General features: G+C 35.0%; 109 protein-coding genes and 1 tRNA gene (1 of these 110 cut by a window edge). 53 read left to right on the top strand and 57 right to left on the bottom strand.

The annotated features are described in order from the left end of the window. From atpD to AR685_RS01620, 3 genes are all read left to right on the top strand, one after another. Positions 1–326: the end of a F0F1 ATP synthase subunit beta gene (atpD, locus tag AR685_RS01630; protein WP_047444119.1), read on the top strand. 1,183 nt of this gene lie to the left of the window's left edge; the window shows 326 of its 1,509 coding nt (coding positions 1,184–1,509); its start codon lies beyond the left edge, outside the window; the stop codon is at positions 324–326. Positions 327–415: 89 nt separating this feature from the next. Next, positions 416–697 (top strand): FoF1 ATP synthase subunit delta/epsilon, encoded by a 282-nt coding sequence (locus tag AR685_RS01625; RefSeq protein WP_047444118.1) that lies wholly within the window; start codon positions 416–418, stop codon positions 695–697. Positions 698–774: 77 nt separating this feature from the next. Then, positions 775–1,605, top strand: a complete 831-nt coding sequence (locus tag AR685_RS01620) for a hypothetical protein (protein ID WP_059123527.1) — start codon at positions 775–777, stop codon at positions 1,603–1,605. A 183-nt stretch (positions 1,606–1,788) separates the two neighbouring features. On the opposite strand, the gene AR685_RS01615 is transcribed toward AR685_RS01620, so the two are convergent. The 3 genes from AR685_RS01615 to AR685_RS01605 form a co-directional block, all read right to left on the bottom strand. Continuing rightward, positions 1,789–3,981 (bottom strand): B12-binding domain-containing radical SAM protein, encoded by a 2,193-nt coding sequence (locus AR685_RS01615; protein ID WP_059123526.1) that lies wholly within the window; start codon positions 3,979–3,981, stop codon positions 1,789–1,791. Between the two features lie 266 nt (positions 3,982–4,247). Next, positions 4,248–5,510: an aminotransferase class I/II-fold pyridoxal phosphate-dependent enzyme gene (locus AR685_RS01610; protein ID WP_059123525.1), complete on the bottom strand. Its 1,263-nt coding sequence runs from the start codon at positions 5,508–5,510 to the stop codon at positions 4,248–4,250. Positions 5,511–5,584: 74 nt separating this feature from the next. Further along, positions 5,585–6,622 carry a PLP-dependent cysteine synthase family protein gene (locus AR685_RS01605; protein ID WP_047444114.1) on the bottom strand — a complete coding sequence of 346 codons (1,038 nt, stop codon included), beginning with the start codon at positions 6,620–6,622 and terminating at the stop codon, positions 5,585–5,587. 224 nt (positions 6,623–6,846) lie between these two features. Here AR685_RS01605 and AR685_RS01600 point away from each other — a divergent pair, with 224 nt between their 5' ends. From AR685_RS01600 to AR685_RS01560, 9 genes are all read left to right on the top strand, one after another. After that, on the top strand, positions 6,847–10,332 hold the full coding sequence (locus AR685_RS01600) for a DUF2723 domain-containing protein (RefSeq protein WP_059123524.1): 3,486 nt from the start codon (positions 6,847–6,849) through the stop codon (positions 10,330–10,332). Between the two features lie 100 nt (positions 10,333–10,432). Further along, entirely contained in the window at positions 10,433–11,923 is a 1,491-nt protein-coding gene (locus AR685_RS01595; protein WP_059123765.1) for a hypothetical protein, read from the top strand. 12 nt (positions 11,924–11,935) lie between these two features. Further along, positions 11,936–12,466, top strand: coding sequence for a DUF1697 domain-containing protein (locus AR685_RS01590; RefSeq protein ID WP_059123523.1), 531 nt, complete (start codon positions 11,936–11,938; stop codon positions 12,464–12,466). Then, a complete protein-coding gene (locus AR685_RS01585) occupies positions 12,463–13,329 on the top strand; it encodes a hypothetical protein (protein ID WP_059123522.1) in 867 nt (288 codons plus the stop codon). Before AR685_RS01590 ends, AR685_RS01585 begins: the two co-directional genes overlap by 4 nt. Further along, entirely contained in the window at positions 13,326–14,135 is an 810-nt protein-coding gene (gene kdsA, locus AR685_RS01580; protein WP_059123521.1) for a 3-deoxy-8-phosphooctulonate synthase, read from the top strand. The genes AR685_RS01585 and kdsA overlap by 4 nt, the downstream gene beginning before the upstream one ends. A gap of 42 nt (positions 14,136–14,177) precedes the next feature. After that, positions 14,178–16,382, top strand: a complete 2,205-nt coding sequence (locus AR685_RS01575) for a TonB-dependent receptor plug domain-containing protein (protein WP_047444108.1) — start codon at positions 14,178–14,180, stop codon at positions 16,380–16,382. Positions 16,383–16,516: 134 nt separating this feature from the next. Then, positions 16,517–16,894 carry an HYC_CC_PP family protein gene (locus tag AR685_RS01570; protein WP_059123520.1) on the top strand — a complete coding sequence of 126 codons (378 nt, stop codon included), beginning with the start codon at positions 16,517–16,519 and terminating at the stop codon, positions 16,892–16,894. Positions 16,895–16,991: 97 nt separating this feature from the next. Continuing rightward, positions 16,992–17,465, top strand: a complete 474-nt coding sequence (locus tag AR685_RS01565; protein WP_059123519.1) for a DUF3347 domain-containing protein — start codon at positions 16,992–16,994, stop codon at positions 17,463–17,465. Positions 17,466–17,564: 99 nt separating this feature from the next. Continuing rightward, complete coding sequence (locus tag AR685_RS01560) at positions 17,565–20,342, top strand: multicopper oxidase domain-containing protein (protein WP_228376366.1); 2,778 nt, start codon at positions 17,565–17,567, stop codon at positions 20,340–20,342. Between the two features lie 121 nt (positions 20,343–20,463). On the opposite strand, the gene AR685_RS01555 is transcribed toward AR685_RS01560, so the two are convergent. The 4 genes from AR685_RS01555 to AR685_RS01540 all read right to left on the bottom strand — a co-directional run bounded on the left by AR685_RS01555 (position 20,464) and on the right by AR685_RS01540 (position 24,150). Continuing rightward, positions 20,464–21,582: an FAD-dependent monooxygenase gene (locus AR685_RS01555; RefSeq protein WP_059123517.1), complete on the bottom strand. Its 1,119-nt coding sequence runs from the start codon at positions 21,580–21,582 to the stop codon at positions 20,464–20,466. Positions 21,583–21,675: 93 nt separating this feature from the next. Further along, a complete protein-coding gene (locus tag AR685_RS01550; protein WP_059123516.1) occupies positions 21,676–22,059 on the bottom strand; it encodes a hypothetical protein in 384 nt (127 codons plus the stop codon). Positions 22,060–22,124: 65 nt separating this feature from the next. Further along, positions 22,125–22,991, bottom strand: coding sequence for an RNA polymerase sigma factor RpoD/SigA (locus AR685_RS01545; RefSeq protein WP_034757900.1), 867 nt, complete (start codon positions 22,989–22,991; stop codon positions 22,125–22,127). Between the two features lie 367 nt (positions 22,992–23,358). Then, the gene (locus AR685_RS01540; RefSeq protein ID WP_059123515.1) at positions 23,359–24,150 is read right to left on the bottom strand and encodes a S1/P1 nuclease; all 792 of its coding nucleotides are present in this window, start codon (positions 24,148–24,150) and stop codon (positions 23,359–23,361) included. Positions 24,151–24,397: 247 nt separating this feature from the next. On the opposite strand from AR685_RS01540, the gene AR685_RS01535 reads away from it, so the two are divergent. The 3 genes from AR685_RS01535 to AR685_RS01525 are packed head-to-tail and all read left to right on the top strand — an operon-like array spanning position 24,398 to position 27,464. After that, positions 24,398–25,339: a type VI secretion system baseplate subunit TssG gene (locus AR685_RS01535; RefSeq protein ID WP_059123514.1), complete on the top strand. Its 942-nt coding sequence runs from the start codon at positions 24,398–24,400 to the stop codon at positions 25,337–25,339. Between the two features lie 53 nt (positions 25,340–25,392). Beyond that, the gene (locus AR685_RS01530) at positions 25,393–26,292 is read left to right on the top strand and encodes a TssN family type VI secretion system protein (protein WP_059123513.1); all 900 of its coding nucleotides are present in this window, start codon (positions 25,393–25,395) and stop codon (positions 26,290–26,292) included. Positions 26,293–26,318: 26 nt separating this feature from the next. Beyond that, entirely contained in the window at positions 26,319–27,464 is a 1,146-nt protein-coding gene (locus tag AR685_RS01525; protein WP_047444099.1) for a hypothetical protein, read from the top strand. Positions 27,465–27,541: 77 nt separating this feature from the next. Here the strand turns inward: AR685_RS01525 and AR685_RS01520 are convergent, their stop codons facing one another. Next, positions 27,542–28,195: a metal-dependent transcriptional regulator gene (locus AR685_RS01520; protein ID WP_059123512.1), complete on the bottom strand. Its 654-nt coding sequence runs from the start codon at positions 28,193–28,195 to the stop codon at positions 27,542–27,544. 85 nt (positions 28,196–28,280) lie between these two features. Between AR685_RS01520 and AR685_RS01515 the strand changes: the two genes are divergently transcribed. Beyond that, positions 28,281–29,312, top strand: coding sequence for a threonine aldolase family protein (locus AR685_RS01515; protein WP_059123511.1), 1,032 nt, complete (start codon positions 28,281–28,283; stop codon positions 29,310–29,312). A gap of 41 nt (positions 29,313–29,353) precedes the next feature. Here the strand turns inward: AR685_RS01515 and AR685_RS01510 are convergent, their stop codons facing one another. Next, positions 29,354–29,857, bottom strand: coding sequence for a hypothetical protein (locus tag AR685_RS01510; protein ID WP_059123510.1), 504 nt, complete (start codon positions 29,855–29,857; stop codon positions 29,354–29,356). 558 nt (positions 29,858–30,415) lie between these two features. Then, positions 30,416–33,766, bottom strand: a complete 3,351-nt coding sequence (locus AR685_RS01505; protein ID WP_059123509.1) for a DEAD/DEAH box helicase — start codon at positions 33,764–33,766, stop codon at positions 30,416–30,418. A 372-nt stretch (positions 33,767–34,138) separates the two neighbouring features. Here AR685_RS01505 and AR685_RS01500 point away from each other — a divergent pair, with 372 nt between their 5' ends. Continuing rightward, complete coding sequence (locus AR685_RS01500) at positions 34,139–34,879, top strand: SDR family oxidoreductase (protein WP_047444094.1); 741 nt, start codon at positions 34,139–34,141, stop codon at positions 34,877–34,879. Between the two features lie 43 nt (positions 34,880–34,922). Then, the gene (locus AR685_RS01495; protein ID WP_059123508.1) at positions 34,923–35,840 is read left to right on the top strand and encodes a helix-turn-helix domain-containing protein; all 918 of its coding nucleotides are present in this window, start codon (positions 34,923–34,925) and stop codon (positions 35,838–35,840) included. Between the two features lie 135 nt (positions 35,841–35,975). Here the strand turns inward: AR685_RS01495 and AR685_RS01490 are convergent, their stop codons facing one another. Genes AR685_RS01490 through AR685_RS01480 form a run of 3 tightly spaced genes read right to left on the bottom strand, consistent with a single transcriptional unit; the run spans position 35,976 to position 38,489 of the window. Then, positions 35,976–36,557, bottom strand: a complete 582-nt coding sequence (locus tag AR685_RS01490; protein ID WP_047444380.1) for a nucleosidase — start codon at positions 36,555–36,557, stop codon at positions 35,976–35,978. Between the two features lie 23 nt (positions 36,558–36,580). Then, positions 36,581–37,279, bottom strand: a complete 699-nt coding sequence (locus tag AR685_RS01485; protein ID WP_059123507.1) for a DsbA family protein — start codon at positions 37,277–37,279, stop codon at positions 36,581–36,583. A 25-nt stretch (positions 37,280–37,304) separates the two neighbouring features. Continuing rightward, positions 37,305–38,489: an MFS transporter gene (locus tag AR685_RS01480; protein ID WP_059123506.1), complete on the bottom strand. Its 1,185-nt coding sequence runs from the start codon at positions 38,487–38,489 to the stop codon at positions 37,305–37,307. A 163-nt stretch (positions 38,490–38,652) separates the two neighbouring features. Here AR685_RS01480 and AR685_RS01475 point away from each other — a divergent pair, with 163 nt between their 5' ends. Then, positions 38,653–39,693, top strand: coding sequence for a serine hydrolase domain-containing protein (locus AR685_RS01475; protein WP_059123505.1), 1,041 nt, complete (start codon positions 38,653–38,655; stop codon positions 39,691–39,693). Here the strand turns inward: AR685_RS01475 and AR685_RS01470 are convergent. The 6 genes from AR685_RS01470 to AR685_RS01445 form a co-directional block, all read right to left on the bottom strand. Continuing rightward, positions 39,686–40,600 carry a helix-turn-helix domain-containing protein gene (locus AR685_RS01470; protein WP_059123504.1) on the bottom strand — a complete coding sequence of 305 codons (915 nt, stop codon included), beginning with the start codon at positions 40,598–40,600 and terminating at the stop codon, positions 39,686–39,688. The two genes, AR685_RS01475 and AR685_RS01470, sit on opposite strands and share 8 nt — an antisense overlap. Before the next feature lie 42 nt (positions 40,601–40,642). Next, positions 40,643–41,539 (bottom strand): SDR family oxidoreductase, encoded by an 897-nt coding sequence (locus tag AR685_RS01465; RefSeq protein WP_059123503.1) that lies wholly within the window; start codon positions 41,537–41,539, stop codon positions 40,643–40,645. Positions 41,540–41,623: 84 nt separating this feature from the next. Beyond that, positions 41,624–42,538: a helix-turn-helix domain-containing protein gene (locus tag AR685_RS01460; protein WP_059123502.1), complete on the bottom strand. Its 915-nt coding sequence runs from the start codon at positions 42,536–42,538 to the stop codon at positions 41,624–41,626. Between the two features lie 20 nt (positions 42,539–42,558). After that, positions 42,559–43,296 (bottom strand): SDR family oxidoreductase, encoded by a 738-nt coding sequence (locus AR685_RS01455; RefSeq protein ID WP_059123501.1) that lies wholly within the window; start codon positions 43,294–43,296, stop codon positions 42,559–42,561. A 105-nt stretch (positions 43,297–43,401) separates the two neighbouring features. Further along, complete coding sequence (locus AR685_RS01450; RefSeq protein ID WP_047444086.1) at positions 43,402–44,316, bottom strand: helix-turn-helix domain-containing protein; 915 nt, start codon at positions 44,314–44,316, stop codon at positions 43,402–43,404. A 48-nt stretch (positions 44,317–44,364) separates the two neighbouring features. Next, positions 44,365–45,204, bottom strand: coding sequence for an SDR family NAD(P)-dependent oxidoreductase (locus AR685_RS01445; RefSeq protein WP_059123500.1), 840 nt, complete (start codon positions 45,202–45,204; stop codon positions 44,365–44,367). Between the two features lie 362 nt (positions 45,205–45,566). Between AR685_RS01445 and AR685_RS01440 the strand changes: the two genes are divergently transcribed. From AR685_RS01440 to AR685_RS01420, 6 genes are all read left to right on the top strand, one after another. Beyond that, positions 45,567–46,439, top strand: coding sequence for a GLPGLI family protein (locus tag AR685_RS01440; protein ID WP_059123499.1), 873 nt, complete (start codon positions 45,567–45,569; stop codon positions 46,437–46,439). Positions 46,440–46,595: 156 nt separating this feature from the next. Beyond that, the gene (locus tag AR685_RS18040) at positions 46,596–46,757 is read left to right on the top strand and encodes a hypothetical protein (protein ID WP_165592790.1); all 162 of its coding nucleotides are present in this window, start codon (positions 46,596–46,598) and stop codon (positions 46,755–46,757) included. A gap of 120 nt (positions 46,758–46,877) precedes the next feature. After that, a complete protein-coding gene (locus AR685_RS01435) occupies positions 46,878–47,978 on the top strand; it encodes a lipase family protein (protein ID WP_047444082.1) in 1,101 nt (366 codons plus the stop codon). Positions 47,979–48,028: 50 nt separating this feature from the next. Next, positions 48,029–48,736: a DUF2071 domain-containing protein gene (locus tag AR685_RS01430; RefSeq protein ID WP_047444081.1), complete on the top strand. Its 708-nt coding sequence runs from the start codon at positions 48,029–48,031 to the stop codon at positions 48,734–48,736. A gap of 21 nt (positions 48,737–48,757) precedes the next feature. Further along, the gene (locus AR685_RS01425) at positions 48,758–49,150 is read left to right on the top strand and encodes a hypothetical protein (RefSeq protein ID WP_047444080.1); all 393 of its coding nucleotides are present in this window, start codon (positions 48,758–48,760) and stop codon (positions 49,148–49,150) included. A gap of 242 nt (positions 49,151–49,392) precedes the next feature. Next, positions 49,393–50,397: an SDR family NAD(P)-dependent oxidoreductase gene (locus AR685_RS01420; protein ID WP_047444079.1), complete on the top strand. Its 1,005-nt coding sequence runs from the start codon at positions 49,393–49,395 to the stop codon at positions 50,395–50,397. Between the two features lie 78 nt (positions 50,398–50,475). Here the strand turns inward: AR685_RS01420 and AR685_RS01415 are convergent, their stop codons facing one another. Beyond that, positions 50,476–50,847 carry a hypothetical protein gene (locus AR685_RS01415; RefSeq protein ID WP_047444078.1) on the bottom strand — a complete coding sequence of 124 codons (372 nt, stop codon included), beginning with the start codon at positions 50,845–50,847 and terminating at the stop codon, positions 50,476–50,478. A gap of 434 nt (positions 50,848–51,281) precedes the next feature. On the opposite strand from AR685_RS01415, the gene AR685_RS01410 reads away from it, so the two are divergent. After that, complete coding sequence (locus tag AR685_RS01410) at positions 51,282–52,031, top strand: NUDIX hydrolase (RefSeq protein ID WP_059123498.1); 750 nt, start codon at positions 51,282–51,284, stop codon at positions 52,029–52,031. Positions 52,032–52,065: 34 nt separating this feature from the next. On the opposite strand, the gene AR685_RS01405 is transcribed toward AR685_RS01410, so the two are convergent. Both AR685_RS01405 and AR685_RS01400 read right to left on the bottom strand, forming a co-directional pair. Next, a complete protein-coding gene (locus AR685_RS01405; RefSeq protein WP_047444076.1) occupies positions 52,066–52,692 on the bottom strand; it encodes a chloramphenicol acetyltransferase in 627 nt (208 codons plus the stop codon). A 31-nt stretch (positions 52,693–52,723) separates the two neighbouring features. Next, a complete protein-coding gene (locus AR685_RS01400) occupies positions 52,724–53,071 on the bottom strand; it encodes a winged helix-turn-helix transcriptional regulator (RefSeq protein WP_047444075.1) in 348 nt (115 codons plus the stop codon). A gap of 438 nt (positions 53,072–53,509) precedes the next feature. Here AR685_RS01400 and AR685_RS01395 point away from each other — a divergent pair, with 438 nt between their 5' ends. From AR685_RS01395 to pdeM, 7 genes are all read left to right on the top strand, one after another. Beyond that, positions 53,510–56,569 carry a M60 family metallopeptidase gene (locus AR685_RS01395; RefSeq protein ID WP_059123497.1) on the top strand — a complete coding sequence of 1,020 codons (3,060 nt, stop codon included), beginning with the start codon at positions 53,510–53,512 and terminating at the stop codon, positions 56,567–56,569. A 337-nt stretch (positions 56,570–56,906) separates the two neighbouring features. Further along, on the top strand, positions 56,907–57,488 hold the full coding sequence (locus AR685_RS01385) for a Crp/Fnr family transcriptional regulator (RefSeq protein WP_059123495.1): 582 nt from the start codon (positions 56,907–56,909) through the stop codon (positions 57,486–57,488). Between the two features lie 119 nt (positions 57,489–57,607). Further along, positions 57,608–58,684 carry an SDR family oxidoreductase gene (locus tag AR685_RS01380; protein ID WP_059123494.1) on the top strand — a complete coding sequence of 359 codons (1,077 nt, stop codon included), beginning with the start codon at positions 57,608–57,610 and terminating at the stop codon, positions 58,682–58,684. Positions 58,685–58,864: 180 nt separating this feature from the next. Further along, positions 58,865–59,893, top strand: a complete 1,029-nt coding sequence (locus tag AR685_RS01375; protein WP_059123493.1) for a ligase-associated DNA damage response exonuclease — start codon at positions 58,865–58,867, stop codon at positions 59,891–59,893. Positions 59,894–59,934: 41 nt separating this feature from the next. After that, on the top strand, positions 59,935–61,515 hold the full coding sequence (locus tag AR685_RS01370; protein WP_047444069.1) for an ATP-dependent DNA ligase: 1,581 nt from the start codon (positions 59,935–59,937) through the stop codon (positions 61,513–61,515). Between the two features lie 119 nt (positions 61,516–61,634). Next, on the top strand, positions 61,635–64,091 hold the full coding sequence (locus tag AR685_RS01365) for a ligase-associated DNA damage response DEXH box helicase (protein ID WP_117584609.1): 2,457 nt from the start codon (positions 61,635–61,637) through the stop codon (positions 64,089–64,091). A 36-nt stretch (positions 64,092–64,127) separates the two neighbouring features. Beyond that, positions 64,128–64,772, top strand: coding sequence for a ligase-associated DNA damage response endonuclease PdeM (gene pdeM, locus AR685_RS01360; RefSeq protein WP_059123492.1), 645 nt, complete (start codon positions 64,128–64,130; stop codon positions 64,770–64,772). Positions 64,773–64,778: 6 nt separating this feature from the next. On the opposite strand, the gene AR685_RS01355 is transcribed toward pdeM, so the two are convergent. Further along, positions 64,779–65,078 carry a helix-turn-helix transcriptional regulator gene (locus AR685_RS01355; RefSeq protein WP_052187864.1) on the bottom strand — a complete coding sequence of 100 codons (300 nt, stop codon included), beginning with the start codon at positions 65,076–65,078 and terminating at the stop codon, positions 64,779–64,781. A gap of 320 nt (positions 65,079–65,398) precedes the next feature. Here AR685_RS01355 and AR685_RS01350 point away from each other — a divergent pair, with 320 nt between their 5' ends. Continuing rightward, positions 65,399–65,989, top strand: a complete 591-nt coding sequence (locus tag AR685_RS01350) for a Crp/Fnr family transcriptional regulator (RefSeq protein WP_047444066.1) — start codon at positions 65,399–65,401, stop codon at positions 65,987–65,989. A 25-nt stretch (positions 65,990–66,014) separates the two neighbouring features. On the opposite strand, the gene AR685_RS01345 is transcribed toward AR685_RS01350, so the two are convergent. Beyond that, entirely contained in the window at positions 66,015–66,758 is a 744-nt protein-coding gene (locus AR685_RS01345; RefSeq protein WP_059123491.1) for an SDR family oxidoreductase, read from the bottom strand. A gap of 33 nt (positions 66,759–66,791) precedes the next feature. Then, positions 66,792–67,406, bottom strand: coding sequence for a Crp/Fnr family transcriptional regulator (locus AR685_RS01340; protein WP_059123490.1), 615 nt, complete (start codon positions 67,404–67,406; stop codon positions 66,792–66,794). A 357-nt stretch (positions 67,407–67,763) separates the two neighbouring features. Here AR685_RS01340 and AR685_RS01335 point away from each other — a divergent pair, with 357 nt between their 5' ends. Continuing rightward, positions 67,764–68,270, top strand: coding sequence for a pyridoxamine 5'-phosphate oxidase family protein (locus tag AR685_RS01335; RefSeq protein WP_047444063.1), 507 nt, complete (start codon positions 67,764–67,766; stop codon positions 68,268–68,270). Positions 68,271–68,303: 33 nt separating this feature from the next. Beyond that, the gene (locus AR685_RS01330) at positions 68,304–68,654 is read left to right on the top strand and encodes a hypothetical protein (RefSeq protein ID WP_131777582.1); all 351 of its coding nucleotides are present in this window, start codon (positions 68,304–68,306) and stop codon (positions 68,652–68,654) included. Between the two features lie 4 nt (positions 68,655–68,658). Here AR685_RS01330 and AR685_RS01325 read toward each other — a convergent pair whose 3' ends face one another. The 6 genes from AR685_RS01325 to AR685_RS01300 all read right to left on the bottom strand — a co-directional run bounded on the left by AR685_RS01325 (position 68,659) and on the right by AR685_RS01300 (position 72,533). Next, a complete protein-coding gene (locus AR685_RS01325) occupies positions 68,659–69,252 on the bottom strand; it encodes a Crp/Fnr family transcriptional regulator (RefSeq protein ID WP_059123488.1) in 594 nt (197 codons plus the stop codon). Continuing rightward, complete coding sequence (gene ytxJ, locus AR685_RS01320; protein WP_047444060.1) at positions 69,249–69,632, bottom strand: bacillithiol system redox-active protein YtxJ; 384 nt, start codon at positions 69,630–69,632, stop codon at positions 69,249–69,251. The genes AR685_RS01325 and ytxJ overlap by 4 nt, the downstream gene beginning before the upstream one ends. Further along, positions 69,629–70,090, bottom strand: coding sequence for a DUF1569 domain-containing protein (locus AR685_RS01315; RefSeq protein ID WP_047444059.1), 462 nt, complete (start codon positions 70,088–70,090; stop codon positions 69,629–69,631). Before AR685_RS01315 ends, ytxJ begins: the two co-directional genes overlap by 4 nt. After that, positions 70,084–70,620 (bottom strand): YfiT family bacillithiol transferase, encoded by a 537-nt coding sequence (locus tag AR685_RS01310; protein ID WP_047444058.1) that lies wholly within the window; start codon positions 70,618–70,620, stop codon positions 70,084–70,086. The genes AR685_RS01315 and AR685_RS01310 overlap by 7 nt, the downstream gene beginning before the upstream one ends. After that, complete coding sequence (locus AR685_RS01305) at positions 70,613–71,200, bottom strand: hypothetical protein (RefSeq protein ID WP_059123487.1); 588 nt, start codon at positions 71,198–71,200, stop codon at positions 70,613–70,615. The genes AR685_RS01310 and AR685_RS01305 overlap by 8 nt, the downstream gene beginning before the upstream one ends. Positions 71,201–71,390: 190 nt before the next feature. Beyond that, positions 71,391–72,533 (bottom strand): DEAD/DEAH box helicase, encoded by a 1,143-nt coding sequence (locus AR685_RS01300; protein WP_059123486.1) that lies wholly within the window; start codon positions 72,531–72,533, stop codon positions 71,391–71,393. A 181-nt stretch (positions 72,534–72,714) separates the two neighbouring features. On the opposite strand from AR685_RS01300, the gene pncA reads away from it, so the two are divergent. Further along, the gene (gene pncA / locus AR685_RS01295; RefSeq protein WP_059123485.1) at positions 72,715–73,320 is read left to right on the top strand and encodes a bifunctional nicotinamidase/pyrazinamidase; all 606 of its coding nucleotides are present in this window, start codon (positions 72,715–72,717) and stop codon (positions 73,318–73,320) included. Between the two features lie 127 nt (positions 73,321–73,447). On the opposite strand, the gene AR685_RS01290 is transcribed toward pncA, so the two are convergent. After that, the gene (locus tag AR685_RS01290; RefSeq protein WP_052187903.1) at positions 73,448–74,395 is read right to left on the bottom strand and encodes a pseudouridine synthase; all 948 of its coding nucleotides are present in this window, start codon (positions 74,393–74,395) and stop codon (positions 73,448–73,450) included. Positions 74,396–74,732: 337 nt separating this feature from the next. Between AR685_RS01290 and aroB the strand changes: the two genes are divergently transcribed. Beyond that, positions 74,733–75,779, top strand: coding sequence for a 3-dehydroquinate synthase (gene aroB, locus AR685_RS01285; protein WP_059123484.1), 1,047 nt, complete (start codon positions 74,733–74,735; stop codon positions 75,777–75,779). Between the two features lie 251 nt (positions 75,780–76,030). Continuing rightward, on the top strand, positions 76,031–76,693 hold the full coding sequence (locus AR685_RS01280) for a porin family protein (protein WP_059123483.1): 663 nt from the start codon (positions 76,031–76,033) through the stop codon (positions 76,691–76,693). Positions 76,694–76,769: 76 nt separating this feature from the next. Here AR685_RS01280 and purF read toward each other — a convergent pair whose 3' ends face one another. The 4 genes from purF to AR685_RS01260 all read right to left on the bottom strand — a co-directional run bounded on the left by purF (position 76,770) and on the right by AR685_RS01260 (position 80,406). Next, on the bottom strand, positions 76,770–78,269 hold the full coding sequence (purF, locus tag AR685_RS01275; RefSeq protein WP_047444051.1) for an amidophosphoribosyltransferase: 1,500 nt from the start codon (positions 78,267–78,269) through the stop codon (positions 76,770–76,772). Between the two features lie 84 nt (positions 78,270–78,353). Continuing rightward, positions 78,354–79,073 carry a phosphoribosylaminoimidazolesuccinocarboxamide synthase gene (gene purC / locus AR685_RS01270; protein ID WP_047444050.1) on the bottom strand — a complete coding sequence of 240 codons (720 nt, stop codon included), beginning with the start codon at positions 79,071–79,073 and terminating at the stop codon, positions 78,354–78,356. 30 nt (positions 79,074–79,103) lie between these two features. Further along, positions 79,104–79,799, bottom strand: coding sequence for a DUF3307 domain-containing protein (locus tag AR685_RS01265; protein ID WP_059123482.1), 696 nt, complete (start codon positions 79,797–79,799; stop codon positions 79,104–79,106). 1 nt (position 79,800) lies between these two features. After that, positions 79,801–80,406 (bottom strand): SatD family protein, encoded by a 606-nt coding sequence (locus tag AR685_RS01260; RefSeq protein WP_047444048.1) that lies wholly within the window; start codon positions 80,404–80,406, stop codon positions 79,801–79,803. Between the two features lie 336 nt (positions 80,407–80,742). Between AR685_RS01260 and AR685_RS01255 the strand changes: the two genes are divergently transcribed. The 13 genes from AR685_RS01255 to AR685_RS01195 all read left to right on the top strand — a co-directional run bounded on the left by AR685_RS01255 (position 80,743) and on the right by AR685_RS01195 (position 94,942). After that, positions 80,743–81,882 carry an acyl-CoA dehydrogenase family protein gene (locus AR685_RS01255; RefSeq protein WP_047444047.1) on the top strand — a complete coding sequence of 380 codons (1,140 nt, stop codon included), beginning with the start codon at positions 80,743–80,745 and terminating at the stop codon, positions 81,880–81,882. A 182-nt stretch (positions 81,883–82,064) separates the two neighbouring features. Continuing rightward, the gene (locus tag AR685_RS01250; RefSeq protein WP_059123481.1) at positions 82,065–84,995 is read left to right on the top strand and encodes a reprolysin-like metallopeptidase; all 2,931 of its coding nucleotides are present in this window, start codon (positions 82,065–82,067) and stop codon (positions 84,993–84,995) included. A gap of 151 nt (positions 84,996–85,146) precedes the next feature. Next, positions 85,147–85,614, top strand: coding sequence for a nucleoside triphosphate pyrophosphohydrolase family protein (locus AR685_RS01245; protein WP_047444045.1), 468 nt, complete (start codon positions 85,147–85,149; stop codon positions 85,612–85,614). A 93-nt stretch (positions 85,615–85,707) separates the two neighbouring features. Beyond that, positions 85,708–86,274, top strand: a complete 567-nt coding sequence (locus AR685_RS01240; protein WP_059123480.1) for a TlpA family protein disulfide reductase — start codon at positions 85,708–85,710, stop codon at positions 86,272–86,274. 2 nt (positions 86,275–86,276) lie between these two features. Beyond that, the gene (locus tag AR685_RS01235) at positions 86,277–86,882 is read left to right on the top strand and encodes a DUF4230 domain-containing protein (protein ID WP_059123479.1); all 606 of its coding nucleotides are present in this window, start codon (positions 86,277–86,279) and stop codon (positions 86,880–86,882) included. Positions 86,883–86,893: 11 nt separating this feature from the next. After that, complete coding sequence (locus tag AR685_RS01230; RefSeq protein ID WP_047444042.1) at positions 86,894–87,076, top strand: hypothetical protein; 183 nt, start codon at positions 86,894–86,896, stop codon at positions 87,074–87,076. A gap of 356 nt (positions 87,077–87,432) precedes the next feature. Then, positions 87,433–89,352: a threonine--tRNA ligase gene (thrS, locus tag AR685_RS01225; RefSeq protein ID WP_059123478.1), complete on the top strand. Its 1,920-nt coding sequence runs from the start codon at positions 87,433–87,435 to the stop codon at positions 89,350–89,352. A gap of 187 nt (positions 89,353–89,539) precedes the next feature. Continuing rightward, a complete protein-coding gene (gene infC / locus AR685_RS01220) occupies positions 89,540–90,040 on the top strand; it encodes a translation initiation factor IF-3 (RefSeq protein ID WP_047444040.1) in 501 nt (166 codons plus the stop codon). Between the two features lie 83 nt (positions 90,041–90,123). Beyond that, a complete protein-coding gene (locus tag AR685_RS01215; protein ID WP_059123477.1) occupies positions 90,124–91,911 on the top strand; it encodes a hypothetical protein in 1,788 nt (595 codons plus the stop codon). A gap of 101 nt (positions 91,912–92,012) precedes the next feature. Further along, entirely contained in the window at positions 92,013–92,210 is a 198-nt protein-coding gene (gene rpmI / locus AR685_RS01210; RefSeq protein WP_047444039.1) for a 50S ribosomal protein L35, read from the top strand. 117 nt (positions 92,211–92,327) lie between these two features. Then, complete coding sequence (rplT, locus tag AR685_RS01205) at positions 92,328–92,672, top strand: 50S ribosomal protein L20 (protein WP_047444038.1); 345 nt, start codon at positions 92,328–92,330, stop codon at positions 92,670–92,672. A 107-nt stretch (positions 92,673–92,779) separates the two neighbouring features. Continuing rightward, positions 92,780–93,946 carry a M28 family peptidase gene (locus tag AR685_RS01200; protein WP_059123763.1) on the top strand — a complete coding sequence of 389 codons (1,167 nt, stop codon included), beginning with the start codon at positions 92,780–92,782 and terminating at the stop codon, positions 93,944–93,946. 57 nt (positions 93,947–94,003) lie between these two features. Further along, a complete protein-coding gene (locus tag AR685_RS01195; RefSeq protein WP_059123476.1) occupies positions 94,004–94,942 on the top strand; it encodes a M28 family metallopeptidase in 939 nt (312 codons plus the stop codon). A gap of 62 nt (positions 94,943–95,004) precedes the next feature. Here the strand turns inward: AR685_RS01195 and hisIE are convergent, their stop codons facing one another. From hisIE to AR685_RS01135, 12 genes are all read right to left on the bottom strand, one after another. Continuing rightward, positions 95,005–95,592, bottom strand: a complete 588-nt coding sequence (gene hisIE / locus AR685_RS01190) for a bifunctional phosphoribosyl-AMP cyclohydrolase/phosphoribosyl-ATP diphosphatase HisIE (RefSeq protein WP_059123475.1) — start codon at positions 95,590–95,592, stop codon at positions 95,005–95,007. Beyond that, positions 95,589–96,341, bottom strand: coding sequence for an imidazole glycerol phosphate synthase subunit HisF (hisF, locus tag AR685_RS01185; RefSeq protein WP_059123474.1), 753 nt, complete (start codon positions 96,339–96,341; stop codon positions 95,589–95,591). Before hisF ends, hisIE begins: the two co-directional genes overlap by 4 nt. A gap of 155 nt (positions 96,342–96,496) precedes the next feature. Beyond that, positions 96,497–97,216: a 1-(5-phosphoribosyl)-5-[(5-phosphoribosylamino)methylideneamino]imidazole-4-carboxamide isomerase gene (gene hisA / locus AR685_RS01180; protein WP_059123473.1), complete on the bottom strand. Its 720-nt coding sequence runs from the start codon at positions 97,214–97,216 to the stop codon at positions 96,497–96,499. Between the two features lie 13 nt (positions 97,217–97,229). Next, complete coding sequence (gene hisH / locus AR685_RS01175; RefSeq protein ID WP_047444034.1) at positions 97,230–97,808, bottom strand: imidazole glycerol phosphate synthase subunit HisH; 579 nt, start codon at positions 97,806–97,808, stop codon at positions 97,230–97,232. A gap of 1 nt (position 97,809) precedes the next feature. Further along, positions 97,810–98,904 carry a bifunctional histidinol-phosphatase/imidazoleglycerol-phosphate dehydratase HisB gene (gene hisB, locus AR685_RS01170; protein WP_059123472.1) on the bottom strand — a complete coding sequence of 365 codons (1,095 nt, stop codon included), beginning with the start codon at positions 98,902–98,904 and terminating at the stop codon, positions 97,810–97,812. 4 nt (positions 98,905–98,908) lie between these two features. Further along, positions 98,909–99,934, bottom strand: coding sequence for a histidinol-phosphate transaminase (gene hisC, locus AR685_RS01165; RefSeq protein WP_059123471.1), 1,026 nt, complete (start codon positions 99,932–99,934; stop codon positions 98,909–98,911). 4 nt (positions 99,935–99,938) lie between these two features. Next, the gene (gene hisD, locus AR685_RS01160; protein WP_059123470.1) at positions 99,939–101,213 is read right to left on the bottom strand and encodes a histidinol dehydrogenase; all 1,275 of its coding nucleotides are present in this window, start codon (positions 101,211–101,213) and stop codon (positions 99,939–99,941) included. A 1-nt stretch (position 101,214) separates the two neighbouring features. Beyond that, positions 101,215–102,072: an ATP phosphoribosyltransferase gene (gene hisG / locus AR685_RS01155; RefSeq protein WP_047444031.1), complete on the bottom strand. Its 858-nt coding sequence runs from the start codon at positions 102,070–102,072 to the stop codon at positions 101,215–101,217. Between the two features lie 245 nt (positions 102,073–102,317). Beyond that, positions 102,318–103,418 (bottom strand): glycosyltransferase family 4 protein, encoded by a 1,101-nt coding sequence (locus AR685_RS01150; RefSeq protein WP_047444030.1) that lies wholly within the window; start codon positions 103,416–103,418, stop codon positions 102,318–102,320. Then, positions 103,402–104,076: a glycosyltransferase family 32 protein gene (locus AR685_RS01145; protein ID WP_047444029.1), complete on the bottom strand. Its 675-nt coding sequence runs from the start codon at positions 104,074–104,076 to the stop codon at positions 103,402–103,404. Before AR685_RS01145 ends, AR685_RS01150 begins: the two co-directional genes overlap by 17 nt. A gap of 10 nt (positions 104,077–104,086) precedes the next feature. Next, on the bottom strand, positions 104,087–104,899 hold the full coding sequence (locus tag AR685_RS01140; RefSeq protein ID WP_047444028.1) for a 2,3,4,5-tetrahydropyridine-2,6-dicarboxylate N-succinyltransferase: 813 nt from the start codon (positions 104,897–104,899) through the stop codon (positions 104,087–104,089). 127 nt (positions 104,900–105,026) lie between these two features. Then, positions 105,027–105,599, bottom strand: a complete 573-nt coding sequence (locus tag AR685_RS01135; protein ID WP_082671873.1) for a C40 family peptidase — start codon at positions 105,597–105,599, stop codon at positions 105,027–105,029. Positions 105,600–105,751: 152 nt separating this feature from the next. Between AR685_RS01135 and AR685_RS01130 the strand changes: the two genes are divergently transcribed. Beyond that, the gene (locus AR685_RS01130) at positions 105,752–106,402 is read left to right on the top strand and encodes a hypothetical protein (RefSeq protein WP_059123469.1); all 651 of its coding nucleotides are present in this window, start codon (positions 105,752–105,754) and stop codon (positions 106,400–106,402) included. Between the two features lie 121 nt (positions 106,403–106,523). On the opposite strand, the gene AR685_RS01125 is transcribed toward AR685_RS01130, so the two are convergent. The 9 genes from AR685_RS01125 to AR685_RS01085 form a co-directional block, all read right to left on the bottom strand. After that, a complete protein-coding gene (locus AR685_RS01125; protein ID WP_047444027.1) occupies positions 106,524–106,895 on the bottom strand; it encodes a hypothetical protein in 372 nt (123 codons plus the stop codon). Between the two features lie 34 nt (positions 106,896–106,929). Further along, positions 106,930–107,003, bottom strand: a tRNA-Ala gene (locus AR685_RS01120). A gap of 155 nt (positions 107,004–107,158) precedes the next feature. Next, positions 107,159–107,638 carry a MarR family winged helix-turn-helix transcriptional regulator gene (locus tag AR685_RS01115; RefSeq protein WP_059123468.1) on the bottom strand — a complete coding sequence of 160 codons (480 nt, stop codon included), beginning with the start codon at positions 107,636–107,638 and terminating at the stop codon, positions 107,159–107,161. Further along, a complete protein-coding gene (locus tag AR685_RS01110) occupies positions 107,638–108,129 on the bottom strand; it encodes a GNAT family N-acetyltransferase (RefSeq protein ID WP_059123467.1) in 492 nt (163 codons plus the stop codon). Before AR685_RS01110 ends, AR685_RS01115 begins: the two co-directional genes overlap by 1 nt. Positions 108,130–108,270: 141 nt before the next feature. After that, a complete protein-coding gene (locus AR685_RS01105) occupies positions 108,271–109,683 on the bottom strand; it encodes an efflux transporter outer membrane subunit (protein ID WP_059123466.1) in 1,413 nt (470 codons plus the stop codon). Positions 109,684–109,704: 21 nt separating this feature from the next. Further along, positions 109,705–112,851 carry an efflux RND transporter permease subunit gene (locus AR685_RS01100; RefSeq protein ID WP_059123465.1) on the bottom strand — a complete coding sequence of 1,049 codons (3,147 nt, stop codon included), beginning with the start codon at positions 112,849–112,851 and terminating at the stop codon, positions 109,705–109,707. Beyond that, positions 112,851–114,035, bottom strand: a complete 1,185-nt coding sequence (locus tag AR685_RS01095) for an efflux RND transporter periplasmic adaptor subunit (RefSeq protein ID WP_059123464.1) — start codon at positions 114,033–114,035, stop codon at positions 112,851–112,853. The genes AR685_RS01100 and AR685_RS01095 overlap by 1 nt, the downstream gene beginning before the upstream one ends. 1 nt (position 114,036) lies before the next feature. Continuing rightward, entirely contained in the window at positions 114,037–114,492 is a 456-nt protein-coding gene (locus AR685_RS01090) for a GbsR/MarR family transcriptional regulator (RefSeq protein WP_047444021.1), read from the bottom strand. Positions 114,493–114,698: 206 nt separating this feature from the next. Further along, entirely contained in the window at positions 114,699–115,217 is a 519-nt protein-coding gene (locus AR685_RS01085; protein ID WP_047444020.1) for a GNAT family N-acetyltransferase, read from the bottom strand. Between the last annotated feature and the right edge of the window lie 126 nt (positions 115,218–115,343).

Raw genomic sequence — 115,343 nt, 5'->3', positions numbered from 1 at the left:
CTCAGAGAGTGAAAGAGATTCTTCAGAGATACAAAGCTCTTCAGGATATCATCGCAATCTTAGGTATGGAAGAACTTTCTGAAGAAGATAAATCTGTAGTTTACAGAGCTAGAAAAGTTCAGAGATTCTTGTCTCAGCCTTTCCACGTTGCAGAACAGTTTACAGGTATTCCGGGATCATTGGTAGACATCAAAGATACCATCAAAGGATTTACCATGATTATGGACGGTGAATTAGATCACTTACCGGAAGCTGCTTTCAACTTGAAAGGAACTATCGAAGAAGCAATCGAAGCTGGACAAAAAATGTTAGCGGACAACGCATAATAAATTAATTAGACACAAGATGTCAGATTCTAGACATGAGACTTTTATGTCTGAAATCTGAATTCTGAAATCTTTAAATCTAAATTAAAATGAATATAAAAATTTTAACACCAGAATACGTAGTTTTTGAAGGAGAGGTAGACTCAGTATTGTTGCCTGGGAAAAATGGTGAATTCCACATCATGAAAAACCACGCAGGAATCGTTTCTTCATTAGTTGGCGGTAAAGTAAAATTATATGCAAAATCTATCAACGAAGCTTTTGCTAAAAACTTTACCAAGGAAAATGAAAAAGACTCTGTTTTTTCTTATCCTATAAAAAGCGGTGTGATAGAATTTAATAATGATAAAGGAATTATCCTTTGCGAATAATTAAATTATAAGCTAAATATATTTTCAAGAAAGTGTAACTTTGTTACACTTTTTTTATGCTTTATAAAATCTGATTCATGCAGAAAAGTTTAATCTTATTCTTTACAGTTCTGAGTTTTATATGCAATGCTCAAATTATCAAAACCAAAAGAGGAATTGTAAGTCTCGACGGAACTCACGTAGCCAAAATTGCCAATAAATCCAACGAATATACATTTATGGATTTAAAGGAAACCCCGATTTTCACTGTTGAATTTGTTGATAAAAGCATAGTGGATTCAGTGCGAGATAGTTATGTGAAAATTAATAGGGTGTATAACCGTGAGAAAACCTTAGATTTAGATTACATTTCACCTTCTGCATTTTCGGGCGAAGAAAAATCTGCGGTCTATACTTGCATTAAAGGACTGAAAATTATTGATGAAAGAGGTATCAATATTAAGAATCTGGATGATCTTTTTAAAAATATGCCTAAGCGAAAATTAGATAATAAAACCAAAGAAGCATACACCATCCGAACAAAAATTGATAAATTAAATCTTGAAGTCAATAGTGTTGGTGAGATTCTGAGCAATGGTGTTCCAGTGGGATATTTTACTAATTTACCCGTAAGCTTTGGCTCAGATGACAGAGTGACCGATAAAAATTTTGTGGACATTGAAATTTATGATGCAAAAAGTAAATATATCGGAAAGTACATTACAACAACAAAACAAATCAAAACTGCAGGCGGAAAAACTTTTACGCTGTATAGAGAAATGTCAGGAAGAGCTTCTATTCTGAAATATCCAACATATAAAGCAATTGCTGAACGTATGGCGATTCTGGATCCTAATTTTATAAAAATTCAGGAAAAAGTAATTGTGGGAGATATTGTGAGAGATGGAGTTGAAAAAGATAAAAAATAAATTCTCTAAAACGAAACGGTAGAATGAGATTTCATTGGCTCATCGTGAGCTTGTCGAAGGAAGGCCGTTTAAAAAAATAAAATTCTATAAGCTTTAGCCAAAAATCAAAAATCCTGAAAAAATAATTTCCAGGATTTTTATCTTATGTAAATTTTATTTAAAACTAGTTTGTTATTCGAAAGCTTACAGACTCAAAATCACTCCGTTTTCTTTCAGTTGTTGCATCGGTTTTGAAAACCAGAACAATTCAAAATCTTCAAAGCTATTTTCAAAATTATTTTTCAATTGTTGTAAAGTAATCCGTTTCGGATTCTCAAAAGAATTCTCCTGTAAAATTTTGATTAGCCATTCTCCTTTTTCCTGTTCAAAATCTAAAGAAATAATATTGGTTTTTAAATGGAACGTAATTCTTGTGTACGGCCATGAGTTTTGCTTTTTTGTTTTTATGTAATTCTCAGCGATTACGTTTTTTTCCAGGAAAACTATTTTTGCATTGGGTTTGAATGAAAAATTCTCTTCTTCCAAGAGTGAATCGTGAATGTAATCAGGATGAATTGTTGTTTTCGGAATTTTAAAATCAAACCAATTTTGCAACGGTAATTCAAAATTAATTCCGTGCATATAATTAAACAGAGATTTCTTCAAACCAAAACTAAATTTGCTGTGATCGATTCCGGTTTTGTCTGTAAAGTCTATATCATTATTGGCGAACAAAATTTCCTGTTTGATCGGTGTTACTCCAAATTCTTCAGGATTCAATCCGACAGGTGAATGGGCAGTCATGGCAAACTGATGCCAAAATGCACTCTGCAAAATTCCCATTTCGAAAAGCTGGCGAACCATTTCCAGAGAATCCACCGTTTCCTGAATCGTCTGTGTCGGGTAGCCGTACATCAGATACGCATGAATCATGACTCCAGCTTCAGTGAAATTTCTTGTTACCTGAGCAACCTGTTCAACAGAAATTCCTTTATCAATTAATTTTAGCAATCGGTCACTCGCCACTTCCAATCCACCGGAAACTGCAACGCAACCAGAAAGTTTTAAGAGAAAACATAAATCTTTGGTAAAACTTTTTTCAAATCTGATATTCGTCCACCATGTTACTACAAGATTTCTTCTCAAAATTTCCAAAGCAACTTCACGCATCAAAGCCGGAGGTGCCGCTTCGTCCACAAAATGAAATCCGGTTTCGCCAGTTGTTGCAATCAATTCCTCCATTCTGTCAACCAAAATTCTGGCAGAAATGGGTTCGTAAATTTTAATGTAATCTAAGGAAATATCACAGAAAGTACATTTTCCCCAATAGCAACCGTGCGCCATTGTGAGTTTGTTCCATCGTCCGTCGCTCCACAAACTGTGCATCGGGTTGGCAATTTCAATGACAGAAATATATTGATCTAACTGTAAATCAGTGTAATCAGGTGTTCCAACCTGTGCCTGTTTATAATCATGTTTCGTTGAATTATTTTTGTAGATAACTTCTTCATTTTCAATTAAAAAAGTGCGTTTGTAAAAGGTTTCGATAGGCTCAGTCTGAAAAATATTTTCGTAGACCAGTTCAAGAGGAACTTCTCCGTCATCTAAAGTGATAAAATCAAAAAATTCAAAAACTCTTCTGTCTTTTACTTCCCGCAGCTCAGTGTTCGGAAACCCGCCGCCCATTGCAATTTTAATGTGAGGATAATTTTCCTTAATAAATTTTGCAGATCGAAAAGCAGAATATAAATTTCCGGGAAACGGTACTGAAAAACAAACCAATTTTGGCTGAACTAGTTCTAGTTTTTCGTGAAGAATTTTTAAAGTAAGACCATCGATAAAAGTCTGATCTGAATTTAATTTTAAATATAATTCGTCAAATGAATTGGCAGACTTTCCTAATCTTTCGGCGTATCTACTAAAGCCAAAATCAGAATCAACGTGTTCAATTATATAATCAGATAGATCTTCTAAATATAAAGTAGCCAGGTGTTTAGCCTTGTCCTGTAAACCCATATTTCCGAAAGCAAATTCCATATCATCCAGTTGATTGAAACGGGAAGCTTCTGGCAGAAAATTCATCGAACAAATTTGTCTTGCTAAAGTGGGATTTCTATTCTGTAAAAATAGAATAACCTGATCGATGGTTTTAATATATTCATCTCTTAAAGCAAAAATTCTCCGAGAGTTTTCGGAAGTATTTTTTAAGTCAATTGATTTTGCGAAAATCTTTTGAATTCCTTCTTTTGAAAACAATACCAAAATCACTTCAATCCCCAAATCGATCTGATAGCTTGAAATATTTTTGGTATTCAGAAAACCTTTGATATAAGCTGTCGCCGGATACGGAGTATTGAGTTGCGTGAAAGGTGGAGTTATAAGAAGAAGATCTTTCAAAAGTAATTTTTTGCAAATTTATGGGTTTAAATGGAAAAGAAAGAAAGTTTTTGACTGATTTAAAAAAAATATCAACGATTGTGTTTCACAATTATTGCAGTGCAACAATAAGTAGTAAGGTATTTTTAGGAGTTACATTTATTTGGTGAAAATTAATTAAATTAATCTAAACTTCTTAATTATAAATCTTGATCTTCGAAATTTCACAAAAAAACCGCAAGAAAAATTCTAGCGGTTCTAATTATATTTAATTTGAAAAATCGAAATTACATTTGTTTGTACTCGATATTCATTTGTTTTTCCATTTCGGCATAAACTCCTGATTCTAATTTTTCTTTGATGCCTTCGAAAGCCGCCAAAGTTTCGTTAATTTCTGAATCCGTATGAGAAGCAGTAGGGATTAATCTCAACAAAATCATTCCTTTTGGAATTACCGGGTATACAACTACTGATGTGAATACTCCATAATTTTCCCTCAAATCTTTCGCTAAAAGCGTTGCTTCAATCGTAGTTCCCTGAATGAAAACCGGTGTCACACAAGTATTGGTATTTCCAAGGTTGAAACCTCTTTCTTTTAATCCGTTTTGAAGTTTATCTACGTTTTCCCACAATTTATCTTTAATTTCGGGACGGGTTCTTAGTAATTCCAATCTTTTTAATCCTCCGATTACCATTGGCATTGTCAAAGATTTAGCAAAAATCTGAGAACGAAGATTGTATTTCAAGAATCTAATAATTGTTTCATCTCCTGAAAGAAATGCTCCGAAACCAGCCATTGATTTAGCAAAAGTTGAGAAGTAAACATCAATCTGATCCTGACATCCTTGCTCTTCACCAGCTCCTGCTCCAGTTTTACCTAAAGTTCCGAAACCGTGTGCGTCATCAACCAAAAGTCTGAAATTGAATTTAGATTTTAAATCACAAATTTCTTTAAGTTTACCCTGCATTCCTCTCATTCCGAAAACTCCTTCAGTAATCACTAAGATTCCTCCGCCGTTTTCCTCAGCAACTTTAGTTGCTCGTGCTAAGTTTTTTTCTAAGCTCTCAATATCATTATGTTTGAAAGTAAAACTTTTTCCCATGTGAAGACGTACTCCGTCAACGATACAAGCGTGAGAATCTGCGTCATAAACGATAACGTCATGTCTTGTCACCAATGCATCGATACAAGAAACCATTCCCTGGTAACCGAAATTTAATAAATAAGCAGCATCTTTTTGAGTAAATTCTGCCAATTCTTTTTCTAGTTGCTGATGTTGTTGAGTTTCCCCAGACATTGCTCTTGCACCCATCGGATAAAACATTCCGAATTCTGCTGCAGCTTTTGCATCGGCTTCCAAAACTTCCGGATGGTTACACAATCCTAAATAATCATTGGCACTCCAGAAAATTACATCTTTACCTTGAAATTTCATTCTCGGACCAATCGGACCTTCCAATTTTGGGAATACAAAATATCCTTCTGCGTAATCTGCAAACTGACCTAGCGGTCCAGGATTTTGTTTTATTCTATCAAAAATATCTACCATTGTATGAGTATGTTTTATGTAAAAAAGCCTTTTGTGATTTACGAAAAGGCTTGATTTGTATTTATTAATTCTTATTATTTGATGAATTCTGTTTTGAAAACTTCATCATAATTGTGGAAACAGTTGTTGATGAATCCTTGTTCTTCCATCCATTTGTCGCTGTACACTTTTGTAATGTATCTTGAACCGTGGTCTGGATAAATCATCACAACAAAATCATTTTCAGTCAGTTCATGAGACTGCGCATACTGCATTAGTCCCTGCGTGACAGCTCCTGTTGTGTAACCGCCCATGATGGCTTCTTTTAAAGCAATCTCACGGGTTCTGTATGCAGACATTTCGTCGTTTACTCTCACAAACTCATCTACTTTATCAAAAAGAAGGGCAGAAGGAATTAAGTTTTTTCCCATACCTTCAATCTGGTAAGGATGCACATCTTCTTTATGAATTTCTCCGGTTTCGTGGTAGCTTTTCAAAATAGATCCGTCAGCATCTACACCGATGATTTTAATATTTGGATTTTTTTCTTTTAAGAATTTTGCCGAACCTGATAATGTTCCGCCAGTTCCTGTACACGCGAAAAGGTGAGTAATTTTACCTTCTGTCTGTTCCCAAATTTCAGGACCTGTGGTCTGATAGTGGGCATCAACATTCAATTCGTTGAAATACTGATTGATATAAACAGAATTTGGGGTTTCTGCAGCAATTCTTTTTGCTACTTCATAATATGATCTCGGGTCATTCGCAGGTACATTCGCAGGACATATATATACTGTAGCACCAAGAGCTTTAAGATAAGCTATTTTTTCAGCTTTTGTTTTGTCACTTACTGCAAGAATACATTTGTATCCTTTGATGATGCAAACCATCGCAAGTGAAAAACCTGTATTTCCGGAAGTCGTCTCTACAACTACAGAATCTTCCTTTAATAAACCTTTTTTCTCAGCGTTTTCAATAATATGAAGTGCGATTCTATCTTTTGTGGAATGTCCAGGATTATATGATTCTAACTTGGCATAAACTTTTGCAGGAATCTCTTTAGTTACCGTATTAAGTTTTACTAAAGGGGTGTTCCCAATCAAGCCAAGAATATTATCGTAAACATTACTCATTATTTGTTATTTTTCAAATAAAAATCTGACCGCAAAAATACAAAAAAATAAATAATTTTTAAACTTTTCAGAAATTATAAGTGTTGAAAGTATAATTATCTGTTTTTATACTTCTTGATACAGCCTCGAAACATTCTCAAAAAGTAAGCCAATCTTTTAAATTTTGTTAAAATCAATTTAAAATGAAGTAAAAACCTTATTTTCGCAATAATTGATTTTATACTATGAAAAACTGGACTTTTAGGCAATGGAACACCCTTCTCGGATGGGTGATTTTCGTCATTGCATTTTTCACGTACCTTTCAACAATAGAACCCAACTTCAGTTTTTGGGATTGTGGTGAGTACATTTCTTCAGCCGTAAAATTAGAAGTAACACACGCGCCGGGAGCAGCTTTGTTCCAGATTGTAGGTGCTGTTGCTGCCATTTTTGCGTTTGGAAACGGTGAAAATTATTCTTTGGTAATCAACGCGATGTCTGCATTATTCAGCGCATTTACGATTCTGTTTTTGTTCTGGACGATTACCCATTTTGTAAGAAGACTTCTTAACAAAGATTTTGAAGAAGTAACCAAACATCAGGAAATTGCTATTCTTTTTGCCGGTGTTATTGGTTCTCTGTGTTTTACATGGTCAGATACGTTCTGGTTTTCCGCAGTAGAAGGCGAGGTTTACTCAATGGCTTCGTTATTTATTGCCATTCTAGTTTGGTTGATCACAAAGTGGGAAAACGAATACAAGGAGTCAGACAATGAGCGATGGATCATTTTAATCTTCTTTATTGTAGGTCTTTCTGTGGGTGTTCACATGATGTGTATGTTGGCAATTCCTGCAGTCTGCTTAGTATATTACGCAAGAAACTATGAATTTACCTGGAAGAATTTCTTTTGGGCTAATGCAATTACACTAGGGATCTTAATTATTGTTTTCAAAATTATTTTCCCGGTAATCATGTCATTATTTGGAAAACTTGAAATATTCTTTGTTAATGGTATAGGTCTTCCTTTCCATTCGGGAACGATTGCAGGTTTCATTATTTTGGTGGCTATCTGCTATTTTATTCTGAAATATGCGAGACAGGCAAAGAAAAATATTTACCAGACGATTGCCTTATCTGTTGTCTATATGATGATTGGTTTCTCTTGCTGGATGGTAATTCCGATCAGAGCCAATGCTAATCCGCCAATGAACTTAAATGATCCGGATACCGCTATTGGTATGCTTGATTATTATAATAGAGAGCAATATGGTGACTGGCCAACAATTTACGGTCAAAACTATACTGCATTTTTGGATAACAGCGGAATTGAAAAGAATGAGGACGGAAGTTTTAAAACAACAAAAACCGGTGACGTTTTTGAAAAAGATGAGAAAACTGGTACTTATCTAAAGACAAGTGAGCGTTTCAATTACGTTTTCAACCCAGCGTATGTGAGCTTAATGCCAAGGATGTTTAGTGAAGACAAAGACGTCATGGCGAATTATATGTCGATGTATGGCGCACCGGATTTTCAGTTTAATTATGCAAACGAAAATATCGCAGATGATCCTCAGGCTAAAGAAATTTTTGAGGAACTAAGAGGAAAATATGAAGATAAAACAATTACTCCGGCAGATTATTTAAAGGTAAAACCATATGAGCTGATTACTGTTCAAAGACCTTCTTTGGCTCAGAATATGGATTATTTTATTACATTCCAAAATGGATATTATTTTATCAGATATCTGTTGTGGAACTTTGCAGGAAGACAGAATGACCTGGAAGGAAACAGTGAGAATACAAGAGGGAACTGGATTTCCGGAATTCCTGCAATTGACAATACCCTATGGGGAAGCCAGGATGCGATGCCTTCAAAATTTAAAAATGAAAGTACTGTAGCATTCTTTTTTCTGCCATTATTGCTAGGAATAATCGGATGTTACTTCCAGTTTATGAGAGACTTTGGAAGATTTTACGCACTTCTTTCATTATTTATATTAACCAGTGTGGGAATTGTTTTCTACACCGGAATGAAACCTTTCGAGCCGAGAGAAAGAGATTATGCAGTAGTTGGTTCCTTTTACGCCTTTGCTATTTGGATAGGGCTCGGAGCCGGTGCAATTCTCTGGTACTTACAGTCAAAAGTAAAATCTAATGTTGCCAACATAGGATTTGGTGTTGTATTAATGGCAATCCCTTTAATGATGGGCTTCCAGAATTATAATGTTCACGACAGAAGCGGAAGATATACGGCATATGATTATTCATATTCAATGTTAAAATCTCTACCGAAAGACGATATCCTCTTCGTATATGGTGACAATGATACTTATCCTGTCTGGGCAATGCAGGAAACTGAAAGATTCCGTGATGATGTGAAAGTGGTGAATTTCACTCTTCTTTCAACACCTTGGAACATTGATCAGGTTAAAAGAAAAACTTACAATGCAAGTCCTATTCCTAGTCAACTGTCACACGATGATTACAGAGATGGTGTAAATGATCAGATCTATCTGATGAAAAAAGATGATTGGAAGGGAGTTATCAGTAATTTAAAGGAAGCAGGTGCTCCTGAGCAAATGATTAAGCCATTCGAAAAATACCTTGTTCAGGATTCGATGACTTTAAAAGAGGCAGTGAATTTCCTTAAAATAAAATCACCGGAAAAAGATGAAGTTTTAAAAATGATTTTTGGTGAAGCCCGTTATGAAAAGTATAATTTCTTACCTGTAAACAAATTTATTTTACCTGTAAATAAGCAAAATGCAGTTAAAGCAGGAATTATCAATCCTGCTGATCTTCCAAATACAGTTGATCAAATTATGATTGATTACAAATCAGGAACCTTGTACAAAAACAACCTGATGATGTTTGATATTTTAGCGAACTTTGATTGGAAGAGACCAATCAATTTCTCTTCAGGCGGAGTTTATGACAGCGAAAATATTTTCTTCTTAGACGAGTATCTTCAGTTTGACGGTTTCAGTTACAGGTTGGTTCCAATTCGTACACCAAGAAGCAGTGACGGAGAAATGGGTAGAGTAGATGCAAACTCCTTGTATAATGTTGTGAAAAACTTTAAGTGGGGTAACTTCAAAGATCTGAACGTTCATTTTGACGAAACAGCTACTTCAAATATTATGAGCTATAGAAGTTCCGCAAGCAGAGCTGCTGCAACATTGGCCTTGAGTGGTCAGAAAGCTAAAGCTTTAGAAATTTTAGATATCGCAGCAAAAGAAATTCCTGCAGAGAAATACAATGACCCACGTTCTTTAAGTTCAATGGTTTACGGTTACATCGTGGCCGGACAAGAGCAAAAGGCATTAAAATTAGCAGAGATTCTTAAGAAAGGAATTTTTGAGGAGTATGATTACTATCTTACTTTAAGCAAAGCAGATCAAAGATTTGTAGGAAGACAGATGAGATCAAAACCTATGGAATATTCTCTTGTTGTGTCGGCTGTTACAGATGCTTACAAGAAAATAGGTCAGAATCAGAAAGCATATGCTTATTTGGTGAAATCTATTGAGCCGATTGATAAGAAATTTAATGTATTCATCAAAGATCTTCAGCAGATGGGGAAAGAAAAAGCGATGAAAGAGTCTGAAAATGTACAGCGAATCACGCCATTTTATCAGTACTTATTTGATGTGATGCAACCTTTTGATTCGATGTATTCGAAAGAAAAAGAAGATCAGATTACCAATGCAATTATCAAAGCTACACAGTAAAAAACTGTTTGCAGATACTTTAAAACGGAACTTCGGTTCCGTTTTTTTTATGTTGATATTCAAGAATAATAGAATTATATTTGTGCAACAAAAAAAAGCGATGGCCGAGAATACAAACAAGAATCTTCCATTATACGCAGTCATATTTGCAGTAATTGCAAAGCTCTATTTTCTCCTGACGCACCATATTCAGGAAGACGCTTTTATCACTTGGAGAGTTGCCCAGAATTTACTGGATTATGGGGTGATTGGGTTCAACGGAGGTACTAAAATTTCGGCTTCTACAACGCATCTTTACGTTTTTGTTTCTTATTTTTTTAATTTGATTTTTGGAAAAGAGAACTTCATTGAACCTCTTTTGGTTATAAACACTGTTCTTTTCACCATTGGTAGTTTATTTCTTTCTCATTTATTACTAAAAAATCCTTTGCATAAGGCAATTTTCATCTTTCTTTTTGGGCTATTACCGCCATCCATCAAGATTTCAATACTCGGAATGGAGTACGGAATTTTATTTTTTCTAGAAATGGCTTTGCTTTATTATGGTTTCAGAAAAGAGAAAAAATGGGCACTCATTGTATTTCCAATCTTGGTTTTATTCACAAGAATCGATTCGGTTATTTTCCTCGGAATTGTCTTTTTGGTTGATACTTTTTGGAACAGAAAAATAAAATGGGTCTATATTCTAGGTGGAATTTTAGGAGTTTCTGCGGCTTTGGCTTTCAACTGGTTTTATTTTGGGGAGATTATAAATAATACCATAGTTGCCAAAAAACTGGCTTACGACCGAGTCTACACGTTAAATCAGGATTTCGAATACTTCAGATTAAATTATGGTAACTTCTGGGGAATGCTAAAAATTCCCGGAGATTTCAATCCCTTTACGATTATAATTGCAGTTTTTGAATTGCTGTGTTTTATTTTCTTAATTAGACAGCGGGATCAAAGAAATTACTTCCTTTGGATTATTTTCTTGTTTGCCTGGATAAAACAGATTATTTTTCTTTCACAGAAAAGCCTTTTTGACTGGTATTATTGGATTCCGCAGATTCTGCTTTTCGTTCCGGTTTTGATCTTTATTTTAGAACAGAAAGTAAAAAGAAACTGGTGGCTTACGGCATTGATTATTTTTTATATTTTGCCAATGCTGGCTTTCCAAACGGTACATTCTATCGCAACCGGAAATGGTGAATGGAATTACAGAAGATCAATCGGGTTGTTTCTAAACATGTACGAAAAGGATAAAAAACAATGGATTTTGCTTGAACCCGCAGGCTATATTCCTTATTTTTCAGGTTTAAAAACCATTGACGAAGTAGGATTGGTCGATAAACAAATTCAGGCAGAAATCAAAAACGATAAACCTAATTATTGGCTTAACACCGTTAAAAAAAGGAAGCCTAAATATCTTCTTTCATACAAAAATCTATTCGATGGAAAAGATGCCTACTATTATAAAACTCATTACAAATTACTCAATGAATTTAGAATAAAAAATCACTTACAAAGCGATAATAAAATTCTTGATAAAATATATAAATTGAAACCTTCGGGAACTGATTACAATCTCTACGAGAAAATTAAACTGTAAAACTATAAAAACATGAAATACTGTGCTTTCTTACGCGGAGTGAATGTAAAAGGAACCAACATGAAAATGGTGGAAGTCTGCGAAGTGTTCAAAAATGCAGGAATGCATGATGTGGTTTCAGTTTTAGCTTCCGGAAATATTGTTTTTTCTTCTGATCAAAAAGCAGAAGATCTCAAAATTATTCTTGAAAAAGCCATGTCTGATTATTTCAGTTATGAAGCTTTTCTTTTCGTGAAAACTCAGAGAGAAATCGAAAATTTTTGGAGTTCAAACCCGTTTAATAAAAATGACAGTTTGCATGTTTACACATTTATAGGGAATGAAAATATTGAGAAAATTCTGATAAAAGAATTTGAAACCGCTTCACAGACAGAAAATGAAGATGCGAAAATAGTCAACAGTAATTTCTACTGGCAGGTTCCGAAAGGAAATACCTTAGATTCAACATTCGGAAAAATTTTAGATAAGAAAAGTATGAAAGATCAGTTTACCAGCAGAAATATCAATACATTTGAGAAAATTTTGAAAAAAATTCACGTATGAAAAAACTTTTATTTGCATTTGTACTGTCATTCTCTGTAATCACCCATGCGCAAACAGAATTGAAATTTGACACATCGTTTTTTGATGCTGAAAATTCTTACGTAGCTTTACCGAAAAAAGATCAGGAAACTAAATACATTTTTGGAGTTCCTTACTATGACGATGTTGCGGGATATTCATTCAAGTATTACGGTGATTTTAAAATTGTAGAAGGAAATTTTGTCAAAGTAGATTCTTATACCAATCAATCTGGAAGTATGATTGTTCGTTGGGAGAATCTAGGTTTAAAAGTTGCTGTTTTATCTCAAAATGTGACAAAACAGTTTGGGCTTCCCGTCGTGCCAGACTTTTTAAAATATTATGCTTCAAAACTTCCTGCCAAAGAGCTTCTTGTGAATAAATTAAGCAGTGCCAACGGTGCAGGAGCTTCAAATATAGCACTTCCTAAACTGGAAACGCTGTATAATGAGAAATACGATTCACAAAAATTATTTTTCGAGCTGACTTTTGCATACAACGCTTTAGGAAAATTTGCTGAAGCCGAAAAAATCTCAAATGACGTCCTGAAAAGAGGAAAAGCAGACGATTTAATAAAAAAAGAATATATTTATTCACTTGTCAATCAAAATAAAGTAAAGGAAGCTGATGATTTTTTATCAAAAAATATTTCATCCTTTAAAACTCAAAATAACAAAATAGAAGCGTTAATCAATACCATTGCACTAAGTGCACATAACGGTAATTTGGATGTTGCCCAAAAGTGGCTGAAAGAATTAAAGTCTGAACCCAATATTGACCGTTATCAGAAAAATATTCAACAATTAGAAAGTATAATTAAAGAAAAACAAAGTAAAATCCTATGATTCAGTACTTAGATAACATACAACACAAAGATTCAAAAAACTTTTTTTTAATTGCAGGACCATGCATCATAGAAGGTGAAGATATGGCTCTGAGAATTGCCGAAAAAGTAATTGAGCTGACCAATAAATACAATATTCCATACATTTTTAAAGGAAGTTTTAAGAAAGCCAACAGAAGCAGAGTAGATTCTTTTACTTCAATTGGTGAAGGAAAATCTCTGGAAATTCTTAAAAAAGTAGGGGAGACTTTCAACATTCCTACGACAACAGATATTCACGAAAACGAGCATGCAGCTCTGGCAGCTCAATATGTTGATGTATTGCAGATTCCTGCATTTTTGGTTCGTCAGACAGACTTGTTAGTTGCTGCAGCAAAAACAGGGAAATGTGTTTCACTGAAAAAAGGACAGTTTCTTTCTCCTGAATCGATGAAGTTTGCAGTTCAGAAAGTGACAGATTCTGACAACCAAAAAGTTGCAATCATTGAAAGAGGAAATTCTTTCGGATATACCGATTTGATCGTTGATTACAGAGGAATTCCTACGATGAGAGCTTTTGCTCCTGTTATTTTGGATGTTACGCATTCTCTTCAGCAACCCAATCAAAGTTCAGGAGTGACAGGAGGAAGACCGGACCTGATAGAAACTGTTGCCAAAGCAGGAATTGCCGTTGGCGCAGATGGGATTTTCATTGAAACGCATCCTACACCGGAAACCGCTCTATCTGATGGTGCCAACATGCTTCGACTTGATTTATTAGAAGATTTGTTACAAAAACTGACAAGAGTAAGAGAATCCATTTTGTAATTGTTAAAAAATACTTAATTTTAGAATTCTAAATAATTTCTTTTGAAAAAACTAGTTTTACCACTGAGCCTTATGGTTCCGATGTTAGTGTTCTCTCAAACAAAAAAAAGAGATACGGTAAGGACCACAGATATTGAGGAAGTCGTTTTCCAGAAAAAAACAGTCGGAAGTACGAATGACCTTACCACAGTAAAGATATCTGCAAAAGATGCTCAGAATGTGGCAAGCATTTCTGGTGGTATTGAGGGCATTATCAAAACTCTACCTTCTGTAAATTCAAATACGGAGCTATCTTCGCAATATATGGTGCGTGGCGGAAACTATGATGAAAACCTTATCTATATCAACGATATCGAGATCTACAGACCTTTTCTCATTAGAAATTCTCAGCAAGAAGGTTTAAGTATTATCAACCCTGATATGGTTTCTACGGTGAACTTCTCTGCCGGAGGTTTTGAACCTAGATATGGTGATAAAATGTCTTCAGCTTTAAATATCTATTATCGTGAGCCGGAAAAATTTGAACTTTCAGGAGAGGCAAGTTTAATTGGTGGAAGACTGACAACTGGTTTAGCTTCAAAGAACAATAAATTGACCGCATTATTTTCAGGACGATACAGAAATACAAATCTTGTACTCAATACCCTGAATGAGGATACTGATTTTAATCCCAAATATTTTGATTTTCAGACGTATCTTAACTATCATTTTAATGACAAGTTCACAATGTCCTTTATTGGATACTATTCAAAAAATGACTATGAAATGTATCCCAAAGAGCGTTCTGTAGATTTTGGATCTTTACAGAAGCCCATCAATCTTTCTGTTTTTTATAACGGTAAAGAAAATGATCAGTACAAAAATATGATGGGGACATTTTCTATGAACTATAAACCGTCTGATAAATGGAGATTTACCTTAGATAGTTTTGCGTATCAGAACAGAGAAAAAGAATACTATACAATTGCTTCAAGCTATATTTTGCAGACATTTGATCCCATTACAGGTAATCCTATTACGTCCTATGATGTTGGCGGACAAATAGAGCATGCAAGAAATGATCTTTTTGTAAGAACTTACGGAACTCAGTTTAGAACACGTTTTTCACCCAATGTAAATACGGATATAGAAGTTGGTTTTAAATTTGAAAAAGAAAATTTAAGAGATCTTACCAACGAGTATAAGTTAGTTGATTCCTCAGGTTACAGTATTCCACACCCTGTAGATGACCCAAGATTTCCAGATGCTTCAGATTTAGATCTTTACTACAGCATTGCAGGAAGTAATCATATTGAGCCAACCAGGCTGTCGGCATATGCGCAGTATTCACAAAAGTTTTTTTGGGGATCAAGCAAAATATTTGTAAATGCCGGAGCAAGAGTTGCACACTGGAGTTTTAATGATGAAACGATATTCTCGCCACGAGCACAGTTTGCGATAAAGCCTGAATGGGATACCGACATGTTATTCAGAGTGTCTGGAGGAATTTATTATCAGGCACCTTTTTACAAGGAAATTAAAGATTTAAATGGAAATTTCAATCAAAATATAAAATCTCAGCGATCTATTCAGGCAATTGTTGCCAATGATTTTGAGTTTGAGTTTGATGACCGCCCATTTAAGCTGACCACAGAGGCATACTATAAAAAAATGGATAATCTGATTCCTTATTACATGGATAACGTAAGAATCCGTTATTCAGGTAAAAATAATGCTTCAGGTTATGCATACGGAATTGATACCCGTTTGTTCGGAGAATTTGTTCCGGGTGTAGATTCGTGGCTTTCTGCTAGTTATGCAAGGGTTTATGAAAATATAGATGGGAGAGGAGATATCCCAAGGCCTACAGATCAGCGATTCAGATTTGCGATGTTTTATCAGGATTATATGCCAAAATTTCCGCAAATGCGCGTCAACTTAACTTTAACGTATGCCATGGGGTTGCCCAACGGGGCGCCAGTTTTCACAGATCCTTATCAGTACCAGAAAACGCTACCTTCTTACAAGAGAGTTGATTTAGGGCTTTCTTATGCATTTGTAGATGCCAAAGAAAAGAAACAGAGTTATGGTTTTTTGAGTAATTTTGATGAATTGACTTTAGGAGTACAGGTGTTTAATGCATTTAATATCAATAATACTGTTTCCAATCAGTGGATTACCGATGCCAATACGAATTTAATGTATCCGGTTCCAGTTCGTTTAACCGGAAGATTTTTCAATGTGAAGCTGGAGTTTAAGATTAAATAAAATTTGAACTTTTATCAAAAATATACAAAAGCTCCTGAAATTTTAGGAGCTTTTGTATTATCCTTAATTTTATAACAATATCACACAATTTTGTAACAATCATTCAGCGGATATTTTTACCTTTGCTTTAGTTAATGAAAAAGATTCTAGCCATACTATTTTCGATATTCTACTTCGGTTTTTCTTCCGGAGCAGTTTTTCAGATGCATTATTGTATGAAAGAATTGGTTTCAGTGACACAAAAATCTGATGATACCTGTAGTAAATGCGGAACCAAGGAAAAAAGAGACTGTTGCAAAACTGAAGTAAAGTTGGTGAAGGTTGATGATTCTCAAAAATCAGATTTTTTGAAAATTAATTTTCTGCAAACCATTTCAGAGATTCAGAAACATCATTTTTTCTTTACAGACAAATCCTTTTCACTGAGAAAGTTCAGTCAAATCCAGATTAATGCTCCGCCGGAAAAGCGGTCGGTTCCAATCTTTATCAATCATTGTAATTTTAGAATTTAGAATGTCTTAGTCGTTTGATATTCATATCATATTGAACGACACGCTTTGTCGCATCATGCGATTTTCAAATTATTATTCAATCTAAAATTTTAAAACAATGAAAAAATATATCATTACAGCCCTATTTTCTTTATTTGCAATCGCTTCTGTTTCTGCTCAGCTAAAATCTGATGCTCAGGTATCGAAGCTTTACCAAAATTATATCTCCATCAAAGATGCGTTGGCTTCAGATAATGCCGACAAAACCTCTAAAGCAGCTACAGAGTTTATTAAAACCGCTTCGGCAATTGATTACAAAATTCTTTCTGAAGGGAATGTGAACACTCTGAAAAAAGATGCAACAGCAATTTCAAATGCCAGTGATATTGCGGTTCAAAGAGAGACATTCTTTAATCTTTCAGACAATATGATTGCTTTGACAAAACAGTTTAAAATTTCAGCAAATCCGGTTTTTGTACAGTATTGCCCGATGGCTGACGGAAGCTGGCTAAGCAACGAGAAAAAAATCATCAATCCTTATTACGGAAGTTCTATGCTTTCTTGTGGTTCTGTGAAATCAGAGATCAAATAAATAGTGTATTTGTTTGTAAAATAAACAGTTGAATTTATTTAATTAGAATCTGCTTTAATAGATAGATTGCTACTCAGCTGTAAAAAATTTTGAAATATTATGAAAAAAGTAATAATGTTTCTGATGCTTTTGTTCTCTGTTTTCAGTTTTTCACAATCCGTTAAGACATATTATACATGTCCGATGGATAAAGATGTCATTGCATCCAAAGCCGGTGACTGTCCTAAATGCGGAATGACTTTGGTAAAGAAAACCGTTGTCATAAAGCCTAAGATTGCAGAAAAACCATCAGTAAAAAATTTACCGAAAGCAACAGCAAAATCAGAAATAAAAATCAAAACTAAGGCTAAACCTGAGATTGCGAGAAAAGTTGACGTTAAAAAAGTAAAAATTGCTAAGAAATCTGAAATTAAAACTATTAGGGTTAAACCAATTTTATATTCAAAACCTCAAACTCAAACTCAGTCTAAAATAAGCTACACTTGTCCGATGCATCCTGATGTAATTTCAGATAAATCCGGAAGGTGCCCAAAATGCAGTATGGATTTAGTGGAAGTTGAAAAGCATGCTCAATCTGAGTCTAAACCTTCGCATAAAAATTCTGTTTTAAAAAGAAATTCTGAAAACGGAAAAGTAACTTTTGGTGCAAAAACAGTTCGGTATGATTTGTATGTGAAAGATACGATTGTGAATTTTACTGGAGAAAATCATAGAGCAATTGCAGTGAATGGGAAATTACAGGCTCCGACTTTATATTTCACAGAAGGAGATACTGCGGAGATTTATCTTCATAATATGCTGAAAGAAAATACGGGTTTCCATTGGCACGGAGTTATTTTACCGAATGAACACGACGGAGTTCCCTATTTGACGACGAAACCTGTGGAGCCTGGAGAAACTCATTTATATAAATTCAGAGTTTCTCAGAACGGAACCTATTGGTATCATTCACATGAAGGTTTGCAGGAGCAGATCGGGATGAACGGAATTTTAGTTTTCAATAAACGAGAAGGTGAGCCAAAAACGGAATATACAAAAGAAATTCCGGTGCTTTTAGGTGAATGGAGTGATGAAGATCCCGTGCAGATTGCAAGAAGGCTTCATATGGCAAATACCGATTGGTATGCGATTAAGAAAAATGCAGTTCAAAGTTATTGGGAAGCTATAAAATCCGGAAACTTCAGAACAAAAGCCCTCAATGAATGGAAGAGGATGGAGGCAATGGATGTAAGCGATGTCTACTACGATAAATTTCTGATCAACGGACTTCCAAATTCTGAATATTCAAATCTGAAAGCGGGAGATAAAGTACGATTGAGGGTCGCCAATGGAGGATCTTCCACTTATTTTTGGCTGAATTTTGGAGGCGGAAAAATAAAAGTGGTCGGAAATGACGGAAATGATGTTGTCCCTGTAGAAGTAGATCGTCTGATTGTAGGCGTTTCGGAAACGTATGATATCGAAGTGACCATTCCGGAAAACAAAAGTTTTGAATTCCGTGCAACTTCAGAAGACAGAATTGGTCATGCATCACTGTGGTTAGGTTCAGGAGAAAAAAATGAAGCTCCAAACTTACCGAGATTAAAGCTTTTTGAAGGAATGAAAATGATGAACGGGATGATGAAGATGAGCGGAAATATGAAACCAATGAACATGGTGATGGGTAATCAGATGATGGACATGAATGAAGTGATGTATCCTGAACTTTCTGAAAGTCAGAGAAAAATGACAATGAAGCACATGAATGAAATGATGGGGATCAAAGAAAAGAAATCAGAAAAAGAAGAAGATCATGCTCAACATTCGGGAATGGATTTGGAAGAAGAGAAAACCATCAAAAGATTATCATACAATATTTTAAAATCTCCAGAAAAAACGATTCTTCCTAAAGAAAATGTTCGTGAAATGAAATTTACGCTGGAAGGAAATATGAATCACTATCTGTGGACTCTAGATAACAAAACGGTTACAGAGACAGATAAGATTTTAGTGAAAAAAGGAGAAGTTCTGCGCATTACGCTGTACAACAATTCGATGATGCGGCATCCGATGCATTTACACGGCCACGACTTCAGGCTGATCAATTCAAAAGGAGAATATTCGCCGTTAAAAAATGTCGTAGATATTATGCCGATGGAAACCAATACGATTGAATTCGCAGCCAATCAGGATGGTGACTGGTTTTTTCACTGTCATATCCTGTATCACATGATGGCCGGAATGGGAAGGATTTTCAGTTACGAAGACTCTAAACCCAATCCACAGTTACCTAACAGAAAATTGGCCTGGAAAAGCTTTTTAAGAGACAACAGAATGATCAGTTCTATGGCGATGGTCGATCTCCACAGCAATAAACTGCATGCAGAAACGATGACGATGTTCGGACCGAGATGGGCAAATCTGAATGAGTTTCATTCGAATTGGGAGTTTGATCATTTCGACGGAAATTTTAAAGTCGGTCGGTTTTTAGGTAAATTCCAATGGGCGATTCCTTATGCAGGTTTGAGGATTCAAAAAAATCATGAAATCATGGAGCGAAAAATGACCGAAGAAATGGGAGAAGATTTTCATGGAAAGAAAACCTGGTTCGGACAACAAAAAGCTTCGAAAAGTAAGGCAACGTTCATCGTTGGTGCTCAATATATTTTGCCGATGCTGATTACAGCCGATGCAAGTATTGACCAAAATGGTAAAGTATTATTGGAGTTAAGCCGAGAAGATATTCCGATTTCCAGAAGATTGAGAGGGAATTTCAGTGTCAATTCTGACGGAGAATTTACCTCGGGAGTAAGATATATTTTGCAAAAATGGTTATCTGTTTCCGGAAATTACGACAATGAAATGGGCTGGGGAGGCGGAATTACGCTGACCTACTAATTACAAAAGGTTGCTTTAATTTTGAAGCAGCCTTTTTTTTATTTATCTATTTAGAAATTTTCAACAAAGATCTTTCGAATAATTTGCAAAATAATAATCAGCAATCAGAGAATTGAAAAAATCACATTTCCAGCTGTAGAATTTTCTCAATCATTTTTTGACTAGTTTTTTCAGGAATTAATCTCATCACGAAGTTTCGTAAAGCATTTCCTTTTTCCCACTGAGAAATCTGTCCGACTTTCCAACTGGTATTGACGATATAATCAACTTTTTTCATTCTGATTTTTTGAAATTCTTCAAAAATAAAATTAAAATCTCTACTTTTCTCCAATAATTTTCCAAGCACATAAGCATCTTCAATGGACTGACAGGCACCTTGTCCCATATTCGGAGTGGTGGCATGAGCTGCATCGCCAATAAGACAAAGATTTTCTGCAGACCATTTCGGGATGGGAGCGAGGTCAATAATATCATTTAAAATAATATTTTCCTGTTTTGTAGCTTCTAGAATCTGTAAAACTATCGGATCAAAATCGCTGAAAGTCTCAATTAAATCTATGTTTTCTCTATAATTATTTTCGTTGATTAAAGCGTACCAATACACCTTATTTTCAGAAAGCTTCACAAAACCAAAACGTTTCCCCTTTCCCCATATTTCCAAAGCGTGATGAAAATATTGTTCAGGAAGATAAAAATCAGTTAATCCACGCCAGCATTTTTGCTTGGAATTTCTGATCGTTCTGTTTTTTAAAATTTGATTACGGACTTTAGAATGAATTCCGTCTGCTCCGAAAACAATTTTGCTTTCGACTTCGTTTCCGTTTTCAAAGTGTAAATGATAATTTTCTTTCTTCTCAATCGTTTTTAAACTGTGATTAAGTTTAATATTTTCAAAACCTAAATTTTCGGCTAAAATATTCTGTAAATCTGCTCTGTGAATCGCAACATTACATGAATTGAATTTCTTTTCTAAAGCCAGAACATTCGTTGTTGAGATAGTTTTTAGTTTTTCATCGGTAATAAAAATGCCATGAATTTTGTTTCCGGCGTTTTCAATTTTTTCTTTTAAATCTAATTTTTCAAAAATCTGCATTGCATTAACGGCCATCATGATTCCTGCTCCGACAGGTTTTATTTCCTGCGCAGATTCGTAAATGGTAAAGTCTAAATTTTGTTGCTTCAGAATATTTCCTAAAGTCAAACCACCAATTCCGGCGCCGATGATTGAGATTGGATTCATTTAAAATTATTAAAATTTAAAATAAATTAAATCATATTTTTTTTCGCTAAAATCCAAAATAATTCTGTAATCGATTTTTGCTAATCCTCTTTTTTAATAACCTTTAATTCTAATTTTATCATCAACCTTCTGTTTTGAAATATAAGTGATTTCCTCCCAAACGTAAGCAAAATTTTCTCTATTTTCAATCCTGCTTATTTGCAGGATAGGTTGAGCTACCTTAAAAATTTTACTTTTGATAAGTAAAAAAATATGGTCGTTCAAAAGAATGATGGTAGATTTATTAATCTGATAATTATAAATAGAGTTACTACTTGATATATCAATATCAGTATTTATACTATTCAATTTGATAAATTCTTTTCCGGATAAAGATGCTAAAAACTTTTCATGCTTATTTTTATTATAATTGTGAAATGCTAGATTTCCTATAGTAAAGAGAAAAATTAGTGTTCCAAAAGCTAAATAGATTTCCATATTCAAATATAAAAAAAACGGAGTCTGAAAATTCAAACTCCGCTTAATAATTATTTAAACTAAAATTATTTACCTAAATAAGACTTCAAAATCTTACTTCTGGTATTGTGTTTCAGTCTTTTAATTGCTTTTTCCTTAATCTGACGAACTCTTTCTCTTGTAAGATCGAAAGTTTCACCGATTTCTTCCAAAGTCATTGGATGTTTACCGTTCAGTCCAAAATATAGTCTTACCAAATCTGCCTCTCTCGGAGTCAAAGTGTTTAGAGCTCTTTCAATTTCAATCTGAAGAGATTCAAGCATCAAATCTTTATCCGGGCTTGGAGATTCTCCTGAACGCAATACGTCATACAAGTTAGAATCTTCACCTTCTACCAATGGTGCATCCATCGACAGGTGTCTTCCGGAGTTTTTCATTGATTCTTTGATGTCTTCTTCACTCATATCCAAAACTTCAGCCAATTCTTCCGGAGAAGGTGGTCTTTCGTTTTCCTGTTCAAGGTGAGCGTAAGCTTTATTGATTTTGTTGATCGAACCAATTTTGTTCAGCGGTAATCTTACAATTCTCGACTGCTCAGCCAAAGCCTGTAAAATCGATTGACGAATCCACCATACGGCGTAAGAGATAAATTTAAAACCTCTTGTTTCATCATACCTTTTTGCAGCCTTCATCAATCCTAAATTCCCTTCATTTATCAAATCGGGAAGAGAAAGCCCCTGATTTTGGTACTGCTTAGAAACTGAAACTACGAAACGAAGGTTGGCTTTGATCAATTTTTCCAAAGCGACTCTGTCTCCGGCGCGAATTTTTTGTGCCAAATCAACTTCTTCGTCTGCGGTAATCAATTCTACTTTACCAATTTCCTGCAAATACTTGTCTAGTGAAGCGGTTTCCCTGTTGGTTACCTGCTTGGTTATTTTTAATTGTCTCATTAATTGTTATTCTCAAAAATAGAGTTACTGTATATTATACGTTTGAAACAATCAAAAGGTTACACTTGTTTTAATTATTTTTTATTTAATTAAAATGATGTTGGATTTTTAGTTGTAAATTATCGCTCTTGTTTTATCAGACTATTCATGTATCACTCTTCATGCGGAATGGCCCTCAAAGAAGCGTATTGAGAAGTTTTGATTAATGACTTATTTGTATGACGTTCACGGGTTTTCGATGCATTTTTCTTTGTTTCACTTCGAAAAACTCGAACTGATGCATCAAATTAACGGTTAAAAAAAAGTGAAACAGAAGTTTCACTTTATATTATTAGAGTTTAAAAATTGACTTATTCACGATTCATTTTTAAAACAAATCATTGAGTACTTTAGCCAGTCTCAAGCCTCCGTAAAGAAGCTGTCTCTCCATGGTATCATTAAATTTGTACTGATAATCGTAAGCTAATTTTGAGTCATTCGGAGTTTGTGCATAGATTTTATTGGCAATCTGATGAGAATCGTACAACCAGTTTTCTAACGTCCCGGATTGTATTTGCTTTACTTCATCTTTCGTTTTAATATCTAAAAGTTTTGCGTATTCTGTGTAGCTGTATTTTTGAGAATCAACCAATTTACCGTCCCAAACTGAATGTAAATTTGTTTTTTCACCAAAATAGGTGACATTAATTTTATTTCCGCCTAAATCTTCGGATTTTCCGGTATGCATTGGCTGAGAAAGATCTCCCATCATGTGAATCAGGAAAATCAAAGCAATTTTTCTGTCTTTTTCCGACGTTTTTTCGTCTTTAATCTGAGTAGATAAAGTTTTAATTTGAGAATAAAGACTTGGCCCTGCCTGAGCTTTCAGATTTTTTTCAAACGATGTGAAATCTGTCTGTGGATCGATATTCACATAATGCCAAACTGAAGTCTGCTTCCAAACTCCTGTTGTATCAGACTTGATAAAATCCGGCCAGTTTGCCCAATACGCCAAACGCTCTTGCCCCATCATTTTTCTTATTTCTCTTCTTGCCTTACCAGATAAGTGGTTTTCTGCAATTTCTGCGATTACTCGGTGTCCTGTCAATCCCCACGCAAAAGAATATACTGAGCTGGAGATCATTAGTAAAAGCAGCATTTTAGAATAAATACTTTTCATTTTTTTAATAATAATTTTAGAAGGCAAAGATAGGATAGAGTTTTCAAAGTGAGCGAAAAATAGAAATATTTTCTTATGATATTATCGATTGTTAAATAAATTTAATTTGTAATTTCTAATCATTCATTATAAATATTATTACTAAATTGGAGTTACAAAATATTTAAAAATTTGTAAGGAATATTTTTTTCAAATTTGAGAGATATATTATCTTTACACTAATAACCAGAATCACGAAACACAAAGTATGTACGACAATAGCATTTTAGATATGCATTATAATAAACTGCAGACAGATTTTAAAGCTGAAGCAGTTGCAGTCAATCTCCTGAAATACCATCGGGCAGTAAGCAATATTTTCATCGACAGAATTGGAATCAACGACAGGGCTTATCTAAAGGATATCAAAAGTATCTCGAGTCAATATCTTGGTTTTGATGAGGAAGTTCTCAGCATAAAAACCTATAGAGAAGGTATTTACGACTATTTACCTGAAGGGCTTTTTCACCCTCCGTCTTTCAACGGTTCGAGAAAAAACGTAGAAAGTGTGGTAAATGAAATCCGAAAGCAAAAAAGGGTAGAAGAGGATGCACGGAAATTTTTCATGCCTTTTGAACTTGAAATATTTTTTACAGAAATTAGTGCTTTATTAAAAGAATATGATTTTGATTTGGCAAGCGATACGGATTCACTTCTAACAGTATTTTCGGAACTCTGGCCGGTTGTGAAGATGCTGGATAAAAAGAATGCTTATATTTTCATTCATATTCTTCCGTTTTTTCATCAGATTAGAGGTGACAAAAAATGGTTTGAGCGTTGTATGACGTCATTTTTGAAGGTTCCTGTAGAAATTACATTTAGCCCAAATGTTATCGACAGAATTGAAGAGGAGGATGATTCTATATTATTGGGGAATTCAAGATTGGGAGTTACTTACATCCCAAGCGGAAAACACATGGATGGTGAAAGAAATTGGGTCGTCAATGTAGGCCCGATTCCTTACGATGAAATTAAAAGATATATTCCGGGAAATTCTTTCAGAAATGTTCTTCAGGCTCTGTATGATTATTGCTTACCTGTAAACGTCGATATTGAAGAAAATTTTATTACCGAAAAGAAAGAATATTCATTCATGCTGGAAGATGACGAAAGAAATTCAAACAGGCTAGGTTTCTCTACTTTTCTGTAAAATATTTTATTATATTTACAATCACCAATAACAATCATTATTAATTGAATTAAATGGAATTTTCATCAGTCAAAGGTGTATTTTTAAGATTTATATTAGTGCCGTTGCTGGCGGTAATTATGATGGGCATCATGAGTGCCATCAGAAGAAATCAGCCTGCAATTAAAATTAAAGTAATCATCATTTATGTTTTGCTGTGCAGTCTTTGCCTGGCAATTCCCGGTTTTTTCGGTTTCTCAGGAAATCTATTCAATCCTTATTGGTATTTGATTTCTCAGGCAATTTACTTGTTACTGGGGATCTTCCATGTTAATTTAATGCATCGGTACTTTAGAAAGCATATTCAGTCATTCGGCTTGAGCATTTTGTTTGAATCGATACTTTCGATCACATGCGTTCTTTTGGGATCGTATTTATTTGTCCTTATTTTTAAATGGATCAGCAAAGACCAAGGCTATCCCGTAATGTCTGCTACAAGTGCTTTGATATTTTTTGTTCCGATGGTTTTTCATTACTGTTATATTCAGTTTATCAGTATTCCTGTCGACATTTATAAAACGTGGAGATATTCTCCAGATCAGAAGCCGCCGGATTTTGAAGGAGCAGATTTTGACCGATTAATGGTATTGAATGTTGAATTGAGCAAAAACCTTGAAGATGCCAACCGATTCAGAATTAAAGCTAAGACTTTACCAACAGGTGTAACTTTTGGAGACTGGTTTTTCCGCGTAGTAGACGACTACAATCATAAAAATCCAAAATCGATAATTCATCTTTCTGATGAAACTAGAGAGCCTTATTACTGGATATTTTATACCAAAAAATCCTTTTTCAGTTTTAGAAAATACATCGATTTTGATCAGGATATCAGCACCAACAGTATTTCTGAAAATGAAGTGGTAATCTGCAAAAGGGTTATTCAGCATGAAGAAGAAGGAAAACGAAAAGCATAATCACAAATTTTAAAAAAAGTATTACTATGATACAGCCAATCAAACATTTTGCGATCAACTGGGTCGACGGGATGAAAGTTTCCCAGAGACACCTTAATGATCAGGACAATTTTTTAATAGATACAATCCGAGATGCCAATTCTTTGGCGATTACAACATATAACTACGGTTTGCTGCCGATTCCCAACGAGTTTACAGATAAAACAATCTTTGATGTTCACAATACTGCAACAAATGATGTGCAGCTAGTTATCAAACATTGCAGTGCTGTTACGTTAGCAGGTTATAGAATCGAGCTAAGAGATAGGAGAGTAAGCGTAAAATCTTTGGCGAAGTCACTGAACATGGAGGGTGATAATATCGATGGTGAATACTATATTCTAATTTCCGTGAATCCTTTTGATAAAGTTCCTTTTGGAGATATTGACCCGGAAGAAATTCCGCCAAGACATCCGAATGCACATGCCAATTATCATATCGAATTACTGCCGGTTTCTTCATTAAACAGCAGTTATTCAGGAGGAAATTATTTGGTTGTTGGAAAGGTTGATTTTAAAGGAAATATTACACAGGTTAATGCAAATTTTATTCCGCCGTGTACTTCTGTTCAAAGTCATCCTGCCTTGATTGATTACTATAATGGGTACGCAAAATCGATTGGAAATTTGCAGCAATATGCTTTTAAAATCATTCAGAAGGCTTCGCACAAAAATCAGAATACAGCTTTAGCACTGAATGTAAAATCTCTGTGTACGGTTTTGGTCAATACTTTCGGAGATATGTATTTCCAGTTTAGAAATGTCATTCCTTATCAATCGCCGGTTTTTTTGATTGAATCTTTTGCAAAATTGGCTTTAAGAATGTACAATGCAACACAGGTTCTTGTACCTGCAGAATTGGAAGAAATGTTAAACTATAGTTTGGAATGGAGCGAAATTGCACCTCATACTTTACTCAATCAATTATCAACTGTTGCAGAAACCAATTACGATCATCATAACTGTGGAGAACCACTTTTATACATTCAGCAGATGCTGAGAAGTTTAGAAATTATCTTCTCAAAATTAAGCGAACTGGATTACATCGGTCAGCGAAAAGAAAATATTATTGTTAATGAGCAGGAAGTGTCTTCAAACACGAACCCGAAGAGAGGTTGGAGTGTTTTAGATTAATCTCCTTCTTTTTAAAAATAGAAATCCCGAACTACAAAGTCCGGGATTTTTTATTATCATTTTAAAATTCAGATTTTTTATTTTTTTACTAAAATTTTCTCGGTTGCTTTTTTACTTAAAACTTCCTGTTTCTCGCCAACTTCAACGGTTACTGACTTGTCAAAATCCTCAATCTTAACAATTTTAATTTTTGTATTTAAAAGAAGCTTTCTCTCAGTAAGATAATTTAAAAAAGCATCGTCTGATAAAGTCACAGAGGCAAAAACTACATTTTCTCCTACTTTGCAGTCGCTAAGTTTACGCAGATCCATGGAAATAATATTTCCGTCTTTATCAGGAATGGGTTCACCATGGGGATCAAACTTTGGATGGTCTAAAATTTCATCCATTTTATCAAAAAAGATTTGGGAGTGAACGTGCTCCAACTGCTCAGCAATTTCGTGCACATTTTCCCAGCCAAAGTTCATTTTTTTAACCAAGAACATTTCGGTTAATCTATGTTTTCTTACAACCAATGCGGCTTCACATCTGCCTTTTTCGGTAACTCGCAGAGGTTTATACGTTTCGTAAATAACCCATTTTTTTTCTGAAAATTTCTTCATCATATTATTAACGCTGGGCATTTTTACGTTGAGAAATTTGCTCAATTCGTTAATCGTTACTTTACCTTCATTGTCAACTAAATGAAACAAAGCCTTCAGATAATTTTCTTCGGTTAGTGTTGTTTTCAAGATGTTAGATACTTTTCATTACAAATCTAACAAAATATTATTTAAAATTTGGGCTTGTTATTTTAAGTTTTTTTAAATTTACTACATGAAATTTTCATTTAAAAACGACTATTCTGAGGGTTGTCATCCCCAAATTCTTGAAGCACTTGTACGTTATAATCTTGATCAGCAAGCCGGTTACGGAGAAGATCAGTTTTCATTAAAAGCCAAAGATTTACTCAAAGAAAGAATAAATAATCAAAACGCTGCTATTTATTTTGTTTCAGGAGGAACTCAGGCGAATCTTATTGTAATTTCCTCTATTTTAAAGCCCTATCAATGTGTAATTTCGGCTTCTACTGGACATATTCTCAATAATGAAACCGGAGCAATCGAAGCAACTGGACATAAAATTCTAAGTATTGAAAAAAAAAATGGGAAATTATCACCATCCGACATTATTCCTGTCTTAGAAAATCATAAAAATATTCCGCATCAGGTGATGCCGAAGCTGGTATATATTTCAAATTCTACAGAACTGGGTACTGCTTATTCAAAAAAAGAGTTGGAAGATCTTTCTGTCTTTTGCAGGGAAAATAGTTTGTATTTATTCCTGGATGGCGCGAGATTGGGACATGCTTTAACTTCAGAAATCAATGATTTAAATTTAGAAGATATTGCTAAATTGACTGATGTTTTCTACTTAGGTGGTACAAAAAACGGAGCATTGATAGGAGAGGCAATCATCATCAACAATCAATCGTTACAGGAAGATTTTGCGTTCAACATTAAACAAAAAGGTGCTTTATTGGCAAAAGGAAGATTGCTAGGAATTCAGTTTTTGGAATTGATGAAAAATGATTTGTATTTTGATTTGGCAAGACACGCCAATCAGCAGGCGATGAAAATTAAAAGTGCTCTGTTGAAAAAAGAGATTCTATTTCTTTCAGATACCTATACCAATCAGATTTTTCCGATTGTAAATCATAAGCTTATCGATGTTTTATCAGAAAAATTTGAATTTTATATTTGGAAAAATATTGATGAAAATTCTTCAGCCATCCGTTTGATTACCTCATGGAATACAAATGAACAGGCAGTAGATGATTTTATAAAAATTATCAACGATCACGTATAAAAAAAATGCAACTTTTTGAGTTGCATTTTTTATGACATTTTTTATTTTAAAGCTTTTGAAACCTTCGCACAGTCTGCGCTTTCCAATTTTTGCCCGTCCTTGTAAGCAATTTTCTTTTCGTCAGCATATTTCATGGCACCATTTTCATCCTTCTGATTACCTATGCCTTCCAAAAGATTTCCGTCTTTCTGAATGAAGAAAATATCTCTTTTACTGGTTGTACCTTCGGATGCAAATTCGTAAGTAAGTTTCAGGGTATCGCCAGATTTAAATCCTACAAGATCGCCTTTTGAGCTGTCTTTTTCGCTGTTTTTGTAACTCATTTTTCCGGTCACCGTACCTAAATTGTCATCGATACTTACAAATACACTGTCTTTACCTGTGACACCCAAATAACAAAATGATTTTGTACCCAAAGTATCAATTACGGTAGCTGTGGAGTCTTCAATGGATTCGCTGGTAGTTGCAGTTACGGGAGATTCTGTTTTTTTATTACAGTTCATTAAAAATAATGACAACGAACCTAAAAGAATGTACTTTTTCATAGTCTTTTATAAATGTTAAATTGATTTCTTTTGCTAATGTAATGATTGTAATCTTATCCGAAAAAATATTCGTAATAAATTAATATTTTAAAAAAATGATTATGATTTATTACTGACTGTTATGCTTATGCAAATAATCTTCCAAAATAAACATTTTCTAATCGCTGAGAATCTGTTCTATTTTTTGTTTTGATATTTTTACAGCTACAATCAAAAAAAATGACACATACTATATTTCAAAAACTTCATGAATCGGTCGTTGGGTGGTTGTTAAATTAATTTATACAATAAACAGACCTAGGGCTTGAGATCGATCGATACATTAAAAAAGGTATGATTGTAGAATTTTATATATCGTTAAACACTAAAACTGGGACTTTCAAAAAGTCCTATAATTTATATTATGTTAAATTGAAAATGTTTCCAGAATTATAAATGATTGATTTATAGTTTGTCAATGAAAAAAGTTAATTTTGATTTTTCATGAAAATTTGCGATTATTTAATTTCTCATATTTGAGATTTCGTCATTCAATAGATTTTACATTTTGTTAATTTTCTACAGAATTACCATCAAATCCTTCTTCGATAATTTAGTGAAAACCGAGTGATCTGTCACAATCAAATCATTCGCTAATTGAGTTTTGGATTGCTGAAGTTTCATGATCTTTTCTTCGACCGTATTTGGACAAATCAAACGCACAGCAATTACATTTTTCTTCTGTCCGATGCGGTAACAACGGTCTATTGCCTGATTTTCTACTGCGGGATTCCACCATGGGTCGACGAGATACACGTAGTCAGCTTCTGTTAGATTCAAACCTGTTCCGCCGGCTTTCAGACTTATTAAAAATACCCTCACCTCTTCATTTTCCTGAAATTCGTTTACTTTTGCGGCTCTGTTTTTGGTCTGACCTGTCAGATATTCGAATGAAATATTTCTTTGCTCTAATTCTTTTTTAATTAAATCAAGCATAGATACAAACTGTGAAAAAACAAGAATCTTGTGCTGAGAAGATTTGTTTTCAATTTGCTCCATCAGAACGTCAATTTTTGCAGAACTGTCGCCAAATTGTTCTTCATCTTTTAATAAAGCTGGAGAGTTACAAATCTGTCTCAATTTTGTCAATCCTGTCAAAACGTGCATGCTGTTTTTAGCAATTTCATCTTCGTCTTTTGCCGAAATATATTCCCGCAATTCTTTTTCATATGCATCATAAATTCGCCTTTGCTCCTCTCCCAGTTCGCAGTAAATCACCATTTCAGTTTTATCGGGAAGTTCTTTGGCGACCTGTTTTTTTGTTCTTCTTAAGATAAATGGTTTTATTTTTTGCTGCAAATCAATAGCTCTTTTGGTGTATTCAAATTTATCAATCGGGGTCGAATAAATATCTCTGAAATATTCCTTACTTCCCAACAGTCCCGGAATGGCAAAAGAAAGCTGTCCGTAAATATCGAAAGTATTGTTTTCAATGGGTGTTCCGGTTAAGACTACTTTATTTCTCGATGTCAATAATCTCGCAGCTCTATACCGTTCAGAATTTGGATTTTTAATGGCTTGAGATTCATCCAGAAAAATATAATTGAAATTGAATTCTTTTAAAAACCGAATATCGGAAAGCAGCTTTCCATAAGTGGTCAGCACAATTTCGTGACCTGCAAACTGACTTGTGTTTTTAATTCTATTGGCCCCGTAATGCGTCATTATGTTAAGCGAAGGAGCAAATTTTTCTACTTCGGCCTGCCAGTTGAACAGTAAAGAAGTTGGCACCACAACAAGATTGGTGTTTTCAGAACGTTTTTTATTTTGTGAAAGAATAAAAGCGATAATCTGCAAAGTCTTTCCCAGTCCCATATCGTCGGCAAGACAACCTCCAAAACTGAAATTATCCAAATGATTCAGCCAGTCGAGCCCCTGTTTCTGGTAGTCGCGCAGCGTGGCATTTATTTCTGCCGGAACTTCACTTTCGGGAATGTTTATATCATCAAAAAACGCTTTGTTGTAAGTATCAATTTCCTCAGTAACTTCTTTGCTTAAAACGTCCTGCTCAAAAAGGTTTTTAATATCAGAAAAATTACTTTTTGGCAACCGCAAAAGTTCGTCATAGATCTCACCTGACTGAAAATAACGGTTCAGTTTTTTCATCCATTCTTCGGGTAGAATTCCGTGGGTACCGTCGTCCAACTGTACAAATTTATTTTTATTCCTTATTGATTTATGGAGCTGTTTCAGAGTTGCTTTTTGAGTCCCGAATTTCACATTGACTTCGGCATTAAACCAATTGATTCCACTCACCACGTTGATAGAAACTACTGCTTTGTTGGCATTGAGTTTATTCTTTTTTAAATCATTAAAACCTAAAATAACTATGCCTTCATTTCTCCATTTTTCAAAAGCTTCCAAAAACCATTCTTCGTCTAGAAATTTGTTTTTGTGAAGATAAAAATACTCGTATTCTTCAATCTGTTCAGCAAATTCGGGATGCTGCTGCATGATGGTCGCTGTCAGCTTTATTTCTTCTTTTTCATCTCTTTCCACTTTAAAAACATTGCCGTTTTGGTCGTTGTCAAAAATCTGTTTTCTTGTAAAAACAGGAATTTCTACCGGACCATATTTCATGACTGGAGTGATCGAAATATAATCTTTTTTGTCTGCTAGATAAATGATTTTTTCAACCTTTTCGTCAAATGATTTTTCTGCCAGTTGCTTTTTGGTAGCTGGTTGTATGTAGGCATAATTGATTTTAATCTGTTTTTCTAAATTGGCAAGAATAGTTTTTTTAAATTCCTCAAATTTAGATGAATGAACCAACAAAATCTCCCGGTTCGATTTAAAAAATTCTAGGACACGGAGCATGTCCAAATTGGTCATCAGATGCAGCGTTTTGTCGTGGGAAAGGAAATAATTAAACTGGATTTTTAGATTTTTAAACGGCTGCAAAACATCGCTTAGCCACAGTCCGCCAGTAATTTCAAAGAAGGGTTCTTTTTTGAAAACTGACAGCTCAATATCTGCATTCAATAATTGTAAATCAAAAGAAACGATAGATTTTGCCGAAATATTCTCTGAAATGTCTTTGTCGTGATAAAATGTCTGCAGATTTAGCGGATTTTTTACCACGACCTTTAGCGCTTCGACATCAGCCTCGTTTTTTTCTTCATGTTCATTATTCTGAAATTTAGCAACTGCTGTAAAGAATTTTGCTTCATCGATAGTTTCTGCATTCCAGATTAAACTAGAAGGATGGACCGCTGTAATTGGGTTTTTAATTTTTCCCGACTTTGTGGTTTCTCCTTCAAACAGTTCAATGCTGAACCGCTGATCATATCTATGTTTTTTAATAACCAAAAACATTTTTTTTGACTGACTTTGAGTATTGACTATATGAAATTCTCCTGTATTTTTAGGCAATAATTTTTGTTTTAGCTCATCAGAATCGGGCTTTATCAGTTCTTTAATTGTGGGTTCGATGCGTAAGGAAGTGTTGACATGTTCTAATTGAAAATAATCGTCGAGATAGGGCTCATTTTCCAATCCATAATCTTTTGCAAAGCCTAGTAATTTTTTTTGTCTGAGTTTTTCATCAAAGAAAATTCGCAAATCCTGACGCTCGATGATGGTGTATAAAACCTGAGCCTGATGGCTACACATTCTGGTCTTCGGAACATCGCAAGGACAGTCTACAATGAGAGAACTTCCTATAAAATTGATTGCAACACTTGGAAAATCAATGTTGGAAGAAGGTTTTATAAATACTCCGGCATTGATCTCAATACAATATGGCTGAATATCCTTTAAGTTTTCCCTCTCAATATGCATTATTTCTGAGCAATGCTTTTGAAGATCAAAAATAGAAAAAACCGAAAGGTCTATATTTTCAAAGATGTATTGATTTCTAAGTTCCTGCATTTTGCTGATGAGACGTGGGTAGTACGATGAATTTAGTTTTTTATGTGATGTTTATTGATGTTCTTAAATCGAAAAAATCATCGTCAAAGTTTTAATTTGGGCTAAATTAATAAAAAAAGACGAAGTTTTCGTTGTGCATTGTGTGCTTAAAATATTTTGTTTCGGGACTGCTATGTAATAGATCAAGTACATTACCTAACTATTAATAAGGGAAAGTTCGTCACTGAAGGAGTGTTTTCCGCAAGAGATATACCGTGATTTCCTCCTTTTTATAATTCAGCAACCCATTTCATTTTGGATACTCTTTTCCTTGCTATGGATACTTCAATTGACAACGTGTACCTCATCTTTGCTCTACAAAAAAATAATATAATGAGTAATATTTCAGGAAAGGTGATCATCATCACCGGAGCGAGCAGCGGAATAGGTTTCGCAACAGCAAAATTATTAGCAAAAGAAGGAGCAGTTTTGAGCCTTGCCGCAAGAAGAAAAGAAAAACTGGATGATTTGGTTGCAGAAATCACGGCCGAAGGAGGGAAAGCTCTGGCTTTCGCCACTGATGTCAGCAAACGTGCAGATGTAGAAGCATTGGTGAACCATACTTTGAAAAATTTCGGAAAAATCGATGTCTTATTCAACAATGCGGGAGTGATGCCGGTTTCAATGCTTGAAAGTCTACTTTATGAAGAATGGGAACAGATGATTGATGTGAATATCAAAGGTGTTCTGTATGGAATCGGCGCGGTTTTGCCTCACTTTATACAACAGAAAAGTGGTCACTTTATCAATGTATCTTCAGTCGCAGGTCATATAGTGGCACCTTCAAGTGCGGTTTATTCCGGGACAAAATTTGCCGTAAGAGCCATCAGTGAAGGTCTGAGACAGGAAGTGAAACCTTACAACATCAGAACCAGCATTATTTCGCCGGGCGTGACAGAATCTGAACTGACACATACGATTACCGACGAAAAAGTAAAACCATTCATCGGTCAGCTGGCGGGCATGGCGATTTCTGCAGAAAGTATTGCCAGAGCAGTTTCATATGTGATCAGTCAACCTGAAGACGTAGACATCAGCGAAATGATTATCCGCCCGACTGCTCAGCCAATGTAGTCGGTTTAGAATAAAGTTATTGCTATATTTGTATTGAAATCTTATGAAAAAAAACACGCATATTCCGTACGTCTTTCATACCATCACTGAGATGAACAAAGCGCTGGGAATGCCTGAGCCTAAACATCCGCTGATTTCTCTGAATGATTACAAGGATATTTCCGGTGATGTCTCGGATATTGCCAAAGGAATGGTAATGGATTTTTACAAGATTTCGTACAAAAAAGCACTCAGTGGAAAAATCAGATACGGACAGCATCATTATGATTTTCAGAATGGCGGACTTTCTTTTATGGCGCCGCATCAATTGATTGCAGAGGACGAAAGCAACGGAAACTGTGAAGGACAGACGCTCCTGATTCATCCCGATTTTCTCAGGGGCTATGCGCTGGCAAAAAATATCAAAAATTATGGTTTCTTTTCTTACGGAGCCAATGAAGCTTTGCAATTGACTGAATCTGAACAGCAGACCATTTTCAGCCTGTTCGGAAATATTGAAGATGAACTCAGTCAGCGTCTCGACCATTTCAGTCAGGATGTGATGATCAGCCAGATTGAATTACTATTAAATTACAGCAACCGTTTCTACAACCGTCAGTTTCTGTTTCAAAAAGTGAAGAACAATGATTTGCTTAGTCAGATGGATGTTTTACTGGATCATCATTTTAACAGCGATAATGGGTTACAGAATGGTCTTCCTACGGTTCAGTTTTTAGCCAATCAGTTGAATGTTACTCCGAATTATCTAAGTGATATTTTACGTGAATTGACGGGTTTAAATGCTCAACAGCACATTCATCAGAAGCTGATTGATAAAGCGAAAGAGATTTTATCGACCACCAATTTATCTGTTAGTCAGATTGCTTATCAGTTAGGTTTTGAATATCCGCAGTCTTTCAATAAACTATTTAAAAATAAAACTGAAGTGACGCCATTGGAATTTAGGAATTCTTTTAACTGATATCAGAGCTGAACTAATTTAATTGGATACCAAGCTTTGAATTTTGCAAATGCTAAACAAAATTCAGTGACTGGAACTAGAATTCTGAAACAATAAGCCATCTACAAAAGATGGCTTACTTTTATTTTTTAAGGCTTACTTGAACAAAAGCTTTTTAAACGCTTCTGAAGCCAAAAGAACCTGTACCGACCAATCATCTGCGGCATCGCTCCCCGCATCATCGGAAATGTATTTTAAACATAAAAAAGGAATATTTTCCTGCATGGCAATGAGAGCCAACGGATACGCTTCCATGTCGATGACGTTATATTCGGTGTTGATGTGATTCATCTCAAAACTGTCGCCGCTGCCGCAAGTTCCTTCTTCCACCCCGTCCATTTTTAAACCGTTTTCCAGAACGATCGGGATATTGGATAACGGTGTTTCAAACTTTTTAAATCCTAAACCCTGCGCATCCATATCACGCTGGATAAATTGTGTGCAGCAGATGATCTCACCTTTATGAAAACCTACTCCACCTGCCGAGCCCAGATTCACGATTAACTTAGGTTTTTTTCTAATGATTTCTTTAGTCAGTTCAATGGCTGCACTTACTTTTCCGATTCCGGTGATGAGTTTCTGCGTGTGATCAAAAGCTTTTCCGGCTTCAGAATCTAAAGCAAAGACGAAAAGGGTGTCTTCAACCGCAAACGTAGTTTGATTGTTTATTTTTATCATTTTAAATATGAAAATAGCGTAGATTAAATACTGCAACCGTCTGCATCGCAAGACAAATCATTACTCGAAGCACCTTTAAATGGCTTCACCGTTTCGTTATACGTTTGCGTTAAAGCTTCCTCAAAAAGTTCCGTCGGCTGCGCTCCTGAGACCGCATATTTTCCATTTAAAATAAAGAAAGGAACTCCGGTAATACCGTTATTACGACCTTCTGTGATATCTTGATTCACTTCATTATTAAATTCGTCTGAACTAAGCGTTTGCATTGCTTCGTTTTTACTGATGCCAAGTTTTTCCGCTAATTTTGATAAAACTTCAACACTTCCTACATTTTCACCTTTCAAAAAATGAGCTTTGAACAATTCTTCTTCCATCTCTGAAGATTTACCGTTCTTTTTAGCTAAATGCAGAATTTTATGCGCAGGAAAGGTGTTGGTAATTAATGCTTTTTCAAAATTAAAATCAATACCCGAAGCTTTACCCATTTGTACAACCTGAGCCGTCATTTGCTTTGCCTGCTCCTCAGGAAAACCTTTCTTTTCTCTGAAATATTCTGCTGTAGTCTTTGTTTCTGCAAGTTCTAAAGTAGGATCCAGCTGAAAACTCTTCCACTCTACTTCTATTTCTTCTTTAAATGGCAGTTTTTCTAATGCCTGCTCAAAGTTTTTCTTTCCGATATAACAAAAAGGACACATGACGTCTGACCAGATTTCTATTTTCATGAATTTTATTTTAAGGTTAAATATATTAATTTGAAATTATTTTTTTACAGAAGAGAATATGTGCTGACAAAGCCAGCAGTCCCATTACAACACCAACCATACAAACTCCTTCCCACTGAGCATATTGCCAAGCTAAAGAAGCCAGCCAAGTACCTAATGAGCCACCGATGAAATAAGAAACCATATAAACGGTATTCAAACGGTTAACTGCAGTGGTTTTCAATAAGAAATAATTAGTCTGATTCATAATATGACTCGACTGTACGCCTAAATCAATCAGGATAACGCCAACAATTAGTCCCCAATATGTATTTCCTGCAAAATAGGTAAATCCCCAACTTCCGATTAAAATCAACAGAGCATACCGGATAATTCTGTTTAAAGAAATCTTATTTTGCAACTTTCCTACCCTGGCGGCAGCTAATGCGCCAACCGCTCCAGCCAGACCGAAACTTCCCACCACAGAAGCACCTACCTCAAACGGAGGTCTCTCCATATGAAAAACCAGGGTTGTGAATAGCGCACACATCGACCCAAAAGCCATCGCACCTCGGAATGAAGCCAGCTGTAAAACAGGTTGAGTTTTTGCTAATTGGGCTACAGATCTCATCAGTTCGATATACGTTCCTTTAAAATTAGGCTGTAAAACAGGAAGCATTTTGTAAACAAATATCCAAATTACAAGCATCAATCCTGCTGCGATTGCGTACATTGTGCGCCATCCCCAAAGTTCACCGACAATTCCGCCGACGAATCTGGAGAGCAAAATCCCTAGTAGCAAACCTGAGACAACCAATCCAATATTTTCCGATTTTTCTTCTTCTGAGGACAATTCAGCGGCAATGGGAACAAACAATTGTGGGATTACGGATGTAATTCCTATCAACAAACTTGCTACATACAACATCCAGACATCTGTGGCAAAAGTCATCCACAATAATGCTGCAAAAACCAAAAGCAAGTCAATTAGGATTAGTTTTTTACGATAAAATTTATCTCCCAAAGGGACGATGAGCAATAATCCGAAAGCATAACCTAACTGGGTAAGAACAGAAATTTTTCCCGCTGCGGTTTCAGAAATATCAAAATCTTTAGAAATTAATCCAAGCAAAGGCTGATTATAATAATTATTGGCAACAACAAGTCCGGAAATAACGGCCATAAGCCAAACCACGGTTTTTGAAATACGTGAAGAAGATGAATCGAGCATTAAAGTTTCTATTTGAAAATATCTTTAGTGAAAAACTTAGTAAAGGTAGGCATTGTGTACTTATTTTTCTGAGCTGATCATCGAAAAAGATAAAATCTATGAGTCTCTATATGTTGATTAAAATCTTATATTTGGATCAAATTATTTCGAAATTCAACTACAAATGATCACAAGTAAAACTGTTATTTCTTTCCTTTTATTTCTTTGTATACATACGTTTGCTCAACATCAGAAAAGCTGGTCTGCAAAAATCGACAGTTTAATTCAAACTAAAAATCACAGTACGTTCAACGGGGTTATTTTGATTACTAAAAATGGAAAAACAAAATATTCAAAGGCTTCCGGATCGAGAAATCTTAAAGCGAAAATTCCTTTGGAAATAAATGATCAATTTGAAATCATGTCAAATTCAAAGCAAATTACTTCTGTTTTGCTTTTAAAAGAGGTTGAAAAAGGAAAAGTCGATTTAGATAAACCCATCAAAAAATATTTATCATATCTTAAGCAATCTTGGGCAGATTCTGTTACCGTTCATCAGCTTTTAAACCATACCCACGGAATCTCAGACATTGAGAAACCATTGCTATTCAAAGCGGGAACCGATTTCAAATATGGGAATTTATCAAATATTCTTTTAGGGAAAATTATCGAAAAAAGTTCAGGTAAAGCTTACAGAGATGTTGCAAATGAATTATTTGATAATCTTAAAATGAAAAACACGTTTTGCTTTTCAAAAGGCGACCAAAGAAATCTGGTAAGTGGACATATGATCAGTCAAAAAGATTATAAAGTTATTGACAGTTCTTTCATAAATGAAGAAAATTTACCTGCCGACGGAATAATAACCACAGCAAAAGATCTTTCAATATGGAATAACAATCTTCATAAAGGTAAAATTTTAAGCGAGAAAATGTACAGAAAGATGACTACAGAATCTGTACAATCTCAACATAGCGTTTTTGGAAAAGATAAAATGGGTTACGGTTACAATATCAGAATTGCAGAAAATCATGGTGTAAAATATTTAGGTCATACAGGATTGGGCGATGGTTTTGCTTCATTAAATATTTATATTCCGGAATCTGATATCAGTCTGATTATTCTGGAAAATCAAATGAATGAAAACAGTGAAAATTTTTATTATTTTGAAACACTGATTAAAGATATTATTCTTAAGAGTGAACTGGTAAAGCCTTTTAATTAAACGACTTCCGAAAATCCAAAGGCGAAATATCCGTTTTGGCTTTAAACAGCTTACTGAAAGACTGAGAATGTTCAAACCCCAATTCATAAGCAATTTCACTTACAGAGAGTTCGGTTGTGGAGAGTTTTTCTTTGGCTTTTTCAATCAGTTTTTCATGTATAATCTGTTGTGTGGTTTGTCCCGTTAAAGTTTTTAAAAGACTTCTCATATACTGCGGTGACATATTCAATTCGTCTGAAAGAAACTGAACACTCGGCAATCCTTTTTCTTTAGAATCATCTCTCTCAAAATAATTATTAAGCAGCATTGATAATTTTTCTAAGAATTGATGATGTGCTTTTTGCCTTGTTAAAAATTGTCTTTGATAGAATCTTTCTGAATAATTCAAAAGTGTTTCCAGCTGAGAGATAATAATATTCTGACTGAATTTATCAATACTCGTCTGGTATTCCTGCTTAATGTTTTCGGTGATTTGCTGGATTTTAATTTCCTCATCTTCGGATAAAAATAAAGCTTCATTGACCGAATAATCGAAGAATTCATACTTTTTGATGGCAGTTGCCAATGGCGTATTCCAGAGAAAATCAGGGTGAATCATCATCATCCATCCGGATGGATTTTTGTCGTGCTCTTCTCTGATAACGCTTAGAATCTGATGCGGTGCCATACAAAACATTACACCTTCATCGAAATCATAATCTTGCTGACCGTATCTGTATTTATGATTCATATCCCGTTTGACAGAAATCATATAAAAATCAAATATCAAACTCTGCTTTCCGCTTTCCAAAGCGGGTGCCATATCTTCAAAATTAATTACACTGATGAGCGGATGTTTTGGCTTCGGCAAACCACGTAAAGTATGGAATTGGGATATGGTCTTTATTCTTATTGGCGCGTCAGACATAGGTTTAATATTTAATCAAATTTAATGAATGTTTGTCTTAGATTATTGTTGCTCAGCTAAATAAATGTTTTCAAGATCTTCCAATAAAGTTGGATGTTGTGGTTCCCAACTTAAAACTGTTTTGGTTTCTTCATTTGAAGTCAGATTATTAAGCTTTGCAAAATGCGCAAACCACCCAAAATGTTCTCTCGCTTCATCATTGGATAGAGAAACAACCGGAACCTGCAATCTTTGAGCGATAAACGTTGCAATATCTTTAAACGGAATGCCCTGTTCAGCAACTGCGTGATACCTTTTTCCGCTTTCAAAAGGATTTTCCAAAGCTAATCGGTATAATTTTGCAGCATCTAATTTATGAACTGCGGGCCAGAAATTGTTGCCATCATTAATTACAGCAGATTTGCCTTTTTCTCTTGCAATCCTAATCAATGTGGGGATAAAACCAATGATATCACCTTTCCCGTGAACGGATGGCGACAATCTAATCACCGCAACTTTTACACCTTTAGCTGCAACAGCATCGGCTGCATTTTCTGTAGCAATTCTGGGATGAGGATTTACTGAGCAGTCTGTTTCTACGGTAAGTCCGTCTTTTGAGAAAAGTGCCGTTCCTGAAGTGATGAGAAATGGTTTGTCGGTTCCTGCCAAAGCTTCACCAATTGTTTCAATGACTTTGCCATCAAGTTTGCACATTTCCTCGAATCTTGTAAAATCGTGGACGAAACCTAAGTGAATCACTGCGTCTGAACCTTCAGCTCCTGATTTCAGACTTTCAAAATCATTTAAATCTCCTCGGTGTGCTTTTGCGCCGGCTGAAATCAGTTTGTTTGCTGATTCTTCCGAACGAGCCAATCCTAAAACCTGATGACCATTGGCTAATAATTCCTGTACTACGGCTGTTCCCACAAAACCTGTAGCGCCTGTAACAAATACTTTCATTTTGATATATTTTAATGAAGCAAAGTTGAGGTTTCGCTGTTGTACTCTTGTAGCCGAAAAGTATTTTCCTGTAGCCGAAAAAATTTAATTAAAAGATTTCCGAAACTCTAAAGGCGAAATATCCGTTTTAGCTTTAAATAACTTACTGAAAGACTGAGAATGCTCAAAGCCCAGTTCGTATGCAATTTCACTCACGGAAAGTTCGGTTGTTGAAAGTTTTTCTTTGGCTTTTTCAATCATAGCATTTTGAATATATTGCTGTGTATTGAGTCCCGTCAATGATTTCATTAAATCACTTAAATAACGTTGGGACAATTGCAACTCCGCACAGATGTTTTGCACGGATGGCAGACCATTCTTGAGTCCGCTGCGATCATTGAAATAATTTTTCAGTAATTGGTCTAACCGATTGACGATATTGTTGTTCAAAGCTTTTCTTGTAATGAACTGCCGATTGTAAAACCTGTTGCTGTAATTTAACAATAATTCAATTTGTGTGACCAAAACGTTCTGGCTGAAATGATCAATACTATTCGTTAACTCCGCAGCAATTGAGTTAAATAAACTGGTGATAATGTCTTTCTCCTTTGCCGATAAAAACAATGCTTCGGAAACATTGTACGAGAAAAAGCCGAACTGGTCTATCTGTTTTCCTAAAGGATAATTCAGAATGAAATCCGGATGAAAATATAGTGCAAAGCCCACATAACTCTCTTTATCTTCCGGCGTATAGACAATTTGTTTGGGTTTCAGGAAAGCCAATCCACCTTCTTCAAAATCATAATAACCTTGTCCGTACTTCGTTTGTCCTTTAAAATCGGGTTTAAAAGAAATTTTATAAAAATCAATACTTAACTTTTGTCCCTTTTCCAGCATTTCGGCAGAAACATCATTGTAATTGACCAAAGCAATCAGCGGATGCAAAGGCGCCGGCAATCCGAGTTCACGCATCAGTTGTGAGATGCTTGCGATGTGATGGATATCTGTTTTTTGCTGCATTTTATTAGGATTAATAATAATTAATTTTGTTTTGCCGGACGAATGACGATGTCACCGATTTCAACTTCTTTTGGCTGACTGATGGCATAGATGACAGCATCGGCAACAGCTTCCGGGCTTATGGCTAATTGTTCCATATTCTGCTGAATGACAGTTTTCATTGATTCATTTTTTATATGATTTGCAAAGTCAGTTTTCACGACGCCGGGCGAAATTCCCGTAATTCTGATCTTCCCATCCGATTCCTGACGAAAGGCTTCCGAAATAGTACGAACAGCATTTTTTGTACCTGCATAAATCCCCTGTGTCGGAACAATTTTGATTCCTGAGGTAGAAATGATATTCACAATATGACCCGACTGCTGTTGTTTGAAAACAGGAATTGCGGCTGCCATTCCATACAAAACCCCTTTGATGTTGATATTAATCATTTGCTCCCAGCCGTCAACATCCAGTTCATCAATCCGGCTAAGCTGCGCCACTCCTGCATTATTGATGATGACGTCTAATGTTCCGTATTTTTCAACAGCAGCGTTTACAAAGTGAATCAAATCTTCTTTTTTGCTCACATCTATTTTTACAGAGATTGCATCGCCGTTGTTGTTTTTAATGTAATCAACTATGCTTTGCAATTGCTCAATGTTCCGCGCTCCCAAAACAACTTTCACCCCGTTTTCTGGCAATTTTATCGCAATGGCTTTGCCGATTCCTGCACTTGCTCCGGTAACAGCTACTACTTTTCCTTTAAGATTTTGCATAATGTTTTGTTTAAATTATTATGCAAAGTTCTGTATTGCCAAAGTGAAAAAAATAACCAAATTGGTCTTTGCTGTAGCAATGTTGGTGAAAATAAATTGTACGTCTTAATTAAATGACTTTCTGAATTCCAAAGGCGAAATATCCGTTTTAGCTTTAAACAGTTTACTGAAAGATTGCGAATGTTCAAACCCTAGTTCATAGGCAATTTCACTTATTGAAAGTTCTGTTGTTGACAGTTTTTCTTTGGCTCTTTCAATCAGTTTTTCGTGGATGTGTTGTTGTGTGGTTTGTCCTGTTAATTGCTTTAATAAACTCCCCAAATAATTAGCTGAGATGTTCAATTGTTCAGCGACATAATTGGCGGTCGGCAAACCTTTATCCATCACATTTTCGTTAAAATAATCTTTAAGGATGATTTCTAATTTATCTAAAATCTGATGATTGGTCTTTTTTCGGGTAATGAATTGTCTTTGATAAAATCTTTCGCAATAATTTAAAATGACTTCAATCTGCGAAATAATGATATTCTGAGTAAACTGGTCAATTCCCGATTGGTATTCTTTTTCGATTCCTTTGAAAAGTCCGATTAACGTCTCTTCTTCTTTTTCAGAAAGAAATAAAGCCTCGTTCACATCATATCCGAAAAATTTATAATTATTTATGGTTTTTGCTAAAGGTGTATTCCAGATAAAGTCAGGATGAAAAGCCAAAAGATATCCCGAAGGTTTTGTTTCATATTTGCTGATAACCATTTTGACTAACTGTCTTGGCGCAATAAAACACATCAGACCTTCATCAAAATCATACTGACCCTGACCGTAATGAAGTTTCCCCTGAATATCTCTTTTAAAACCCATAAAATACAAATCCTGAACCCAGCTAATTTCGGATTCTTCGATTTGATATTCCACCAAACTGTAATCTACCAGACTGATGAGCGGATGCTGAGGTTTGGGCAATCCTGAAATTCTGTGAAATTCAGAAATGGTATCGATGGTGTATAATTTTCTGTTATGCATAACTTAAAAATTAAAAGGCAACAGCAAGAAACTGTTGCCTTTACAAATTTAATAATCTGTAGATGTACTTAGCGTTTTAAACTCAGAAATTTCACTTTGAAGCGCATTTAATTTATTTCCGGCAATTCCGAATGCATCAGAACCTAAAACCAAATGTACAGGCGGATTTTCCAGTGCTACCAATTCCATCAACGCCACAGCTGCTTTTTCAGGGTCTCCCGGCTGATTTCCGTTGATGTCTTTTTCGTGTGCGGTCTGAAGTTGTCTTGCTACGGTGTATTCTTCAATTTCCGTTTTTGGCGTTCTGAGTGAGCCACCTGTTAAGAAATCAGTTCTGAAATACCCAGGATAAACCACAGTTGCATTCACTCCGAATTCTTTAACTTCAGCGGCCAAAGCTTCTGTAAATCCTACCACTGCAAACTTAGTGGCACAATAGATTCCCCAACCTGCAAATTCTCCTGTTAATCCGCCAATTGATGCGATGTTGATAATGAATCCACTTTTCTGTTCTCTCAAATAAGGCATTGTCTTTCTGACGATATTCAGAGAACCGAAGACGTTGGTGTCAAAATTCTGACGGCTTTCCAAATCCGAAATTTCTTCCAGAGTTCCCAACTGTCCGTAACCGGCATTATTCACTACAACATCCAGCTTCCCGAATTTCTCTATCGATTTTGAAACTGCTGATTCAACAGAGTTTTCGTTAATCAAATCAACTTCAAGCGGAAGAAATGATACATTTTCTTCACTCACTGCTTTCTGTAGTTCAGTAATATTTCTGGAAGTCGCTGCTACAGAATGACCTTCTGCCAATAATCTTTTGACCAAAGTTAATCCTAATCCTTTTGAAGCTCCTGTCACGAACCATACTTTTTGTGTGTCCATTTTTGATTGTTTTTAATTGATTAATTTTTACAGTACAAAGTTGGTCAGAATCTAAAAGACAATTGTGGCTAAATCAAAGATTGTTGTAGCTAAATCAAAGGTGACCTCTTCAATCAATTTCAAATGGTTGTGATTAAAATTATTATTTTTGATGATTATTTACTTTTGCAATACAATTAAATTTAATAATCATAGTTTTCGCCTCAACTTGTTATATGCCCAAGATGACAAGATTGACGATGTAAAGTACAACTGCAATTCACTTATTTAAAACAATGATAATTTAGTAAAACATTAACTGTGTTTTATCAAAACATTGTGATTTATTTTATTATTTTTAATTTTTTAAAATTAAATAGCAGATGAAAAAAATCACTTCTCTTTTTGCAATACTCACCATTGTAGCTACCCACCAAATCAGTGCGCAGTCTAATCAGTTTTTGTATGAATATAAATTTAGATTAGATTCTCTCAGCCGTGATAAATCTGACATAGAAACGATGGTTTTGGAAACCTCACCCACCGGATCAAAATTTTACAGTCAGGTAAAAGCAGTGTACGACTCTACAATGCAGGCCACCTTTAAAAATGCAAAAATGACACAGAATAATCATTTCGATTTTACTTCGCTTAAACCTGCAAAGGTAGATGACGAAGTTTTAAAAATGTATCCCGGTTATCAGACAAAACTCCGAACAAGAATTTCTTCCACTCCACTTTTGATTGAAAACAATAGAAAAATCGACTGGAAAATTACTTCAGATAAAGACAAAGTTTTAGGGTATAATGTACAGAAAGCAACTGCCAGTCTGAACGGCAGAAAATGGATTGCATGGTTTGCTCCCGAAATTCCGGTGCAGGACGGTCCCTACAATTTCTATGGACTTCCAGGTTTGATCCTGAAAATTGAAGATACAAAAGGAGATCACTCATTTACCTTGGTCGGCAGCAGAAAAGTGAGTGGCGAACAAACGCTGAGCCTAGACAAAAAAGCAAGAGAAATTGCAGTAACTGAAGAAAAATTTAACAAACTATGGCGGGAACACAAGAAAGATCCTGTAAAAGATTACAGACAGAGAGGTTCTTCCAATGGTGGTACTGCAACGGTAACTGCAGTTGTATCTTTTGACGGGAAAACTCTTTCTCAGGAGGAAATGATGAAGGAAATGGAAAAGAGTGCCAAAGAGAAATTTAAAAAAGAAAATAATTATCTGAATCTCAATTTATACCAATAAAATTTACCTAATGAAAAAAATGCTTACCACTGCAGGAGTACTTGTATTCCTTCTACTTTCTCAAAATAAGTTCTCGCAAAAGGAAGCAATGAATGCTCAAGAAAATCTGTTACATCTGTCTGCTGAAAATGCTAAGAGGAATTTCAAAGAAAAAAAATGGTATATAATGGTAAAGTAAATTATCGATCAAAATTCATTTCGTTTGATGATGCAGAAAAAGTGGTGATTGATGAAAAAACGAGTACAAAGAAAATTTTCAACTGCAAAAATTTCAAAGTAATTGAAGTGAAAAGTCTGACTCAACCTGCAACGAAATAAAACGATTATATTATCTACAACTATAAAGAAAACACCGTAATTTTATAAATGATTATTCTTTGTAATGTGAATGATATAGAAGAAAGCTTTAGAATAATTTAATCATAAAAATTAAATCTTATGAATAAAGTTTTTTTCTTTTTGATCATTTTCTTTTCACAAAACATTTTCGCACAGATTTTAAAATCTGGTTTCGACAAATCTGAATATATTGAAACATTAAAAATAAACTACAAAGCCCACATTCCGGTTGATGAATGGGATAAAAACACCACCCTCACCAATCCCGAATATTTTGATTTTGTTTATCGCTCACCTGTTGTTGCGTTCGACAATATTTGGGATCTTTGGATTCATAAGAAGGAAAAAGTAGCGGTCATTGCAGTTCAGGGAAGTATTCAGACGGAGGCAAGTTTCCTTGCGAATCTCTATGCAGCCATGATTCCGGCGAAGGGTGAACTTCAATTGGATGATCAGTTTCTATTTAAATATAAACTGGCAGAAAATCCGAGAGCTGCAGTTCAGGTAGGTTGGTTTGTAGCAATGGCATACCTCTCAAAAACGATTGAATCCAAAATAGATTCGTGTTATAAAGCCGGAATTAAAGATTTTATTCTAACAGGTCACAGTCAGGGTGGCGGAATAACCTTTATGCTGAATGCTTATCTTGAAAATTTAAAACTCTCTGGAAAGCTTCCGCAGGATATCCGTTTCAAAACCTATTGCAGTGCAGGACCAAAACCCGGAAATCTTTTTTTCGCTTACGATTATGAGCATATGACTCAAGGAGGCTGGGCGTATAATGTAGTCAATACTGCTGATTGGGTTCCAGATGTTCCTTTTTCTTTGCAGACCATCAATGATTTTACATCAGTTAATCCTTTTCAGGGCGCTAAAGCCATAATTAAAAAGCAAAAATTCCCTGCCAATGTAGCGTTGAAATATGCTTACAATCAATTAAGTAAACCCAGTCTGAAGGCACAGAAAAACTACGAAAAATATCTAGGTAAAATGGTTTCGAAAGCAGTGAAAAAACACATTCCCAACTTCAATACTCCAGAGTACTTCCAAAGTAATTATTACGTTCGTACAGGAAATACTATAGTGCTTTACGCTGACGAAGAATATTTTAAGATCTTCAGTAATGAGTCGGATAATCAAAATATCTGGCAGCATCATCTTCCGAAGCAGTATTTGTTTTTAACGGAAAAATTGAAATAAAAATTAAAGTAATATGCTTTGCCGAACGTTTATACAGAAAACATGTCAACATGAAAATCCCCACCATTCACGGATATATTGATCGTCGTATTCTTATTAATTATACGGCAGATCCCAAAGATGTAGAGAAGATAATTCCTCAACCTTTTCGCCCTAAAATCTACAGAGGTAGAGCCGTTGTAGGGATTTGTCTCATTAGATTAAAAAATATTAAACCAAAAGGTTTTTCCGATTTTTTAGGAATAAATTCCGAAAACGGTGCTCATAGAATTGCTGTTGAATGGGATGAAGACGGAGAAGTAAAATCCGGAGTTTATATTCCAAGAAGAGACACCTCTTTAGTGCTGAATACTTTGGTTGGAGGGAGAATTTTCCCCGGAAAACATTATCTGGCAAAATTTAATGTGGAAGAAAAATTAGGAAATTATCATATCGACTTTAAAAGTTCCGATGATACCAAAATTTCAATTGATGCCAAGGAAACTTCTATTTTTAATCAAAATTCAATCTTTGAGACCTTAGAAAATGCCTCTGATTTTTTTAAAAAAGGTGATTTGGGATATTCTCCCAACAAAGAAAAACTTGAAGGACTGCTACTTAATGCCTACGAATGGAGGGTAAAGCCGCTAGAAGTATTAAATGTAAAATCGAGTTTTTTTGAGGATGAAAATATTTTCCCTAATGGTTCTGTACAGTTTGACAATGCTTTACTGATGACCCATATTGAGCACGAATGGAAAACCGCAAAAACTAAATAAAATATAAAGCTTAAACAAACCATGAAAAAACTTCTTTTAAGCACAATAATGATCATTATACTATCATCATGTGGAACAGTAAAAACTACAGCTGAAAGTTCAACCGATTCTTCACCTGAAGATGCCACTTACGGTTTTACCGAAAAAAATCCTGTGAAGGTGGGCGGAGTTGGAAACGGTCCGCTCAATGAAAGGAATTATCTTAATGCTCTCACAGGACCCAACGGAGAAAAAGTTTCTTATGAAAGAGATGGAAGTTGCTGTGAATTTAAATCTAAAAACAGTCCGTTCGGAATGGGTTTGCTTGATCGTTATGCTGTCACGTACGAGGGGAAAAAAGACACCGTAATTATTTACCTCAATATGTACGATAAGGCAAAAACAATGGCTCCCGTAGGATTTAAAATGAAATAAAATGAATTTGGATTATAACCTCTCCTCCATTGGGAAAAACTTAAATGCTGTAGTTCAGACTTTGTGTTGACTTATTTTAAAAACCCTAAACCCAATGATGCAATCATCATAGATATTGAGGGAGCAAAGAATAAAGACGAAAAATATCTCTTATTTCTTCAAAATAAATCCTCATTTCTGCCTCTTTGGTGTAAAAATAGATAGCATATAAGCATCAACCACAATCATCAAAATAATCAGGTATGAAATCAGAAAATATTTTAGAAAAAAGAAGTCTTCGTGGTAAAACCGTTGTTGTCACCGGTGGAAGCAGCGGAGTCGGAAGAGCCACAGTAGAAGCATTTGCTTTGGAAGGATGTAATATCGTCATCGCCGCCCGTGGACAGGAGGCCTTAGACGAAACTTTACACCTTTGCAATGAACTTGAGGTGAAAGCTATCGCAGTTCCTACCGATGTTTCCAAAGCTGAAGAGGTAGATAATCTAGTGAGACGAGCCATTCTTGAATTCGGAAGAATAGATATCTGGGTTAATAATGCGGGAGTTATGGCAAGCGGTAAATTTGAAGAAATCCCGATGTCACTTCACGAACAGGTTATTAAAACCAATCTTTTCGGATACATGCACGGAGCCTACAGCGTAGTTCCGATTTTCAAAGAGCAGAACGAAGGAATTCTGATCAATAATGTATCAATTGGCGGATTTATGCCTGCTCCATACAGCGCCGTATATTCGGCTACCAAATTCGGAATCCGAGGAATGATGGAATGTCTACAGGGAGAAATTTCAGATTATAAAGATATTCATGTTGCCAATCTGTATCCGCAGATTCAGCGTTCTACAGGAAATGCACATTCAGCAAAGTATTCCGGACTTGATTTTAAAGTTCCTCCATTTGCAGCGGATCCGCGTGATACGGCAGCAAAAATAGTTCAGCTCGCTAAAGAACCCAAAAAAGATCTATTCCCAGATTTCACATCAAGACTTTTGGTCAACGTCTATGGAATGTTCCCTAAAGCCATCATCAATACGGCATCTGCGGGAATGAGGATGATGATGAAACTTAAAAATGGTGAACCTACTTCAGGAAATGTTTTGGAATCATCGCCGGAGCCACATCAGATCTACGGAGAAACCTCTATTCCGGTTCCAAGTAAAAAAACAAAATTAGCAATGGTAGCAGGCGTTACCTTAGGATTAGCATATATGTTTTTCACCTCAAGAAGTTCCCATAGTAACAAAAATTGAGCAGAAGAATTAAAGTAAGTTTAAATACTAAACCCCTGATCGAAAGTCGGGGGTTTATCTTTGTTAGCATATGGTAAATTACTTATTTAGAAGTTTTTGTAATTCAAGAAAAGATTTTAAAATCTCCTGTTCTGATTTCACATAGAAAGTAATATTGACTCTTGGTTCGCTTTGATAAATCTTTACTCTCATTCTATCTGCTGATATGGAGGCATTTTTAATAGAATAAGTTTCGGTAAAAGGCTTTTCATCGCCGGTAACTGTCATATCACCATTCTCTGCAATTTTAATAGATACAAATGAATATGAAGGCGGATCATATATTCCTCTCAACATATATGAGCCTTTGAGTTGCTCATTCAAAGTCGTTTCAATTTTCTTGAATTTTTCGCTCTGCGCAAAAATAAATGTACTCATTATAAGCAAGGCAAGTGTTAAATAAATTTTCATGGGTATTAGTTTTTATTAGATTAAAATTCTACTCAAAAATAGGAAATATACTCCCTGGGGAAAATAGCCCTTTTGTAGTATTTTTTCATGAATCTAGTTTGACGGATTGACCATCACTGTTTAGTTAAGTTATTCAACCATTGCGTTGAGATGTTTGATTTCAACTTATTGGGATTCAGTATTTTACATGTGTTATAAGTGTCAATAGAAAATTTTGATTATTTTTTTATATATAAAAACGAATATTTTGCTTTGGCTTATTCTAATCATTAAAAGCTGAGGTCGAGCATATTTGGAATATTCCAATTACCCTATTATGACAAATAGTTAAATTCCCTAAAAAATTCCCTAAACTGATATTCTACATACCATATTTTTGAAATTCTTAATTTTTTAATGTTAAATTTGTCATATTAGACATTCACAATAATTATATGGATTCACAGCAACAATTTTTAAGGAAATCTGACGAGGCTAAAGATCTTTATCTTCCACATCTGTCGGCCGATCCTGTCGTTTTTGGTTTTGATAAAAGTGAATTAAAAGTTCTTCTTCTTCAGATGACCTACCGCAAACAGTGGCTTCTACCAGGTGGTTACGTGAAAAAAGATGAAGATCTGGATGATGCGGCAAAGCGTGTTTTGAAGGAGAGAGCAGGGATTTCTGACGTATATCTTGAAGAGTTTGCTGTTTTCGGCAAAAACAAAAGAAGTGAATTTTATTTCGAAGATTTTGATGATTCTCTATGGCACAAACAACGTTTTGTCTCGATAGGATATTACGCTTTATACAACCCCGATAATGCCAATCTGATTTTAGATGAATTCAGTGAAAAATGTGAGTGGGTATATCTTAGCCAGCTTAATGAGATTGAATTGGCGATGGATCACCGTGAAATTATCGAAAAAGCATTACTCAGCTTAAGAGAAAGAATATCTTATAAACCAATCGGTTATAATCTTCTGCCTGAGAAATTTACCCTTTCAGAATTACAGAAATTATATGAAACGATTTTAGGAAAAGAGCTCAATAGAGGAAATTTCTACCGAAAAATCAAAAATCTGGGAATTCTTAGAAAATTAGATGAGCAGCGACGTGGCGGCGCTCACAAATCTCCTGACCTCTACTCTTTTGACGAAGAGAATTATAAAAAAGCTCTGGAAAACGGTTTGAATAACTGGTAAAAAAAGAATCCTGATTTTTTCAGGATTCTTTTTGTTATAAACTTAGTTGTCTCTCAAACTCTTCAAAGTATTTTGCTAAATGTAGCCCATCTGCCAAACCATGATGCGCCTCTATAGAGACGGGAAGATATTTTTTATCATCACGGATATTGAATTTTCCAAACGTAATTTTCGGAATGCACTCTTTAGGGTCAAAATTAGTAGGATGAAGCATAGCAGAAAAAGATTTCCACGGAATAGTTGTATGTCTTATGTGATTAATAGGCAAAACATCATTGCTGATTCCTAGACCTGTAGAGTTTTGAACAGATTTTACTTCTTTTTGCAGTTCCTGATTAAAAATATCGAAGTTTTCAGAATAATGAAAAAATGAAAACCCGAAAGTTCCGTCTGCTCTTCCAATAGTACCTCCAACATGTACTTCATCATACAAAACTACATTTCCGTCGACAATCCTCAGTTTCAATTCTTCTACTGTATTTATCGCAATCATTGATTTGTGAAGATAGACTGCATAAAATGAATTACCTTTTCGTTTTGCATCGTCATAAGCCTTTGTACAATCTACCTCGCTTGTAAATCCAAAAAACGGACTTTTCATTTTAGAGAAAAATTTAAAATGTTCTTTCCTTTTCCATGTTTCAATATCTATTACTTTCATTTTATATTAATCAGTCTTTTTACTTTTTTCATTACCTAATCGCATCTAATTTTTCTTCTGTAAAATCAAATTCTTTTTCCCATTCTTCGAGCAAATTTAAAATAGGCAATAATGCAGATCCTTTTTCAGTAAGGTTATACTCTACTCTTGGTGGTAATTCTTTGAATTCTCGTCTGATTACCAATTTATCCTCTTCCATTTCTCTTAGTTGATCTGTAAGGACCTTTCTTGAAATCAGAGAAATATGTTCTGCAATTTCGCCAAATCTCAAAGTACGGTCTTTAATCACTAGTACGATAATGGGTTTCCACTTGCTGCCTAAAGCTGACATGGCCTTTCCGAGCGGGCAATTGCACTGTTTAATTTTTTGTCGTCTCATGATGGGTTGAATTAGTTACTGCTAATTTACTAGTTTTTTAAATATGTGGTACAAAAACAGACTAATATTGGTTAGTCTATGTAACAATTGCTAGTAAAAAAATAAAATTAATATACACGAGATATTAAAATAATAACAGATCAGTGGTCGTTTTGGTGAATCAAAGTTATGATTTAACTTTTGCAGGTCAGCCAACAACTACTAGGGTTTCTACAGATTTAAAAAGAATCTATATTGATCCGTTTGTGAGTGATGTAAATGATAAAATCAAATTTCTTCATTGATCATAAGTTGAATACTAGACAAATCCCATTAGGGATAAATCTATCATCCTAAATAATTTGATAGATAAAAAGTTAACTTTTATGCTATCAAAATAATGTCCGATAAAAATAATAACTCTCAAAAAATCTATTTTTGTAGGCAAAATTGTATAACATGAAAAAATTATTATTGTTTTTCACTTTACTTTGCGGATTACAAGGATTTTCGCAGCTTGTTCAGGTTCCTGTATATACGGGTGTTTCTTTGCAACCAGCACAACCGGGGAGTGAAGCTGGAAAGTTACTTGATGGTGATAATACGACCATCTATCATTCTAAATGGTCACAGAACGGTATTCCGGATGAGTTGAAGTTTTATTTTACCACTAATGTTACCAGCATTAAAAAACTGGTTTATACTCCAAGACAATCTGGAGGTACCAACGGAATATGGACTAATGTAAATATTTCATACAGTACACAGACGGCACCCAATACTTTCACTTTAGTAAGCAGTAATTTAATTTGGGCATCTAACACTTTGGATAAGGAAGTTGTTTTTCCGACAGCGATCCAGAATCCTTATATCATTAAAATTTCGGTGAACAGTGGCGTTGGCAACTTCTCAAGCGGAGCGGAGATCAAATTCTTTTCTGAAACCCAACCTGTGATTTCTGACGGTACCGACTGCACCATCAATACATCGGAACTAAGTATAAATGGTGTAAATGATGTGAAGGCAAACATTATCGCCTCCGGAACGACAGCATCATCATTTCAGTCGGGAGAAAATATAGATAAATCTTACGATAATGATGTAAGTACACTGTATCACTCTGCATATAGCACTACTACTTTTCCTGTGGTGTTAAATTACAGGTTAAACGGTGTTACTCCTATTGATTACCTAAAATACACACCGAGAACAAACGGTAGTAATGGTAGGTTTGGAAATGTGAGCATTAGTTATAATACTGCATCAAACAGTACATTTGTTCCCCTGATGTCTTTTGATTTTCAAAATTCTTCTTCACCCGTAAACGTTAATTTTCCTAATCAGATTACACCTTTAAACGTAAGAATTACAATTAATAGTGGTGAGGGTAACTTTGCAAGTTGTGCTGAAATGGGCTTCTACACAATAGGTTCTTCAGGAGCCGCAAATCCATACAGCAATATTTTTGCTAACAATCTCTATTCATTATTACAGCCGTCTGTTAATCAGTTAGATATAAATGCAATAACATCTCCTTTCTATAAAGATTTGGCACAATGTCTATTCAACGGAACGTACGTAAGTAAATATAGAATCCAGGAGTACAAGGTTTATCCTCCTATCGCAGTTACTACTGGTAACCTAAAGGTCGGATCTGGATATAGCAGGTTTGAAAATCCTACAGGTATCGTATTCGCACAAGGCACTAAGGTGGCCATGTTTGTTCAGAATTTACCTTCTGGAGCTAGTGTTTCTTTGCAAGTCAAGGATTTTTCCACTACTATGGGTGGTGTCAGTTCCTATTATGAACTTCATAATGGTTTGAATGTATTTCAACTTACAAACAGTGGTCTAGGATATATAAGTTATTATAATACCAATACAACATTACCTAACATCCAAATCAATATTGTTTCAGGTAAGGTCAATGGTCTGTATCACTATCAGACATCTACACAAAGTGACTGGCAAGAGAGTTTAACCAATTCAGCGTATAATATGATTGATGTTGTGGGGAATCATTCGCATTTGGTTTATAAAAAAAGTATGCTAAAAAATCATGCTCCTTTTAATCCTGCCGCTCTTATTGCAAAATATGACCTTATTGTAAAAAATGAATGGCTTGTGATGGGGCTCTATAAATATAATTTAGTTCCAAAAAACCGTATGTTCAGCTATAGTAATAATGGCGGAGGTTGGTATGCTGGCGGGCTAGGCATAAATATGGATTCTGACTGGGGTGAGGAATCTTTGGCCGATATCAACCAGTTGTCTTTATGGGGACTTGCTCATGAATTCGGACACATCAATCAAATAAGACCGGATCTTAAATGGATTGGTACTACAGAAGTTACCAATAATATGCATAGTACATGGGTAGATTATCATATGAATACACAAAATGATGGGATGTCTCGCCTGGAAAGAGAATCTGTGGAGCCGGCAACAGGAATGAACAGCCTTGCAGGTGGAAGAATAAACGGAGCGATTTTAAATACTTCCATCAACCAGGAAGCCTTGCAAGGGAACGCAAATATCGATGTATTTAAAGTACTGGTACCTTTCTGGCAGCTTGAACTGTATTATCAATTAGCCGGAGCTTCACGAAATGCACCGATCCTCTCCTTTAATTATCCAGCCAGTTATACGGGAGTAGATTATGCACACTGGTTTGGAATGGTTGCAAATATTGCAAGAAATTACAATGCTTCAGGTGTTTCTAATGGTGAATTGCTACTGAATTTTGTAAAAAATACATGTGCCGTTGTTCAGGAAGATTTGACTGATTTCTTTACAAAAACAGGATTTTTAAAACCAATCAACAGAGCTATTGATGACTATGGAATTGGGCAACTTACCATTACGCAGGCACAGGTAGATGCTACTATAGCTTTCATACAGGCTCAAAACTATCAGACACCTGTATCGCCTGTAATGCATTATATTTCAGCACGCAGTATTGCAGCTTTCCGTGATCAACTCCCGTTAAACGGGCAAACAGGGCAAGGGGTTACTTTAAGTAATAATTATCTCACTGTACAACATAGTGTTTGGCAAAATGCTGTAGCTTATGAAACGTTTAACGCCAATAATGAGATTATCTACATATCGGTTTCAGGTACAGGAGATATCACTAATCAGACTACAAAAGTTTATTACCCATCCAATGCTGTGGCAGTATATGCAGTAGGTTACAATGGGCAGAAAATTTTGGTGTATCCAACTTCAGTACTTTCTATAACCGAAATGGAAACTAGCAATTCTGAATTAGTTGTCTACCCTAATCCTATAAAGCAGAACGAATTAATTCATATTAAATTGAAAAATGCATCAGGAAATTACAGTGTGAATATTTTTGGTACAGACGGAAAAATAATATTAAGTTCGAACGGAAATCTTGAAGCGATTGAAAATAAAATAAATACAGAGATTGCTAACTACCCTTCAGGAATTTACTATCTTTCATTGAAAGATACAAAAGGAAACGCCTTTAAAACCATTAAAATTATTAAAAAATAAATTTAACTTAATACCAAGCTTTTAATGTACCTTAAGGTGTATAAAGCTAATTAGATTTTACATAAAACAGTTTCAATTTTTTGGGACTGTTTTTTTATAAAAAATTGTCAAGATTACTTTGAATTATTCTGATTTCTTAAACAGTTTGGATAAAAACTGGCTAACGATTGAAACACGGATTTTCTATACTTTTCTTCTGATTTAATAATGAGAAATTCAACCTATAATTTAGATGAAAAATTGCATTTTTCAGAACAAAAAATAAAGATGAAGGATCAACCACTATAAATTTGAAAAGTCTGACCAGAAACCTTAATTTTGTTTTATATTTTTCTACATGTTTGACATCCTCATTTCTCATATTCGAAATAAAGTGAGCTTAACTGAAGAAGAAAAGATTGAATTGCAGTCTTTTTTTTCGCTTACAAAGCTTAAGAGAAAGCAGTACCTGTTACATGAGGGAAATGTATGTACTCATCTCTCTTTCGTATGCCAAGGCTTGCTGAAATCTTATTTTGTAGATGAAAAAGGAGGGCAACATATAAATATGTTTGCTTTTGAAGGATGGTGGATTTCAGATTTTAAAAGTTTTATCAATCAGGAAAAAGCTGTTTTGAATATTGATGCGTTGGAGGACACAGAGTTGCTCATGATCAGTCTTGCAGATTATGACAGATTAATGCTCCAAATTCCGGTGATGGATCGTTACTTCAGGATTCTGTATCAAAACAGTTTAGTAACGAAAGACTATCGTCTTATTGCTTCAAACAGTTATACTGCCGAGGAAAAATACCTTGAATTTTCTCAAAAAAACTCTGAAATAATCAAAAGAATTCCACACAATCTCATTGCGTCATTTTTAGGCTTAGCTCCGGAAACCGTCAGCAGAATTCGTAAAAAACTTTTATTGAAAGGTTAGATCTATAATTTTCAATTCTATGTTTTCAATTTACATCGGCTTAAACTAACCTAAACTCATGATCCAGATCAAGCGCTTTTGATGAAAACCACCCTAGTTTTGTAGAAGAAATTTACAAAATGGAAAACAATAAAAATATCGCATTAGTAGTCGGAGCCACCGGAATTACTGGAAGTAATCTCGCCAACGAACTCATTTCTCAAGGCTGGACAACCTACGGTTTATCCAGAAACACAAACAACAATATCGAAGAATTAATATCAGTAAAAGCTGATTTGTTAGATACAGGAAGTTTGAAAGTTGCATTAGAAAACATCTCTCCTACTCATGTTTTTTTCACAACCTGGATGCGAAATGATACTGAAGAAGAAAACATCCTTGTCAATAGCGCTTTGGTAAGAAACCTGTTAAATGTTTTGTCTGCAAAAAAATCGGTACAGCATGTTGCTTTGGTTACAGGATTGAAGCATTATCTCGGCCCTTTTGAAGCCTACGCAAAAGAAGGAAAACTTCCCGAAACTCCGTTGAGAGAAGAGCAGCCGAGACTTCCGCTTCCGAATTTTTATTATGCTCAGGAAGATGAGGTGTATGCAGCTTCAGAAAGAGATGGTTTTAGCTGGAGTATTCACAGACCGCATACCGTAATTGGTTATGCAGTCGGAAATGCGATGAATATGGGAACTACTTTGGCAGTGTATGCAAGCATTTGCAAAGAGACCGGCAGAAAATTTATCTGGCCCGGATCATCCGCACAATGGAACGGAATTTCGGATGTGACGGATGCAAGAATTTTAGCGAAACAGTTAGTTTGGGCATCAACCACAGAAGAAGCGAAAAATACTGCATTCAATATCACAAACGGAGATATTTTCCGTTGGAAATGGTTGTGGTACAGATTGGCGGATTATTTTGGTGTGGAAGCAGTTGGTTTTGAAAACGAAATCAAACCTCTCGAAAAAGAAATGCAGAACCATGAGGAAATCTGGAGCCAAATCGTAAAAAAATATAATTTAAAAGAAGAAAATACCGAAAGATTATCTTCTGCTTGGCACACAGATTTGGATTTGGGAAGACCTCTTGAAGTGATGACCGACATGACCAACAGCCGAAAAGCGGGATTCAGAGAATTTCAAAATACCGAAGATTCCTTCTTTGATTTATTTAAAAAATTAAAAGAAGAAAAGATTATTCCATAAAGATTTTATGAAGAGTTGTTTTAAAAACAGCTCTTTTTTGTTTGATAAAAAGTTGTGCTCAGTTTTAAAGAAGAAAATTTCAAAAACCACTAAGAATAGGAATGATCTGCAGAAAAGTTTTGATTTAAAATAATTTGGTTAGGTTTTTGAATATTCAGAAACATACTAATCATCACGCTTTTGAAACTCATCACATTCACAAACAAAGGTATTTACTGTCCGCAGGGAAAATTTTATATTGACCCATGGCGACCTGTAGATTATGCAGTGATCACGCACGGTCACGCTGACCATGCCCGTTGGGGAATGAAGAAATACCTTTGTCATCATTTCACAAAACCAATTTTACATCAAAGAATTTCTCCGGACATCGAATGTCAAACCTTACAGTATGGGGAAGTTTTGGATATTAATGGTGTTAAGCTTTCAATGCATCCGGCTGGTCATATCATTGGTTCGGCACAGATTCGTTTAGAATATAAAGGTTATGTGACCGTGGTTTCCGGTGATTATAAAGTTCAGGATGATGGCTTGAGTACACCTCTTGAACTCGTGAAGTGTAATGAATTTGTCACTGAAAGTACCTTCGGGCTTCCCATTTACAATTGGCTTGAAGTTCCTGATTTGAATAAGAGATTGCAGAATTGGGTGTTGAGAAATCAGGAAAATCAGAAAACTTCTGTATTCATCGGTTATTCTTTGGGGAAAGCACAGAGAATTATGAAGGCTGTGGAAGGGATGGGAAAAATCCATGTCCACTACTCGATTGGAAAACTCAATAAAGCCTTTGAAGAAGTTGGAATTGTGCTTCCAGATTATGAAGTTCCCGATTTCAGAGAAAGCATCAAACACGTTGCGGGTGACATTGTGATTGTGCCACCGGCTTTGTTGGATAGCAATGTCATTAAGAAAATTCCGGATGCCGCAACAGCGATTTGCTCCGGCTGGATGCAGGTTCGTGGCGCAAGAAGATGGCGAAGTATGGATGCAGGATTTCCAATGAGCGATCACGCCGACTGGAAAGGTTTACTGCAAGCCATCAAAGCTACCGAAGCTGAAATTGTTCACGTCACGCACGGACAAACCGAAGTGTTTTCAAAATACTTAAATGAAATCGGAATTAAATCTGATGTTGTGGAAACGCTTTACGGCGATGACGACGATGAAGTGGTTGAAAAGGAAGTAATAGCAGATATTAAGCAAGATTAAATATAATGTTGAACTTGCAGGTTTAGAAATAGAAATTAGAAATGAAGAATTTCGCAGAACTCATCAACGCCCTGGAAAGTACGAATAAAACCAATGCTAAAATCGATGCCATCATCGATTATCTTGAACGTGCGCCTGATGATGATAAATTGTGGTTTGTAGCCCTGTTTACGGGGAAAAGACCCAAGCGAAATGTGAATACCAATTATATGAAAGAATGGGCGTTGGAAATTACCCAACTGCCATTTTGGCTCTTTCAGGAAAGCTATTCCTCAGTCGGCGATTTGGGTGAAACGATATCCCTGATCCTTCCGCCTCCCACCGAAAAAATTGAAAAAACATTATCTGAGTGGATGACCGACATCATCGGACTGAAAACGAAAACCGAAGCTGAGAAAAAAGAATTTATTCTTAATTCCTGGAATGGTTTGGATTATACGGAAAGATTGATTTTCAACAAATTACTGGGTGGAAGTTTCAGGATTGGGGTTTCATCTAAGACGCTAATTAATTCTCTGACCAAATTTTCCGGACAGGAAGCAAGTACTTTGATGCACAGTTTGATGGGAAAATGGCAACCGAACGAAGTTTCATTTAAAGAACTGATTTCTGCCGAGAATATCAATCCCGATAACTCAAAACCCTACCCTTTCTGTTTGGCTTATCCACTGGAAAAAGAATTGGAAGATTTGGGTAAACCCGAAGAATGGTTGATTGAATATAAATGGGACGGTATTCGTGGACAAATTATCAGAAGAAACGGTGAAGTATTCATCTGGTCGCGTGGGGAAGAACTGGTGACCGAGCAGTTTCCCGAAATTACCGAGACTGTAAAAGCGATGAAAGGAAACTTTGTGATTGATGGAGAAATACTTGCGGTAAAGGATGGTAACGTTTTAAATTTTAATGAATTACAGAAACGTTTGAACCGTAAAACTTTAACCAAAAAAATGCTCGCTGAAATTCCGATTGAAGTTTTTGCTTACGATATTGTGGAACTGGAAGGAACTGATTTAAGGGAAAAGCCCATCTCCGCCAGAAGAGCAATGTTGGAGGAATTATTATTAAATGAAATGCCGGAAAATATCAAAATTTCTCACGCAATTGATTTTGAAGACTGGAGTAAATTAAATTTAATCAGAGAGAATTCCAGAGAAATCAACAGTGAAGGATTGATGCTGAAACAGAAAAATTCGCACTATCATTCCGGAAGGAAAAAAGGCGATTGGTGGAAATGGAAAATCAGTCCGTTGACGATTGATGCAGTTTTGATTTACGCACAAAAAGGAAGCGGGCGAAGAAGCGCCTATTACACCGATTACAGTTTTGCTGTGAAAAGTGGCGATAAATTGGTTACCATTGCCAAAGCCTACTCCGGATTGACAGATAAAGAAATAATGGAAGTCAGCAAGTTTGTAAATAAAAATGCAATCGAAAAATTCGGTCCCGTCCGAACTGTGAAAGCTGAATTGGTTTTCGAAATTGCATTTGAAGGAATTGGCTTCAGTAACCGTCATAAGAGCGGTGTGGCATTGCGTTTCCCAAGGATTTTAAGATGGCGGAAAGATAAGACCGTAAATGATATTGATGATATTGAAGAGATTAAGAAATTGATACAGTAAATTTTAAAATGTAATGTTCGCAAAGATTTCTGAGTGGGACGCCTTTGTGAACGAAAAAATATGCCTAAGAATGTCAAAAACCTTTTCGCCTTTGTGTGTAAATAAAACAATTAACAAAATTGAGCAACTACGAAAATACCGAAGGCTTTAAAATCATTCAAAACTGGATGATGGAAAAGGGCAACTCGCCATTTAAATTTCAGGTCGATACCTGGAAGAAATTTGGCAGTGGCTACAGCGGAATGGTAGTAGCTCCGACAGGTTTTGGAAAAACGTTTTCAGTATTTTTAGCTTTGGTTTCAGACTTTCTGACGAATCCTGACAAGTACAAAAAAGGACTGAAAATGATTTGGATTACGCCATTGCGTTCCCTTTCTAAAGATATTGCCAAGGCGATGCAGGAAGCAATTGACGAGATTGGACTGGATTGGGTAGTAGGTGTAAGGAACGGTGATACCGGCCCGAAAGTCCGTCAGCAACAGGTTAAAAATATGCCGGAGATCTTGGTAGTCACTCCCGAAAGTTTACATCTGCTTCTAGCTCAGAAAAATCATCAGCGCTTCTTTACCCATATGCATTGCGTTGCGGTGGATGAGTGGCACGAATTGTTGGGTTCAAAGCGTGGCGTAATGGTCGAATTGGGGATTTCACAGCTCTTTCATTACGTTCCGAAACTAAAAATCTGGGGAATTACCGCAACCATAGGTAATCTTGATGAAGCACAGGATGTTTTGATTCCTTACGACATTAAGAAAACAAAGATTACGGCGAAAGAACTTAAGAAAATCGATATCATTTCGGTTTTTCCTGATGAAGTTGAACTTTTGCCATGGGCAGGACATCTCGGACAAAAATTAGCGGATAAAGTGGTTCCAATCATTCTGGAATCGAAATCGACTATCGTTTTTACAAATACCAGAAGCCAGAGCGAAATGTGGTATCAGCTTTTGCTGAATGCATATCCTGATTTTGCCGGACAAATTGCGATTCATCACAGTTCGATAGATGCGCATTTAAGAATATGGATTGAAGAAAATTTAAGTTCAGGAAAACTGAAAGCAGTCGTTTCCACATCTTCTTTGGATTTAGGAATTGACTTTAAGCCGGTTGATACGGTGATTCAAATCGGTTCGGCAAAAGGTGTTGCGAGATTTTTGCAACGTGCGGGACGTAGTGGCCACTCCCCTTTTGAAACCTCAAAAATTTTCTGTGTTCCCACGCACTCTTTAGAACTGATTGAAGTTGCCGCTTTAAAAGAAGCTGTAAAACAGAAAGTTATCGAACCACGTGAGCCTGTGGTTTTGTGTTTCGACGTCCTGGTTCAGTTTCTGATGACTTTGGCGGTTGGTGACGGATTTTTACCGAACGAAGTTTATAAAAGAATCAAAAAAGTCTATACTTTTCAGGAAATCAGAGATGAAGAATGGAAAGCGATGATTGATTTTCTCACAATTGGTGGAAGTGCTTTAAAGAGTTACGAAGAATATCACAAAGTGGTCGTGATGGAAGATGGTTTGCACAAAGTGACTTCACGAAAAATTGCGATGCTCCACAGAATGAATATGGGCGCGATTGTTAGCGATGCGATGCTGAAAGTAAAATTTATTTCAGGCGGATACATCGGAATGGTTGAGGAATACTTTATTTCAAGATTGAAGAAAGAAGAAAAATTTATCCTGGCCGGTAGGGTTTTGGAAGTGGCGATGATTAAAGATATGACTGTTTTCGTTCGGGCTTCTAAAGGAAAAGCGCAGGCTCCGAGTTATTTGGGTGGACGATTACCTTTAAGTTCAAATTTAGGTCATTTCTTACGAGAAAAATTGTCAGGTGCGCTGAATCCAAAAGCTTCTGAAAAAGAACTTAAATTTCTACATCCGCTTTTGGCCAATCAGGAAAAGCGTTCACACATTCCAAGAGAGGATGAATTTTTGATTGAATTAATTAAAAACCGCGAAGGCTATCATTTATTTATGTATCCTTTTGAAGGAAGACTGGTGCACGAAGTGATGGCGGCTTTGATTGCCTACAGAATTTCAAAACTGGCTCCGATTTCCTTTTCAATGGCGATGAATGATTATGGTTTTGAATTATTCAGTGACAAGGAAATTCCGCTAAATGAAGATAATTTAGCGAAAATTCTGACCCGAGATAATTTGATGGTAGATGTGATTTCCAGTATTAATTCCGCAGAAATGGCAAGGCGTAAATTCAGAGATATTGCTGTGATTTCAGGAATGGTTGTGCAGAATTTCCCCGGACAGCAACGTTCCAATAAAGCTTTGCAAAGTTCAGCGGGATTGATTTTCAAAGTTTTGGAAGACTATGATCCAAATCATTTTCTCGTAAGACAGGCATATACTGAAGTTTTTAATATGCAATTACAGGAACAAAGATTGGTTGAAGCTTTCAAACGGATTGAAAAATCGAAATTCATCTTAAAATATTCCAATAAATTTACACCATTAAGTTTCCCGATTAAGGTTGACAGTTTGAGACAGACTCTAACGAGCGAAAATCTTGATGCAAGAATTCAGAAATTAATTAAACAATCCGGAAGAAACATTAAAGATGAGTAAAACTTCCATCATCAATCCTCGAACGTCCACTTTATTATGAATATAGCAACTAAAAATATATTGATTCAAAGCGAAATTTTCACTCTAACGAATCAACGTGCGTTGTTTTGGGAAAAGGAAAAAGCATTGATTTTTTCAGATTTGCACATTGGGAAAACCGCTCATTTCCGAAAAAATGGGATTGCTCTGGCGAATCATATTATGAAAAATGATTTGGAGCGTTTATCTATTTTAATTGAAAATTTCCGGCCTGAAAAATTTATTATTGTCGGAGATTTATTACACGCTGGGAACAATTCTGAAGTGGATGAATTCTGTACTTGGCAAAGTCGATATCCGGATATCAAATTCTGTCTGGTAGAAGGCAATCACGATAGAATTTCGAAAACTTTAGAAAAAAAATTATGTTTGGATTCAAGAAGTGTTTCATTGGAAATTGATGACATTTCTTTCGTTCACGACTTTGACCGTTCGAATCCTAAATTTCAGATTACAGGACATATTCATCCTGGTTTTGTTATTAATTCTCCGGTCAAGAAAATTAAATTACCTTGTTTTGCTCAAACTTCTAAGCAATTATTATTACCTGCTTTCAGTGAGTTTACAGGTCTGGATACAAAAAACATCCCTAAAAAAGGGATGTACTTTGTTTTTACGGATTCTGATATTTATGAAATTTAAATTTAATCAAATTTCATCAAACCATTTGTAAATGTCGACTGACGAATCAATATTCAGTTTTTTTCTGATTCTGTTCTTTCTGTTTTGTATTGCTTTTGGCGTGACAAAAGTGTAGGTCGCAATTTCTTTGGTCGTTAAATTTAATTTTAGATAAATACAAAATATCAATTCCGAATTTTGGAGATTAGGTTGTATAGCTGCCAGTTTTTCAAAAAAATCCGGATACGAAATTTTGAACTTACTCAAAAGGCGGGGTGAATTGTCTTTAGCCAATCTTATAATTTCTTCTTCTGCCAAATTTTTCATGATCTTGTCTCAATTATTTTTATTTTCTTCATACGAAGTATTACTATTTATTATTGTTTTTTAATTTTTTCAACAATAATTCTACTGATTAATGATTAACCAACCATCAAATATATTAGATTATACAGATGTCTTTTTATGATTGAAATCACGAAGGGTGAAATTTGCACTTACATCTACCTAAAACCTTGTGGTATCTGTGTGGTAGCATATTAATTCACTATTAATAAAAATTCTTTTTTCTTTACAACTTGTTAAAACAGTCCTATTTAAACCAAATTATAAGGATAAACACAAATGTTTTAAAATTTAGATTTTTTATGATTAATGAAGACCTATTATTTTCTCATGGTGCAGATTGTAAAAATTTTAAAACCAACGAGATGATTTTTTCTGAAGGCGATACGCCTCAATATTATTATCAAATTGTGGAAGGAAAACTTAAAATAAACAACTTCAATGATCAGGGAAAAGAGTTTATCCAAGGGATTATTTCTGAAGGCGAAAGCATTATTACTCCACTCTTTACAGGAAGATCTTACCCCTTAAATGCTGTGGCAATTGAAGACTGTAAGTTAATCAGACTGCCCAAACAGAATTATCTTCAGTTATTAAAACAAAATCCTGAACTGTATGAAACGACTTTGAACTTTATTTCAGAAAGGATGTACTACAAGAACATCATGATGCAGAGTATGTCGTTCCAAAATCCTGAAAATAAGCTTAAAACCCTGATGAATTATCTTAAAGATCAGCATGAGGATCATTCGAAATATTCGTTCCAAATTCCCTACACCAGACAACAACTTGCCTCTCTTACTGGATTGAGTGTAGAAACCGTGATTCGGGTGACAAAAAATATGGAGAAAAATGAAATCCTCAAGATACAAAACAGGAAGATCTTTTTCTAATCCTTGATCTCCTTACTATCTAAATCTATCCGTTCACAATTAATCCACCATTGGGATGAATAACCTGTCCGGTAATCTGAGCAGCCTGATCAGAAGCCAAGAACAGAAAACTTGTAGCAATCTCATCTTCCGTTGCGTTTCTCTGCAATGGTGGTTTAGATTGATCTTCTTCCTCTTCCCCGAAAGTCTCTTCTGTCAGCGGTGTTGCCACTGGTCCCGGAGCCACAGCATTTACTCTGATTCCTTTTGGTTTAGACTGCAAAGCCAATGATCTTGTAAACGAAACAATTGCACCCTTGGTTGCAGAATAGTCCAAAAGTTCTTCATGTCCCTGATATGCTGTTGCCGAGGTTGTATTGATTACCGAATCTCCTTCCTTTAAATAAGAAAATGCAGCCTTCGTCAGTAAAATCATCCCAATAATATTAGAATTAAAAGTGGTCCGAATATTTTCTTCTTCTAAATTTTCAATAGTATCACAAGGAAACTGGGTACCCGCATTATTGACCAAGATATTTAACCCACCAAATTCTGAAACCGTTTTTTCGACGGCTTTCCTGCAGAATTCTGAATCGTTGATGTCGCCTTGCAGGATGATCGATTTTCTACCTATTGAAATGATTTCTTTCTGAACTTTCGCTGCACCTTCTTCATCGGTACGGTACATAATTGCAATATGCGCTCCTTCCTTTGCGAAAAGTAATGCTACTGCCTTCCCTATTCCGCTGTCAGCTCCTGTAATGAGGACTGATTTGTTTTCTAACTGCATTCTCGCTTGTTTAAAAATTAAATTATTTGATATTTAAAAGAAAATCTTTCGATTGTCAATTTTTACGGTCAGGTTCTTTTCCATTTTTTTAATGGTTCTTATTACCGTTTCGACACGAAGACCTGTAAGATTGGCAATTTGCTGTCTAGTAAGCTGTATCTGAAACGATAGCGGAATATCATCACTGTGAAAACTTTTTAAGTACTCCAATAAACCTGTAAGCCTGATCACTGGATCATTTGAAGCTAAATTTTGCATCATAATAAACTGATAATGCATTCTTTGAGACATACAGGAATTGATTTGAACAGAAGTTTCCGGATGCTTTTCCAAAAGATTTAAGAAGTTAGGTTTGGCAAGTTTAATCACTCGGCAATCTGTGATTGCTTCTGCATTAATAGGATATCTTTTATCTATGAAAAGCATAGAATCGCCGAAGCTCTGTCCAGAACCTAAGATATTATGTATGAACTCCCTGCCTTCACTATCCTGATTATTTTCTTTCACTTTCCCTTCTACAATCTGGAAGTAATACATCGGAATCTCTCCCTGTTGAAAAATCTTTTCTCCTTCTTTAAAAGATTTTATTTCACCTCCGAAGGATTTTAAAAGATCTTCGTCTAGTTTAGTACAGCTGATCGTTTTCATATCATTTTAATAGTTTTATTAGAATTTTATAGACATATTTTGTGCCAAAATGCTTACTGCGCCCTTACTGAATAACATAATAGATCAAGCTAATGATTTCCATTTTTTAACATAAATGTGAACTGAATTTTCATATTATCAAAATAATTAATTAAATATTATGATTTGAATCATAATTTAGTGATTCTGCTATAATTTATTATTGATTTTTTGATTATTTTAAAATATTTTCTATTTTTAATACCTTTTTCTGATTTTGGTTAGATTTTTGAAGTTGAAAAATCAGTTAGAAATTTTTTAACCAAGAGAAAATACCACTTCTCTTTTTTTATTACAATCACACTAAATATTAATATTATGTCAACAGAAAATTTAACGCACATCGAGGCGATTAAAAAAATCAAAGAACTTTCAGAAAAAGCTAGAATTTGTATGTTCGCAACAGATCTACAAACGTTACCAATTACTTCCAGACCTATGGGACTTCAGGAAACTGATGACGAAGGAAATTTATGGTTTATAAGTAGCGAAGAAAGCAACAAGAATTTTGAGATCAGAGATGACCGCAGAGTTCAATTGTTTTTTATGAACAACAGCAACTCAGAATATCTTTCAATCTACGGAGAAGCTTCAATTTATACTGACAGATCTACAATCGAAGAGAAATGGTCGGCGATGGCCAATGCATGGTTTGACGGGAAAGATGATCCTAACGTATCCATTATTCGTGTTGAGCCGAAACAAAGTTACTACTGGGATACAAAAGCTGGAAAGCTGATCAGTATGTTAAGTTTCGTTGCAGCAGCAGTTACCGGAAACAAAACTGATAATTCAGACGGTGTTGAGGGAAACGCTACTGTATAACAAGCCTACTTAAACCAGAAAAACTATGTAGCTATGATATTTGAAGACCAACCGCATGCTGTTCGCCAGGAAATGAACAGCATGCCACACGAAAACTTAAAATTCATCGCCAATATCATCAACTTTACCGGCGACAAATCTTTTATTCTTACTTCTCTGCAAAAAATTCAGAACAGTACTCTGTGTGAAATTAAACGAAATACGATCGATAAATTTATCAAAGAATACGCTTTGAATTTTAACGGATTTGTTGAAAATGACATCACCCTACACCACACCTCAAACAAACAGGTTTGCCCTGTATTTGCAAAAAAATCTTTTGAGAAAGTAATGATGGAACAGGAATATCTGAACCGGCTGGTGAGTATTTTGAATATGGATTAAACTATTATTTGTCTGTTATAAAGTTTTTCCTTGCCAACTCTTTCCGTACACGACTTAAACTTTCAGGTGTAATACCAAGGTATGATGCGACCATCCATTGGGGAACTCTGAGTAATAAATCAGGGTACATTTTAATGAATTTTAAATATCTTTCTTCAGCAGTTTCACCAAGCAGCGAGTTGATGCGGTCTTGTAAACTCTTGACGTGCTTTTGAAGAACTAAATCATTTTTTTCAATGCTGTCAGGAAATTCTTCGAGAAGATTATTAAAAAAATCACGTTGCAGAACAGAAACTTCAGAATCCTCTACCGCTTCGATATAGTAATTTGATTTTTCATTAAAGTAGAGACTGCTTCGGTCACCAATCAGCCAGTTTTCCGGAGCAAACTGAATAATGTGTTCTTTACCGTTTTTGTCAATGGAAAACATTCTCAAAAGTCCTTTCTCTACAAAAAAAGTATTACGGCAAACTTCACCATATTGCAGCAAAAGCTCTCCTTTAGCGACTTTCTTTATTTCATATTGCACACTGCAAAGGCTTAATCGTTCCGCCGGAACCTCTAAAACTTTTGCTAAATAGTTGGTCATATTACTCATGAGGTTATCTGGCTTAAAGTGATGTCCTGGTGAGAGGCATTATTAATTTCATTACCGTTTTCTATAACGATCAATTGAGGACTTTCATGCCGTATTCCGAAGTCTTCAGCAATTTTGTTTGAAATATTTCTATGTGCCAGAAGATCCAGAAAATAGAATGTAGTGCCATTTTCCTGTGATTCTTCAATCTCTTTTTCAAAATTTCTTAATACCGTTTTGCTGATAAAACAGCTTGTTGAATGTTTGAAAATGGCAATTTTCGCTGTATAGGATTTTTTAATTGCCTCTTCTAAATCTTTTTCAGATTCTATCATGTTCCAGAAAGATTTAGACTGGTTTTCTTCCTGTTTGCCTCCAAATATTTTATCAAAAAAACTCATACATAAAATTGTTTCAAGTGGTGATTGAGGTGTTTGTATTCTAAAAATCCCCAATCCTGTTCTTTCATCTTTCCAAAAAGGGCATGGTCATCTGGTAACAGATGATTTTCGTAGGCCTTAATGTAATCGTTAAGCGTGTTCAGTAGATTTTTTTTTGCAACCTCAAAATCACACTCAAAATTAACGATTAGTTTTTGAAAACTCGGCATATTCGGTGGAATTCCGTTATTAAAAATCTGAATTTCTTTTTTTGTCAGAATTCCAATAGCTCTCAAAATAAAATTAGGTTTCTGGAGGACTACTTTTTTTAAAGGAACCTGTAAAATAAGCTCGCAGTGCGTCAGCATTTGGGCAACCTCCATCCTGCCCCATTTTCTTTGGGAGCTTTGGCTCAGTTTGGAAATTCTTGTCACAATTTCTTCAAGATCTGTTCTGTTGTGAAGACTTTTTTTTACCAACCTTTTTCTTTCTTTAAATTCTCAATGTGTGTAAAATGATGATTGCAATGCCAGGAGTACAGTGCCAGATAATATCTTAGATTATGGTCGTTTTCTTTTTCAGGATGACGGAAAGTTCTTTCAAATTGTTTATTGGTCAATGTTTTCAGTAAAACATACCATCTTTGATGGATTCCTTTCAACATTCTCATGGCAGGCTTTACAGGCATATTGACACTGTCTTGAAGTTCAGCCCATTTTGTTTCATCGTAGGGTTTTATTGTAGGATTATCTTCTGTGAGAGCCAGTTTAAAACGGATAAAACTGTTTGCGTGACTATCTGCCAGATGATTGATAAGTTGTCTTACCGTCCAGCCAGCTTCTCTGTAGGGCGTGTCTAGCTGTTCATCAGAAAAATCTTCAATCAGTTTTTTCAGTTTTTCAGGAAAGTTTTTGATCACTTTGATGTGGCTGTCTAGCTCGATGTCGCAACCGGTATTATTTTCGTGAAATTTGCCGATCGGAAATTTTTTGATATCTCTATTATTCATGACTTTTTAAAATTGTTAAAAGATGTGAAACAATTACTGCATTATCGTCTTTCAGATAATATAGCATTTTATTCTGATAATAATCATTTTTGGAATAGACCATAAAATAATGATAATAATTTTTAATTTCTAAATCTTTGAACAGTAATTCTTTATTATTAAATTTAATTCTGTCTGCTGAAAACTGGATTCCACACAAGAAAAAATCTTCTTTTTCCTCAATCTTCTTTAAAAAGCTTTCTGTCATGTCATCTAAATAAAGACACCATAATTTATCTATGATGTCACAAAATAGTTGATGTTTTTCTTTTAATTTTCTTCTGTAGAATAGTTTGAAATTGATCTTTACTTCTTTACCTGATTTTGACTTAATGAAAATCTGATATTCTCGTCCAATGTAAAATTCTAAACCTTTTATGAAATGAATTCCGTATCGAATACCACTAATATCTTCTTTATTAATGATTTTAAAAAGGTCTTTCTTGTTATCTTTACTTTCAAACTTGATATAGTTTCCATTGATTATCAATTGCCTTTTTCTTCCATCAAACAAACCGCGAACGACAGTGAAATTTTCCATAATAATGATTTGTTTAACTCTAAATTTCCAGCAATTTACTCTGATAAGTTTTTCGTAAAAATATCAATAATTGCGGAATGTAAATGTGAAAAAAACTTTAAATCTAATTTTTTTTTACCGAGAAGATCAAGAATAAAAAAACTTCAATCTATTACAAAATTGAAGTTTATATTAAAGCGTAATGAAGGTTTTAATAACCATGTAAATCAATACCTTCAGTTCTTTGTAAAGTTACTTTCTTTCCCATCTTCTTCTGAATCACTCTGAAATGCTGTAATTCGTCATTGGTCAGAATATTGATGGCAGTTCCTTTTTCTCCTGCACGCCCCGTTCTACCGATTCTGTGAATATAATCTAAAGGCGAACGTGGCAACTCGTAATTAATCACACAAGGCAAAGATTCGATGTGAATACCACGACCAATTAAGTCTGTTGCGACCAAAATCTGAGCACCATTTACTTTAAATTCTTCTAAATTATTTCTGCGGGCACCTTGCGATTTCTGACTGTGAATAGCGACTGCTTTGATTTTATTTTTCTTAAGCTTTTCAACCAAATTATCTGCTGATTTTGTAGATGAAACAAAAATAAGGGCTTTTTCAACTTTCTTTTCTTTAATCAAGTAACGCAAAAATGGCCCTTTGTTTTCCGGAGCAACATGATAGGCCAATTGCTCAATATGGTCGATTTCAACTTCTTCTTTTTTTATTTCAATCAATGTGGGATTCATTGAAATACGTTTCTTCATTTCAGAAACCTTGTCATCTAAAGTTGCAGAGAATAACGTTGTTTGCTTCATTACAGGCATCATTCCCAAAAGTTTATCCATCTCTTCCCCGAAACCTAGCTGAAACATTTTATCGGCTTCATCGATTACCAAATGTTGAATTCCTGAAATACTCAATGCGTTATGGTCGATCAAATCTAAAAGACGACCAGGCGTCGCGATAAGAACTTCAACTCCAAATAATCCTTTCATCTGCGGATTGATAGAAACTCCGCCATATACTGCCATTGTACGAATCTCACGCTTCAGATTTTCTGTGAAGGTTCTGAAAACTTCATCAATCTGAATCGCCAATTCTCTTGTAGGTACCAATATCAAAACCTGAACATTACGGTCTTTTTTAACTTCTGCATTTTGTAATTTCTCTAAAATAGGCATTACAAAACAAGCTGTTTTCCCAGAACCTGTCTGTGCAATTCCCACCAAATCTTTTCCTTGTAAAATAACAGGAATAGCCTGCACCTGAATCGGAAATGGTTTCAGGTAGCCCAACTTTTTAACGGAATGAATAATATTGCTTGATAATCCTAACGACTCGAATGACATATAATACGTATTTCCTGCAAAGATAAGCTATTGGGAATTGAAGAATCTATTTTAAACTCAAATTCTCTCCCAAACACGCTGAATATTTAAAATGCCGTTTTGTCCGATATTTAAAATTTGGACAATTTTTTGAATATTATATTTGTAATAAATTGTAAAAAATTCAATCATAATAATACGTATGAAAAAAGCACTTATAATAGTCGATGTTCAGAATGACTTTTGTGAAGGCGGAGCTTTGGCTGTTCCGGGAGCAAACGAAATAATTCCCTACATCAATCTTCTGATGGAAGAAAATGAATATGACCAAATAGTTCTTACACAAGATTGGCATCCTTCGAACCATAAAAGTTTTGCTAGCAACAATGCCAAAAAAATAGGTGAAAGCATAATTTTAAACGGCGTTCCACAGTTTATGTGGCCGGATCACTGTGTGGAAGGAACTTTCGGGGCAGAATTCCATCAAGATTTGAACAGAGAAAAAGTCACTCACATTGTTCAGAAAGGGAAGAATACAGAAATTGATGCCTACAGCGGTTTTCAGGACAATAACCATTTTATGAAAACAGGTTTAGATGATTTCTTAAAATACCATGATATTCAGCTGGTTGAAATTGTAGGTTTAGCACTAGATTACTGTGTGAAATTCACAGCTACGGATGCTGTGGCAAATGGCTATGTTACATGTCTTCATTTTAATGGCACTCGTGCAGTCAATGTAAAACCAGATAACGGTAAAGATGCTATCTTTGAGATGATTCAAAAAGGGGTAACGGTTTTAGGATAAGCATATAAGTTTTTGAGTGATGAATGGTAAGTTAATTCTAGACACAACTAAACTGATAATTTACTACACAAAAAAGACGCAGAATTATTTTCTGCGTCTTTTTTATTTTAAACTTAAAACCTCTGTTTTAAAGCATTTTCAAATTGTTCACTTCTAAATCTGTAAGGATTCTCCAATGTCCTCTTTTAATATTTTTCTTCGTCATGCCGGCAAACATTACTCTGTCTAATGCCTCAACTTCGTATCCTAATCTTTGGAAAATTCTTCTGATAAGACGGTTCCAGCCGATGCTGATTTCCATTCCAATTTCATTTCTCGGCTTCCCTTCTATAAACGAAATTTGATCCACAACTGCAATACCTTCTTCCAGACGAATCCCTTCTGCAATCAGTTTCATGTCTTCATTGGTCAATTTCTTATCCAAAGTTACATGGTAGATTTTTTTAGAATCAAAAGATGGATGCGTTAATTTCTTAGTCATGTGTCCATCATTGGTCAAAAGGATAACCCCCGTTGTAGAACGGTCTAATCTTCCTACCGGGAAAAGACGATATGGCGATGCATTAGCAACCAAATCCATTACGGTTTTTCTTGCTTTGTCATCTTTTGTTGTAGAAATATATCCTTTAGGTTTATTCAAAAGTACATAAACTGGTTTTTCCGGAGTGATACCCTGTCCGTCGAAAACTACTTTATCTGTCTTTTCAACTTGATATCCCATTTCGGTTACCACCTTTCCATTAACTTCTACCAATCCCTGAATAATCAGGTCATCTGCCTCTCTTCTGCTGCAAATTCCTGAGTTTGCGATATATTTGTTAAGACGAATCGTATCTTTATGAACGTCTTTTTCAACCTTTTTGAATCTTCTTTTTTGTACAAAAGATCTTGCTCTGTCGTCATCTCTGTCAGTTTCGCTGCCAGGTCTTCTTCCGTATTTTAAGCTTCCTCTTTCGTATTTATCTCTGGTATTAGTACTTCTTACACCTCCCCTTTTTGATCCGAAAGATTTTTTTTCTTCACCTTTATTGGATACAAATGGTTCCTTTTCAACTTTTGAGTATTTTTTTTCCATTCGACTCTCATAGCTAGTATCAGATCTCCTAGAATCAGGTTTCGAAAAAGGTGTAGAGCTGTCTGTATCTCTATCTCTTGGCTCAAAACTTCTTCCGCCAGTTTTAGAGAAAGGCTTTTTAAAAGATTTTGAATCTGAAGAATTTCCAGATTTAGGAGAGCGAGGACTGTCCGAATTTCTTGTTGAAGATCTCGGTTTTTTTGGTCTTCCTGAATTATTATTGTCTCTGCCCATTTCTAAATATTTTTGCAAAGATAGTGATTTAGTTACGAGTTAGAAATTAAGAATCATAACTTTGTGCAATTGTTTGCTTAATATTTTAATTAAAAATCAAAAAATGATTACTTTTTTAGACCACAATTTTTCTCAACTCAATGCTTTTATTACCGAAAACACATTCAGCAAAATTTTCATTCTTGTCGATGAAAACACTCATGAATACTGTCTTCCAGTACTGTTGGGGAATTTGGAAACAGAAATAAGTTTTGAAATTTTGGAAGTTGAGCCAGGTGAAGAAATGAAAAATATTCAGACCGTTACTCAATTGTGGGAAATTTTAACAGAGATGCAGGCCGATAGAAAGGCTTTGATTATCAATCTTGGAGGAGGTGTAATCACTGATATGGGTGGTTTTATAGCTTCTACTTATAAAAGAGGAATTCAGTTTATCAATATTCCAACCACTCTATTATCAATGTGTGATGCCTCTATTGGCGGAAAAACAGGAATTGATCTGATGCATTATAAAAATATGGTCGGGACATTTAGTTTTCCGGAGCAGATTCTTGTGTATCCTCAGTTTTTAGAAACGCTTCCTTATAAAGAACTGCGAAGCGGCTTTGCCGAAATGCTGAAACATGGTTTGATTGCAGACAAGGCTCATTGGGAAAATTTAATTCAGATTCAGAAATTAGATGTTGAGGGTATTCTTCCACACATTCAAATTTCGATGAATATTAAACAGGAAGTGGTGGATAAAGATTTTCATGAAAAAAATATAAGAAAGACTTTAAATTTTGGGCATACAATCGGGCATGCGATAGAAAGCTTATGTCTTGCAAAAGAAAATCCTATTCTCCACGGTGAGGCTGTAGCTCTCGGAATGATTTGCGAGACTTATCTATCATATCTGGAGGGTTTAATTACTGTAGAAGATTCTGAAGTAATTATAGAAAACATTCAAAAATATTATTCGTTCGTAGATCTAAGTCAATTTGAAGATAAAGATATTTTCGAACTTTTATTAAATGATAAAAAGAATATTGAAAGCAAAATCAATTTTTCTTTACTGTCAGGAATTGGTTCTTGCGTTTTTGACCATCAATGTACCACAGAAAACATCCAAAAATCACTACTTTTTTATAAGAAACTTAGCGGATTTTAAAATTCTGCGCTCATTTTCAGCTTAAAATCACATTTATTTTTAGTTTATTTAAACAAATGTTTGTTTTTGTAATTATCTGATATTTAGTATTTTGTATTCGTATTTGGCTTTTATTTAATTTATTGCGACCTGATTTTTGTCATATTTTTTGTCTTTGGCAAACAATTTGAAAGATACCATACGTCAAACTCAAAAAATTTGACAGTAAAATTTAAAATTAGGAAAATAGTAAATATTAAAAATTTAAAGTTATGAAAAAGTTAATTTTAGGACTAGCGGTTACAGCAAGTTCATTAGCATTCGCTCAGACAACGACAACTACTACAACTACCACAAGATCGACATCTTCATCAGATGTAAGATTTGGTATCAAAGCAGGTATGAACGTTTCATCATTATCAGATGATGGGGCATTGGAGGATCAAGGATCTAAAATAGGATTTAACGCTGGTGTTTTTGCAACAATTCCAGTAGCTGAGTCTTTTAGCATCCAGCCAGAGGTTATATACACACAGTATGGCGATAAATATGATTACAGAGCTCCAATTACAAACGATAGAATTTCTTATGCGAGACATTTGGATTACGTTGCAGTTCCATTAATGTTCCAATATAATTTTATTCCAAATCTTTATGTTGAAGCGGGACCGGAATTTGGATTTTTAGTTAGTGCTAAAAATAAACTTAAAAACGAAAGCAACAATGATCCTTTAAATACAACAGGAGATTATAAAGATCAATTAAACACATTCAATTTAGGTATTGGTTTAGGTGCTGGTTACTATTTCACAGACAATATCGGTTTGACTGCTAGATATACAGCGGGTGTTACAGATGTTGCTAAAGACAGACCAAACGGTTCTGATGCTATAAGAAATAACAATTTTGCAGTTGGTTTAGCATTTAAATTCTAGAAAGTTAAACAATCTTATTTCAATAAAAAAGGTCAGACTTAATATTAAGTCTGACCTTTTATTTATTTAATGAATCTTAACTAAATAATTCTATCTCCTCTCCCTTTGCAACAGGATATTCTTCTGTGAAGCATCCAAAACAGTGGTTTGAAGAACCTAAAATCTCTTTAAGATTATCTGTACTCAAAAATTCTAAAGAATCTACTCCCAAATAGTCTCTCAACTCTTCGGTAGACATATTTGCAGAAATCAAATCGTCTTTAGATGGAGTATCAATTCCTAGGTAACATGGTGCAATAATCGGCGGAGAAACACTTCTGAAGTGAATTTCCTTAACACCCGCTTCTTTTAGAATCTTAACCAATCTCTTAGAAGTTGTTCCACGAACGATAGAATCGTCGATGATTACAACTCTTTTACCCTTGATTTCAGAAATAATCGGGTTCAATTTAAGGTTCACAACCCTTTCTCTCATTTCCTGAGTCGGTACGATAAAACTTCTGCCAATGTATCTGTTTTTAATCAAAACCGGACGGAAAGGTATGCCAGATGCTTTTGAAAAGCCAATTGCTGCCGGAACTCCTGAGTCAGGAACTCCAATTACGATATCAGCTTCTACAGGAGCCTGTTCCCAGATTTTTTCTCCGGACTTTTCTCTGATTTCGTATACATTGATGTTTTCTAATGTAGAATCGGGTCTAGCGAAGTAAATGTATTCAAACGAACAAATTCTCTGCTTTCCTCTTTCCTCATTCACCATGTAAGAGTTTAGTTTACCAGGCTCGTTTTCGTTGGTGTAAATAATTTCTCCTGGAAGAATATCACGTACATATTGAGCTCCAACAGCGTCTAATGCCACAGATTCTGAAGCTACAACGTATGTTTTTTCGTCAACAGCACCCAAAACCAGAGGTCTGATTCCGTTGAAATCTCTGAATGCAAAGAATTTATTTCTCGTCATTCCGACAACGGAATATGCTCCTTCAATTTTTTCCATGGTTGCTTTAATAGCCCCACGTAAGCCAAGATCAAGATTTTTTTGAATTAATCTTAAAATAACCTCAGAATCTGAAGTGGCTCTGAAAACTACGCCTTCAGCCTCCAATTCTGTCTTCAGTTCTCTCGCATTAGTTAAGTTACCGTTATGAGCGATTGAAAGTATAATCTGGTCATATTCGTTTTTAGCAAAAAATGGCTGAAAATTATATTTCTTTTTGTCTCCTGCGGTGGTGTAACGGGTGTGGCCGATTGCAGAATTTCCCATAAAAGTTTCAGGATCCTGAATCTCTTTATAAACATCCAAAACCAAACCTTCATCTTTCATATTGGTGATTTTTCCCTCTTTAAGAACAGAAATACCACAAGCTTCCTGACCTCTGTGCTGCAAAGCAAAAAGCCCGAACTGTGAAAGAGAAAACGTATCGAGATCATTATCAGAATACATTCCGAAGATACCACACTCTTCGTTGGGAGCGTCTAGTCTTTCTTCTTCCTGCGTTCTGAAAAGATTTCTTCCGTAGGTTTGAGTCTCAAACTGTTTTAAATATTCACTTTTATGAATGTCTAAACTTTTCATTTCTATTTTTCTAAATTTGTTGGATGTCAGATGTCGGGTGTTGGGTGGAAATCATCACACATCCAACATCCAACACCCAGCATGTTACTTGTTAAGCAAAGTTTTCAGTCTGTTGTAGATCTCTACGTAAGCTTCAGTTACTTCACCAAGATCTCTTCTGAATCTGTCTTTATCCAACTTCTTCATGGTGTCTTTGTCCCAAAGTCTACAAGTATCAGGAGAAATTTCGTCTGCTAAGATGATTTCACCGTCAGAAGTTTTACCTAATTCGATTTTGAAATCAACCAAGATAATGTTCATTTTGTCGAAAAGATCGATCAAAATTTCGTTGATATCTGAAGTTAATTCATACATTTCATCAAGCTCTTCATAGGTAGCTGCACCTAAGAAAACGGCATGGTGATCATTGATAAGTGGATCTCCCAGTTCGTCTTTTTTGTAGCAGATATCAAAGATAGTCACCGGAGATTTAATTCCTTCTTCAACTCCTAATCTCTGAGCCATGCTTCCTGCAGAATAGTTTCTTACCACCATTTCCAAAGGAATAATAGATACTTTTTTTACCAATTGTTCTCTTTCGTCCAATTGTTTAATGAAATGAGTTTTAATTCCTTTTTCATTTAAATATTCAAAAATAAGAGTGGTGATAGCATTGTTCATTTCACCTTTCAAATCAACCGATCCTCTTTTTTGAGCATTAAATGCTGTAGCATCGTCTTTGAAACGAACGACTACTTGATCAGGATTATCGGTAGCAAATACTTGTTTTGCTTTCCCTTCGTACAACATTTCTTTCTTTTCCATTTTCTAAATGTCTTATTAGTTAGATTTATATTATTTAATTAAAATTCCTGTTAAAACGGCAATTCCAAAGCTCAGTAATGTACCTATAAGAACATATTCTGTGAGTTTTCTCTGCTTTGCCTGCGCAAGATCACTGAATCTGAAAACAGATTTAGCTGCTACCATAAAACCTACACCTTCCCAATGATTTACCATAATAAAAGTAAAAACCATTAAACGTTCTAAAATTCCTATATATTTTCCGGCACTTGATAAAGATTCGGTCTGTATGTTGGTTTGTGTCTCGGGAGCGGGTGTCCACGAAGACAATAATGTTTTAATAATAATTGATGACGGAGATGATAAAAATACTATGGCTACTATTATTTTTAAGAAGTTATGATCTTTTAAAAAGTCAAAATTAAACTCATCAAAATAAAAAGAAACTCCAGCAATCACCGCAATATGTAAAAACTGATCGATGAAAAACCATCTTTTTTTAGTCTTTATATTCTGAAAATAAAGCTTTGCAGCATCTATGATCAAATGTGAAACTCCTACCAATACTGCAATCCACCATAATTCAAGATTCCAAAGTGAAATAAAACTTAAAACCGTGTGAATCAGAACATGAAGGTACAGATATTTACTCTTCATTTTTTTATTTTCTTTATCTGAAACCCAAGCATTTGGCTGGAGAATAAAGTCTCCGAGTAAATGTGCCAATATGAGTTGTATAAAGATCATGTTAGAGTTCTGAGATTTTCTTTCTAAAATATTGATTGGTTTCTACGATCAATTCGTAGTTAGCGCGCTTTAATCTTTGACTTACCGATGATTGTGATATGGCAAATTTCTTTGCAAGATCTTCCTGTGTAATATCATTGTTCATAATCATTTCATGAATGATTTCAGAAGTCGCCATCGTCCAGCTGTCAAAATCTTTTGAAGCCCATTTAAGTAAAATATTGAGATCTCTGTCTAAAGAATCATTGGATGTTTTGATAGAAACAGTATGGCCGTCACTCTTTAAGTCATTTAATAATCTTCCTGAGTATACGTAAGCTGTACCATTTGATTCTGTGACTTTTTCGGATGAGAAGTTTTCCTGACCGATACCGATCGCAATTCTTACGTCTAAATTTTCCTGACTTCTAATAAGAGATTTAATGGCTAGGAAACGCCAGAATACGTCATCGATATCACATTTAAACTGAAACTCGTCTCCTCTGTAGATTTCCCATGTTTGTGGAGCACTTCCCCACTTTTCAAGAAGATTTTTTAGTTTGGTAATCCAAACTTCAGTGTCTGCATGCTGCGAATTTATAATATCACCGGTGATGACCGCTATCATTTTGCAAATATAAGCATAAATACTTATATGTAAAAATTATAAGCAGATACACTTATAGATATTAATTATTAGTGAATCTACTTATATCAATATCAAATTTTCATCAATGAAAATTTCAGATAATCAAAATATATCTTAAAATTTTATCTTCATAAAATTGGCTTTCACTGTGTATAAATTTATTTTTAGAACGAATAATTTTCTTTAATCTAATAATGTAATTAAAAGTATAAAATACTGAAAATTAAAATATTATGTGGAAATTTTAATCTGAGTAATAATTCTTTTTCGTATTTCGGCAATTTAAGTATCTTTGGGCATTAACTATTATCTAATATGAATACAGAAACTATCAACAACATTAAAATGATAGCTGAAACAGCAAAAGAATTTGCTGAGAAAAATATCAGACCCAATATTATGGAATGGGACGAAAGTCAGACTTTTCCTAAAGAATTATTTCATCAATTAGGTGATATGGGTTTCATGGGAATCGTAATTCCTGAGCAGTATGGTGGTTCTGGATTGGGTTATCATGAGTATGTGACTATTTTGGATGAGATTTCTCAGGTAGATCCTTCTATCGGACTTTCTGTAGCAGCTCACAATTCATTATGTACCAATCATATCTATGAATTCGGAAACGAAGAGCAAAGAAATAAATGGCTTCCGCAGTTAGCTACCGGTAAAGTAATCGGAGCTTGGGGATTGACAGAACACAATACAGGATCTGATTCTGGTGGAATGTCTACCACTGCTGTGAAAGATGGTGACGAATGGGTAATCAACGGTGCTAAAAACTTCATTACTCATGCAATTTCAGGAGATATTGCTGTTGTGATGACAAGAACAGGTGAAATTGGTGCAAAAAATAATTCAACTGCTTTCGTTCTTGAAAAAGGAATGGCTGGTTTTACTTCTGGTAAAAAAGAAAATAAATTAGGAATGCGTGCTTCAGAAACTGCTGAACTTATCTTTGATAATGTTCGTGTACCAGATTCTCACCGTTTGGGGGAAGTAGGTGAAGGTTTCAAGCAGGCAATGAAAATATTAGATGGTGGTAGAATTTCTATTGCTGCTTTAAGTTTGGGTACTGCAAGAGGAGCTTATAAAGCTGCTTTGAAATATGCTCAGGAAAGAAAACAGTTTGGGAAAGCGATTTCTGAATTTCAGGCGATCAATTTTATGCTGGCAGATATGGCTACAGAAATTGATGCTGCAGAATTGTTGATTCAAAGAGCTTCTACATTGAAAAATGCTAAACAGAAAATGACGAAAGAAGGTGCGATGGCAAAATTGTATGCTTCTGAAGCTTGCGTTAGAATTTCTAATAATGCAGTTCAGGTTTTTGGAGGTTATGGTTATACAAAAGACTTCCCTGCTGAGAAATTCTACAGAGATTCTAAACTTTGTACAATTGGAGAAGGAACTTCAGAAATTCAGAGATTGGTTATCGGTAGAGAGATTACTAAGTAATTTATAAAATAGCACATGCGTAAGTATGTGCTATTTTCATTCATAAAGGAATTAATTTAAATCATATTTAATGTAATGCATAATATTTTAAATTGATTGTCCAAATTTTTCTTAAAAAAATTTGTTTTTCGTAATATAATTTTTATTAGCTTTGATATTCCACAATCAAAATATTATTTTTTATGAAAAAACAACTATTTGTGATTGGAATGCTATTTCTATCCGGCATTTCTTTCGCTCAGACTGACCGACTTTGGTCTGAAGGTTCTAGAAAAACAAATTCAGAGATTTTTGAAAACAAAGCAAACATTCTCGCTCCCAAAATTTACCAGCTCGATATCAACGGATTAAAAAGCGCCTTAGTGAGAGTTCCAAAAAGATTATCCGTGGGCGAAAAATCAGAGATCATTATCTCATTTCCTAATTCTGAAGGGAAATTAGAGAATTTTAAGGTCAGAGAAAATTCAAATTTCGATCCTCAATTAGCTGCAAAATATCCTGATATTAAATCTTATGTTGGCGAAGGTCTCGAAGATTCTAATTCTACGGTTTACTTCAGTATTTCTCCTCTGGGATTATCTTCAATGGAAATTTATGGTGACAAATCCGCAGTTTTTATTGAGCCGTACACAAAAGATCTTTCTACTTATGTAGTTTATAAAAAGTCTGATAAAAAAGATAATTTAAGCTCATTTGAATGTACTGTTATCGATGTTGCCCAAAAAGGAATTAGCGCAACAGATCTGGCAGCAAGACCAAATGCGGATGATGCTAAACTAAGAACTTTCCGTTTGGCATTATCATCTACAGGGGAATACACCACTTATTTTGGAGGAACAAAAGCACTCGCTTTAGCGGCGATGAATAATACAATGACCCGCGTTAACGGAGTTTTTGAAAAAGATTTTGCAGCAAGAATGGTTTTGATAGCCAATAATGATGCTGTCATTTATACCAGTGCATCTTCAGATCCATATTCTGCAGCAGCACAGATGAGTAATTGGAATTCTCAGCTTCAATCAACTTTAACTTCAGTTATTGGTGAGGCCAATTATGATGTCGGGCATTTATTTGGAGCTTCAGGCGGCGGCGGAAATGCTGGCTGTATCGGTTGCGTTTGTGTAAACGGTTCTAAAGGTAGTGGCTACACTTCCCCATCAGACGGAATTCCATCAGGTGATAATTTTGATATTGATTATGTTGCGCACGAGTTAGGGCATCAATTTGGAGGAAATCATACGTTCTCAATGAGTAATGAAGGAACAGGTGTCAATATGGAGACGGGTTCAGGCTCAACAATCATGGGTTATGCAGGAATTACAGCTCAGGATATTCAGCCGCATTCAGATTCTTTCTTTCATGCCATAAGCATTCAGCAAATTACAAATAATATTAAAGCTAAAACATGTCCGGTAAGCACTTCTACAGGAAATTCAATTCCAACAGCTGATGCTGGTTTAGATTATACGATTCCGAAAAGTACACCGTTTATGCTGACGGGAACTGGAACTGATGCCAACGGAGATTCTTTGACTTATATTTGGGAACAGGTTGATAATGCTTCATCTTCTCAAACCGGAGCAAGTTCTGCAGCTAGTGCAACAAAAGCAACCGGCCCAACATTCAGATCTTGGACGCCAGCTACAACGCCTGTAAGATATTTCCCAAGAATGGCTTCTGTATTAGCAGGTGCTACGACTACAGCCGGTTCAGAGATCAATGTAGAAGCACTTTCTTCCGTAGCACGAGCTTTAAATTTCAGATTTACAGTTCGTGATAACAGAGCCGGAGGTTCCGGAAACAATTCTGACGATGCTAAAGTGACTGTAAATGCAACTGCAGGACCTTTCATCATTACTTCTCAAGGTACAGCGACCACTTACGCAGGAGGAAGCTCACAAAGCATAACCTGGAATGTTGCAGGAACAACTGCAAACGGTGTTAACGCAGCCAATGTAGATATTCTTTGGTCGACAAATTCAGGGACAACATGGACAACTTTATTAGCCGGAACTCCCAATGACGGTTCTCAAGCGGTAGTCATTCCGAATGTTACGACAACGACAGGAAGGATTATGGTCAAAGGAAGCAATCATATTTTCTTTGATGTCAATAACGCAAACATTTCAGTAAACGCAGGATCAGGAAGTATAGATACTGTAGCTCCTACTGCCCCTACTCTTTCGGCTTCAGGTACAACTTCTACAAGCACTAACCTTTCCTGGTCGGGAGCAACAGATGCTGTAGGTGTTACGGGTTATGATGTTTATCAGGGTTCTTCATTGATTGGAAATACTGCCTCTACAACGTATACGGTTACAAGTTTGAATCCTTCTACAACCTATAGCTTTAGTGTACGAGCTAAAGATGCTGCTGGAAATGTTTCCACTTCAAGTAATACTGCGACAGTAACTACTCTTGCGGGAAGCACTGTTACATATTGTTCAGCAACTGCCACCAATACTTCGGATGAAAGAATTGGAAATGTGAAATTTGGAACAATTAATAACACTTCAACAGGAACTGCAGGATATGAAAACTTCACTTCTATTTCAACAAATGTGACCTCAGGAAATGCAAATACAATTTCTATTACTCCGGTTTGGACTTCGACTAAATATAATGAAGCGTACGCTGTTTATATAGATTATAATAAAGATGGTGATTTTTCAGACAGCGGAGAATTGGTTTGGACAAAAACTGGTTCACAAACCACTCCTGTAACAGGATCAATCACAATTCCTTCAACAGCGACCTTAGGAAATACAAGAATGCGAGTAATGATGCAGTATAATTCTGTGCCTTCATCTTCTTGTGGATCTTACACTTACGGGCAGGTTGAAGATTATACTTTAAATATTCTTTCCTCAGGAAGAGGGAATGATTTTGATGTCAAAAATGTATTGACTGATATTAAATTATATCCAAATCCTGTAAGAGATATTTTAAATATTTCAAATACTACGACTGAAGATTACAAGATCTTCGATATGGGTGGAAAACTAATCAACTCAGGAAAACTCGAAAGAGGCACAGTGAATGTAAGCAGCCTTACTGCAGGAGCATACACGATCCAGATTGGAGAAATCTCAAAAAGATTTATCAAAAATTAACCATTAAATCAATTAAACTTGAAGACTGTCAGAAATGGCGGTCTTTTTTTATTGGTAGAATGATCAATACTGAGTAGTTTGGTTTTCATCCCACATCTCGCATCCAAAAATTTACCAAAATCACTATATTTGCTTTAAATTTAAAAATTTCATGGATAAAATTGACAGCCTGAACCAAGTAGCAGAATTCCACACCACTTTCAAAGCTCCTATTTTGGAAACTCCACAAATTCCTTCGCAGGAAAGATGTAATTTAAGAGTTGAGCTTTTGCAGGAAGAATTAAATGAGCTGAAACAGGCGATTGAAGATAAAAATTTAGTAGAAATCGCTGATGCATTATGTGATTTACAATATGTTTTAAGCGGAGCTGTATTAGAGTTTGGATTAGGTGATAAATTTGTTGAATTATTCAACGAGGTTCAACGTTCAAATATGTCTAAAGCTTGTGATAATGAAGAGCAGGCGAACGAAACCGTAGAGTTTTATGCTGCAAAAGAGGTTGAATCTTTCTACGAAAAATCAGGTGAAAAATATAATGTGTACAGAAAAGCTGATCATAAAGTTTTGAAAAACAAGTACTACTCTCCTGCTGATTTAAAAGCAATTATTGAAAATTAAAATGAATCCGCCTAAGTATCAGTGAAAAAGGGCGATTACATTACTTATTCCAACGATTCGGAATAATCTTTAAAAAAAAGTAGAAATCTACCTATGAAAAAAATTATTACAAATATGCTTATTGCAGCATCATTGGCATCGGCAACTCAGCATTTAAGTGCTCAGAAAGTTGTTGTCAACCGAGAAGTTGAAACTAAAAACGATGGTAAAATGCTTTTGGGAAATCAGTTGAAAGATCAGTTTCTTAAAGAACCTTATTCTGAGTGGTATACAAAAGAATTCAACGAATATGCTTTAGATCAAAAAGCTATTGATGAATTAAAAAAAAATAAAATAAATTCTTACAATCTGATCGTTTTCATGGGAACATGGTGCGAGGATAGTCACAGAGATTTCCCTAGATTGATGAAAATTTTAGAAGAAGTGAAGTTTCCGGACAGTAGACTGATAATTATTGCAGTAAATCGTAAAAAAGAATCTCCTACAGGTGATGAATCTAAATATAACGTTCAGAAAGTCCCTACTATTATTGTTGAAAAATATGGCAAGGAAATTGGAAGAATTATTGAAATGCCGACTACAGGATATATCGAAAGGGATCTTGTAGAAATCTTAAAGAAAGATGACCAATCGGTGATTAAAGAAATATTTAATAATTAAAATTGAGAAATTTAAAACTTTTTATTCCATTTGTTGCAGGAATTCTTCTGATGGTGATTCTGTTTTTCAGTTTCAGATCATGTTTAAAAGTAAGCGAGAAAACCGAAAAGTCTGATTATTATATTTTGACCAATCAAATCTCGAAGATGAATAAAATGGTGGTATTGGAACAGGACTTTTCCGCAATGCAGAAAACGAAATTTGGCTACGAATTTCTTGGCAAAGAAATGACAAGCAATAGTATTATTACCTACACCAGAACCAATGCGCAGGTTTCCTATGATTTAAATAAAATGAAAATGGAGGTAGATTCTGTGAATAAAAAATTGATTATCACTGATCTTCCGACTGCGGATATAAGAATCACGCCAAGTGTAGAAATTCAGTCGTTAGATGATTCTTTCATCAACAGAATTTCTGAAAAGGATATTAAGAAGGTTCAGCAAAAAGCGAAGCAGACTGCAATCAATTCTGTAGATCAAAACAAGTTGAGAAATGAAGGCAAACAGCAATTGATGGAAAATCTGAACAATATTTTCGTTTTGGCAAAGGCTTTGAATTATAAGATAGAAGATAAAACCGGACAACTCGGTGTTCTTGGACTCTAAAATTCAAAATTATGGACTCAAAAGACGATAACAAAAAGAAAGAATCTGCAAATTCCGCAGAAACGAAAAAGCAGAATGAAGATTTTCAGAATATTCCTGCTTCGTCAAAAAAACAAAATCCACCCGATGTAGATAAAGATGATGTAAAAAAATCTTCAGAAAACAAATCAGGGAAAACAGATAATACTAAGTGAAAGCTTAGTATTTTTTTTGCAATTATTTATTAGGGCAGCTTTTCCGCCCTCCATTCCCGCTTTTTTTCTGGAGATGCGAACCAATGGATATTATAATTTACATTGTAAGCCCACTGCATCTCCAGACAAAAGAGCTCCATTCAGGTCGGGCTGCGATTCAGCAGATTTCAAAATTTGCTATGTAATTCGAGACTTAGCATTCTTTAAGCGGTTTTAAAAGTCTGAAAAGGTTTTTAAAAAATAAGTACTAACGTCAGAATGTAAAATAAATTGTATTTTTTGTGAATTATCAGGCAATGATTTCATAAAGATGTAAAAAATGCGTATTTTTGCAACTTAAAATTTCTTAGTAAACAATGATAAAAATTACACTTCCAGACAATAGCGTCAGAGAATTTGAGGGAGAAGTCACTCCGTTGGATGTGGCAAAATCTATAAGCGAGGGATTGGCTAGAAATACCATTTCCGCAGTTGTAAACGGCACACAAGTCGAAGTTACCACGCCTATTACCACAGATTCTACGGTACAGCTTTTGACATGGAATGATGATCTTGGAAAGAAAGCTTTTTGGCATTCTTCTGCTCACCTTTTGGCGCAGGCTATCCTTGAATTTTATCCAAATGCTCAATTAACCATCGGTCCGGCAATCGAAAGCGGATTTTATTACGACGTAGATTTTGGTGACGAAGTTTTGTCTGAAAAAGATTTTGAGAAAATTGAAAAGAAAGTTTTAGAAAACGCTAAAAAAGCTTCAACATTCTCATTATACCCTGTTTCTAAAGCGGAAGCTTTGCAGACGTATGCTGATAATCCTTATAAAGTGGAATTGATTTCGAATCTTAACGATGGCGAAATTACTTTTGTAACGCATGATAACTTCACAGACCTTTGTCGTGGAGGTCACATTCCTAATACAGGAATTGTAAAAGCAGTTAAGATTCTGAATGCTGCAGGTGCCTATTGGAGAGGAAATGAGAAGAATCCTCAGTTAACAAGAGTATATGGAATTTCTTTCCCGAAACAGAAAGAATTGACTGAATATCTTGAATTATTGGAAGAGGCAAAAAGAAGAGATCACAGAAAATTAGGGAAAGAATTAGGGATTTTTGCTTTCTCAGAAAAAGTTGGAGCCGGTTTACCTCTTTGGTTGCCTAAGGGTACTGCTTTGAGAAAAAAATTAGAAAATTTCCTTTCTGATGCTCAGAAAAAAGGAGGATACGAATTTGTAATGACACCTCATATCGGTGCAAAAGAATTGTACGTGACTTCTGGACACTGGGATAAATATGGAGCAGACAGTTTCCAGCCAATTAAAACTCCCAATGAAGGAGAAGAATTTATGCTGAAGCCAATGAACTGCCCTCACCACTGTGAAATCTATAAAACTTCACAATGGAGTTACAGAGATTTGCCTAAAAGATATGCAGAGTTTGGAACAGTTTACAGATATGAGCAGAGTGGAGAACTTCATGGCTTGACGAGAGTTCGTGGTTTTACCCAGGACGATGCTCACCTTTTCTGTACTCCTGATCAGCTGATGGACGAGTTTAAGAAAACGATTGATTTGGTTCTGTATGTTTTCGGTTCGCTTGGCTTTGCTGATTTTACTGCTCAAATATCATTAAGAGATCCTGAAAACAAAGAAAAGTATATCGGTTCTGATGAAAACTGGGAAAAAGCAGAAAACGCAATCGTAACTGCAGCGAAAGAAAAAGGATTAAATACTGTTACAGAATACGGTGAAGCTGCATTCTATGGTCCTAAATTGGACTTCATGGTGAAAGATGCTTTGGGAAGAAAATGGCAGTTAGGAACTATTCAGGTAGATTATAATTTACCGGAAAGATTCGATCTTACTTATATTGGAAGCGATAATGAGAAGCACAGGCCGATCATGATTCACAGAGCACCGTTTGGTTCTATGGAACGTTTTATCGCAATCTTATTAGAAAATACAGCCGGAGATTTCCCATTATGGTTGAGCCCGGATCAGTTTACAATATTGCCGATCAGTGAAAAATATGTAGATTATGCTAAAAAAGTTTCAGAATTTTTAGAAATTCACGATATTAGCGGATTAATTGACGAGCGTAACGAAAAAACGGGTAAAAAAATCCGTGATGCGGAATTAAAAAAGATTCCTTTCATGCTTGTAGTGGGAGAAAATGAAGAAAGAGATGGCACAATTTCTGTACGTAGACGTGGAGAAGGCGATCTTGGAGTAATGAGCATGGATGAGTTTGCAGCCTACTTCAAAAAAGCCGCAACAATATAGTTGAAGATTTAATGATTTAAATATTAAATTTATTTAAAGATTAATTTGCTAAAAGTAATTTTTAAATTTTTTAATCATTAAATTTTTCAATTCAAAATTAGTTATTAACCAATAAAATTATAAAGCGATAGCACAAAGATTTAACAACAGAGGCCCACAGAGACGTCCACCACAGGAGGACTTACACATGATAAACGATAAGATCCGTGTACGGGAACTTCGTTTAGTGGGCGACAACGTAGAAGCGGGAATTTTCCCGATTGATAAAGCGAGACAAATTGCCAAAGAACAGGAATTAGATTTGGTCGTGATTTCAGATAAAGCTGAACCTTTCATTGCGAGAATATTAGACTATAAGAAGTTTTTATACGAGCAGAAGAAAAAAACTAAAGAACTTAAAGCAAAACAAATCAAAGTGGTTGTTAAGGAGATCCGTTTCGGACCTCAGACGGATGAGCACGATTATGATTTTAAGAAAAAACATGCTGAAAAGTTTTTGGAAGAAGGTTCAAAATTGAAAACCTACGTATTTTTCAAAGGACGTTCCATTATCTTTAAAGATCAGGGTGAAATTTTACTTCTTAAACTGGCTCAGGAATTAGAGCACGTTGGTAAAGTAGATCAGTTACCTAAACTTGAAGGTAAGAGAATGATTATGATGATGAGTCCTAAAAAACCAGCTAAATAATTCATTTAGAACTTATAAATATGACCTCAAAGAAATTTGAGGTTTTTTTTTTCTTTATTTTGCACTTTATTAAAACTAATTAGGTGAATTCAATTAAATATAAATCAAGGAGGCTAGAATATAATTACTTATTGCTGCTTGTCTTATGCATCTTCTTTTTAAGTTGCTTATATTATTATCCTTTCATTTCAGATGACAGTTTAATATCCCTTCGTTATGCAAAACGTTTCATTGAAGGCAAAGGATTAACTTGGAACGATGGTTCTCCTGTTGAGGGATATTCTAATTTGTTGTGGATTTTGGGTGTTTCTGCATTAGGGAAATTAGGATTTGATCTGATGATTGCTACAAGAATTCTAGGAATATTGTGCTCATTAGGGATTTTAGGCGTTATCTTATTTTATTTCAAAAGTCAGGGTTCTAAAATACAATATATATACTATGCCATGTTACTATTTGTTACTACACCATGTGTAGCAGTTTGGGCAGTTGGCGGTTTAGAGCAACCACTGTATATCTTTTTTATAACTCTGATGATTATAGAGGTATCAGTTATTATCAATAAAAAAAACTTCGAAAGAATTTACCTACTTTCATTATGGTTAGGGCTCTTAGCTCTCACAAGACCTGATGGTTATCTATTTACTATCTTGACCTCAGTATTTTTACTAGTTTTTAATTTCAGAGATAGGAAGCTATTTTTAAAAATTGTTTTTTCCGTAATTCTTATTCCTTCTCTATTTTTATTGGGTCAGCTTGTATTTAGATATAATTATTATGGAGAACTTGTACCCAACACAGCATTAGTAAAGGTCAAAATTACTCTACATCATATTTTGCGAGGGGGATATTACAATTTTAAAGCTTTTTTAGGGACTTTACTTCTTTCTGCACTTGGTTTTTTATGTTTATATTATCTAGTTTTTAAAAAGAAAAATTTATTTGGGTTATATCTATTATTGTGTACTATGGCATGGATGTCCTACATTACGTTAATTGGTGGTGATATATTTCCTGCGTTTAGACATTATTATGTAGTGCTGATTTTTTTAGTTTTTTCTATTATAACAGGTTTAGAACATTCGAACAAGATAGATTTTAGTATTACTAAAACGAGAGTTTTTTTCTTTATTCTATTAATCTCTAGCGTGTGTATTCAGGTATTTATACCAGCTAATCAATATGCAAAAGATGAAAGATGGGAGTTTGATGGAATGCATCTGGGAAATAGACTTAAAAATATTTTCCCGAATAATACACTGATTGCTGTAACTGCTGCAGGATGTATTCCTTATTTTTCTGAACTTCCCACAGTTGATATGTTGGGTTTAAACGATTATTTTCTTGCCAGGAATCCACCATCTAATTTTGGAAATGGTGCATTAGCACATGAGTTGGGTGATGCTAATTATGTGATGAGAAGAAATCCTGATCTTATTATTTTCGGTACTGGATCAGAACTTAACTTTAATATTGGAGATCAGCTGAAAGAAAACATGATTTTCAAGACTAACTACATTAAAGTTTTAGCAAAAGATAATGTTAATCAATACATAATGTTTATTAATAAATATGGAAAAAATGCGGGAATTAAACTTAAGGATAACCAACTGACGATTCCGGGATATTTATTTGAAAATAAGAGGGATGCATTAATTTTATTAAAGGGAAATTCTATTTATAAAGAATTCAAAAGTGGTGAAACCTATTCGATTGAGATAGATAATAAGGAAATTAGTTATACAAAATTTAAAGATATATTTTCTGAAAATTCACTTATCAAAACTAAAATCATTTATCATGAAAAGTCAACAGAGATTCATATGATTGCGAAAAAGGATACATTAATTGAAAACCTTTTATTTAGGTAGGAGATTTAATATTTTTTCGTAACTTTGCAAACCATTATTCTTGATATATCTTCAGGGATTTAAAAACAAATATTGATAACAAAAACATAAAAAAGCAAACAATGCCAAAATTAAAAACGAAATCAGGTGCTAAGAAGCGTTTTAAACTTACCGGAACTGGTAAGATTAAAAGAAAAAATGCTTTCAAAAGCCACATCTTAACTAAAAAAGAAACTAAGCAGAAGAGAAATCTTACTACTACTTCTTATGTTGCGAAAGTGGATGAGAAAGGCGTTAAACGTCAATTAGCAATTAAGTAGTTTTTATAAATCATTTTTCGGTTTATAAGAATAACAATTCAACATTTTAACCCTGAAACGGTGCAAATAAGTGTAATGAAACAGTTTACCGCCCTTTTCAAAAAAACAATTTAAATTATGCCAAGATCAGTAAATGCCGTAGCTTCTAGAGCGCGCAGAAAAAAATTAATGAAACAAGCTAAAGGTTTTTTCGGTAGAAGAAAGAACGTTTGGACTGTTGCTAAAAACGCGGTACAAAAAGCAATGCAATATGCTTACCGTGGAAGAAAAGAGAAAAAGAGAAACTTCAGATCACTTTGGATCATGCGTATCAACGCAGGAGCTAGAGAGCACGGAATGTCTTACTCTCAGTTTATGGGAGCTCTTAAAAAGAACAACATTGAATTAAACAGAAAAGTTTTAGCTGATTTGGCTATGAACTATCCTGAAGCATTCAAAGCAGTTGTAGATCAAGTAAAATAATGTAAAATTTTTTGTTATCAATATAAAATCCCGAGTTTTTTGCTCGGGATTTTTTTATTATCTACATTTGTTTAAAATTACTTCAAAGTATAAAATTGACATTTAAAGTGAAAAAATTATCCACTCTTCTACTCCTTTCATTAGCAACTTATAATGCGCACGCTCAAAGTTTTATTCAAGCTTATCAAAACAGAGTCAATCAGATAACGCAACCTAATATTACTACACTTCTTCAGGAGTTTGCTGCATTGGGTGTAAAAACGAGTGGATCTACCGCCAATACAAATACGCTGAACTGGCTTAAAACGAAATATCAAGCTTACGGGTATGCTGCCAATCAAATTACCGAAGACAGCTTTACAGTAAACGGCAATACGACAAAAAATTTAATCATCACAAAAACAGGAACTGTTTATCCGAACACCTATGTAATTATCTGTGGCCATTACGATACGATAACAGGTCCCGGAGTGAGTGATAACGGTAGCGGAACTTCTATTCTGCTTGAAGCTGCAAGAATTTTAAAAGATGTTCCTACAGAATATTCTGTAAAGTTCATTCATTTTTCCGGTGAAGAACAGGGGCTTTTAGGGAGCCATCACTATGTAGATAATGTTGTTTTTCAAAACGGCGTGCGACAGTTAAATTTGAGAGTTGTTTTCAACATTGATCAAGTAGGAGGCAAATTGTCTGCTCCTAGTAATTCAATCAAATGCGAAAGTGATCAGTCAGGATTACCGGGGAATAATGCTGCTTCTTTATCTTTTACACAACAATTGGCAACGTGTACCACTCTTTATTCTCCCCTTCAAACCGTTATGTCAAACACCTATGCATCTGATTATGTTCCTTTTGAAGCTAAAGGAGATATTATTACAGGTTTCTACGAAACTCCACAGAGCATGAATGAGCATACTGTAAATGATACTTTTGCCAATGTAGATCCAACATATGTTTTTAATGTAGGAAAAGCTGCGCTTGGTGCGCTTCAGCATTTTGCGGTGGCCACATCGGTTCTCGCAGTTAGTGAAGGTCAGAAAGATCATGACTCTGTTAAATTTTTTCCTAATCCAGCGAAAAATATTTTACATATTGAGATTCCTGCTACCGTCCGCCACTTTACTACAGAAATAACTGATGTAACCGGAAAATTGGTTTTAAAATCTGAAAATCAAAAAGAAATTAATATCTCAGGAATAGATTCTGGAAATTATATCGGAACAGTAGTTTTTGAGGGCGAAAAAATTTCAAAAAAAATTATTATTGAGAAATAATTAAGTTGAAAAGTCTATCATATAAAATATTTAATTTAGTAATCTGTATGTAGAAATATGAAAAAACTTGTAGCTATTTTGCTTTTCGGTATTGCAACCGACGATCTGAAATCACAAAATTTCATTCAAACTTATCAGGACCGTGTTGATGCTCTTAAATTTGAAGATATTAATTCTCATTTAAAAGAGTTTGAGAAATTGGGCGTAAAAACCACAGGTTCCGAAGAAAATGATAAAGCATTAGTTTGGATTAAAAATAAATATCTCTCCTTCGGTTATACAGAAGATCAGATCATGGAAGATCCTTTCTCTGTGGGAAGGATGAAGTCTAAAAACCTTATCATCACGAAAAAAGGAACAGTGTATCCAGATACCTATGTCATTATCTGTGGTCATTTCGACAATATCAATGGTCCCGGAGTTAATGACAACGGAAGCGGAACTTCCATTATAATGGAAGCCGCAAAAATTTTAAAGGATGTTCCCACTGAATATTCTATAAAATTTATCCATTTTTCAGGTGAAGAACAGGGATTATATGGCAGTAAGCATTATGCAGACGAGGTAGTTTTTCAGAAAAAAGTTCGTCAGCTAGATATAAAAATGGTTTTTAATTTAGACCAAGTTGGTGGTAAAAAAGGAATATTTAATGACACCGTTTTCTGTGATGAAGACCAAGGTGGCAGCTCTAAAAATAATGCAGCATCTACTCAGGCCACGAAAGAGCTGATGGCTTGCACGACATTATACTCTCCTTTGAAAGCTAAAATTGATCCTGCTGAACACAGCGACTACATTTCCTTTGAGAAAAAAGGTGAAGTGATAACAGGATTTTTTGAGTATTTGAGAAGCGAACTTCCGCATACGAAAGATGATACATTTGCCAATACAGATGTACGGTATGTTTTTAATATCGGCAAGGCAACCATCGGAGCTTTGCAGCATTTTGCTGGAGCAAATAAAACTTCTGATATTAAAGAAACTCAGAAAAAATAAAATGTTAAAAACATATATCTATGTTTTAAAAATATACGTAACCTGCAGATTTGCAGGTTTTTTTATTGATTTCTTTGCAGTAGAATTTCTTCAATTTGATTTAACGAAAAGTTCTTCGCTCTTAACAAAATTAAAAAGTGATATAGTAAATCAGCTGCTTCATTTTTAAATAAATTTTCATCATTGTCTTTAGCTTCAATCACCAATTCCACAGCCTCCTCTCCGACTTTTTGAGCCACTTTATTGATGCCTCTTTGATATAATGAATAGGTATAAGAACTATCTACTTTGTCATCAATTCGCTGAGCGATTTTAGCTTCCAGCTGATATATAAAACCTTTGCAATCTTTCTCACCAAAACAGCTGAAGCTTCCAGTGTGACACACTGTATTTTTTGGAATGACTTTAATTAAAATTGTATCCTGATCACAATCGATCTGAATTTTTTTTACGGACATAAAATTCCCAGACTCTTCACCTTTTGTCCACAATCTGTTTTTTGAACGACTGAAAAAAGTAACGATACCTTCCTTTTTTGTTTTGTTAAAAGCCCCTTCATTCATGTAACCAAGCATTAAAACCTGTAAAGTTCTTTCGTCTTGGATAACCACAGGGACCAGTCCGTTTGTTTTATTAAAATCTATTTTCATCGTACGTTGATATTTCTGTTTTTTAAGTCATTTTTTAAGTCATCAATTCCAATCTCACCAAAGTGAAAAATGCTTGCAGCCAAAGCTCCAGTTGCTTTTGTTAGATTATAAACATCTTCAAAATCTTCAATTTTTCCTGCTCCGCCGGAAGCGATCACCGGAATATTTATCTTTTCTGAAATGAGTTTCGTCAATCTCAAGTCAAAACCGTTTTTTGTTCCGTCACCATTCATTGAGGTTAAAAGAATTTCGCCGGCTCCCAATTCCTCAACTTTTTTTGACCAATCCAAGGTCTTCAACGGAGTCATTTCTCTTCCACCTTTTACAAAAACCCAATCTTCGTTATTAACAAATTTTGTATCAATCGCAACAACGATACACTGACTTCCAAACTCTTTCGCCAGTTCAGAAATCAGATAGGGATTTTTCACTGCTGATGAATTGATGCTGATTTTATCCGCTCCGGCTTCCAACAGTTTTCTGACGTCTTTCACAGAAGAAATTCCGCCTCCTACAGTAAATGGAATGCTCAGTTCTCTGGCAATATTTTTCACTAGTTCGACAAAAGTTTTTCGTTCTTCTATGGTTGCCGTAATGTCCAGAAAAACCAGTTCGTCCGCTCCTTCATTTTCATATTTTTTGGCTAAATCAATAGGATTTCCGGCATTTCGAAGACCTTCAAAGTTGATTCCTTTTACCGTGGTTCCGTCTTTGATGTCGAGGCAAGGGATTATTCTTTTTTTGAGCATTTTTTCTTATTTGTCATGTTTAATGTTGATAGGATTTCATCCCATCCTTTGTTAAAGCGTCCCGTTGGGACTTGTTGATGTAAGTTTTTAAGCTGATGTGCTCTTCTAAAAAGTTTATAGTGACTTGAATGAATTTAGTATAAAGAAATCCAAATTTAGTTTTCAATAAATTTTTGCAATTCTTTCAGAGTGATTTTACCTTCATAAATTGCCTTACCAATGATCGTTCCGGCACATCCGATCTCCTTCATCAGATAAACATCTTCTATACAGGAAATTCCGCCACTTGCCACTAATTGAACGGATGTTTTTTCTAAAATCTCTCTGTACAGTTCGGTGGAAGCGCCTCCCAGCATTCCGTCTTTTGAAATATCGGTACAAATTACGTTTCGAATACCTTTTTTTTGATAATCAAGAATAAAATTAATCACGTTTTTATCGCTTTGTTCCAACCAGCCGGAAGTTTTTATCATTTTATTTTCGCAGTCGGCTCCGAGAATTATTTTTTCAGCTCCGTATTTTTCAATTAATTGATAACAAAATTCTGGATTCTGAACAGCGATGCTGCCGATTGTGATTTGTTTTGCACCTGCATTAAAGGCTGTTTCTATATCCTTTTCAGTTTTCAGTCCGCCACCAAAATCGATCTGCAAAGAAGTTTCTTTCGCAATATTTTCCAACACTTTTTGATTGACAATGTGTTTTGATTTTGCACCATCCAAATCAACTAAATGCAGAAACTGAATGCCAGAGGCTTCAAATTCTTTAGCAACTTCCAGAGGATGTTCATTGTAAATTTTCTTGGTATCGTAATCACCTTTTGAAAGTCGAACGCATTTTCCGTCGATGATGTCTATGGCCGGTATTATTTTCATATATATAGGTTTTTTAGAGGTTCAAAAAATTTTCTACTATTTTACTTCCTGTTTTTCCAGATTTCTCAGGGTGAAATTGTGTCGCAAAGAAATTATCTTTTTGTAAAGATGCGCTGAAGGGCAAAATATAGTTGCAGACAGAACTTGTATGTTCTGTCAATTCACAATAAAAACTATGCACAAAATAAAGATCATTTTCACCGGATTTCTCTGAAAACAGTGGAGATCTTTCATTTGAAACGGTATTCCAACCCATGTGTGGAATCAGATCCAATGGAGGGAATTTTTTCACATCGCAATCAAAAATCCCCATTCCTACTGTATTTCCTTCTTCATTATTTTTACACATCAACTGCATTCCGAGACAGATTCCCAAAACAGGTTGCTTCAAACTTGGAATTAACAGATCCAAACCTTTTTCTTTTAAAACTTTCATCGCAGATGAAGCTTCGCCAACACCGGGAAAAATTACTTTGTCGGCATTTTTTATCAATTCAAAATCATCTGTAATAATTGAGTCTGCACCCAATCTTTCAAGAGCATTCTGAACAGAATTGACGTTTCCACCGTTATATTTTATAATTGCTATCATTTTATAAACTCCCTTTGGTTGATGGTAAATTATAATTTAGGTCAGTCTGATTGACTGCCATTTTTATCGCTTTTGCAAAAGCTTTAAATATTGATTCAATTTTGTGATGTTCATTCTCCCCTTCAGATTTAATATTCAAATTGCATCTTGCAGCATCAGTAAACGACTTAAAAAAGTGATAAAACATTTCTGTTGGTACATCTCCTATTTTTTCTCTTTTAAAATTTGCATCCCACACCAACCAAGGCCGGCCACCAAAATCAATCGCCACTTGAGAAAGACAATCATCCATCGGAAGAAGAAAACCATATCTTTCAATTCCTTTCTTCTTCCCTAAAGCTTGTATAATGGCTTCTCCAAAGACAATTCCTGTGTCTTCAATTGTGTGGTGTTCATCAACTTGTAAATCTCCCTCCACTTTAATTTTTAAATCTAAATTTCCGTGCTTTGAAATCTGATCTAACATGTGGTCAAAAAAATGTAACCCAGTTGAAATTTCAGAATTTCCACTTCCATCAAGATTGACCTCGACTTCTATTTTAGTTTCATTTGTCTTTCTGTTAACGGTAGCTTTTCTTGGAATTTGTTTTAAAAATTGATAGATTTCGGACCAATTTTCAGTCGTTAAATTCGCATTTCCATTTTTAGAATTACTAATGAAAATACTTTTTGAACCTAAGTTTTTAGCTAATTGAATATCCGTCAAACGGTCTCCGATAACGAAAGAATTTTCAAGATCATAACTGCCATACATATATTTTCCAAGCATTCCGATTTCTGGTTTCCTGTTTGGTGAATTTTCGTGCTCAAAACTTGTATCAATCAAAATATCATTGAAAATAATTCCCTCATTTTCAAACGCTTTCAACATCTTCTCCTGAGGTTTTATGAAATTTTCAAAAGGAAAACTGTCTGTTCCCAAACCATCCTGATTGGTCACCATGACCAGTTCATAGTCGAATTCCTTTGCGATTTTGGATAAATTTTGAAAAACAAAAGGATAAAATTCTAGTTTTTCGAGTGAATCAACCTGAAAATCTGTTGGTGGCTCAATAATTAACGTTCCGTCACGGTCGATGAATAATACTTTTTTCATTTCTTTAAATACTTTTTAAAATAGTAATCAGTGTTTGATTTTCATTTCTGCTTCCCACATTGATTCTTATGCAGCTCGGAATCTGAGGGAATCTTTTGCTTGTTAAAATTTCATGTTCAAGCAATGTTGAGTAAACTTTTTCTACTTCTTTAAATTCTAACAGAAAAAAATTAGCATCCGTGGGAAACACTTTCGAAATGCATTCTACATTTTTAAGTTGATCACTCAGCCAATCTCGTTCTTTTAAAATTTCATTTAAATTAATATGAAAATCTTCGATTTGATCCAGTTTTTCTAAAACTAAATTTTGACTTAAAATATTCACATTAAAAGGTGATTTAACTGTGTAGATAAGATTGGTGATTTCTATGGACGAATAGGCAATTCCAATTCTCGCTCCTGCCAATCCCCAAGCTTTTGAGAAAGTCTGCAAAACAATTAGATTCGGATATTTATTGATTAATTCCAGACAAGATTTTTGTTCTGAAAACTCAATATACGCTTCATCAACAACTACAATTCCGTCAAAATTCTGGATGTAAAATTCAATGTCATCAATTGAGTTGCCGGTTGGGTTATTGGGCGAACATAGAAATAAAACTTTAGGTTGATCCTTTTTAATCGCATTCAAAAAATCTTCTTTTACAATTTCGAAATTTTCATTGAGGTTGAGCTGTACAATTGCATTTTCATTGATTGCAGCATAAAATCCGTACATCGCAAATGAAGGATTCATCACCACGACAGAATCTTTTTTAGGCTCACAGAAAATTTTTATAATCAAATCAATTAATTCATCACTTCCGTTTCCAATCGCAATTTGGCCGGCTGAAATGTTTTTGGAAACTGATATTTTTTCTCTAAGATTCTTGTGTGTAGAATCTGGATAGCGGTTAAATTCACCAAACGGACTTTCGTTAGCATCCATCAATAAAGGATTTTCAAACGTATTGTTATCTCTGAAACTGATGTATGGTTTCAATTCTAAAATATTTTTTCTAACTAATTTTTGAATATTTATTGTCGTCATAATCTTATTTTAATCTAATGGATACTGCATTTTTATGAGCTAAAAGTCCCTCTGCATCCGCCATAAGTTCTATTGTTTTTCCTAAATTCTTTAATCCTTCTTTCGACAAATTTTGAAAAGTAATTTTCTTCACAAAACTGTCTAATGAAACTCCGCTGTAATTTTTAGCGAAACCGTTTGTGGGAAGTGTATGATTGGTACCACTGGCGTAATCTCCGGCACTTTCACATGAATAATTTCCAAGAAAGACCGAGCCCGCACTCTGAATTTCAGCAATGTAGTTTTCAAATTTTTCCACTGCTAAAATCAAATGTTCCGGCGCATACAGATTGCTGAATTCTAAAGCATCATACATAGAGTCCAGTAAAATAAAATGGCTGTTGTTCAGTGATTGTTGAGCAAATTCGTTTCTTGGAAGCTCTTGGATCTGTTGTTTAACTTCCTGAATTGTTTTATTCAAAACTTTCAAATCTGTTGAAATAAAAATCACCTGACTGTCACTTCCATGCTCTGCCTGAGACAACAGATCTGCCGCACAAAACTCCGGAATAGCATTTTCATCGGCGATAACCAAAACTTCACTTGGTCCGGCCGGCATATCGACTGCCACATCAAAATTCTGTGCAAAATCTTTCGCAGCCACCACAAATTGATTTCCAGGACCGAAAATTTTATAGACATTCGGAATGCTTTCTGTACCGAAAGTCATTGCTGCAACAGCTTGCGCTCCACCTACTTTAAATATTTTTGAAATTCCGCAAAGTTTTGCGGTGTACAAAATTGCTGGATTGATATTTCCATTCTGATCTGGTGGTGTACACAATATAATCTCCTTGCAACCTGCCAATTGAGCAGGAACTGCGAGCATTAAAACCGTCGAAAACAGTGGCGCTGTTCCTCCAGGAATATAGATTCCCACTTTTTCGATCGCACGGTTTTCTCTCCAGCAAATCACGCCTTTCGTCGTTTCTATTGTCTGAATTTTATTTATTTGTGAAGCGTGAAATTTCGTAATATTTTCTTTTGCAGTCTGAATAGCTAATTTTAAATCTTCCGAAACTAAAGCTGCAGTTACTTCAACTTCTTCCTGAGTTACTTGCAGCTGATTAATTGTAGCAGAATCAAATTTTTGAGCATAATCGATTAAAGATTGATCACCATTTTTTTCGACTTCTGCGAAGATTTCTTTAATAATTTCTGAAACTTCCTGTTTTTTTAGAATAGGTCTTTTAACAAATTCAAACCAGGTTTCTCTTTTTGGATTTTTGTAAATGTTCATTTTAGATTACCATTTTATCGATTGGAATGATCAGAATATCCTGTGCACCTTTTTGTTTTAATTCGTCAATGACGTCCCAAAATCGTTCTTCGTCGATTACCGAATGAATACTACTCCAACCCGCTTCAGCAAGTGGAATTACCGTTGGACTTTTTAATACTGGAAGGACGTTAGAGATTTCTGAAATCTTATCATTTGGAACATTCATCAGGATATATTTTGAATTTTTAGCCTTCAAAACCGCTTTAATTCTGAAAAGCAACTTGTATAAAGTTTCTTCCTGTGATGTATTAAGATTGATGTTTTTTGCTAAAACAGCTTCAGATTTTAGAATGGTAACTGTTTCACGCAGTCCGTTTTTGAATAAAGTGCTCCCCGAACTTACGATATCACAAATTCCATCTGCCAGTCCGATATTCGGAGCTATTTCTACAGAACCGGAAATCACGTGAATGTCAGCCTGAATATTATTCTCGTTTAAATATTTTTTAAGCGTATTGGGGTACGAAGTGGCAATTTTTTTTCCATTGAAATATTGTGGCTGATCAGTATCAATATCTTTCGGAATGGCCAATGAAACACGACATTTGGAGAAGCCTAATTTCTGTACAATTACATTTTTCTTCTGTTTTTCTGCCAGAAGATTTTCACCGACAATCGCAATATCTACGACTCCATCTTCCAAATATTGCGGGATATCCGAGTTTCTGAGGTACATGATTTCCAAAGGGAAATTATCTACCAAAACCTTCAGCTGGTCTTTTCCATTGTTTACAGAAATGCCACAATCTTTGAGAAGCTGTAAAGATTCTTCGTACAACCGGCCGTTTTTCTGAATAGCAATTTTTAATTTACTCATTACTTTTTAAAAGATTTGGTCTGAGTAAATAAAGCTGATTAATCGAATTTTACAGAAATGTGCAAACAAAAAAAACCGTCCTTTACTCAGACGGTTTTTAATTTATTTTTATGAATTCAACACAAAATATCAATCACTTCCGCCTTAGCTGAGATGATGATAATGATGAAGTGTTGAGAAATTCGGTTTCATTTTTTGAATATTGTGATACAAATGTAGAACTTATTTTTAAACTTCCAAGAATTTTATAAAATAATTTTTTGGTAAAAATTCATTAGCTCATTGGCAATCGGCTCGTCATTGAATTTTTGAACAAACTCAAAACCCTTATCAGCACGGCGTTTTCTTTCAGATTCGTTGTCCCATAAAAATTTTACTTTTGATTTTACATCTAAATAATTTTGAGGATCGATATAAACTGAATCATAACCTCCTGCTTCCGGAAGACAGCTTGTATTGCTAGTTACCGTTACGGTTTTTGAAAATAATGCTTCAATCACCGGAATTCCGAACCCTTCAAAAAAACTTGGATAAACAAAAATATCAGCCAATTTGTAAATCACAGCCAACTCATCCATCGAAACACCTTCCAGAAAATAAATTTGCTTTTCCATTTTATTTTTCCGGATGAAGTCTTGTACTTTTTTGAAGTATTTTGTTTTTCTTCCGACAACGACTAAAGGAATTTCAGTTTTATCGATTGCTTTTACAATATTCAAGAGGTTTTTTCGCTCTTCAATTGTTCCGACATTTAGAATAAATCGTTCAGGTAAATTGAATTTTTTTTTGGTTTTCTGAATGAATTCTTCAGATTGATTTTCTTTGAAAGCGCGGTGACAGCCCTGATAAATCACTTCAATTTTATGTTCAGGAACTTTTAAATAATGAATAATATCCTGCTTGGTCTGCTCTGAAATTGCTATAATTTTGTCCGCAGATTCAGCCGCTTTTTTAAATTTCCAGAAATGAATTTTTCTGTCAAAAAAAGAATAATATTGAGGATACCTTATGAAAATCAGATCATGAATCGTGACCACTTTCTTAATTGGGTTTCTGTCCCATTTTAATGGTAATTCACCTGATAATCCGTGGAATATATCTGCATTTTCTGCCTGCGCATCCTTCCCCATCTTAAGCTGGCGGGAAAATTTTCCTTTCGAAGTTTCTATGAAATAGACATTTGCTTTTTCTAAAATTTCCTTTCCTCTTTCTGACTTATTTTTGTTGAGTACGAGATATTCATTGTCCGGAAAATATTGAGATAAAATCCTCACCAAATCACGGGAGTAGTTGCCTAAACCAGAAGTATTGTGAAAGAACCGTTTTGCATCAAATGCTATCTTCATTTTCAGGCTTTATGATGTTTTGAGTAAGCTGTTTTCTCTTCCAGTGCTCAGATTTGTCTTTGTACAAGAAAAATTTACCCATTTTATATTTAAACTGCATTTTATTGTCATAATGCGGCGCCAAAAAACGGTGTGGAATATTTGGATCGTCTGCAAGACACTGCTTGACCGAATCTGTATAAACGGTAGGTCCTGTAGTTTTATGAACGTTATGAGGATAAGGATTATTTTTAATATTATCCATTATATTCTCTAACGTTTTTTGTAAAAATGGGTGTCCGGCTGCATAAACCAGACCCCATTGTACATAATACGTAGGAGGAATTTCATCAGTCACCAATGCAACGTCATCCTCACGGATGAGCTTTCGCAACGGGATGTTAATTCCACTGTCTATATCCAGATACACTCCACCTTTCTTATATAAAATGGCGTACCTGAAAAAATCTGCTTTGGCGGCTCCGATTGTTAATCTATTGTAAGCTTTGCTATATTCCGGTGGAAACTCTTCTCTAAAAAAAGTCTGAATCTTTTCATCATCATAAAAATGATATTGATATTCAGGATTCTTTTTGAGCATCCTTTTAATGTAGAATTTTGTCAACCAGGGTAATTTACTGGTTTTAAAAGTCTGGAATATTTGCTTCGGAATTGCCATTGTAGAATAATTAAACTGCTACGTTATTTTCTCTTAAAGCATCATTAAGAGACGTTTTTTTATCTGTAGATTCTTTTCTTTGACCAATGATCAAAGCACACGGAACCTGAAATTCTCCAGCAGGATACTGTTTTGTATAACTTCCAGGAATCACTACTGAGCGTGCAGGAACTCTTCCTTTAATTTCAATAGGCTCTGGACCTGTAACGTCGATAATTTTAGTTGAAGCAGTCAATACAACATTTGCACCCAAAACTGCCTCTTTTTCAACATGAACACCTTCTACAACGATACATCTCGAACCGATAAAACAGTCATCTTCGATAATTACCGGTGCAGCCTGAAGTGGTTCCAAAACACCACCAATACCAACACCACCACTTAAATGAACGTTTTTACCAATCTGCGCGCAGCTTCCAACTGTCGCCCAGGTATCAACCATTGTTCCTGAATCTACATAAGCTCCGATATTTACATAAGAAGGCATTAAAATTACGCCTGAAGCGATGAAAGATCCTTCTCTCGCAACTGCATGAGGCACAACTCTTACTCCTTTTTCAGCATAATTTCTTTTCAACGGCATTTTGTCATGGAACTCAAAAGGACCTACCTCAATCGTCTCCATTTTTTGGATTGGGAAATACATAACTACTGCTTTCTTTACCCATTCATTTACCTGCCATCCGTTTTCTGTAGGTTCAGCGACACGAAGTTTACCTGAGTCTAATAGAGAAATAACTTCTCTGATTGTTGCTTTACTGTCTTCGTTTTGTAATAAATCTCTATTATCCCAAATGTTTTCAATAGTTTGTTGTAACGACATGTTTTTAGTTTAAATCAGTTTAATAATTATGTCGCCAAATATACAAAAAAGTTGTTCAAAAGCCTTTCAAACTATTGTTCTGAAAGCGATTTATTTTACATTAAAACATGAAGTAATTATCAAAAAATTATAAAACCCTCTGTGCATGTAGATAGGCTTTGTTCCAGTATTTTTCGTTGAGAGAAGAAATAATTACACCTTTTGATGTGGATGCGTGAATGAATTTAACCTCGCCGTCATTTTCTATGGTGTGAACAATTCCTACATGGGAAACTTTACTACCGCCAGCTGTGGCAAAAAACAAAAGATCCCCAGGTTTTACTTCTTCCACATCAATGTTTTTGCCTGTATTTGCCTGATCAGCTGATCTCCTTGGAAGTTTCAAACCGTTTTCGTCAAAAACTTTGGTAGTCAGTCCTGAACAATCAAAACCAGAAGACGAGTTTCCTCCAAATTTATAGGGTGTTCCTAAATATCTTTCAGCATCTTTTAGAACGCTTTTCATTGAGCCAGATATCGAACCGTCAAATTTTGAATCCAGTTTTCTTAGATTTTCAGACTTTGCAACTGCTTTTGATGAAGAATTTTTTGATTTTGAAACAGCCTTTGAACTTCCACATGATACGACAAATGAAGTGAAAATGGTCATAACAGCAAAATACTTTACAATCGGTCTGTATCTAATTATCTTAAAAATCATATCTGGTTGATTTATAGTATACAACATTTTATATACAAATATAAACAATTATTTTTTATGATAGTAGAACTATACTATAACTATACTATAAATATATGTTAAAATTATTATTTTGAAAAATAAATACTATATTTGGTATTCATTTATAATATATGGCGACGTACGAAAGTTTCATAAAAATTAACGGAACCGTTGGAGATCTGGTTTTTTACAATCTGAACGGTAAAAATGTGGTACGAAAGAAAAGCGGTTTTAATAAAAATGCTTTTAATAAAAGTCCGTCATACGAAAAAGTCCGTCAGAATAGTTCAGAATTCGGGCATTGTTCTAAAATCGGTAAAATTTTTAGACAATGTTTAGAACCTTATATTAAAGAATGTAATGATGCTCTACTCTATCAGAAGTTTGCCAAGCTGATGACTGAAGTTAAAGATTTGGACTCGATTTCCGAGAAAGGTAAAAGAACTGTGAAAGTCGGATTGTGTACAGAACCTGGAATGCAAATGCTTCAAAGTTTTCAATTTGGAAACATCATGTCATTAGAGAATTGTGTTACCGTTTCTGCTGGTTTATGGGATTGTAGTTTAGTTCTAGATAAAAATATAAGTATTGACGAAATTGTAGTAGAAACTCTTTGTATTGATTTTGAAAAATATCTAGCACAACAATTTAAAGAGACTATACCTATTGAAAAACCGCTCAATGAATACATTTTCCACAAACATTTTTCAGATGAAGAGATGAAATTTAATTTTGTCATTTTAAGGAAAAATGATAAAATTATAAGAATGGGATTTATTTAAAAGATTATTTCTTTCTTAGAATTTGACAGATTGTGGCGATTTTTTTATTGTAAATTTAGTGATAAAGCAAAAAAAAACCTGTAAACTAATGCTTACAGGTTTTTCTTATGTTATATAAAAATTATTTGTTCTTTTCTCCAGTCCAAGCACCACTTCTTGTTGGTGTTGGTACAGCATTAGTCCAATTTCCTTCTCCTTTTTTATCTGTGGTAAGAGTTCCAGTGAACTGACCGTCAGAAGGAAGACCTAGATCTGCAGTTAACTGCCCTGAATCGTCTAAGTGACCAGAAATGTTATAGTTCTCGTTATTAATTTCAGAATGCATCGTCCCTGTAACGTTCCCATCGCTTGCTACTACAAAATTCCACACTCCTTTATCGCTCCCGGTATACGTTCCAGACCAAGTTCCAATGTAATCATAGATTGTTTCATCATCAGCGGTACACCCAATTAATAAAAAAGTCGTCACTAAAAGTAAAAAAAGTTTCTTCATAGCTTTTAATATAGTTTGATAATTTTTGTTAAAGTGGAGAATATGGGGATCGAACCCACCACCTTTAGACTGCCAGTCTAACGCTCTAGCCAGATGAGCTAATTCCCCTTATCTCTGTGCTTTTCACACGAAGCGGTACAAAAGTAAGTAATTAAACCATATTTGCAAATATTTTGTTAAATTTTATTTAAGAAAATGCTTGAATTTTAAAGACAATAAACGTTTTTTTAAAATTCTTTAAGAAAATGATAAAAATAAATTCTTTATTTACTATTTTTCAACTGTAAGGCGCGCTGATAAAATGACTGTGCAGTCAATTTATTTTCAGCTTCTTCTATTGCCCTCAATAAGTGATTGTTATTGTCAGCTATTTCACCTAAAATAGTAGAAACTAATCTCCAAACTGGCTGCATTTTTTCGGTTAAATTTACACCTTTTGGTGATAATTCAATCATACGTTTACGCTCATCAGTTTTATCTTTTTTAGAAAGTATTAGCTGTTGCTTTTCAAGTTCTTTTAATAAACTGATAGTTGAAGGATGACTGTAACCTATTTCATTAGCAATTTCTACAACACTCAATATCTTTTTGTGATGCAGCGTGTAAATTACAGGAAACCATTTTGGCTCAAAATCGATTTCAAATTCTTTATAGATGAGTGCTCCGTCTTTACGCAACTGCTCACTGAGTCTCTGTAATCTTGTAGACAAGGCCAAGATGCCTGATTGGTCAATTACATTCATTATTGAGATTTTAAATTAAGGAAGCAAAAAACATTATCAGCATTCATCAAGGGGAATTTTGAGGGAAGCTTGCCTTTCTCAATCATATTGAAACCATTTCTTTCGTAAAAACGGAGTGCGGCCTTCAATATAGATACCGTTCCTAAATAGACTTCATCAATACCATTTTCACGACAGTATTTGATAAGTTTTTCTAACAGTTTTTGCGCAATGCTGTATTCCTTTCCTCTGAATTCTTTTTTGACAAACATCTTTCTGATTGCCGCAGCTTTTTTATCAAACTTAACCAAAGCTATTGTTCCTACAAGCTCACCATTGATGAAGGCGGCCAAAAAATTTCCGCCGCTCGCTAAATAAAATTCATCAATATGAAAAAGATCCGGTTGGTCATCAATAGTTATGGGAACGTTAAATTCTTTCTGCTGAATATTCAGTATTAAATCAATGACTGATTCAGAATATAGATTGCCTATTTGTTGTATTTTTAACATCGTATTTATTTATGTACAAAACTACGTAGTTAACTACATATATGCAAGTGGAGTTTAAAAACAACCATAAAAAAACGTATGCTGAAAATAGCATACGTTTAAATTATTTGATTTATCAGTCTAAAACAAATTTCTATCTGTTTATTTCCATCCACCACCAAGGGCTCTGTATAAATCTACTGCTGCTTTCATTTTACTGTACTGCGCATTAGAGATATTCAGCTCGGCATTCAATGAATTGACATTGGCATTTAATACCTCAAGATAGTTTGCCATCCCGTAGTTCACCAATTCCTGAGAATACTCTACCGAATTTTTATAGGCATTCAATTCTTTTGTTTTTAAATCGATAAAAGAATCCTGTACTGAAAATACTCTGATCGCATCAGAAACTTCTTTTCCTGCAGTAAGAACTGCTTTTCTAAAGTTTAAATAGGCCGTTTCCTTGTTCGCTAAACTAACTTCGTAGTTGGTTTTAATCTGTCTTTTATTTAAAATCGGTTGTGCTAATCCACCGATTAAACTTGCGAAAAGTGAATTGACACTAAACAAATGATCGATATCCACTGACTGTAATCCGCCGCTTCCTGTCAGTTTCAGTGTTGGATAGAACTGTGCTTTTGCAGAATTGGTTAATTCAAATGCATTCATCAGATTAAATTCTGCCTGCATTACATCCGGACGGTTTGCCAGTAAATTGGCGGGATATCCCAATGCAAAATTTGCAGGAAGTGTTTGTCCTTCTAAAGTCGATCTCTCTATTATCTGAGAAGGTTCACCCATCAAAAGACTCATTGTATTTTCTAACTGTTGAATCTGCGTATCAATGTCGATTAATAAAGACTGAGCATTGTAAACCAACGCAGAACTTTGCTGAACTGCAACTTCTGTAAGTGTTCCTGCTACTTTTAAAGCTTTCGTCGTTTCAAGATTATTCTCGCGGATTTTTATGGTTTCCTGAATGATTCTTTTTTGGTCATCTAAAGTTAAAAGCTGATAATAACTTGAAGCAATTGACGAAACCAAATCACTTTTAACAGCTTGATGTGCCGCAACATTTCCCAAATAAGTTGCTAACTGAGCTTTTTCCTGAGCTTTTAATTTTCCCCATAAATCAGCTTCCCAAGCGATGCTTCCGGTAATGTCAAACTGGTTTACATATCTTCTCTCTCCAATGATCTGCCCAAACTGAGTATTCAAGGATTGAGTCTGAAAAGTATAACCGGGACCCACTGTTAATGTCGGTTGATAAGCGGCTTTGCTCTGTCTCAAATACGCTTCTGCAGAAGTAATGTTCTGCAGAGCGATTCTTATATCTAAATTGTTTTCTAAAGCTTTAGAAATATGCTTTTGAAGGATAGGATCGGTAAATATTTCTTTCCAGGAAACATTCGCTGTGCTTGTACTATCCTGCGGAAGAATATCTGTACGGAAGAGTTTTTCATCTACAACGGCTACAGGTCTTTCATACTCCTTTCTGACATGACAGGAAGTAATAACCAGAGCGGTAAGCACCGAAAAAGCAGTTCCTTTTATTATTGATAAATTTTTCATTATTTAAATCTTAAAGATTTCTTATTCAGCTAAATTGATGTCTTCGTGCTTGATCGGTTTGATTTTCTCCTGTAAAGTCTGGAAAACCACGTACAACACCGGAATTACAAAAACTCCTAGTATCGTACCTATCAATAATCCTATCGAAGCCCCGGTTGCGATTGATCTGTTACCTACAGCACCAATTCCGCTTGCTAGAACCAATGGTAATAAACCGAAGATAAAGGCTAGAGATGTCATCAAAATCGGTCTCAGTCTCGCTTTAGCTGCATTGATGGCTGATTCCACGATCGTTTCACCATGATGTCTTCTCTGAACCGCAAATTCGATAATTAAAATCGCATTTTTTGCCAACAATCCGACCAACATGATTAATGCAATCTGGAAATAAATATTGTTCTCGAGTCCCATTATTTTTTGCCCGAAATAAGCTCCCATCACCCCAAGAGGAAGTGAAATTACAACGACCAAAGGTAAAATATAACTTTCGTACTGAGCAGAAAGGATGAAATACACAAATACCAAACTCAAAGCAAAAATCAATAGAGTCTGAGATCCTGAACTTAATTCTTCTCTTGTAAGACCTGTAAATTCAACATCATAATTCTGATCAAGTGTTTCTTTAGCAACTTCCTGCACTGCAGTAATCGCATCACCAGAGCTGAATCCTGCTTTGTTGGCTCCTGTGATTTTTACGGAAGTAAACAAATTGTAACGACCAACAGATTGTGGACCGTATGTTTTATTCAAGCTTACAAACTGTGAAATCGGAGTCATTTCACCTGAACTTGTTTTAACATAATATTGATTAAGATTTTCTGCATTTACTCTGTCTTCAGGAAGCGCTTGAATCATTACTCTGAACTGTTTTCCGTATTTCGTAAAGTCAGCACCGTAAATTCCTCCGATGTATCCCTGCATTGTTGCCAAAATATCATTCACAGAAACTCCTTTTTGTTTTGCTAAAGGAACATTAATCTGCATCATGTACTGAGGATATTTTGTATTGAAAGAAGTCTGAGCAAATTCAATTTCCGGTCTCTGCATTAAGTTTCCGATGAATTCGTTGGTTTTTGCATCCAACTGAGCAAAATCACCTCCAGACTTATCTAAAAGTACCATCTCAAAACCAGCACTGTTACCGAATCCCGGTACACTTGGTGGCTGGAAGAATACTACTTTCGCATCAGGTACTTTTCCTGCAAGACCAAATAATCGCTTAGATATTTCTTCGGAAGATAAACCGTCTCCTTTTCTGTCATCAAATGGTTTCAGTTTTATAAAAGCAAGACCATTATTGCTTCCGTTTCCGGAAAGTAAACCTCTACCTGTAGAAATGGTGACGTTCTGAATTCCGGGAATCTGCATCGCATTTTTCTGTATTGTCTTTAAAACATTATAGGTTCTTTCCATTGAGGCTCCCGGAGGAAGCTGTACGTCGGTAAAGATAATTCCTCTGTCTTCTGTCGGTACAAAACCTTTCTTCATACTTCCGTTTGCCCAGTAAATAATTCCTCCAGTAACGATAAGAATTACGACGGTCACCCATTTATGTTTAATTAAGAAATTAAATCCTCTTCCGTAACGTTCGGTTGCTGTTTTGAAACCAATATTAAATTTATAAAAGAATTTCTGAATGAAATTTTTACTTTTATAATCCTCGTGATGGTCTTCGTGTGGTTTTAAAAATAATGAACATAAAACCGGACTTAATGTCAATGCATTTACTGCTGAAATAATAATCGCAATAATCAAAGTAATCCCAAACTGCTGATAAAATACACCGGTAGGACCTGTAATAAATGTAACCGGAATAAATACTGCAGCCATTACTAAAGTAATGGAGATAATCGCGCCTGTAATTTCATCCATCGCCTCAACGGTAGCTTTCTTCGCATTCGAAATACCGTTCTCCATTTTAGCATGTACGGCCTCGACGACGACAATTGCATCATCCACCACAATACCGATTGCCAGTACCAATGCAAAAAGCGTTAAAAGGTTTAATGAATATCCAAATAAATTCAGGAAGAAGAATGTACCCACAATCGAAACCGGAACCGCAATCGCTGGAATCAAAGTTGATCTGAAATCCTGTAAGAATATATACACTACAATAAATACCAGAATAAATGCTTCAATCAAAGTATGAACTACTTTTTCAATCGATGCATCCAAGAATTCATTAGTATCAAAGTTAAAAGTATATTTTACACCCTCAGGATATGAACTTTCATTTTCTTTAAGCTGTTTTTTGATATTTTCAATAATTTCCTGAGCGTTTGATCCCGGAGTTTGAAAAACGCCCATACTGATGGATGGATTGTCACCATTTTCACCAACTCCTGAGTAAGAAAGACCTCCCAATTCAACTTTTGCAACGTCTTTCAGCATAAGATTCTGTCCGTCAGGCAGTGATTTGATGATAATGTCATCGTATTGTTCCTTTTCACTGAATTTCCCGACATATTTAATAATATATTCGAAAGAACTTCCGCTGTTTTGTCCTAAAGAACCCGCAGCTGCTTCTCTACTTTGATCGTTGATAGCTGCTGTCACTTCAGTTGGTGTGATCCCATAAGCTGCTAATTTTGCGGGATCAAGCCAGATTCTCATCGAATAGTTTTTCCCTCCAAAAACATTGGCTTCACCTACTCCATTGATCCTTTGAAGATTAGGGATAACGTTGATATTCAAGAAGTTTTGAAGGTAGACATCATCAATGTTTTTATTTTCCGAGTAAAAAGAAAGATACATTAATGCACTTGTCTGCTGCTTCTGAGTTACTACCCCTGCTCTGGTAACTTCACTTGGAAGTAAAGGGGAAGCTCTGGCTACACGGTTTTGTACGTTTACCGCAGCAATATCAGCGTCAATTCCCTGTTTAAAAAATACCTGAATTTGAGCCGAACCGTCATTACCGGCCGTTGAAGTAATATAATCCATTCCTTCAACACCATTAATCTGTTCTTCCAAAGGAACAACCACACTTTTCATTACGGTTTCAGCGTTGGCTCCGGTGTAATTTGCCCTTACACTCACCGTCGCAGGTGCAATGTCTGGATACTGTGTCACCGGAAGTGCTGTCAATCCCAAAACCCCGAGAATAACAATCAGGATCGAGATGACAGTGGATAAAACCGGTCTGTTAATAAAGTTCTTTATCATTAGAATTTCGGTTTTACTGATTGTACAAGACTATCCATGCTAACTTTTTTAGGTTTTACTGCGGTACCAGGTTTTATATTTCCGGTTCCTGCAGCAATAATAACTTCACCTTTTTTAAGTCCTGATTTTATTAAAGCTAAATTGTCAATTCTTTCAATGACTTCCACAACGGTATTTCTTGCAGTATCTTTTTCAACTTTATAAACATAAACAATACCTTGCTGTTCGTAAGTTGCACTTTCCGGAACCACCAACACATTGTCAAATGTCTTAGGAAATCTGATACTACCACTGTTTCCGTTACTTAAAAGCTTCTGTGCATTTTTAAATGCAACTCTGAACTGAATTGTTCCAGTTGTTGCATCGATAGAACCTGTAATGGCTTGTATTCTTCCTTTTTCAGGATACAAACTTCCGTTTGCGAGTTGTAATTCAACCATTGGAAGATTTTTTATTTTTTCAGGAACGGTTGCGCCGACAGATTTTTCCAAGAAATCGAAATATTCTTTTTCATTCATTGAAAAGTAAGCAAAAACTTCTGAAGTATCTGAAATTGTAGTCAGTGCCATTTGGTCTGTTGGTCCCACTAAGCTTCCAACTTTTAAAGGTAATTTACCAATGACACCAGATATAGGTGCACGAATGATTGAATAATCAACGTTAGCAGCTGCTCCTTTATAATTGGCATTGGCCTGTTGTCTTGCTGCAATTGCTTGCTGCACCTGAGCCTGAGCCTGAGAAAGATTTGCCTGAGCAGTCTGAAGCTGGATATTGCTGATGATGTTTTTTTCAACCAAGGGTTTCAACTTGTTCACTTCAACCTGAGCTGCATTTACAGCTGCCTGAGCTGCCGCAATATTTGACTGTGCAGCACCTACTCCTGCCTTTGCTGCTGCTGCTGTTTCATTTAATGTATTCGTTTCAAGACGGAACAATGGCTGTCCCTTGGTTACATATTGTCCTTCATCAACCAAAACCTGAGTAATGTAGCCTGAAATTTTGGCTCTCACGTCATTATTTACTCTGCCTTCAATACTTGCAGGGAAGGTATCGTATCCTGTAATATTTTTATTTTCTACCGATATAACAGGAAAGGGTTTTGGGCCATCCTGTTTCGGAGCTTCTTTTTTGCAGGCAGTCAGAGAAAATGCTGCTACAGAAAATAATATAAGCTTGTTTGTCATTTTATAGTTTATTAAGAGATTCCTGAATATTTACGATGCTTTTGTTTAACAGAGATTTATAGACTTCCATTTTTAGATCATATTCCTCGTCTTTTACTTTTCTGAAATGATTGAGTTCGTCTAAAAGCTTCAATTCATCCTGCATTTTCTGAACTATTTTTTCAAATCTGATTTTTTTATAATCATCATTCGCGAAAAAATAACGCTTTCTCTCATCCATTTTATTAACATCAATGATTAATTGTGAATTTAGTAGAAGAGAAATATTGGTAGAAACAGAACTTTTACTTGCTGAAAAAACTTCCACAAACTCATCAAAAGTAATTCCCACCTTTTCAAAATCGAAAATAAGGTAGGAATAGATTTTAGAAGCCAATGGAGGCAGATTTAGAACATTGCTGTAAAATTTCACAGCATCCTGAAAAATCTTCTCATCAATTTCTATACTTTTATTCATATGAAGAAATTATTGGTTAGTAGTGACTATATAATTGTTCTCAAAATTTCATTTGATTAGAATATGTATTAAGTACAATTCATAGCATATTAATTCTCAGCAAAAGTAAAACTTAGTTCGGAACTAAACGAACAAACTTAATAGAGTTTATGAATATATAGTTTCCTAAAGAATCAATTGAAACAGATTTAACTTTTTGATGTTTTTTACATCAATACCTTTTCGTACGCTTTTCTCATTCCCGATTGCAGTAAAACTTCACCACAATAGGTATACCCTTTTGACTCAAGAATTTTGAGCATTGCCGTATTATCATAGTTCGTATCAACTTTGATACTATGCACATTTTGAGATCTTACATAATCTTCAATAACATCAAAAAGCTTTTTAGCCAAACCTTGTCCTGCAAACTTTTCAGAGACTGCAACTCTATGAATTACAACAAATTCACCATTGGTAAGCCACGCTCCATCAATCGTACTGTATGCCGGTTCATCATTAAAAATCAAAGCCACATAAACTGCAATTTCATCATTGACCGTCAATACAAAACCAAAATTTTTAGCGATATCAGTTTCTACTGTTTGCTCGTTTGGGTAGCCATTCTGCCATTGGGTACTTCCGTCAATTCTCCTTCTTTCGATTGATTGCTGAATGATTTCCCAGATGATATCTTTGTCTGAAATTTCAGCTTTTCTAAATTTAATGGTATTATTCTGAGTCATTAAAGTTTATATTTTTAGATTAAACAATTATTGATAATGATATATCACTTGAAAATTCTTAAAATTTGACAAAAAAAACCGAAAACTAATTTGAATTAATTTTCGGTTCCGAAGTAGTAAAATTTA

The organism is Chryseobacterium sp. JAH (assembly GCF_001507335.1).
Classification (GTDB): Bacteria; Bacteroidota; Bacteroidia; order Flavobacteriales; family Weeksellaceae; genus Chryseobacterium.
Note: the sequence above shows the minus strand (reverse complement) of the source record. Positions and strands in the feature narration are given on the sequence as shown.

What these genes read in the sequence shown, in the direction of transcription:
- AR685_RS01625 (WP_047444118.1), top strand. Translation starts at nt 416, where the DNA reads ATGAATATAAAAATTTTAACACCAGAATACGTAGTTTTTGAAGGAGAG.
- AR685_RS01620 (WP_059123527.1), top strand. Translation starts at nt 775, where the DNA reads ATGCAGAAAAGTTTAATCTTATTCTTTACAGTTCTGAGTTTTATATGC.
- AR685_RS01610 (WP_059123525.1), bottom strand. Translation starts at nt 5,510, where the DNA reads ATGGTAGATATTTTTGATAGAATAAAACAAAATCCTGGACCGCTAGGT.
- AR685_RS01605 (WP_047444114.1), bottom strand. Translation starts at nt 6,622, where the DNA reads ATGAGTAATGTTTACGATAATATTCTTGGCTTGATTGGGAACACCCCT.
- AR685_RS01600 (WP_059123524.1), top strand. Translation starts at nt 6,847, where the DNA reads ATGAAAAACTGGACTTTTAGGCAATGGAACACCCTTCTCGGATGGGTG.
- AR685_RS01595 (WP_059123765.1), top strand. Translation starts at nt 10,433, where the DNA reads ATGGCCGAGAATACAAACAAGAATCTTCCATTATACGCAGTCATATTT.
- AR685_RS01590 (WP_059123523.1), top strand. Translation starts at nt 11,936, where the DNA reads ATGAAATACTGTGCTTTCTTACGCGGAGTGAATGTAAAAGGAACCAAC.
- AR685_RS01585 (WP_059123522.1), top strand. Translation starts at nt 12,463, where the DNA reads ATGAAAAAACTTTTATTTGCATTTGTACTGTCATTCTCTGTAATCACC.
- kdsA (WP_059123521.1), top strand. Translation starts at nt 13,326, where the DNA reads ATGATTCAGTACTTAGATAACATACAACACAAAGATTCAAAAAACTTT.
- AR685_RS01570 (WP_059123520.1), top strand. Translation starts at nt 16,517, where the DNA reads ATGAAAAAGATTCTAGCCATACTATTTTCGATATTCTACTTCGGTTTT.
- AR685_RS01565 (WP_059123519.1), top strand. Translation starts at nt 16,992, where the DNA reads ATGAAAAAATATATCATTACAGCCCTATTTTCTTTATTTGCAATCGCT.
- AR685_RS01560 (WP_228376366.1), top strand. Translation starts at nt 17,565, where the DNA reads ATGAAAAAAGTAATAATGTTTCTGATGCTTTTGTTCTCTGTTTTCAGT.
- AR685_RS01555 (WP_059123517.1), bottom strand. Translation starts at nt 21,582, where the DNA reads ATGAATCCAATCTCAATCATCGGCGCCGGAATTGGTGGTTTGACTTTA.
- AR685_RS01550 (WP_059123516.1), bottom strand. Translation starts at nt 22,059, where the DNA reads ATGGAAATCTATTTAGCTTTTGGAACACTAATTTTTCTCTTTACTATA.
- AR685_RS01545 (WP_034757900.1), bottom strand. Translation starts at nt 22,991, where the DNA reads ATGAGACAATTAAAAATAACCAAGCAGGTAACCAACAGGGAAACCGCT.
- AR685_RS01540 (WP_059123515.1), bottom strand. Translation starts at nt 24,150, where the DNA reads ATGAAAAGTATTTATTCTAAAATGCTGCTTTTACTAATGATCTCCAGC.
- AR685_RS01535 (WP_059123514.1), top strand. Translation starts at nt 24,398, where the DNA reads ATGTACGACAATAGCATTTTAGATATGCATTATAATAAACTGCAGACA.
- AR685_RS01530 (WP_059123513.1), top strand. Translation starts at nt 25,393, where the DNA reads ATGGAATTTTCATCAGTCAAAGGTGTATTTTTAAGATTTATATTAGTG.
- AR685_RS01525 (WP_047444099.1), top strand. Translation starts at nt 26,319, where the DNA reads ATGATACAGCCAATCAAACATTTTGCGATCAACTGGGTCGACGGGATG.
- AR685_RS01515 (WP_059123511.1), top strand. Translation starts at nt 28,281, where the DNA reads ATGAAATTTTCATTTAAAAACGACTATTCTGAGGGTTGTCATCCCCAA.
- AR685_RS01510 (WP_059123510.1), bottom strand. Translation starts at nt 29,857, where the DNA reads ATGAAAAAGTACATTCTTTTAGGTTCGTTGTCATTATTTTTAATGAAC.
- AR685_RS01505 (WP_059123509.1), bottom strand. Translation starts at nt 33,766, where the DNA reads ATGCAGGAACTTAGAAATCAATACATCTTTGAAAATATAGACCTTTCG.
- AR685_RS01500 (WP_047444094.1), top strand. Translation starts at nt 34,139, where the DNA reads ATGAGTAATATTTCAGGAAAGGTGATCATCATCACCGGAGCGAGCAGC.
- AR685_RS01495 (WP_059123508.1), top strand. Translation starts at nt 34,923, where the DNA reads ATGAAAAAAAACACGCATATTCCGTACGTCTTTCATACCATCACTGAG.
- AR685_RS01490 (WP_047444380.1), bottom strand. Translation starts at nt 36,557, where the DNA reads ATGATAAAAATAAACAATCAAACTACGTTTGCGGTTGAAGACACCCTT.
- AR685_RS01485 (WP_059123507.1), bottom strand. Translation starts at nt 37,279, where the DNA reads ATGAAAATAGAAATCTGGTCAGACGTCATGTGTCCTTTTTGTTATATC.
- AR685_RS01480 (WP_059123506.1), bottom strand. Translation starts at nt 38,489, where the DNA reads ATGCTCGATTCATCTTCTTCACGTATTTCAAAAACCGTGGTTTGGCTT.
- AR685_RS01475 (WP_059123505.1), top strand. Translation starts at nt 38,653, where the DNA reads ATGATCACAAGTAAAACTGTTATTTCTTTCCTTTTATTTCTTTGTATA.
- AR685_RS01470 (WP_059123504.1), bottom strand. Translation starts at nt 40,600, where the DNA reads ATGTCTGACGCGCCAATAAGAATAAAGACCATATCCCAATTCCATACT.
- AR685_RS01465 (WP_059123503.1), bottom strand. Translation starts at nt 41,539, where the DNA reads ATGAAAGTATTTGTTACAGGCGCTACAGGTTTTGTGGGAACAGCCGTA.
- AR685_RS01460 (WP_059123502.1), bottom strand. Translation starts at nt 42,538, where the DNA reads ATGCAGCAAAAAACAGATATCCATCACATCGCAAGCATCTCACAACTG.
- AR685_RS01455 (WP_059123501.1), bottom strand. Translation starts at nt 43,296, where the DNA reads ATGCAAAATCTTAAAGGAAAAGTAGTAGCTGTTACCGGAGCAAGTGCA.
- AR685_RS01450 (WP_047444086.1), bottom strand. Translation starts at nt 44,316, where the DNA reads ATGCATAACAGAAAATTATACACCATCGATACCATTTCTGAATTTCAC.
- AR685_RS01445 (WP_059123500.1), bottom strand. Translation starts at nt 45,204, where the DNA reads ATGGACACACAAAAAGTATGGTTCGTGACAGGAGCTTCAAAAGGATTA.
- AR685_RS01440 (WP_059123499.1), top strand. Translation starts at nt 45,567, where the DNA reads ATGAAAAAAATCACTTCTCTTTTTGCAATACTCACCATTGTAGCTACC.
- AR685_RS18040 (WP_165592790.1), top strand. Translation starts at nt 46,596, where the DNA reads ATGGTATATAATGGTAAAGTAAATTATCGATCAAAATTCATTTCGTTT.
- AR685_RS01435 (WP_047444082.1), top strand. Translation starts at nt 46,878, where the DNA reads ATGAATAAAGTTTTTTTCTTTTTGATCATTTTCTTTTCACAAAACATT.
- AR685_RS01430 (WP_047444081.1), top strand. Translation starts at nt 48,029, where the DNA reads ATGAAAATCCCCACCATTCACGGATATATTGATCGTCGTATTCTTATT.
- AR685_RS01425 (WP_047444080.1), top strand. Translation starts at nt 48,758, where the DNA reads ATGAAAAAACTTCTTTTAAGCACAATAATGATCATTATACTATCATCA.
- AR685_RS01420 (WP_047444079.1), top strand. Translation starts at nt 49,393, where the DNA reads ATGAAATCAGAAAATATTTTAGAAAAAAGAAGTCTTCGTGGTAAAACC.
- AR685_RS01415 (WP_047444078.1), bottom strand. Translation starts at nt 50,847, where the DNA reads ATGAAAATTTATTTAACACTTGCCTTGCTTATAATGAGTACATTTATT.
- AR685_RS01410 (WP_059123498.1), top strand. Translation starts at nt 51,282, where the DNA reads ATGGATTCACAGCAACAATTTTTAAGGAAATCTGACGAGGCTAAAGAT.
- AR685_RS01405 (WP_047444076.1), bottom strand. Translation starts at nt 52,692, where the DNA reads ATGAAAGTAATAGATATTGAAACATGGAAAAGGAAAGAACATTTTAAA.
- AR685_RS01400 (WP_047444075.1), bottom strand. Translation starts at nt 53,071, where the DNA reads ATGAGACGACAAAAAATTAAACAGTGCAATTGCCCGCTCGGAAAGGCC.
- AR685_RS01395 (WP_059123497.1), top strand. Translation starts at nt 53,510, where the DNA reads ATGAAAAAATTATTATTGTTTTTCACTTTACTTTGCGGATTACAAGGA.
- AR685_RS01385 (WP_059123495.1), top strand. Translation starts at nt 56,907, where the DNA reads ATGTTTGACATCCTCATTTCTCATATTCGAAATAAAGTGAGCTTAACT.
- AR685_RS01380 (WP_059123494.1), top strand. Translation starts at nt 57,608, where the DNA reads ATGGAAAACAATAAAAATATCGCATTAGTAGTCGGAGCCACCGGAATT.
- AR685_RS01370 (WP_047444069.1), top strand. Translation starts at nt 59,935, where the DNA reads ATGAAGAATTTCGCAGAACTCATCAACGCCCTGGAAAGTACGAATAAA.
- pdeM (WP_059123492.1), top strand. Translation starts at nt 64,128, where the DNA reads ATGAATATAGCAACTAAAAATATATTGATTCAAAGCGAAATTTTCACT.
- AR685_RS01355 (WP_052187864.1), bottom strand. Translation starts at nt 65,078, where the DNA reads ATGAAAAATTTGGCAGAAGAAGAAATTATAAGATTGGCTAAAGACAAT.
- AR685_RS01350 (WP_047444066.1), top strand. Translation starts at nt 65,399, where the DNA reads ATGATTAATGAAGACCTATTATTTTCTCATGGTGCAGATTGTAAAAAT.
- AR685_RS01345 (WP_059123491.1), bottom strand. Translation starts at nt 66,758, where the DNA reads ATGCAGTTAGAAAACAAATCAGTCCTCATTACAGGAGCTGACAGCGGA.
- AR685_RS01340 (WP_059123490.1), bottom strand. Translation starts at nt 67,406, where the DNA reads ATGAAAACGATCAGCTGTACTAAACTAGACGAAGATCTTTTAAAATCC.
- AR685_RS01335 (WP_047444063.1), top strand. Translation starts at nt 67,764, where the DNA reads ATGTCAACAGAAAATTTAACGCACATCGAGGCGATTAAAAAAATCAAA.
- AR685_RS01330 (WP_131777582.1), top strand. Translation starts at nt 68,304, where the DNA reads ATGATATTTGAAGACCAACCGCATGCTGTTCGCCAGGAAATGAACAGC.
- AR685_RS01325 (WP_059123488.1), bottom strand. Translation starts at nt 69,252, where the DNA reads ATGAGTAATATGACCAACTATTTAGCAAAAGTTTTAGAGGTTCCGGCG.
- ytxJ (WP_047444060.1), bottom strand. Translation starts at nt 69,632, where the DNA reads ATGAGTTTTTTTGATAAAATATTTGGAGGCAAACAGGAAGAAAACCAG.
- AR685_RS01310 (WP_047444058.1), bottom strand. Translation starts at nt 70,620, where the DNA reads ATGAATAATAGAGATATCAAAAAATTTCCGATCGGCAAATTTCACGAA.
- AR685_RS01305 (WP_059123487.1), bottom strand. Translation starts at nt 71,200, where the DNA reads ATGGAAAATTTCACTGTCGTTCGCGGTTTGTTTGATGGAAGAAAAAGG.
- AR685_RS01300 (WP_059123486.1), bottom strand. Translation starts at nt 72,533, where the DNA reads ATGTCATTCGAGTCGTTAGGATTATCAAGCAATATTATTCATTCCGTT.
- pncA (WP_059123485.1), top strand. Translation starts at nt 72,715, where the DNA reads ATGAAAAAAGCACTTATAATAGTCGATGTTCAGAATGACTTTTGTGAA.
- AR685_RS01290 (WP_052187903.1), bottom strand. Translation starts at nt 74,395, where the DNA reads ATGGAAAAAAAATACTCAAAAGTTGAAAAGGAACCATTTGTATCCAAT.
- aroB (WP_059123484.1), top strand. Translation starts at nt 74,733, where the DNA reads ATGATTACTTTTTTAGACCACAATTTTTCTCAACTCAATGCTTTTATT.
- AR685_RS01280 (WP_059123483.1), top strand. Translation starts at nt 76,031, where the DNA reads ATGAAAAAGTTAATTTTAGGACTAGCGGTTACAGCAAGTTCATTAGCA.
- purF (WP_047444051.1), bottom strand. Translation starts at nt 78,269, where the DNA reads ATGAAAAGTTTAGACATTCATAAAAGTGAATATTTAAAACAGTTTGAG.
- purC (WP_047444050.1), bottom strand. Translation starts at nt 79,073, where the DNA reads ATGGAAAAGAAAGAAATGTTGTACGAAGGGAAAGCAAAACAAGTATTT.
- AR685_RS01265 (WP_059123482.1), bottom strand. Translation starts at nt 79,799, where the DNA reads ATGATCTTTATACAACTCATATTGGCACATTTACTCGGAGACTTTATT.
- AR685_RS01260 (WP_047444048.1), bottom strand. Translation starts at nt 80,406, where the DNA reads ATGATAGCGGTCATCACCGGTGATATTATAAATTCGCAGCATGCAGAC.
- AR685_RS01255 (WP_047444047.1), top strand. Translation starts at nt 80,743, where the DNA reads ATGAATACAGAAACTATCAACAACATTAAAATGATAGCTGAAACAGCA.
- AR685_RS01250 (WP_059123481.1), top strand. Translation starts at nt 82,065, where the DNA reads ATGAAAAAACAACTATTTGTGATTGGAATGCTATTTCTATCCGGCATT.
- AR685_RS01245 (WP_047444045.1), top strand. Translation starts at nt 85,147, where the DNA reads ATGGATAAAATTGACAGCCTGAACCAAGTAGCAGAATTCCACACCACT.
- AR685_RS01240 (WP_059123480.1), top strand. Translation starts at nt 85,708, where the DNA reads ATGAAAAAAATTATTACAAATATGCTTATTGCAGCATCATTGGCATCG.
- AR685_RS01230 (WP_047444042.1), top strand. Translation starts at nt 86,894, where the DNA reads ATGGACTCAAAAGACGATAACAAAAAGAAAGAATCTGCAAATTCCGCA.
- thrS (WP_059123478.1), top strand. Translation starts at nt 87,433, where the DNA reads ATGATAAAAATTACACTTCCAGACAATAGCGTCAGAGAATTTGAGGGA.
- infC (WP_047444040.1), top strand. Translation starts at nt 89,540, where the DNA reads ATGATAAACGATAAGATCCGTGTACGGGAACTTCGTTTAGTGGGCGAC.
- rpmI (WP_047444039.1), top strand. Translation starts at nt 92,013, where the DNA reads ATGCCAAAATTAAAAACGAAATCAGGTGCTAAGAAGCGTTTTAAACTT.
- rplT (WP_047444038.1), top strand. Translation starts at nt 92,328, where the DNA reads ATGCCAAGATCAGTAAATGCCGTAGCTTCTAGAGCGCGCAGAAAAAAA.
- AR685_RS01195 (WP_059123476.1), top strand. Translation starts at nt 94,004, where the DNA reads ATGAAAAAACTTGTAGCTATTTTGCTTTTCGGTATTGCAACCGACGAT.
- hisIE (WP_059123475.1), bottom strand. Translation starts at nt 95,592, where the DNA reads ATGAAAATAGATTTTAATAAAACAAACGGACTGGTCCCTGTGGTTATC.
- hisF (WP_059123474.1), bottom strand. Translation starts at nt 96,341, where the DNA reads ATGCTCAAAAAAAGAATAATCCCTTGCCTCGACATCAAAGACGGAACC.
- hisA (WP_059123473.1), bottom strand. Translation starts at nt 97,216, where the DNA reads ATGAAAATAATACCGGCCATAGACATCATCGACGGAAAATGCGTTCGA.
- hisH (WP_047444034.1), bottom strand. Translation starts at nt 97,808, where the DNA reads ATGATAGCAATTATAAAATATAACGGTGGAAACGTCAATTCTGTTCAG.
- hisB (WP_059123472.1), bottom strand. Translation starts at nt 98,904, where the DNA reads ATGAAAAAAGTATTATTCATCGACCGTGACGGAACGTTAATTATTGAG.
- hisC (WP_059123471.1), bottom strand. Translation starts at nt 99,934, where the DNA reads ATGACGACAATAAATATTCAAAAATTAGTTAGAAAAAATATTTTAGAA.
- hisD (WP_059123470.1), bottom strand. Translation starts at nt 101,213, where the DNA reads ATGAACATTTACAAAAATCCAAAAAGAGAAACCTGGTTTGAATTTGTT.
- hisG (WP_047444031.1), bottom strand. Translation starts at nt 102,072, where the DNA reads ATGAGTAAATTAAAAATTGCTATTCAGAAAAACGGCCGGTTGTACGAA.
- AR685_RS01150 (WP_047444030.1), bottom strand. Translation starts at nt 103,418, where the DNA reads ATGAAGATAGCATTTGATGCAAAACGGTTCTTTCACAATACTTCTGGT.
- AR685_RS01145 (WP_047444029.1), bottom strand. Translation starts at nt 104,076, where the DNA reads ATGGCAATTCCGAAGCAAATATTCCAGACTTTTAAAACCAGTAAATTA.
- AR685_RS01140 (WP_047444028.1), bottom strand. Translation starts at nt 104,899, where the DNA reads ATGTCGTTACAACAAACTATTGAAAACATTTGGGATAATAGAGATTTA.
- AR685_RS01135 (WP_082671873.1), bottom strand. Translation starts at nt 105,599, where the DNA reads ATGATTTTTAAGATAATTAGATACAGACCGATTGTAAAGTATTTTGCT.
- AR685_RS01130 (WP_059123469.1), top strand. Translation starts at nt 105,752, where the DNA reads ATGGCGACGTACGAAAGTTTCATAAAAATTAACGGAACCGTTGGAGAT.
- AR685_RS01125 (WP_047444027.1), bottom strand. Translation starts at nt 106,895, where the DNA reads ATGAAGAAACTTTTTTTACTTTTAGTGACGACTTTTTTATTAATTGGG.
- AR685_RS01115 (WP_059123468.1), bottom strand. Translation starts at nt 107,638, where the DNA reads ATGAATGTAATTGACCAATCAGGCATCTTGGCCTTGTCTACAAGATTA.
- AR685_RS01110 (WP_059123467.1), bottom strand. Translation starts at nt 108,129, where the DNA reads ATGTTAAAAATACAACAAATAGGCAATCTATATTCTGAATCAGTCATT.
- AR685_RS01105 (WP_059123466.1), bottom strand. Translation starts at nt 109,683, where the DNA reads ATGAAAAATTTATCAATAATAAAAGGAACTGCTTTTTCGGTGCTTACC.
- AR685_RS01100 (WP_059123465.1), bottom strand. Translation starts at nt 112,851, where the DNA reads ATGATAAAGAACTTTATTAACAGACCGGTTTTATCCACTGTCATCTCG.
- AR685_RS01095 (WP_059123464.1), bottom strand. Translation starts at nt 114,035, where the DNA reads ATGACAAACAAGCTTATATTATTTTCTGTAGCAGCATTTTCTCTGACT.
- AR685_RS01090 (WP_047444021.1), bottom strand. Translation starts at nt 114,492, where the DNA reads ATGAATAAAAGTATAGAAATTGATGAGAAGATTTTTCAGGATGCTGTG.
- AR685_RS01085 (WP_047444020.1), bottom strand. Translation starts at nt 115,217, where the DNA reads ATGACTCAGAATAATACCATTAAATTTAGAAAAGCTGAAATTTCAGAC.